The sequence below is a fragment of the Brevibacillus sp. B_LB10_24 genome (assembly GCF_046036945.1).
GTDB lineage: Bacteria > Bacillota > Bacilli > Brevibacillales > Brevibacillaceae > Brevibacillus_C.
In genome coordinates, this window is the sequence record NZ_JBJQOQ010000003.1 from 114,196 (window position 1) to 229,538 (window position 115,343).

Consider the following 115,343-nt stretch of genomic DNA (forward strand, 5'->3'; position numbering starts at 1 on the left):
AAACCAAACAGGAAAACACAGGTCGGCAGAATGAAACTGATTGTAATAAGCTTGGAGTCATGTCGATGGTTTCGTCTTTTCACCGATTGATCGAATATTAGGAACAGCAGACCCGGGATCAAGGAAACGATCCACAAAGGGAGACCAAAAGCGAGATGGCCCAGCGTTAAAAACAACAGCGGCGGACGAAGCTTGCCCTTCTCCACGATGTATTCGGTGACAAGTGAAGCGATAACCCCGTAAAGAAAGACAGATATAAAAACGTAAAAGAAATACACGCATATAGAGAGGAAAAAGTTTGAAAGGTAGTCGTCATTCGTTTGAATTGGTTTGCCCAATGGGTTTGGCAGCATGAGAGCCAGGAGAATGGTATAAACGGAGGTCGTAAATGAAGCTGCGATCAGCTTGCGCGGAAGCATTTTCTCCAGCATGACATTCCCTCCTGCCGTTACTAACTCACTCCTTTAACGTGCCACAAACAGATTAAAATTTCCAGCTTCCCGGAAAATCCTCTTTTAACTCCACAGCTTCTTCGTTCCTCAGACAAAAGAGAAAAACAAAAAAACAGATGAAAATTATCATCTGCTTCGTTTTACTCTTATTCAGTAATATGGCGGAGGGAGAGGGATTCGAACCCCCGTGACGTTGCCGCCTAACGGTTTTCAAGACCGCCCCGTTATGACCACTTCGGTATCCCTCCGTGCGCCTTCCATCTGAAGGACAATTATTACTATAGCATAATTCGTCTAATGAATGCAAGACATTTTTCCAGCCAAAATTTCATTATTTTATCTGCGCCCCTTGATCGGGAAGCAGCATCCACTTCTGCACAAAACGGGTACATACCGTTTCCCGCAGAAGTGGAGCGGCATCCAGGCCCGCCTCAGTGAAACGAATCCTGGTACGGCACAGATACCTTCCTCTTCGCCAGATACTTCCACACAACCAATCCTACGATCACCAGCATGGTCCCGGTACAGACAAAGACGAAGCGGATTCCGGCGAGAGAACCGAGCAGGCCGCCGAGGATCGGCCCAACCATGGAGCCCAACTGGTTGGCGCTCGTCGTCAGCCCAAACGCCCGGCCGCGGAAATCGGCATCTGTGTGTTCTACGACAATCGTATTTACCGCCGGCAGGACACCGGAGATAAACAGACCGAAGACGAACTGGACTGTGCCAAATGTCCAGAGGTCACCTGACAGGAATTGTGCCGCATTCACGATTCCGGCACCGATCAGGGCGATGTAGAGAATGTTGAAGAAGCCCTTTTGCTGGCCGATCTTGCCCCAGTAGGGGGCCGCAATGATGCCTGCGATCCCGCTGAGCGAAAAGATGATGCCCGAGGAGAGGACGGCCCCTTCCACCTGTCCCTGAAGCTGGGTGACGTACAGCGTCAGCAGCGGCTGCAGCACCATGTAGACCAGTTGGACGATGAACAGCAGCGCCAGCATTTTCATCAGAATCCGATTGTGCCAAGCAGCCTTAATATCCTCGATCACCCGGTGCTTGACCTGGCTTTGGACGATCTTTTCTTCCTTGACAAACAGCCAGACCGCCGCCGTCGCCAGCAAAATCGTGACAGAAGAAACGACGAAGGCAAGCCGCATCCCGAAGAACTCAGAGAGAAGCCCCCCGAACAGCGGCCCCAATATTCCCCCGGTTGCCCCTGCCGTTTGCATGATCCCCAGGCTCCAGCCCATTTTGTTCTGCGGTACGGACGAGGCCACGATCGCCATCGAGGCGGGAACAAACCCGCTGACAAAACCCTGCAGCATACGAACTGCTAATAATTCCCAAGGATTCCTTACAAATGCAGCCAATAAATATACGACCGTCAAGCTGATCCCGGCGCGGATCGCCATTCTGCGTTTGCCTGTCTGATCCGCTCGCGCTCCCCAGTAGGGAGCCATTATCGCACCAACGAAAAAAGCGGCCGAAAAAATAATGCCCGACCACAAATTCACTGTCTGTTTATTGACTCCTAATTCAAAGAGATATAAGGAAAGAAAGGGGACAACCATCGTATAGCTGGCATTTGACAAGAATACGCCCAGCCACAATACAACTAAATTTCGCTTCCAAGATTCCAACCTTGACACCCCCGAAGATGCATTATACCACATCGGATTTTCATGTGGGGGGAACCGGGCAAATATTTCTTCAACAGCAATGAAAAAAATGCGGATGTACCGATCCGCTTCAGCACAAAGCGAGTGCAGCGAAAGGATTTCTCCCCTGCTGCACTCCGCGCAAACATGTTATCGTTTGAACATGACCAGCTTCATTTCGGTCATCTCTTCGATCGCGTACTTAAGTCCTTCGCGTCCCATACCGCTCTCCTTCACTCCGCCGTACGGCATGTGGTCAACGCGGAAGGTCGGGATGTCATTGATGATGACTCCCCCCACGTGCAGCCGATCGGCAGCATCGAGCGCCGTGTGCAGATCGTTGGTGTAGACACCTGCCTGCAAACCGTACCGGGAGTCGTTGACGTAGCCGATCGCTTCTTGTACAGACTCGACACGGTTGATGAGGACCACAGGGCCGAAGACCTCCTGGCAGGAGACTTTGGCGTCCACGGGTACGCCTGTGAGCACCGTCGGCAGAAGAACGCGGCCTTCCACCTCTCCGCCTGTCAGTACGTGAGCCCCTTGCTGCTGGGCCTCGCGAATCCAGGAGAGCGCCCGCTCCGTCTCTTTGGGGTGTATCATCGCCGAGAAGTCGGTGTCTTCCAGCAGCGGATCACCTCCGCGCAGTTTGCGCGTCTCCGCCAGAAACGCTTCCACGAACGCTTCGTAGATTTGATCCACAACGTAAATCCGCTGGACGGAGATGCAAACCTGACCGGAAAAACTGAAGGCGCCGAAGACACAGCGAGGCACGACTTCGGCCAGATTGACGTCCCGATCGACGACGACGGCGGAGTTTGACCCCAATTCCAAGGTGACCCGCTTTAAGCCGGCGCGGTTGCGGATGCCGATCCCGACTTGCGGGCTGCCATTAAAGGTAATCGCCTTGATCCGCGGATCGGTAACCAGGATGTCGCCCACCAGTCCGCCGCTTCCCGTAATGACGTTCAGCGCCCCGGCCGGAAGTCCTGCCTCCTCGGCAAGCTGGGCCAGAAACAAGGATGACAAAGGCGTTTGCGATGCCGGCTTGAGCACGACGGTATTTCCTGCCGCCAGCGCAGGTCCTACTTTGTGGGCGACGAGGTTCATCGGAAAGTTGAACGGGGTGATCGCCCCGATGGTTCCCAGCGGCTCCCGGACCGTATAGGCAATGCGCCCTTCTCCGCCCGGCGCGGCATCGATCGGCAGGGTTTCGCCGTGAATCCGCTTCGCCTCTTCGGCGGCAAACCTGTAGGTTTGGATCGTCCGGGCGATTTCGCCCCGAGCCGTCTTCAGCGGTTTGCCTGCCTCCTCGGCGACGATCCGTGCCGCTTCTTCGCTTCGTTCGGCGAACAGGTCGGCGATTTTGTCCAGCATGCTTGCCCGCTGGTGGGCCGGCATCTTCCGCATCACCGGATTTGCCTGCTCTGCCGCCCGGATTGCTTGTTCGACTATAGACTGATCAGCAACCGGGATTTCCGCCAGCTGTTCTCCGCTGTGCGGAGCGTACAGCGGACTGTACTCGCTGCCTTCGACCCACTGGCCGCCGATGTAAAACGCTTTTCTCATTCACATTCTCCTCCATCTGAAAGGGGTTCTACGTATAACATTCTCCACTAAAGCGAACCTTCCTCCCGGAATATTCCGAAATATCCGTCAGGAGAATGCACTGTTGCTTACCGCGCGGCAGCTTCCTCGTCGATCCCGCACCACTCCAGCAGTGTCAGTGCGAAGATTTCGGCACACTGAAAGACGTTTTCGAGCGGAATGTACTCATTGGGATAGTGAGCAACCTTGGTCACGCCCGGCCCGATGACAATCGCCGGTGTGTCAGCCAGTTTGGTCAACAGGCCGCCGTCCGTCCCCCACGGCGAAGCTTCGATGACCGGCGATTCGCCCATGACGGCGGCATAGGTTTGCTTCAGCAAGGCCATCAAGGGATGGTCCTCCTCCACCGCTCCCGGGACCCAGCGGGCGCCAAACCATTCCAACTCGACAGGATTTTCGGCAAACCACGGATCTTCCTCTGCCAGCTGCTTCAACGCCTGCTCCATCTCTCGTTTTGCCTGCTCCATATCTTCTCCGGGAGCAACGCCCATCCTGCCCTCCAGCTTTACCAGGTCGGCCACCATCGAAGGCCACTTTCCGCCTTCGATGACGCCGATATTGATCGGGACGGGGATCGGCAATTTCTCGTAGAGCGGATCGGTGATGCGATCGTTGCGCTCCTTCTCCAGGCGGCCGACCGCCTGCACGACCTGCAGACTTTTTTCAATGGCGCTGACCCCTTCGTAGCGGGTGCCCCCGTGAGCCGCCCGCCCCTTTACCGTCAAGCGAAACCACATCGAGCCTTGCTGTTTGGGGAATATTTTCATGTTGCTTGGCTCGGGAACGATCGCGGCGTCTGCCTTGTAACCGCGCAGGATGGCCGCCAGCGTTCCGGCCCCGCCGCTCTCTTCTTCTACCACGCTCTGGTAGATAACATCTCCCTTAAGCCGGACGCCCAGCCCCTGCAAGACCTTGATCGCCAGCAGGGCAGCGAGGTTTCCGCCTTTCATGTCCGTCGCACCGCGGCCGTACAGTTTGCCGTCAATGATTTCCCCGCTGAACGGATCGTGATCCCACTGCGTCCTGTCGCCGGCGGGCACTACATCGACGTGCCCGTTGAGGATCATGGAACGGCCGCCGCCGCTCCCCTTCCAGACCCCTACTACATTGGGACTCTCTTCAAACGTGCTGCGCGGCGAGACAAAATACGGATGGCGGGTCAGTTCTTCTCCTTCCATGATCCAAAGGTCAACCTGCAGCCCCATGTCCGCTAGATAGGAGGAAATTTTTTCCTGAATAGATTTTTCGGCTCCTTGAACACTCGCCTCCCTGACCCATTCCTGCAGCAGGGCGGTCGCCTCTGACTGCTCCTTTTTGATTCTTTCCTTGATCTTCTCTTGCCAGTTCATCGCTACCCCTCCATTCTACATAGGAAAGTACCAGCTTCACCGAAAGGACTTCGATAGAAGCTCTCATTACCGGTATACGCCAACTTCACCGTCAAGCTTTAGTTCCGCTTCTGTAGCCCCGATCACGTCTCCGACCGTGTAGGGGTGCATCACTTCCAGCAGGTAGAGGCCGTCAGAACGCACCTGCATGACCGCCATATCGGTGATGATCAGGTTTGCGCTGGTTTTCGCGGTCAGCGGGAGGCTGCATTCGCGGACGATCTTGGACCGGCCGCTCTTGTCGAGATGCGTGGTCAACACCATCACCTTCTTTGCCTTCTGGGCCAGTTCCATCGCTCCGCCCATGCCCGGCACCCGCTTGCCGGGGACGATCCAGTTGGCGATGTCCCCCCGCTCGCTGACCTCCAGTGCGCCCAGGATGGTCATATCCAGCTTGCCGCGGCGGATGATCCCAAAGGCGGTGGTGCTGTCAAAAAACGAAGCGCCGCGGACGAGCGTCACGGGGAATCCGCCCGCATTGCACAGATTGGGATTCTCTTCGCCGGGGGCGGGACTTGGTCCTGTGCCAAGAATGCCGTTTTCCGCGTGGAACAAGACATGCTTTTCTTTCGGTATATAGTCCGCGACCAAGGTGGGAATGCCGATCCCCAGGTTGATGATCATCCCGTCGGCAACTTCCCGCGCAGCCCGCCTGGCAATGCGTTCGCGGTAGCTCTCCGCCTGTTTTACTTCTCCCATGCCCATCGCCAGTTCACCCCTTCGCTTTGCACGATCATATCGACGAATACACCCGGCGTCACGATCTCCTCCGGATCAAGCTCGCCTGTCTCGACGATCTCGTCTGCTTCCACAATGGTCAAATCCCCGGCCATCGCCACCAGTGGATTAAAGTTGCGGGCGCTCGTATCGTAGACGAGATTGCCCAGCCTGTCTGCACGCTTCGCGTGGACAATCGCCACCTCGGCTGTGAGCGGCGTCTCCAGCAGATAGGTTTTGCCGCCTACCGTCACCTTTTGCTTACCCTCTTCAGCGATCGTGCCGATGCCGATGTCGGAGAGGATGCCGCCCAGACCCACACCGCCTGCCCTGATGCGCTCTGCCAGGATCCCCTGCGGACAAAATTCCACATCCAGTTCCCCCGCGGTCATCTGCGCCCCGGCATTGGGATTGGAGCCGATATGGGAAGCAATGACCCGCTTTACCCTGCGTTCCGTCACCAATTTGCCCACCCCGATCTGCGGAAATGCCGTATCATTGCTGATCAGGGTGATGTCCTTCACGTTTTTGTCCAAGATCCCCTGGATCAGCGACGGGGGATTGCCCACGCCGCCAAAACCGCCCGCCATCAGCACCATTCCATCGTGAAAATGGCGCAGCGCCTCTTCGATCGGTACCACCTTGTCGAATGGATTCTCGTTACGCATGCTTGTGCCCTCCTGTTACAGCGATAACAGCCCTTCCTGTTTCAATTCCGTCTGGACATCCTCGATTGCCATTCGCAATACAGCCAACAACTCGTCAATCTGTTCCCGGTTGATCGTCAGCGGCGGGGAGATGATCACCGCGTCTCCGACACCGCCTTCGACCGCGCCGGATGCCGGATAGATCATCAGACCGCGCTCAAATGCCCGTCCGATGACGCGTCCCGCAATGCCGAGCGAAGGGGTGAACATCTCCTTCGTCCGCTTGTCCCGAACGAACTCCAGGCCGCACAGAAGTCCGAGACCGCGAGCGTCGCCGACTAACGGGTACTCCTCTGCCAGCTTCTGCAGCTCGGACAAGAGAAAAGCTCCTTGTGCCGCCGCGTTCCCGACCAGGTTGTGCTGTTCCAGGTAGCTGACGACAGCAAGTGAAACAGCGGCCGATTGAGGATTGGCACTGTAGGTATGGCCGGCCATGATCGAGGCGGAGCCGCGCTGAATCGTCTCGATGATTTCATCTGAGACCATCGCCGCCGCCATCGGCGTATAGCCTGCGCTCATGCCTTTGCCGAGCGCCATCAGATCGGGCACGACTCCCCAGTGGTCGATGCCGAAGTTTTTGCCCGTCCGGCCCATGCCCGTCATCACCTCATCGGCGATGAAGAGCACCTGGTACCTGTCGCAGATCTCCCGGATGCGCTGGAAGTACCCCGCCGGAGGAACGATCGCTCCGCCTGCCGCGCCAATCACCGGCTCTGCGATAAAGGCGGCGACATGCTCCGGGCCGACCCGCAGAATCGCCTGCTCCAGCTCATCGGCGCAGCGCAGCCCGTACTCCTCGGGCGTCAGATCGCCCCCATAGCGGTAGACGTAAGGTGTCGGCACGCTGGGATAGTCCTGCAGCAGCGGGACAAACCGCTTGCGGCGCAGCACGTGGCCGGACATCGAAAGCGCCCCCATGGTAATGCCGTGGTAGCTCATGAAGCGGGATATAATCCGATTCTTCCGCTCAAGCCCCTTTTCCTGCCAGTATTGAATCGCGATTTTTTGGGCGGTCTCTGTCGCCTCCGAACCGCTGCTGACGAAAAAGCTCCAATTGAGACTTCCGGGTGCCCAGGCCGCCAATTTTGCCGCCAGCGCTTCTACCGGTTCACTGCTGAAATGCGAGCGATAGGCAAAGGAAACCAGTCCGGCCTGCCGCTTCATCGCCTCTGCCACCTCCGGTACGGCATGGCCGATGCTTGCCGTCACCGCCCCGGAGCAACCGTCCAGATAGCGCTTTCCTGCGGCATCGTATAAATAGATCCCCTCACCGTGCGAGACGGTCGGGTACACCTTGCCCAAATCCGGCTTGATCACATAGCTTCTTCTCTCTCCCATAACCATCACCTCGATCGTGAATTCGTTTACTCACATGGTAGCTCAATGCAAGGAGATTGCCATTCGACCGGGTGGAAAAAAAAGCGTCTCAACAGACAAAATCTTTTATACATTTTGTATAATGAATCTAGGAAGGAGGCGGGTGCCGATGAGTATTACCATTCGTGAAGCGCTGCAGCTGCCGGACATGGTGCAGACGCGGCTCGTAGCCGGAGAATCGGGGCTGGACAATCAGATTCGCTGGGTGACGATCGTCGAAATCCTGGATGATACGACCCGCCTGCAAGCGGGAGAGTTTTTGATTACGACAGGTTTTGGCCTGGAGGAGGACCGAGAGAAACTGGAGCAGTTCATTCCCCGGCTGGCCAGGCGCGGTCTGAGCGGTGTGGCGATCCATACCGGTTTCTACCTGCGGGAGATTCCCCAGGCGCTGATCGAGACGGCCAACCGGCACGGCCTGCCGCTGATCGAAATTCCCGTAGAGTTAAATTTTTCCCATGTGACCAAGGCGATCCTGCAGCCGATCGTCAATCGACAATTCGAGACGCTCGCCTATTCACAGGCGATTCACGAACAGATGATTCGCATCTCGCTTTCAGGCGGAGGATTGGCGGCGATCGCCGGCGAGTTGGCCCGACTGACAAAAGGGAACGTCACCATCCGCGACGCCTTCGGCCATCAGTTCGCCGCCACGCCATCCAAATCGGAAAGCGTTGAGCCTGCTGAGGAGGTCTCGCTGCCGATCCAGACGGCGCGGGAGACGTACGGTACCGTCACGCTGTCCAAGCCCTGCCGCGAGTGGCAGGAACTGGACCAGATCGCGCTGCAGCACGCCAGTACACTGTGCGCTCTGGAATTCGTCAAAGAGCGTGCTGTCATCGAGGCCGAGTGGCGGATGCAGGGAGATTTTGCCGAAGAGATAATCAACGGCCGCTTTTCCCGGAGCCGCGACACTGAGACGCGCAGCCGGATGCTGGGGTACCCGCTGGCCGGCTGCCATCAGGTCGCAGCGCTGCAGGTCGGCGCTGCGGATCAGCTTGCCGAAGCGGCAGAGCAGCACCACAAACTGATTCGGTTCGTCAAGCGGCTCGCCGAGAATCACGGCGTCCCCTGCCTGCTGCGGGAGCGCAGCGCCCATCTGCTGATGATTCTGCCCAGCGGCAAAGCAAGCGACCGTCTGCTTGCCCAACTGCCGGCCCAATGGGCAAAGTCAGCCCCCGATTCCCCTTTGGCCGCAGCCGTTAGCAGCCCGCGCAGCGAGCTGGCCGAACTGGCAGAAGCCGCACAGGAGGCTGTCTACGCCCTGCAGGTGTACCCGCTCATCAAGCCCCAGGCTCCGGTGCTCCGCTATGCAGACATGGAGGGGTATCAATTTTTATTTCCGTTTCATCAGCAACAGGAGGCGCTGCGCAAGCTGTGGAGTCCGCTGCTGGATGAGCTGCTGGCATACGACAAACAGTACGGGCACCGCCTGCTGGATACCCTGCAGGTGTATCTGGAGGCCAACCTGAACGGGCTGCAGGCAGCGCAAACCCTCTACATTCACCGCCACACCTTAAAGTACCGGCTGCAGCAGATTGAAGCGAAAACCGGCAAATCGCTGGCGAATGCCGCCCAGCGCTGGCAGCTGCAGCTGGCATTGATGGCGTACCGCCTGCAGGTCATCCTGTTCAAAAGCTAGTCATGCGAAGGCCTCAGCGGTTTTACCCATATATTCATATCCTCGAACCCGGAGTAGATCGTACAATTGTTGATCAGCCTTCCGCGGTAGGCAAATCCGTGTTTGGCTGCCGTGATGTTCATGCCGTGCGACTGGGCCCGGGTCAAGGTATAGAGGTAGTAAATCCCTATCTGCTCCATTTTCGCTTCCAGTGTGTAAAACAGCGGCTGCAGCAGACCGCGTCCCAGGTGATCCGGATGGGTAGCGCAATCCGTGAATTCGACGGATCCGTATTCCGGACTCACCTCGGCTGAGGCGGCGCAGACGATCTTTCCGCCGCATTCGACGACTGTGTAGTGCGTATTCTCTTGCATCGTCTTGCGGACATAGGCGGGATCGTCCATCGGCGTCGGGTAAGTGGCAAACACAATCCCGTACAGCCGGGCCAGTTCTTCCGCGTCCGCCTCCACAGCTTCCCGCTGACGGTAACCATCTGGCAGTCCGCTCGCTGCAGCAGCGCCGGCCTTTGCCTTGGCCAGGCTTGCCTGCAGCACCTCCTCGGCCAAATCGGCGGCAGCCGAGACCGCTCGCTCCTCGCTGAGAAAGCGCGCCATCATGTACGCGTTTCTGCCCAAATCGAATCCGTCGATCCTCCCTTCCAACGTGTATCCGAGCGACTGCAGCTTCTCCACATCTGCCTTGGCGGCGTAGACGATGCATTTGGTCAAGCGTTCGGCCAGAGCAATCCGCTCCATCTCGGCGTGAAGCGCGTCCAGGCCTTCTGGCCGATAGCGCAGCAATTTGACCCGTTTGTTCTGCTTGTCGACGATCAGGTGATGTTGATCCGGCATGCCTCTTCCCCCTCTTTGCGGGTATGGTTCTACTCCCATTGTAGCGCTTTTTTCCGGCACGTCATTCTCCACAGTGTACAAAACCCTCCTGATAGGCATTCGCCTTTTTTTGCCCCGCTGCATACAAATAAACAAACGCCCAAAGGAGGTTGACGGGACATGGAGCAGGGTTGTTCAGGCGACCATTTTCTCACCGTACTTGTCCTGTTTGTGCTGCTGGTCATCGTACTGAAACTGCAAAAATAACAGCAGCCGCTCATCCCTCCTACCAAGCTGTTCAGTTGGGGATGCCGGGCGCATATCTATGGAAATAACGGGAAAAAAGGAGGAAGCTCACGTGAAGCCTCTTATCTACGCCCACCGGGGTGCCTCCGGACGCTATCCAGAAAATACATTTGACGCCTTTCACGCCGCTCTGCGGCACGGGGCAGACGGCATCGAGCTGGACGTACAGCTCAGCTCCGATCACGAGGTCGTCGTCATCCACGATGTAAAAGTTAACAGGACCACCAACGGCACGGGACTGGTTCAAAATCATACCTGGAAGGAACTGCGGCAGCTAAGCGCCGGCGGGTGGTTTCATCCACGCTTTCAGGGCGCCCGCATTCCCAGCCTGCATGAAGTGTTTGCCTTTGCCAAGCCGACTAGCCTTCGCTTGATTCTGGAGATGAAAAACTTGCTCGTACCCCAACCCGGCTTGGAGGACAAAGTACTGGAGCTGATCGACCTGTACAAGCTGGAGAAACGCGTGACGATCTCTTCCTTTAATTACAACAGCCTTGGCGAGATCAAGCGGAAGAACCGGAAGATCCAAACGGCACTGCTCTACATCGGGAAGCTGAAAGACCCCTGGGAAGTAGCCGAACAATACCAAACCGAGCAGCTTCATGCACCCGCCGAAGGGATCGACCCGGCTTTTTTGGATCAGGCCCATCGGCGCAAACTGTCTGTCATTGCCTGGACCGTTAACGATCCTTCGGCAATCAAGCGTCTTGCCTCCTGGAATATAGACGGTCTTATCACCAACTACCCCCGTAGGGCACGAAAACTGATCGACGCAAAAAAAGAACCCTAGGCAGGCGGGTTCTCATTTTGTTGCGTATATTGGAATTTATCCCTAATATTTATAAATTTTCCCTTGCCAGGTATTCCGCCTTGCCATCTCTGCATGGATGCCGTTCAGGACCTCCCACTTTTTCCGGCTCCACATCGGTCCGATCAACAAATCTGCCGGACCGTCCCCTGTGATGCGGTGAACGATCATCTCGGGCGGCAGGATTTCCAGGGTGTCGACGACCAGCTTCGTGTACTCCTCCCGAGACAGAAATTGCAGCAAGCCTTGTTCATACTGCTTGACCATCGGCGTGTTGCGCAGCAAGTGGAGCAGGTGAATTTTGATTCCCTGTACATCCAGGCGGGCGACAGCCTGCGCCGTCTCCATCATCTCTTCGTGCGTTTCGCCGGGCAGACCATATATGATATGGGAGCAGACCCGGATGTTGTGCTTCCGCAGCTTCTCCACCCCATCGAGGTAGCACTGGTAATCATGCCCCCTGTTGATCAGCTGCTGGGTATGCTCGTGGATGGTCTGCAAGCCCAACTCAACCCACAGATAGGTGCGCTCATTCAACTCCGCGAGGTACTCGACCACGTCGTCAGGCAGGCAATCGGGACGGGTCGCGATCGACAGTCCGACCACGCCGTCCTGCTGCAGGATCAACTCGAACATGTCACGCAGTTCCCCGACAGGCCCGTAGGTGTTGCTAAAGGCCTGAAAGTAGCCGATGTATTTAGCCGATGGCCACTTTTCATGCATCCGGTCCTTCACCTCTGCAAACTGCTTCTCCAGGGTCATCCGCCGCTCTCCGGCAAAATCACCCGAACCGCGAGCACTGCAAAAGGTGCAGCCGCCGACCGCCGCCTTTCCATCGCGGTTGGGGCAGGTAAAGCCGCCGTCAAGCGAGACTTTGAAGACTTTCTCGCCAAAAAGCTGGCGCAGGTGGTAATTCCATGTATGATATCGCTTATCCCCCCACAAGCGGGGCGCGCTGTTCATCTGTCCGGCATGCTCGGCTGCTTGATGCATCATTGTTTCCCCCTTCCTAACATACGATGCCGATCCCTTTACTATAACAGATCAGAAATCCCCAAGAAAAGGGACCACGGTCAATCCGTGGTCCCGGCGAAATATATGGAGTCTCTTCACTGCATTTCTTCGATACGTATCGCCCGTGTATGACTGGTATGGCTCCACACCTGGTTCTTCTTTGTAAAGAAAGCGTAAAAGAAGATCGGCAGCCATGTCAGGAAAAAGAACGGCAGCAGCAGCAGGCCCAGATAACCCTTCAGCGGTACCTTATCCAGGTACAGCGCCACGAACGGCAGCAGGTATATGAGCGCTGTCGTGCCGTAAAGCAGCCATGACGGCAACAGGTGGGTGTAACTGAACATTGTTGCCCCAGTATCGAAAAAACGGGCTAAAAACAGGACAGACATCATCGTCATGATCAAGACGTACATCGGCTGGAACAGGTAGAAGGCTGCATCCAGCATGCCGAGCCGTCCCGCCTTGATGGCGTTCTTCAGCATCGAGCCGATGTAACGGCCCGCCACGTCGTAATGACCCTGCATCCAGCGCAGCCGTTGGCGCATGGATGAACGCAGGTCGATCGGCTTTTCGTCATACACCTTCGTATCGTGGGCCCAAGTGGGGTAAATCCCCCTTTCGATGCAGCGGGTGGCAAACTCCAGGTCCTCGGTCAGACTGGTTGCGCCCCACCCCATCTCCTTCAGCAAATTGCTCTCAATGCACAACCCCGTGCCGCCAAGCGTATTGGGCAGACCGAGATTGTGTCGGGCCAGCTGCCACATTCTGTTGGTAAACCAGTATGTAACAGCATAAGAAAGCGTAATCCAGGAGTCGAACGGATTTTTTGAATCCAGGTAGGCCTGGACGACCCGCGCTCCTTTGCAAAGTCGATCATTCATTACCATCAAAAAGTTTTTCTCAACCAGGTTGTCAGCATCAAACATGACGACTGCATCGTATTGCTTTGGCATCGCCCAGAGGTTTTCCAACATCCATTCAATACCAAAACCCTTGCCGCGCTTAGAACTGTCAAAGCGCTCGCAGGCAATCGCCCCGTGTTCCCTGGCCAACTCCGCCGTATTGTCGGTGCAGTTGTCGCAAATCACAAAGATGTCGTACATGTCACGCGGATAATCAAGTTTTTTCAGATTCTCGATCAATGGCGCAATGACTGCACTTTCGTTGTGTGCGGCAATCAGCACGGCGAAGGTTTTTTGTGGTTTGTGCGTAACAGCCTCTTTTTTTCTGAACAAACCACCACAGGAGACTAGTGTCTGATAGGTGCTGATCACCCCTACTGCCGAAGTAAATCCGATGAATAACCCCTCAATTGATTCCTTCCATGCACTCATCGTTTCTTCTCCTCGACCTACCCGATATCTACCTGGGATAGGTTAATGGTTTTTTATTTTTTTCTCTCTCTCTGCTACACAGGCTCTTAAGTGCGAGTGTACTACCGTACCCCTTTCTTTTGCAATCGTACTAAAGTGGCAAAAACTATCTTTTTTTGCAGTTTTCTCCTATAGGATATGAGTTTCTCGCAAAAGCATGCCTGTTTTCTTTTTTTCTTGTCCCTATCACCTTTCCCACGTTCTGATGGTTCTATACGGCACATAAGGGACAAAAAAAAGCCTTCTTTTAAGAAAGGCTGCTCCATGCTGATTGGAGCGGGTGATGGGAATCGAACCCACGCTGTCGGCTTGGGAAGCCGAAGTTCTACCATTGAACTACACCCGCACTTTCATTCTAGTAGGCACTTGCATCGTACAACGATTGCCGCGCCATTGTCAATCAGACTATTTATTCATGCCATTAGCACTATGGTGCGGTCGGCGAGACTCGAACTCGCACGGGTCGCCCCGCCACCCCCTCAAGATGGTGTGTCTGCCAATTCCACCACGACCGCGTATGAAACCCCGAAATGCTTCCGGTCTATACTTCGGGGAAAAAATGGCGAGCCTACCAGGACTCGAACCTGGGCACCTGGCTCCGGAGGCCAGTGCTCTATCCGCTGAGCTATAGGCCCATGCTTGTTTGTCTCAGCACTGTGACAGTAATGAAGTATACACCGTTGTCACATCAGAGTCAATAGGAAATTTGGAGAAAAAAACAGGAAAAAGAATCCCATCCTTTACCTTAACGCAGGGGAAAGGTTTACACTACAAAAGGAGGGATGTCTCAGATGAAAATTCATGAAAATCAAGGAAGTCTCAGATAGATTAGGAATATCCCCACGTGCCATTCGTTTTTACGAGGAAAATGGGCTGATCGTACCAGTTAAACAGGAGAACAACTACCGCGTCTACACGGAAAATGACATCTGGCGCCTGCAGACGATCATTTCCCTTCGCGAAGTCGGCATGGGTATCAAGGAAATTCGCAGCGCACTGCAGCAGATTGACGAAGGGGACAATAACGAACTTCGTCACTATCTCGAGCTGCAGCGGGCCGCCGTCTTTTCCCAATGGCTTGAATTAAAACAAATCATCGAAACGACTGACCGCATGATCGAGCTGTTAGACCAAAGCCAATCGCTCGTATTGGATGACGTTTTCCGGCTGGCCGAAGGGTCGAAAAGACTGCGTGAACTTCGCAAAAATTGGTACGATCGATGGAATTTTGACTGTCAGGCGAGCATGTTTAACGATTTGGTGAAAGAAGATTACGACCAGGCACTCGATTTGACGGTAGCGTGGATCACGCCGGAAGCAGGGGAACAAGGTCTGGACATCGGAATTGGCACAGGCAATCTCGCCGGAAAATTCCAGGAACGCGGAATCAAAATGGCCGGCCTCGACCAGTCAAAGGAAATGTTAAAACAATGTCAGCGCAAGTATCCCGAGATTCCGACCAAAATTCGGAAACTTCCTCGCCCTTCCCTATATGGACGGAACGTTTGATTTTATCGTCACCAGTTATGCCTTCCATCATCTTACAGACGAAGAAAAACTGCTTGCTCTGGAAGAGATGCGCCGGGTGCTAAAACCCCACGGGCGCATCTGTATCACCGATTTGATGTTTACTGACAGACACAAACGAGCCGATTATTTGCGAAAGCTGGCAGCCGAAAATAAAGCGGCGGAAATCCGTCAGATCGAGGACAAGTATTACTCTGACCGCTCTCGGCTGCTCTCTTGGTTTGAAGCGCACGGATACATTACAAAACAAAGGCAGCTCAACGACTTGCTTCACATCGTCCTTGCGGTGCCGATTCGAAAAACATAGAAAAACCGCTTGACCTTGCCGCAGCGTACCACCTTACGATACAGCTGTTATATCATCCAACGCACATGGGAGGAATCTTCAATGGACAAAGCGCAGCTGCAAAAGCTTTACCTGCAGGAGGAGTACTACTGGGGAGTGGAACCCAGCCGTCTGGCGGAAAAAATCTTGGATACCATACCCGAAGACCGTCGGAAAAACATGAAAATCGTCGACCTGGGTGCTGGCGAAGGGCGTGACAGCGTATTTCTTGCCCGGGCCGGGTTCGAACTGATTGCCGTTGATATCGCACCGGCGGGATTGGCCAAAGCAGAGAGATTGGCAGCCAAACAAAATACGGGGATCAAGACAGTCGAAGCGGATATCAACGATTTCGCATGGAAGGAGCCTGTTGACCTCGTCTATTCGATCGGTGCCCTCCAGTACATCGAGCCGCAAAATCGAAGCCGCCAATTTTCCCGCTTTAAGGAGAGGACGCTGCCCGGGGGACTGCACGTACTGTTCGCATTTGTCGATCATCCTGACGTCGACCTTCCCCCGGATTGGGGAAAGAACGAGTATCTGTACAAGAGAACAGAATTGCAGGGCTATTACGCTGACTGGGACATCATCGAACAAGAGGAAGTCGTCTTTGATTGCAACTCCAGCAATATCCCCCATAGACACGCTGCCAGCACGATCATCGCCCGTAAGCCTGTCTAGGGACACAAGCCCATATGCCGCCCCGCTCACTGAAGGGGGCGGCTGTCTTTCATCGAACCAGCGGTACGACATCCATAAACCAGCGACTTGACTCCCGACGGGCGACGACCTGTGCGGCTTTCAGATCAACCACGTTCCACTGCTCTTTGTCTGCCTCTGTCCGCTGCGTAGTGTAGACATGCCTGCTGTCCGGGGAAAAACCTGCCACATACACGACGCTGTCTGGCTCCAACAGGGCGAGCTGCTTAACCCGTTCTGCGTCGTACACATATAACCCGGATCCGCTGGGCTCTTGGTACGGACGGCCGAGCTCCTGCTGGCGAGTCGCTCCGGTGAGCAGCAGATATTTTCCATCCGGCGTCAAATGGACGTCGTCAGCCGGAACCGCCAGACGCTGTACCTCGGTTGCATCAGACGTTGCGATTACCCTAAGACCTAGCGGCGTCTCGCTCATTTGGACCACACCGTTCTCCTGATTGTGAAGCTCCCTTCGCACCCCGGTTACATAGAGGAAGCCGCCATCGGCACTAAGTGCCGCCCTCATGTCCGTTCCTTCGACCAGCTTTGCCTGTGCGGCAGGGATCAACCAGCCAAACAGCTTGCCGAAAACAGAACGTGCCGGTCGAATCTCTGCCTGTTTTTCAATACCAAACGTATCCAAATTGACGACGGTCAACTTCTCTTCTCCGGCGTGTGCGATGTACAGCTTCTTCCTTTGCAGATCCCAGGCCAAGCCCGGACTCAGAGAATGGAAGATCGAATCGCTCCCCTCCTGGATGTTACCGGCTTGAATTCCGTCCAATGTAAGCTGGGCCCTTACCCGGTTTGTTTTCAGATCGACAGAGAAGAGATCCGGAGCTTTAAACGGCTGCACTTGGCGGTTGTCCCACTCGCCGTATACAGTCATTTCCCTCCCGCCGGGCATCAAGCGTATCTGGGTCGGGATAAACGACTCCGGAAAGTCGACGATCGCAGACGCCTGCTTTGTTGCGAGGTCATAGCGGAAGAGCTGAAATACCGGCGGGTAGCTTCGGCTGACAGGATCAAGCCAGTACAGCTGGCTGCCGTCTTCGCTAAAGCACAACTGGTTTGCTTCCTTCAGGGAAATTCCGTCCGCTTTTGTCTCCTGCCACGTGGTCGTGTTTATTAGATGAAGCTCCCCGTCTTCCTCTGCCTCTCCGGTCGGCCAAACGGCGAAAGCCAGCTGTTTGCCGTCCCGACTTGCCGCGTAATTGTAATGATGGCCCAAACGAAGTGCGGTATCCCCCGGAAGATTCTGCAAGGTAACCGGGTCGATCGGACTAGCCTGAAGCTGTTCTCCGCTATCGTCAACGAGCAGCAGCGAAGCGGGTTGAAATGTCTGGCCGCCTCCAGGCTGTGGCAGGACCGCAGCCTGCTGCGAACACCCGCCGATCAGCACCAGCAATGACAAAGACAAAAAAACACTTCTTTTCAGCATGTGACCATACTCACCCCTTTGTCAGTACAGAGCATTCAGACTATAGATGCAGAAGGGGACGAAAACGTTACAGATGAATAAATGCTTGGAGAATATTCGGGCAGTATGTTATAGTTTTGGGTAGCACAGAAGAGATGAGTCAGGTTGGTTGAGTTGAGTAGAGCAAAGTAGAGAAAAAAGAATATGTTTTCCCATGCTTTTCTCAATTTTTCCCCCTGTTCTCCTCTGAGAAAAGGAGGAATGAAAAGATGAGTATTTTAGCTTCGTTGCAAATCAGCCCCGAAACCACCCACCTTAGCACCCCTTCCGGCATCCAGGTTACGAGAACGATTACCCCTGTTGATGGAAGCGCGTCAATCGACACACTGTTGCAAAAAATCGACAAAAATAAGGGGGCCGTTTTCTCCAGCAAAATGGATTTCCCCGGCCGCTACTCCCGTTGGGATGTCGGTTTTGTCAACCCGCTGCTGGAATTAAAATCTTTCGGTAAAAAATTCCAATTGCAAGCCCTTCAAAATCGCGGCTGCGTCGTGCTGGCAGCCATCGCCAACCATTTGGCGGAACACGAACTGGTGTCCGTTGACCACAAAGACAGCCGGTCCTTCTCGGGGACGATTCTTTCCGGTCAGACCGAAGCGTTTCACGAGGAAGAAAGAACCCTGCAGCCTTCGATTTTTTCGCTCATTCGCACGATAAAAGAGCTGTTCTCTACGGATACGGATCCGTTTCTCGGTTTGTACGGCGCTTTTGGCTACGATCTGGTTTTTCAGTTTGAGCCAATGGAACTGCAGCACGAGCGGGATCCGGAGCTTTCCGATCTCATCCTGTATTTCCCGGACCAATTGACGATCATCGACCATCAGCTCTCTTGTTCGTACCGATTGTCTTATGATTTTTCCTACGGGGGCCGGTCCACGGCTGACATTCCCCATCAGGAAGTGTTCTCCGAGGCCGCAGCAAGCTCGGTTTCGGCCCGTGACCCTTACCAAAAGGGCAGATACGCCAAGCTGGTGGAAACCGCAGTCGAATCCTTTAAAGTAGGCGATTTGTTTGAGGTGGTGCCGTCGCATACCTTCGTCAGAGACTGTCCAGGTACGCCATCCGCCCTGTTTACCAGGCTGATGGAGATCAATCCCAGCCCCTACGGTTTTTTCATCAATCTGGGCAGCGAATACCTCGTAGGATCCTCTCCGGAAATGTACGTCCGGGTGACGGGAAACAAGGTGGAAACCTGTCCAATCTCCGGGACGATCAGGAGGGGTGCCGACCCGATTGAAGATGCCGACCGGATCAAGGAATTGCTCAACTCTGCCAAGGATGAATCAGAGCTGACCATGTGTACCGACGTCGACCGCAACGACAAGTCCCGGATCTGCATTCCTGGCTCGGTGAAGGTGATCGGCAGAAGGCAGATCGAGCTCTATTCCCATCTGATCCACACCGTTGACCACATCGAGGGAACGTTGGATCCCAAGTTCGACGCCCTGGACGCTTTCATGACCCATATGTGGGCCGTGACCGTCACGGGTGCCCCGAAACGATCGGCTATCAAATGGATCGAGCAGCACGAGGATTCCCCACGGAGATGGTATGGCGGCGCTGTCGGCTTTTACAGCTTTGACGGCAATTTGAATACCGGTTTGACCTTGCGGACGATCCGCATCAAAAATGGCATCGCGGAAATCCGGGTAGGTGCCACCCTGCTGTACGATTCGATCCCGGAAGATGAGGAAGAAGAAACCTTGACCAAGGCCGGGGCGCTGTTTAAAGCTCTGGAACCAGGAGGAGCCGCAGGGGTCGCCGATCGGAAGCAGCCAAAAGACGCCGGAGAAGGGCTTAACATCCTGTTCGTCGACCACGAAGATTCTTTCGTTCACACGCTGGCCAACTACTTTAAGCAGTTTGGCGCAAAGGTATCGATTCTGCGCTCTGAATTCGCCAGAGAGCGGCTGCGCTCTGATGTAGACTTCGACCTTGTGCTGCTGTCGCCCGGCCCCGGCCGCCCCGGTGACTTCAAGCTCAGCGAGACGATTCAGCTGTGCCTGGAAAAAAACATTCCCATTTTTGGCGTCTGTCTGGGGCTGCAGGGGATGATTGAATATTTTGGCGGCACGCTTGATGTTCTGCCCTACCCGTATCACGGAAAGGTTTCCGTGATCGACACCGCAGAGCAGAGCTTCCTGTGGGAAGGGATCGCCGGTCCGATCGCCGTCGGCAGATACCATTCCCTGCATGCGCAGCAAGTGCCGGATTGCTTTGCCGTCACAGCCAAGACCTCGGACGACGTGGTGATGGCCATCGAGCACAAATCCCTTCCGGTATGGGCCGTACAGTTTCACCCGGAATCGATCATGAGCGCCCGCAATGAAGCGGGAATGACAATGATCCGAAACGTGCTGAACAAAATTAGGCAAAAATCACAGCCATAACGTACAAACCGCGGGGCCACTTTACTTCGAGTGACCCCGCGGTTTTATTTGAGCGCTACCAAAATCGTTCCCGCGACAATCAGCACGACGCCGGCCGCATTCACCCAGGATATCTTCTCTCCAAGAAAGAGCAGCGCCAGCACAACGGCGATGACGACGCTCAACTTGTCGACCGGGCCAACCTGTGAAACATTTCCGTACTTTAGCGCTAAAAAGTAAAACAGCCACGACAACGCTCCGGCAACCCCGCTGAACAGAACAAACGATAATGCCTTCGTCTGGGAGAAAAGTTCCGCCATTTGCGAAAATTTCCCTTGAACGGCAACGACTCCCACCAGAAAGAGAGCCATGATAATCGACCGTACTGCCGTTGCGGAATTAGCGTCGATGTCTTTCAGGCCGATTTTTCCAAAGACGGCGACCAAGGCGGCCGTGACTGCGGATAGCAAAGCGTAAACCAGCCATAAAGGCAATTCCATTACCCCCTTGCGCTGCATTTTTCTTCAGGAAAAAGCGCTCGCGCTCTCTGATATGACTCTATGTAATGGGTCAAGCAGTCTAGGACTCTATTAAGTATACAACTTTTTGGCCAGATCAAAACAAAAAAGCCGCCATTGCATGCGCAAGGTGACTTAGCGTGTTTCCGTATGGCGTCCCAGGAGGGATTCGAACCCCCGGCACACGGCTTAGAAGGCCGTTGCTCTATCCAGCTGAGCTACTGGGACATGACTGTTGGAGGGAGTACCCGGATTTGAACCGGGGATGAGGGTTTTGCAGACCCGTGCCTTACCACTTGGCTATACTCCCAATATGGGGCGATCGATGGGACTCGAACCCACGAATGCCGGAGCCACAATCCGGTGCGTTAACCCCTTCGCCACGACCGCCATGATGATAGAATGGTGAAATATTCTGGCAGGGGCAGTAGGAATCGAACCCACACCAAAGGTTTTGGAGACCTTCGTTCTACCTTTAAACTATGCCCCTATGGTAGCGGCGGAGGGGATCGAACCCCCGACCTTTCGGGTATGAACCGAACGCTCTAGCCAGCTGAGCTACACCGCCGTAATATGGCGGAGAGTGAGGGATTCGAACCCTCGCTACGCTTACGCATACTAACGGTTTAGCAAACCGTCCCCTTCGGCCTCTTGGGTAACTCTCCGCAATGTACACCTTCAAAACCAGATAGAATTTTCCTGCAGCCATTCAGCTGCTAAATTCTACCTCTTTTTCAAGGTGCATCTGTCATGCCGAAATTCCGTTATTCGCCGGAGCGACATTTACTAATATAGCATAGCCTATGAAGTATTGCAAGAGGTAAATCGTGAAAATTTCCCTTGCNCAATGTACACCTTCAAAACCAGATAGAATTTTCCTGCAGCCATTCAGCTGCTAAATTCTACCTCTTTTTCAAGGTGCATCTGTCATGCCGAAATTCCGTTATTCGCCGGAGCGACATTTACTAATATAGCATAGCCTATGAAGTATTGCAAGAGGTAAATCGTGAAAATTTCCCTTGCCATTCTACTAAATATACCGGGGGCGGGCTGGCGCATACTAACAGGCAAGAAGCCGGCGCGGACGATGCGGACTTGTCCGTGCCGCAGAAAGGATGACGTTCTCATGCTGCGCATCGTCAGCTACAACATTCACAGCGGCAAGGACCTGTTTTGGCGGAATCGGCTCGCAGAAATGGCGAGTCTCCTCGCCTCCCTGAACGCCGATATCATCGCCTTGCAGGAAGTGCACCAAAATACCCGCTTCGGCTACCAGGCGGAATACCTGGCTGAGCAGCTATCCCTGGACTACGCCTTCGGACCCGCCCTGCAAATCGCCGGCGGCTCCTACGGGAATGCCCTGTTGACCCGGCTGCCGCTGCTTCGGGCTGCTACCCTGCAGCTGCCCGCCCTTAGGGAACCGCGCAGTTTATTGAAGACAACGCTCCTCTGGCAAAACACGGAACTGTCATTTTGGGTCGTCCACTCCAGCTTGCGGCGAAAATGCCGGCACCTGCAGGCCGACATCATCAAACAGGAAATTCACCGGGAAGCAAGTCAGCATCCCTTGATCATCTCCGGCGACTTCAATACCCAAACCCCCTTGATTCCCGCAGCGCTGCAGGACTGCGCCAGGGAAAGAGCGCTTCACATGCTTCCCACCTTGTTGACGATTCGGCGCAGGTACGATTTTGTCTTCGCTTCCTCCGCCTGGCAGGTATGTGATTACGAAGTGCTCCGGGCCAACCTCTCCGACCATTACCCGATCCTAGTCACACTACAGTTGTATGCAGCGCCAGCTCCTGAAGGATAAACGCCTTAACATCAACGATACGGGCGGGATGCGTCATAGGGCGGGATGCCCCGGCGATCAGCAGCGGGACGAGCGAGTCCCGTTTGTGCAGGGAGCCGTGACTGCCCCCGCCCAAATGGGTAGGCGAGCATTCGGACAGAAACTCAAATCCGGGTGCAGCCGTCACCACAACAACCTGGTCAGTTTGGGAGAACAGCGCGCCGTACAGGCGTGACATCACATCCGGGTAATCGCCGTAATCTACGCCTCCACCGAAGCTCTCCTTCAGGTCGAGCACTTGCCAATCCCCCTGGATCGTCCACTCTCCCTGGTAGCAATCCCGCTTGTCTCCCCCTTTGCGAAACGAGAGCGTCCGCTCTGTCCCCCCTCGCCTTACCCTTACCCACTCCGTTTCTTTCCAGGCGATCAGGTCGATCCGCTCGTCCCCTGCCACGGCTTCGACCAGCTTCGGCAGGACGCCTTCCTGAACAGGATACAGGTAGCTCATTCGCTCGTTGTTGCAGATGACCACTTCCACGTCCTCCTCAACAGAGTCGCCCAACTTGAGAATGCAAAAGCCGCTCAGCAGTTCTTCAAGCGGAATGTTGTGCTCCGGCGCGGACCCGATCACCGTCTGCCCGTGATCGCTGACAAAGATAAAGATGTTTTGTTCCAACGCCTGTTCCCAGGAATCGAAGGTGTCAAGGAAGCGGACAATCTGCTCATCAACTTGCGACAGGTGCTCGACAGCCAAATGCGGTGTCTTATGCAGCTTGTGATCGTTATCGGGCAGGTAGATCAGCGTAAAATCGGGCTGCTTCCCCGACTTTACCACTTCGATCAGGACGTCAATCGCGTGAGGGTCGTTCAGGCCGTAGGAGGCGATCAGCGATTGCGACCAGTTCCATGTGACCGGCCGAAAGATCGCCGGCTTCACCAATGTGCCAAGGCTGAGAATGGTCGGCCCGCTCACCTTCTCTCTCATGCGAAAGCCCATCGCCGCATCAAGCAGGAAGGGCAGTTCCACTCTGTGTTGTTTGTGTCCGCGGTGTGCGATCACGTTGATCGATCCGGAAGTTCGTCCGTTTTCCTCGAGCTCCTCGTGTATGGTCTTCACGTCCTTGCTCAAATGGTGCTCGTTCAGGTCGAACAGCACGTTCCTCGCACAGTGCTCCATCCCGGTCTGAAACACCGGCCGTACCCCGTTCAAATAGTTGATGATCTTTTTTTCGACCGGATCGTACCAGATTAACCCTGGCACCTTGTGTTTATCCGGATATACGCCGGTAATCAGCGAGCAGTCAATCGAAGCCGTCATCGTCGGAAAGACAGTTACGCAGTCATTGATGTACTGCCCCCGTTCCATAAAAAAACGAAAGGCCGGCGCTTTTTGTTCGGCCACACTTTGTTCCAAGACATCTGGCATCATCGAATCGATCAGGAAAAGGAGTACTTTTTTCATGGCCTGCCTTCCTTTTTACGTTTTTTGCCGGTTTGATTAGTTTTGGCAATCTGGTGACTTCTATACAAAAACACTCGCCTCCGCAAAACGGAAGCGAGCGCAAACGAAAACCCTGTTCACTTTTCCAGATTGTTGACGAATAGATCCGTGACGTAGTCGGCAGCCGCATCAAACCGGGTAGGCTGCTCCGACGGTTCAAGCGCCCAGCGCATGAGCAGACCCGAAAAGGTGGAAACCAGCAGCAGGCTGTGCAGCCACAGACAGGTTCCCGGTTTCAACCGTCCTTCCTCCTCGGCAAGCAGAAACTGCTTGTGGATGTAATCCACCCGCTCCTCGTCGACCTGCTGCATATACGACTGCAATTCGGGATACACAAACGTAAGCGCCCAGATCTCCCGGTGAATCCGGTCTGCGATCAGTACTTGAAAGCTGTTTTTGATCATCTGCCGGATGCGCTCCAAGGGATCGGGAATGCTCTCGTTAGCCTTGATCAGTTCGATCGTCGTCTTTTGGTGAAAGCGAATGGCAACGCGGACGAGAAGCTCTTCCTTGTTTTTGAAATACCAGTAAAAAGAGCCCTTGCTCACACTCAATTGTTCGCATAGTTTCTCGATGTGGACGCCGACTACTCCTTGTTCGTTGATCAAACTGGTGGTTGCTGCAATGAATGCATCAAACAGTTCGGGTCTCGCTTTCGGCATATTCTTGCTGCTCCTCCTGTCTAGTTGTTAACCCATGTTAGTGTCGTCCCTTTTCCCTGCTTTGTTACCGTCCATTTGCCGCCGGCCTGCTTCGCTTGTTCAAGTGGCACGTATTCTTCGCCTGCCTGCTGCCCAGGGCGATTGGCCAGGCTGTCGGCTACAGCTGCGCGGATGGCACCCCCTTTAAACAGCGGTGCCGTTGTCAAAAAAGTGATGCCGTTTATCTTCACCTCGCCGACGTCCTCTTCGGCGATCACAAAATGCTCGACGTTTAGTGAACGAAGCGCCCGGATCACTTGGGCCAGGTCGTCCGCCTCTTCGATGTCGGGCGAGAGCCCCTTGTGATTGACCACTTCGTGATTCGGCGTGAAGTACTCATGCAGGGTGATTTTCAGCGCATCCCCGCCCGGCAGCGGCACTACCTGTTGGGCGCTGCCTTTGCCAAAAGTCCTCGTTCCGACCAGCGTGGCAACCTTATGATCCCTCAGCGCTCCGGAAAGCAGTTCGGAGGCAGAAGCGGTTTGCCCGTTGACCAGGATGCGGACGGGAAAGGAGACCTTCTCGCCGTTGCGGACCCAATTGGCTATTTCGATTCCATTGCGATTCGTCGTGTACATCAAAATGCCGTCATCGATAAAGAGGCTGGCGACATCGCGGGCCGAACTGATGAGACCGCCGCCGTTGTCCCGCAAATCGACGATCAATCCTTTCAGATTGCGGCTGCCGGCAATCAAGCTGGCCAACTCATCGCGAAATTCAAGGGCCGCCTCGGATCCGAAAGTAGACAGTCCGATGTAGCCGATATCCCCGTCAAATCGGGCACTAACTGCTTCCTGCGTATAGAAAAATGCCCGCGCGACGGAAAAAGATATGGTTTTCTTCAATGACGGCCGGTACACAGTCAAAATTGATGTGCTGCCTTCTTCGCCGCTGAGCATCCAGTAGATCTCTTCCAGGTTTTTGCCCTTTACGGGGGCGCCGTCGACCGCAAACAGATAATCCCCTGGCAGGACGCCGGCCGCTTCAGCCGGAGAGCCTTCCAGCACCTGTGCAATCAACGTCACGCCGTTTTGCGTGCGCAGATAGATGCCAAAACCAACCGACTCATTCTCGACAGCCCCTTGAAACCGCCGCAATTCGTCTTCCGTAAAGAGAACGGTATGCGGATCCTGCAGGGTATCGATCATCCCCTGTACCGCCCAGCGGTTCAACGGTTTCCAATTGAGATTTTCCTGTTCCTGCCACTGCTTCAGGCGACTGGTCAACTTCTCAAGCGTGTCATCGGCAGGATTGACAGGGTACTCCCGCTGATCGAGCCGCTTGATCTCGCTGCTTACTTTTTTCAAGGCTCCCTGTGCCAATTGTTTGGCAGCAGGCTTCTCCACATGGTTATCCAGCAAATATTGAAATACCTGCTGTGTCTCCAGTAAAGGGGACATTTTTTCATCGGCGGCATAGGCCCCGGTACTGGCACAGAGCAGCACAAATGCGAGTATCGATGCCAAAAGGGTTTTCATTCTTGCGTTCATCTCGCTACGGACACCCCTTTCACCACATCAGCCGGGATCGCAACCGAGGCAGCTTCCGTCGGCTCATAGCGCTCGCTGCCCACATAGGGGACAAACTGCTCTTCATCATAGATCTCCTCGACGTGCCAGACACGCTGAACCGGCATTCCGGAATGACGATCGATATAGTATTTTGATACAAAATAGGGAATGTTTGTTATCTTGCCGCTGCTGCTGGTCACCTCTTTTGCCTTGGCGAGCAGCGCCTCCGCTTCGATCCACTCCGTTATCACGTCGTAATCGCCGATAGACTGAACGAAGTACCGCGCCTTCAGGCGGGAAAGCCGGTCCGTCGGTTTGATGCTCTCCACCCATTCATGCAGGTAGTCGAAAGAATTTTGTTCCTGTTTCACCCATTTTTCCGAGTCAAAATCGCGAGAATACAGCATCTTTTTACCAAGGTCTGCATATGTCTCCAGCTTTTGCAGAACCAGTTTGTCGGGGGCGTAGTAATAACCCGTCGTGTGGGCAGTCTTGTTTTTTTGGTCGACTTGCTGGGTGTATTTGAACAGGTATCCGTCTACAAGCGCTTCTCCTGCCGCCTTGTAGCCATCCCGTCCGTTCAGCAGGTCGTACGCCTGCTCCAACTGCATGGCGGCGTTTTTTTGTGCATCCAGCGAGGCGAATTCCGCTTCGTAAAGGCGCTGCCATTTTTTCATGTCCTCGTCATTGGAGCGGTTTGCTGCCGTCTTCAGCAACTCCTTGGCTTCCTCTGTCCGGCCGCTGTCTGCCAGGTAGTACAGTGCGTTCTGCAAGGCCGTCCGGTCTTCGGACGCCGCCGCCTTATACCTGTCGATCGCCTTGTCCACATCCCCGGCCTTGACGTCGAATGCGGCCAGGTACAGCGAGAGCACCCCTGCCTCCATCCCCTCCTTGGGCAGGCGGTTGTGGAAAGTCAGCAGGCGTTCCCGAACCCGATCAAACACCCCTGGGTTGTCGTGTTCCAGCATCAAGGAAATATCGTAGACGTTGACGACCAGCAGGTTAAACAATTCCTTGTCGGACATATTATCCGCAAGATAGGCGTTCAACGCCGAAAACGCATGTTCCAGGTTTTCTTCATAGGAGGAAAAGTAATCCCAGCTGAGGTAGTAGTAGACGCCGGTCCTGTTGCTGTAACCGGACTGGGCCAATTTGCGCAGCTGGTCGAAAGTGGTCTCGTCATCATACCCCTCGCTGATCGCATCGACCGCCTCCAGATAGGCCTTATCGTCGGCCGAACGGGATTGCCCGTCATACGTGCGAAACAGCGGAAACGGGTCCTCGATCTCCCCGATCTGCGGGAACCTCGTGCCGTCGAGATCGAGCAGCGGCAGTACCGATTGGGATGTCATATAGGTTTTGACCTGTTCGGCAAGCAGGGCTGCCTCTCCCCGTTTTACCGGAGCGTCAGCCTCCCCTGTCAGCCAGCCCTTCGACTCCATCTCCCGCAAGGCCTCGGTCTTCCTTCCCGCCGAGCTGCCTGCCGCAAAGATCTGCAGCAATTCGGCCGCCTCCCGATGGGTGATCACAGCCTGCGGTTGAAACTGCTCGCCGGCAAACAGCTGATGAAAACTGCCCGGCCCGTACAAGCGGTCGTAGACGAGGGAGATTTCCAACACCGGATCGTACAGCCAGGACAGCCGGCTGACATCCCGGTAGGGCAGGTACGGCTCGTCAAACCCTTCGCCCCACCCGTTTCGTTCATCCCCGCTCATCAACGTGAGCGGGAACAGCAGCTGCTCAGAACGGACATAAAGGCGATCCAGCAGTGCGATAAATTCACCGCGGGTCATTCCCCGATCCGGTTCAAACGCCTTGCCGTCGCCCACTCCTGCCAGCAGCCCGTCCTCGTAGCTTTGGACAATCGCCTCTTTTGCCCAGTGCTGCTCTATATCGTTGAAGGGAAGTGCCTCATCCGTGCTTTGTGCGGCTGCAAATGAGGGAACAGCCAACAAGCCGGCCAAAAACAAAGCTGATAATTTCCAAGGTTTCACCATACACTCTCATTCCTTTTTCAGACAAGTATCCGGCCGCATTCGTCACACAAGACAACCTTCCCGTCCCCGCCCTTGCGCCATCTGGCCAGATTGGACAGGGAAAGGGGCAAAAAACACCCCATACAGGTGTTGTTTTTCACTTCCACGATCGGGCGTTCCTTGGTTTCCCGTACTCGTTCATATTCATCGAGCAGCTCCTGATTCAGGTGCTGCTCCAACTCCCACACGCGAAACTGCTGTTCCCGGACCGCAAGCTCCAGCTCTAGCCGCCGCTGCTGTTCCTGGGCCGTGAATCGCTCCGCTTCCTGCCGGGCCATCCACAACTCTTGTTCCAGCAGCAGTCTGGCAATTTGCTGGTCGGCATCAGCGGTCACGGGCAGCGCGTCCAGTTTCTGTGAAATCTCCCGGACGCGTTCGCGAAGCCCGCGGCCTTCCTGACCGAGCTGTTCCATATCCCGCTTCGCCGCGGCTAATACCTGGCTGGCCTGATGCCACATATATAGCTGTTTGGCTGTCGACATCTCGCACCCCTTACACAAACTGGAAGGGGTCAGTATGTACCTGTGAGGCTACCACTTCGGTTTCATAACCGGCCGCCTTGCAGCGCTCTTGCAGAACGTCAGCCAACTTCTGCTTCATGATCTTTTCGATGTTGTGGCCGGCGTCGATCAGATGCAGCCCGTCGGCCTGTGCATCGTGTGCCGTATGGTAGTATATATCTCCTGTCAGCAGCACGTCGGCCCCGCGAAAGGCTGCCTTGCCGACAAAGGAATTGCCGTCTCCGCCGACGACCGCCACTTTTTGTACGACGGCGTCGAGCTTGCCGACCACCCGGACCCCCTGCAGGCTAAAGCGCTCCTTAACGAGTCCGGCCAGCTCCCGCAGCGTCATCGGCTGCGGCAATTTTCCCAGCCGGCCGATCCCGAGCGCCTCTGTCGGCAGATCGAGCGGATAGATATCGTAGGCCACCTCTTCGTAGGGATGGGCCGCTTTCATCGCCTGGATGACTGCCGACTGCCTGGACGCAGGAAGGATTGTCTCCATGCGCACTTCGGCCGCCTTTTCCAGCCTGCCTTGTTCGCCGATAAACGGATTCGTCCCGGCACGCGGCAAAAATGTGCCTGTCCCTTCAACTTGAAAGGAGCAGTGGCTGTACTGGCCGATCCAGCCGGCGCCGGCTTCCGAGATGGCCTTGAAAACGGCTTCCTGATGAGAGACAGGTACAAAGACAACCAGTTTTTTTAAGGCATCCCGAGAAGTTTCAGTCAACACCTCAAGCTCCGTCAGACCGATCGCTTCCGCCAGCCAATCATTCATCCCACCCTGGGCGACGTCAAGATTGGTATGGGCCGTGTAAACGGCAATGTCGTGCTTTATCAATTTTTCGTACAGCCTGCCGGCAGCCAGATCGGTACGCAGCGTTTTGAGCGGCCGGTAGATGACAGCGTGGTGCGCGACGATCAAATCCACTCCCATCGCGATCGCCTCGTCAACGACCTCCTCGAGCACATCCAGCGCAACCATCACTTTTTTCACCGGTTTCTGCAGGGTACCGACGTGCAGGCCGATCTTATCCCCTTCCATCGCCAACGATTTTGGCGCCAATTGCTCTACGTATTGAATGACGGTTTGCCCGTTTGCAAACATCGGATCACCTCTTCTATCCAGTCCAATTCTTTCACGACTTGTTCATATCGTTCCTTCGTCTCGGGACGCCTGGATTTGGCCAGCTGAGCGAGAATCGCCTTCAGCTTCTCCCGCTCACGCTCCCACTTTTGCCGCAGGATCGGGGATTTTTCCTCCCACAGCCAGGGACCCAGCCGGAGCAGTTCTTCCAGCGAACGCGCTTTTTCCCGGTACGGGGCGAGCGGATCGCCTGGCTCAGCCACGAGAATCTCGTAGATCACGCCGTCTTCCTCCAGTATGTCTTCGGCGATCAACTGCCAGCGGTTGTCCAGCAGCCAGCGCCGGACCGCTTCCTCGCCGACATTGGGCTGCAGGATCAAGCGCTGCACACCGGGAAGCTTCGCTTTGCCGCTCTCCAGGATGGAGGAGATTAGCTGTCCGCCCATTCCAGCGATGCAAACGGCGTTGACCTCCCCCGGCGCAAGCACCGCCAGGCCATCCCCTTTGCGTACGGAAGCCCGGTCGGCTGCCGTCAGCTTGGCGACCTGCTCTCTTGCCGCCTGATACGGACCTTCGTTCAGCTCACCGGCGATGACGAACGCGGCAAGTCCGCTTGCCAGCAAGTACGAGGTCAATAGTGCGTGATCAGAGCCGATGTCCGCCACTCGCGAACCGGCCGGGCAGTATTCGGCTATTTTTTTCAGCCGTTTTGAAAGCACAATGGATGTCATCTGCAAAGTCACCTTCCAATGTGTCTATTCTACCCTATTTGCCCATAAATGCCCATGAGCAAAAAAACGCAAAAAGCCCCCTTAAGGGGGGCGAATACCGGCTTGCTTCGAGCGATTTCGACGCTTGTCCGGGCAGTCAGCCTCCCTGGTTTGTCAAAACCGGATGGGGAGGCTTCCCAGGCGATCAACAGCCAATCTCGCGGGCGATGACCGTACGCAGGATCTCCGACGTGCCTTCGCCAATCTCCAGCAGCCTGGCATCGCGAAACAGGCGCTCCACCTGGTACTCCCGCATATAGCCGTAGCCGCCGTGAATTTGAATCGCTTGATGGGTGGCCGCCATCGCGATCTCGGAGGCGTAGAGCTTCGCCATCGCCGCTTCTTTCGTAAATTTCCGGCCGTTGTCCTTCAACCAGGCCGCCTTGTAGACCATGTTGCGGGCCAGTTCGATCTGCATGGCCATGTCTGCCAATTTAAACTGAATCGCCTGGAACTTTGAGATCGATTGCCCGAATGCCCGCCGGTCCTGCGCGTAGCGGAGGGCGCGATCGTAAGCGGCCTGGGCGATTCCCACCGCCATCGCGCCAATGCCGATCCGGCCGCCGTCCAGGGTCGCCATGAACTGTTTAAAGCCTTCTCCGCGCTTTCCCAAGATATTTTCATCGGGCACGCGGACGTTGTCGATGATCAGTTCGGTCGTATTGGAGCTGTGCAGGCCCAATTTCTCGTAGTTGTCCAAGACGGTCAAGCCCGGTGCTTCGTTCGGAACGATAAAGGCGGTAATGCCGCGCGTTCCCTTCTGTTTGTCCGTTACGGCAGTCAAGGCGAGGAACTTGGCGTACGAGGCATTCGTAATAAAACACTTGGAGCCGTTAAGCACCCACTCGCCGCCTTCGAACACGGCTGTCGTCTGGGTGCCCCCTGCGTCCGAACCGGCGTTAGGCTCTGTCAGCCCAAACGCCCCCATGCTCTCTCCTGTACAGATGCGCGTCAGGTACTTCCGTTTTTGCTCTTCCGTGCCAAACAGCGCAAGCGGCGCTCCGCCTAATGAGATGTGGGCCGAGTACGTGATGCCGGTCGAAGCGCAAGCGCGGCTCATCTCCTCGACGACGATCGCAAAGCTGATGTAGTCGGCGCCCGCTCCGCCGTACGCTTCAGGAAACGGCAGGCCAAGCAAATTCAACTCAGCCATCTGACGAAAAATTTCGACAGGAAACTGTTTGGTCCGATCCCGCTCGTCCGCTCCGGGAGCGACCACTTCGTCGGCAAATTCGCGCATCATCTTTTGCAGCATCCGCTGTTCTTCCGTCCACTCAAAATGCATGCTGGATCCCCCTTCAAACTATACTGACTGAGCGTTTGTTCAGTTATTTATTATACAATAATTCGCATCGGTCGGGTACAACATTTTTCAAAATAATCGGTCGATTGCCCCGGGTAATGCAAAAAACGTCCCATACGAGCAGTACCGTACGGGACGTCCTTCAGGTTAAGGTTACAGCCGCATGGATCCGAGCCAGGTGCGGCGCGTCACAAAAAACAGCGCAGAGCCAAGGAGGATTTTGACGAACAACAGCAGCTGGATCACATCCCGGGCCATCCCCGGAATGAACAGCATGCACACCTCTGAACCGAACAGAAAGAGCAAGCCGCAGACGGCCAGCACCCCGCCTGCCTGCGCACGGCTGCGGCGCAACATGAAGCCGAGTCCAATCATCACGGCGGCCAGCGGTACCCAGTACAACTGGGCGTGGAGGAAACTCGGGTCGGCAGCGATCAGCCCGATGATTTCATACCCGTAGATCAGCCCCAGCCCCACTAAACCGCAGTACTGCAGGTACGCCAAGCGAAAGAGGAGGCCGGTGACATACCACAAGAGGCAGGCCGCGGCCAAGAACAGCAGCATCACCGGCAGGGATGCTCCCGTTTTTTGCAGCAGGAAGAGCCCGCCTGCCGCCATCGCAAAAAAGGCAAGGGCCAGCGCTATATTGGTGCCGGCGATCGTCCTCTTTCGCAGGATGAAGGCCAGTCCATAAAAAAGCAGGGAAAATATGGCGACAAATGCGATTTGCATTGCTGTGGGAAAATCGCTAAAATGAAAAGCAAGCAAGATACTGATAGCGGTTACAACCATACCGATCAGCCAAACGAACGCCTTTGCACGGGTAGTCGAGCTGTTGCCGGTCTGACCGTTTCCCTTCCCCGGCGCAAAACTGCCCGCCAGCTTCGCAAACAAACCGTTGCCTCTCTTGTTGCTTGCATTTTCATTGCCATCCTGCTGTATTCCTGTATGCTCGCCGCCAGAATACAATTTCAATAGAAAGATGCAGTAATGTTCTGGAAGCAGTTGCGTTCTTTGCCACTTTTCTATTTCGGCGATGATCACTCTCGTTTTTGCGTCCAAGCTGCACCCTCCTTTATATACAAAACAATCGAAGTTTATACATAACTCGTGTATAATGTTAGGTAAGTTCTGCCGCAGCGAAAACAAGAAAGGCCTACGCAGCGGCAGCGACAGCAGTACGTAGGCCGTTATCTTTTCTATATATCGGTTATTCGAGGAAATCTTTTAAGCGTTTGCTGCGGCTCGGATGGCGCAATTTACGTAGGGCTTTCGCCTCAATTTGGCGAATTCGCTCGCGCGTGACGCCAAATACCTTGCCCACTTCTTCCAGCGTCCGGGTGCGTCCGTCGTCCAGACCGAAACGCAGACGCAGCACGTTCTCTTCCCGGTCGGTCAACGTATCCAGCACGTCTTCCAGCTGTTCTTTCAACAGTTCGTAAGCGGCCGCATCGGACGGAGCCAACGCCTCCTGATCTTCGATGAAGTCGCCGAGATGTGAGTCGTCTTCTTCACCGATCGGCGTCTCCAGCGAGACAGGTTCCTGGGCAATCTTCATGATTTCCCGGACTTTTTCCGGGGTGAGGTCCATCTTTTCGGCGATTTCCTCCGGCAGCGGTTCACGCCCCAGTTCCTGCAGGAGCTGCCGGGAAACGCGGATCAGCTTGTTGATCGTTTCCACCATGTGCACCGGAATCCGGATGGTACGGGCCTGGTCGGCGATCGCGCGGGTGATCGCTTGGCGAATCCACCAGGTCGCGTAGGTGCTGAATTTAAACCCTTTGCGGTAATCAAATTTTTCTACAGCTTTGATCAAGCCCATGTTGCCTTCTTGAATCAAATCGAGAAAGAGCATGCCGCGACCGACATACCGCTTGGCGATGCTGACTACGAGGCGAAGGTTGGCCTCGGCCAGGCGCCGTTTGGCTTCCTCATCTCCCTGTTCGATGCGGTTCGCCAACTTGATCTCCTCTTCTGCAGAAAGCAGAGGAACGCGGCCAATTTCCTTTAGGTACATTCGAACCGGGTCATTGATCTTTATCCCTGGAGGAACGGAGAGGTCGTCAAACTCATACTCTTCCACATCCTCGTCTTTCAGCATCATCTCATCAACGTCTTCTTCGTTCTCATTGGTTACATCGACGCCTTGGTCGCTGAGAAACTCAAAAAACTCATCGATTTGATCGGAATCCTGGTCGAATCCGGAGAGGCGCTCCATGATCTCTTTGTAGGTGAGCGACCCCCGCTTTTTGCCCAATTCGATCAGTTGTTCTTTCACCTGCTCGATGGATGCAGCTTCCATATCAGGGCTGATGTGTTGCTTGTTCATCTACTTTCCCTCCTTCCCCGGGAATGTTAATGGGCCTACCCTTCTTTTAAAGCATTTTCCAATTCAAGAATCTTCATCCCTACAATGGCTGCTTGATTCTGAAGTTGTTTTTGCACATCCGCATCTCCTTCGCCGGCAGCGAGAAGTTCAAGTTTTTTCAACTCCTCCTGCAGGCGTTCTAGCTCGGCGCGCTGCGGGTAGTTGTTCACTTGTCTGATGTAGTCGCCGATCTCAATGTCAGATACGTCTTCCTTGCACTCCATCATGGCCAATCCCGAGGCTAATTGCTTGAGCTTTTCATCTTCTACATAATGAATAAAAAGTCCTGGATCTGCTGAGTGTCCCTCAGCATAGTACGCATATAAATAGGCAGCGAGTGCATCGTGTTCGTCGACTTGCAAGTGAGTCTTGACCTCTGTTTGCACCCGTTCGGCAATGTCCTGATTCCGCATCATGTAATACAGCAGCATGCGTTCAGCATTGTAATACGCGGGAGCCAACTGTTTTGCGAGCGTAACTTTGCCATTATTTATACTATTATTCCATGCTGGCGTCACTTTATCCCTTTGTTGATTTATTTTTTGCTGCTTGTACACTTTTTTGGCTTCTGTTTTCACAGCGTCAAGGGACAGGGAGAATTCCTCCGCCAGGTCTCGCTCGTACATATCCCGCTCTACTGAACTGCTTAATTCATTGATGATGGAAAGCGCTTCTTGAATAAAGTTGGCCTGATCGCTTTTATCTTGTAGTACGCGATTGGCCCGCAAATGTTTCAGGCGAAAAGCAGTTACCGGCATGGCCTGCAGCAGCACGTGCTGGGAAAAAGCTTCTGCACCGTGCTTTTGGATGTAGTCATCCGGATCGAGCCCTTGCGGCAGCGGAGCGATCCGAACCGTACAGCCAGTCTGCTGCAAAATGTCAACTGCTTTCGCTGTCGCTTCTTGTCCTGCCCGATCGCCGTCGTAGCAGAGCAGCACCTGCTCGGCGTTGCGGCGAATCACCCGGGCCTGCTGCCCGGTCAGGGCCGTCCCCAAGGTGGCAATTCCTTGCTGGATTCCAGCTTGCCAGGCAGCGACGACATCGACATACCCTTCAAACAATATCGCTTCGTTGCGCTTGCGTATCGGCGAACGGGCGCGGTGAAGATTGAAGATGGTGCGGCTTTTGTTGAAGAGCGGCGTCTCCGGACTGTTGAGGTATTTCGGCTGTCCGCCGTCCAGCGACCGTCCGCCGAAGCCGATGACCCTTCCCTGTGAATCGTGGATCGGAAAGATCACCCGACCGCGAAATCTGTCGTAAAACCGCTGTCCCTTTTCGTTGTCTGCCATGGATAGCAGTCCCGCTTCGACCATTAACGGAAGGGAAAAGCCGCGCTTCTCCAAAAACTGCATGGTAAAATCCCACGAATCCGGTGCAAAGCCAATTTCGAACTGGGCGATTGTCGCTTCTGTCAAGCCGCGCTTTTGCAAATACCGCATCGCTTCGCTGCCGTACGGCGTTGAGGTCAGTATATAATGGTATAGTTTCGCCACAAGTTGATGCGCTTCATACATGGCCTGCTTTTCCGGATTTGCTGCCGCTTCATGCAGGCTATGGGCAGCGGGAACCGGGATGCCCGCCCGCTCTGCGAGCTTGTGCAGGGCTTCTGCAAACGTCAATTGCTCGATTTGCATCACGAAGTCGAAGACGCTGCCGCCTGCTCCGCAGCCAAAGCAGTGAAAAAATTGTCGATCAGCATTCACGTTAAAAGAAGGCGTTTTCTCTGAATGAAACGGACACAACCCGACGAGTGCCCGCCCGCTCTTCTTTAGTTGAACGTGTTCCCCAACGACATCAACAATATCGACTGCCGCCCGAACTCGGGTAACAAGGTCGTCCGACGAGGGACTAGACATCTGCATTTCACCTTTTTTTTAGAGTGAGGATATTTATTTCGTCAGGATTCGATAAATTCCTCCCTGTTTCGCAGGTTCTTTTTTTTCCATTTGGTGGCGAATGTAAGCGGCGATATGTCCCCACTCGCCGCCTCGCACAATTTTGATGCTGTTAGTTATTCGACAACTCTTTACAAACTCCTCTTTTTGTTCAAGACTGTCCTTGCTTTAGCTTGTTTCGGCGAATCATCTCCAAAATGATGTTGGCCGTTTCTTCGACGGCTTTATTTGAGACGTCGATCACTGGGCAGCCGATGCGCTCCAGTACTTTTTTGGAGTAGGCCAGTTCTTCTTTGATGCGGTCGATCGTCGCATAGTTGGCCTGTGCTGTCAGCCCGAGGGCTTTTAACCGCTCCGTGCGAATGGAGTTTAACTGCGCGGCATCGATGGTAAGCCCGATGCAGCGCTCCGGCGGAAGCTGGAACAGTTCTTCCGGCGGCTCCACCTCCGGCACCAGCGGCACGTTGGCCACCTTGAAACGCTTGTTGGCCAAATACATCGAAAGCGGCGTCTTGGATGTGCGGGATACGCCGATCAGCACGACATCGGCGCGCAGCAGCCCGCGCGGGTCCCTCCCGTCGTCGTACTTGACGGCAAATTCGATCGCGTCTACTTTGCGGAAGTACTCTTCGTCGAGCCTACGCACGAGGCCAGGCTTGCATTTGGGCTGTGTGTGCAAAATCTCCTGCATCGTGCTCATCAGCGGTCCCATGACGTCCACGATCGGCACGCCCGCCTTGCCGGCCTGTTCCATGATGTACGCTTTCAACTCGGGAATCACCAGAGTAAAGACGATCATCGCGCCGGACTCTTTTGCCGAGCTGACGATCTCGTCAATCGAACCCGTCTCCTCGATGTACGGGTACTTGATCACATCAATGAAATGGTTGTCAAACTGGCTTGCGACCGCGCGAACGACAAATTCGGCTGTTTCGCCAATTGAGTCCGAGACGACGTAGATCACTTGTCCTTGACGGTTTGCCTGCATGTTCATTCTCCTCCTAAACCATCGGCTCTTGGCCCAGTTCGACAAACGCTTTGGCTATTGTCGTTTTCGTCACTCTTCCCAGCAGTTCAAAACTGCGTCCATCCCCTTCCTCCGCCCTGACGACGGGAAGGGAATCGATCTGGAAGTCAATCAGCTTCTTCGCGGCGGCAAACAAGCTCTCTTCAGGAAAAATCGTCACGATATTGGGCATGCGGGTCATGATGATGCTGACTGGCATATCCTCCAGCGTTTTATTGCCGAGGGAGGCGCGCAAAAGGTCCTTGCGGGAGACCACGCCGGCGAGGAATCCTTTTTGGTTGACGATAAACAGCGTGCCGACGTCCTCGAGGAACAGCGTGACGATCGCATCGTAGACGGTCGCCGACTCCTGAACCACGATAGGCAGCGCCTTGTAATCGTTCACCAGAAGTTTGTGCAGCCGCTCGCTGATGACGTTCGAAGCCTTGCGACCGGCATAAAAATAACCCACGCGCGGCCTCGCTTCCAGGTAACCCGACATGGTCAAAATAGAGAGATCTGGACGCAGTGTAGCACGGGTGAGATGAAGCCTCTCGGCAATATGCTCACCCGTGATCGGTCCTTCGTCCTTTACAATTTGCAGGATCTGCTCTTGTCGCTTGGTAAGTTCGATGATGGATCACCACCGGTTCATTTGCTTGTCTACCCTAGTATTACTCTATTTAGCCGCACTTTTCCTGCTTGCGGGATGAAAAATGAAAAGAGAAACGCCTCCGCAAAATATTCCGGAGGCATAAGTTCACGCGTGATTCTTAAGCAAAGACGAGTTTGGTAAAGTCGGCAAAACGCTGGATCTCTGCCGATACGTTGGCGAGCAGAGCCAGGCGGTTGCGGCGCACCCGCTCGTCTTCGGCCATGACCATCACGCTGTCAAAAAAGCCGCGAATCGGTTCAGCAAGGGAAGCGAGCACGGAAAGCACCTGCTGCAATTCGCCGCTCCGGTACAGGCCGGAGACTTCGCGATGCACGGATTGATACGCCTGATGCAAGCGACTCTCCGCTTCTTCCTGGAAGCAAGCGGCGTCAACCTCGACTGAATCTGCCTTCTGCGAAAGGTTGTAGGCGCGGTTAAACTGCTCGACCGTCGCTTTGAAGTCATCTGCCGCAACAGCTTCCATCAGCGCCTTGGCCTTGGCCAGAAGCTGTGTCACATCGGAGATGTCCGCGGCCAATACGGCGTCGATCACGTCGTAGCGCACATGTTCTTCCTGCAGTGTATTCTTCAGCCGCAGCGCGAAGAAATCAAACAGGTCGCGCTCCACATCCGCCCCCGGGCGATGCGCGATGCCCTGCTCCTGATAAGCCTTGAGGGCGAAGCCAAACAGTTCGGACAGCGGCAGCGGCCAACCGCGGTCTGCGATGATTTGCACGATCCCGGCAGCCTGGCGGCGCAGCGCGTACGGATCGGCAGAGCCGGTCGGAATGATCCCGATGGAGAAGCAGCCGACGATCGTATCCAGCTTGTCCGCGATGCTGACGACGGCCCCCTCGTCCGAGCCTGGCAATTCATCGCCGGCGTGGCGCGGCAGGTAGTGTTCAAAGACCCCCTTGGCGACTGCCGGCTCTTCACCGGCTTTTCGGGCGTAGTCTTCCCCCATGATTCCCTGCAGTTCCGGGAACTCGCCGACCATATTGGTCACCAGGTCAAACTTGGCGATTTGGGCGATCCGATCAGCCCGTTGTACCGCCTCCGCAGGCAGGGACAAGGCAGCGGCGATCTGTTTCACGACTTTTTGCACGCGACGCACTTTGTCGCCAATCGTCCCCAGCTCCTCGTGGAAGACGATCGACTCCAGCCGCTTGAGGCAGTCCTCTATCGACAGTTTTTGATCTTCCTCATAGAAGAAGCGGGCATCAGACAGGCGGGCGCGCAATACCTTCTCGTTGCCGCGGGCCACGTTGTCGAGCGAGCGGGAGTCGCCGTTGCGGACAGTGACAAAGTGCGGCAGCAGCTGTCCCGTCTTGTCTTCTACCGGGAAGTAGCGCTGATGTTCGCGCATCGAGGTAACCAGCACTTCCCTCGGGATCTGCAAAAAGTCAGGATGAAAACTGCCGGACAGCGCAGTCGGATATTCCACCAGATGAACCACTTCATCGAGCAAATCTTCATCGATGGGTATGCGCCAGCCGTTTTCTTTCTCGAAGTGCGCAAGCTGCTCTTGAATCAGCTTGCGCCGCTCCTCCGAGTCGACCACAACGAACTGATCCGCCAATTTCCGGGCGTATTCCCGCGGAGTCGGGATCTCGACGTCGCCGCCCAAAAACCGATGGCCGCGGCTGGTGCGCCCCGACCGGACGCCGGCAATCTCCATCGGAATGACATCCTCGCCGAACAGTGCGACCAACCAGCGAATCGGCCGGACGTACTTCAGCTTGTGGGCGCCCCAGCGCATGTTTTTCGGAAAGCTCATCCCGGTGATAACGTCAGCGAGCGCCGGAAGCAGACCAGCCGTTTCCCCGCCGGCCTCGTTTTTTTGGGCGTACACGTACTCGGTGCCGTTGACTTCCTTGAAGAAAAGCTGATCCGGTTCCACGCCGTTGCTGCGGGCAAAGCCAAGCGCTGCCTTCGTCCAGTTGCCCGCTTCGTCGACCGCGATCTTGCGGGAGGGGCCTTTTGCCTCTTCGCTCTGGTCTGCTTGCTTTTCACTCACGCCGCTGACGAGCACCGCCAGCCGCCGCGGAGAGTCGTAAGCTTGCACCGTATCATAGGATATCCGCTGGGCCTGCAGCCATTTTTCTGTTTTCTCCGCCAGTTGCTGAACAGCCCCGGCGACAAAACGGGCCGGCATTTCTTCCGTTCCAATCTCCAACAGAAGGTCTCGTTTACTCACTTTTGCTCTCCCCTTTCGCCAATAGCGGGAAGCCGAGCCGCTCCCGTTCGCTGTAATAGGTTTGCGCCACTTCGCGGGCGAGGTTGCGGACGCGGGCAATGTATCCGGTACGCTCCGTCACGCTGATCGCTCCGCGGGCATCCAGCAGGTTAAACGTATGCGAGCACTTCAGGACGTAATCGTAGGCTGGAAAAACGAGATGCTGCTCCATCGCCCGCTTGGCCTCCGCTTCATAGGTGCCAAACAGCGAAAACAGCATGGAAGCGTCCGCCACTTCAAACGAGTACTTCGAATGTTCGTACTCAGGCTGGTGGAACACGTCTCCATAGGTAAAGCCGTCTACCCAGACAAGGTCGAAAACGTTTTCCTTGTCTTGCAGATAAGAAGCCAGCCGCTCCAGCCCGTAGGTGATCTCTACGGCGACTGGATCGCAGTCGATGCCGCCCACCTGCTGGAAGTACGTGAACTGGGTGACTTCCATCCCGTCGAGCCAGACTTCCCAGCCGAGTCCCCAGGCGCCCAAGGTCGGAGCTTCCCAGTTATCTTCGACGAAGCGGATATCGTGGTCAAGCGGCTCAATGCCGAGCTGCCGAAGACTCTCCAGGTACAGTTCCTGGATATTGTCCGGCGACGGCTTCATGATTACCTGGAATTGATGGTGCTGGTACAGGCGGTTGGGATTTTCTCCGTAGCGTCCGTCTGCCGGCCGCCGCGACGGCTCCACATAGGCGACGTTCCACGGCTCCGGGCCGATCGTGCGCAAATACGTCATCGGGTTCATCGTCCCCGCCCCTTTTTCCACATCGTAGGGTTGGACGATCAGGCAGTTTTGCTTGGCCCAAAAATTCTGCAGAGTTAAGATCATCTCTTGAAAGGTCATGCTCATAAAAACTTCCACCTCCTAAATGTAACGCGGCTGCACGCCGGTATCACCGCACGTCAAAAAACCTCCCGCCCCGCACTGAAATGACAGTGCAGGGACGAGAGGTACTCCCGCGGTTCCACCCTACTTGACAGCCGTTATGCAAGCTGTCCGCTTTTGCATCATCCACATGCTCCAGAACGCCCTTCGTCGGCATGGCTACCGGGCTTTCACCATCCCCGGTTCGCTTCACAAGCCAGCGGCCCACTACTCTTTTCTTTCGTCGCATCGCATCGTTATAAAGATCTATTCATTTATGATAGCGAAAAACCTATATGATGTCAACTGCAAGCCAGGTCAGGACGGAAACAGTTTTTCCACCTGATCGAGAAAATGGCGGCTTTTCAGACGAATATCCAGATGTTCGTCGATGAAGCGCCGCATCACATGACGCAGTTGGCTCCTCGTCGCGTCCTTCAGTTCAATCTCGCCGAGCCGCTCCAGGTCGAACAGCTGAAACAGGCGCAGCAGTTTCCACACAGCTTCGCTGATCGCGATCGCATGCGGGTCGCTGGCGCGGCAGTCCGGACAGAGCAGCCCCCCTTGGGTCACGCTGAATACGAACGGCCCCTCTTGGGCCCCGCAGCGGACACACCCTTGCAGATGGGGGCGGATTCCCGCTACTACCAGCATTTTGCTTTCAAAAATGCGGGAGAGCACTTCCGGATCCTTCCCCTCGTCCAGATAGCGATAGGTCAACAGCAGCAGTTGAAACAGATAAGGGTTGGCTTCGTTTTCCGGGGTGAGGCGGTCAAGCAATTCGGCGATATAAGCGGCATAGGCGGTGCGGAACAAGTCCTGCCGCAAGTCGGAGTAGGCATCGGCAATTTCCCCTTGGGACAAGTCGGGCATCCCGGGGCCGGGGCTTTTTTTGCAGAGAAAGAAACCATGCGTAAACAGTTGGGACACGGCGGCCAGGCGGCTTTTCGGCTTCTTTGCGCCGCGAGCCATCAACCCAACCTTGCCGTGTTCTCTGGTGTAAACGGTAATTACTTTGCTAGACTCGCCATAATCGGTACTGCGGATGACGATCCCTTCCCACTTTACAAGCATACCTGCGTTTCACCCAGTTCCGACTGGGTGGAATCCGACGCTTCATCGGTGAGTGCCGCTGATCCCAGACAGTGCTCCCGATAGAGCAGATAGGCGTGGATGTCGCCGGTTGAAGCGAAATAGCGCCAAGAAAAGTCGCGAAGCATAAGCATCATCCCTTCCTGTTTCCGCTGTATCCACTGCTGTTTATAGATTCCACACCAGCGCGTAGTTCTATGCCTTGGAAAACTTACCACGAATAGTCCCCTCTACGCTACTCTTCATCGAAAAACCCAAAGTTGCGAAGCATCCGCTCTTGATTGCGCCAATCCTTCTTCACCTTCACCCAAATCTCCAGAAAGATTTTATCGCCCATCAGACGTTCGATATCGGCACGGGCCCGGCGTCCGATCTCCTTGAGCATCTCGCCGTTTTTCCCGATCAAGATGCCCTTCTGGGAATCGCGTTCGACGTAAATCGCCGCGTAGATGTACAATGTCTTGCCATCCGGACGACGCTTCATCTCCTCTACGGTGACGGCGATCGAATGCGGCACTTCCTCCCGGGTCAGGTGCAGCACCTTTTCACGGATCAGCTCCGCGACGACAAACCGTTCGGGATGGTCTGTCACCTGGTCGGCCGGATAAAACATCGGCCCTTCATCCAGCTCGTCGTAGATCGCATCCAGCAGCGACTCGGTGTTGTTCCCTTCCAAGGCGGACACCGGCACGATCTGTTTGAATGACAGCAGCTTGCTGTAGTCGTCGATGATCGGCAGCAGCGCCTCCGGATGTACTTTGTCGATCTTGTTGATCACCAGGAAGATCGGGGTCTTCACCTGCTTGAGCCGTTCGATAATGAACTCCTCACCAGGGCCGCGCTTCTCGGTCGCGTCGATCACGTAGAGGATCAAATCGACTTCGTTCAGCGCGTTCTCAGCCACTGACATCATGTAGTCGCCCAGCTTTGATTTGGGCTTGTGAATGCCAGGCGTATCGAGAAAAATGATCTGGCCTTTTTCCGTGGTGTGGACGGCGCGGATCTTGTTGCGAGTCGTCTGCGGCTTATTGGACATTATCGCAATTTTTTGTCCAACCACCGTGTTGAGCAAAGTGGATTTGCCCACGTTGGGCCGGCCGACGATGGCGGCAAAGCCGGATTTAAACGGTTGTTTTTTGCGATTATCCACGCATATCCTCCTTGTTGAAAGCGCCAGGCAGCAGCTTGGCGACTGTAGTCTCAAGAACCTCTCCCGCTAAATTCGTAAGCAGCACCTTCATATCCGGCGGGCACAGCTCGGCCATGACTTGCCGACATGCGCCACACGGAGAGACCGGGCCCGGCGTGTCGGCAGCCACCGCGATTGCCTGATAGGTTCGGTCCCCCTCGGAGAATGCCTTGAAGATTGCCGTACGTTCTGCGCAGTTGCAGAGGGAATACGCGGCGTTTTCGATATTGCCGCCCAGGTACACTTTGCCGGATTTGCTCAAAAGGGCAGCTCCTACCGCAAAACCGGAGTAAGGCACATAGGCGAGCTTACGGGCTTCTTTTGCCTGTTTGATTAGCTCTTGATCGATCATGTAAGATCCCCTTCTTTTTTTACAGTGAGATGGATAGCCTGGGCAGGTAACGTCTGAGGTGAAACGACGCCTGCGGAGACGACGAACTTCAGTCCTTCCTCGACAGGAATATCCAGATAAATGACATCGTCTTTGGGAACGAGCACAAGCCAGCCGTTGGTCGGATTTGGCGATTTCGGCAAAAACACGTTGACATATGTACGGCCGGTAAACGATAACGTCTCCCCCTGCGATTCGCCGGTGACGAATCCCACCGTGTACAAGCCTTCCCGCGGGTATTCGACCAGCACCACCTGTTTAAAGGTGGACCTGCCGTGGACAAATGCCTGGGACACCTGCTGCACGGTAGAGTATATCCCGCGGGCAACAGGGATGCACGACACAAACCGCTCGATTCCGCCAAAGACAAAGCGGCCGACGACCGTACGGGCAAGCCCGCCGATCAAAAGCAGAATCACCACCACCAACAGCAGCCCCACTAGCGGGACCCGGTCGTGGAACGGCAGTCCGAGAAACCAAATGTGTCCGTCCTGCTGATGGGCCCAACCGATGGTAAGCAGAAACCGGGTCAACCACCCCCCCGCGGCCCGATCGATGAGCCCGATGACCAATTGGATCAGGTAGACAGTGATGAGCAGCGGCAGGATTACCATCATTCCACCGAACAGAGAGGAACGCAGTTGTTGCCACATGGATGAACCTCTACTCCTTTCCATTCGCGGAACTTACCCCATGAGGATTGTGGTTATTTTGTCCCAGAGCGGCGGACCAAACACAAAACAAGCGATTACGATGGATACGACTGCTGCCAGAAAGACGGCGCCGGCAGCCGTGTCTTTCGCCGCCTTTGCCTTCGCGTGCCACTCTTCCGTGACCAGGTCCACTGCCGACTCGATGGCTGTGTTGACCAGCTCCAGCGACAAGACCAACCCGATAGAAAAAAAGACCAGCAAAACATCGCCGCGGGGAATGTGCAGCCACCACGCAACGAGCAGGGTGAGAACCGCTGCAGTCGCATGAATTTGCATGTTTCGCTGTGTCTTCAGGGCAAAGACAATACCGGCGCAGGCCCAGCAGGCGCTGCGCCAAAAACGGCGCAACTCTTTCACGGGAGAACCCCTACCTCGTCAAGCCAATTTTTTGCAATACCTCTTCTTGACGCTCGAACATTTCTTTCTCCTCTTCCTTTGTCCCATGGTCGTAGCCCAGCAGATGAAGAAAGCCGTGAACAGATAAAAAACCGATCTCCCGCTCAAAGGAATGCCCGTAGTCCTCAGCTTGCGCCCGCGTGCGGGGAATGGAGATGACGATGTCGCCGAGAGCGTTGGGAAACGAATCCTGCTCCTCCTCATCGAGGAAAATCTCCGGCTCGCCTTCGCCCCTTTCATTTAATGCGAAAGAGATCACGTCGGTCGGCCGGTCGACTCCCCTGTACTCGCGGTTAATCTCGTGTATGCGTTTGTCATCCACCAGCGACACGACCACTTCACCCGACACTTCTTCCAGTTCGGCGGCAGTCTGCAAGCACTGCTCGATCAATTGATACACCGCGGCGGAGATCTCTTCATCCTGTTCGTTTATGATCTCGATGGTCAACATGTTTCCTGCGGCTCCTCTTTGTTATGAATTGCCTTCCGCTTCCGAGGCGGCATAGGCTTGGATCATCTTCTGGACGAGACTGTGGCGCACGACGTCCGCTTCCTGAAATTGAATAAACGCAATCTCCGGAATGTGGCGCAGGATTCGCTCGGCGGCCCGCAATCCAGACTTTTTCCCTTTGGGCAAATCGATCTGCGTCACGTCCCCGGTGACGACCATTTTGGAACCGAAGCCCAGCCGGGTAAGAAACATTTTCATCTGTTCGTATGTGGTGTTCTGCGCTTCGTCCAAAATGACAAAACAGTCCTCCAGCGTTCGTCCGCGCATATAGGCAAGCGGCGCTACTTCAATCAGGCCGCGTTCCATCATTTTCAACACCTGCTCATTGCCGAGCATGTCGTAGAGTGCGTCGTACAGCGGGCGCAGGTAGGGATCCACCTTTTCCTGCAAATCCCCCGGCAAAAATCCCAGGCTTTCGCCTGCTTCCACGGCGGGACGGGTCAGGACGATCCGCTTTACCCGGCCGCTCCTCAATGCTCCCACGGCCATGACGACCGCGAGATAGGTCTTGCCAGTCCCTGCCGGACCGATTCCAAAGACGATATCATGCCGCTTGATCGCAGACAAGTAATGCCGCTGTCCCAGCGTCTTGGCGCGAATGGGTTTGCCGCGCTGCGTTCTCGCCACTTCCTCGTCGAACAGGTAGAGCAGCTGCGTTGCCTCCCCTCTGTCCGCAAGTTTGAGCGCGTACGCTACGTCTCGCTCCGATAGCGTCATTCCGCGCCGCACGAGCTGGAGCAGGACATCAAACAGCGAGGCAAGCTTGTCTACTTCCTCCTTGTCGCCGCTGATCGCCAATTCTTCGCTGCGAAAGATGATTTTCGCGGTTGTGTGATCCTCTATCTGCTTCAGATAAACGTCGTGCGGACCGAACAGCATCAACGCCTCGGCTGCGTCAGTAAACCGGATGCTTACCTCTTCTTTGACCGGCAAAGACTTCCATCTCCTATCTGTAACGTAGTAACTTATTGATCCGTCTCGTTTAAGGGTGCAGGCGGCAGAGCGACCAACGGCTGCTCCGCCGTGATGTCCTCGATTACGGAGTAATGAATACTCAAGTAAACTTTACCATTCTCTCGTTTCACGTGCAAAACTTTTTCGTCTTTGATCGTCGCATCTGCTCCTGCCCGCTTCAGCACGTCGTTGCGGGCGAAGCGTTTGGCCGCTTCGATCGCTTCCGACTCGCTCAGGTTTCTCGTCACGCCCGCCGCCTTTTGTTGGGTCTCTTTTTTGAATCCGATCGGGAAGGTGAACCGATCATAGCTCAACTGGTAGCGCTGCTCGCTTTGCTCGTAACGCTCGTACGGGTCCTGGCGAAACGGCCAAAGCCGCAGGGCGTAAGCTCCAACGGTCATATAGTAAGCATTCTGCTTGTCCCCGGTAAGCTCGTACACCGTCTGGGCAAGCGGCACGGAGACATTGGAGATGTACCAGACCTCCCCCTCCACCTTTCCCTTGGCGGAGACGAGCTGTTGGCTGGTTTCGCTCCCGATCAGTCCGGAGATGAGCACCTGGCCTTTGTCGACGAACTGGTTGACCTTGACCATGCTCTTGCCGGCCTCGGGAAGAACGCTGTGAATCACAGCCTTTTTCTTGGCGATCAGATTGCGCGGACCGGTCTCGGGCTTTATCTCCGGCTTCTCTTTTTCCACGACCTCAATGACGACTCTCGTCCCCGCGATGTCAACCCCGACTCTCGAGACATCCGGCAAAACTCCTTGTATGTCGCGCTGCAAGGCCAGCGGTTCTTTTAGTTTGAACTTCCAGGCCCCCACTTTAATCCCGAACTTTTCGGCAGCTCGGCTCACCTCTTCAGTGGAAATCCGGTGATTGCCCACAATCTCTACATTCCAGACGATGCCGGAGAGCATGTACAACCCGATGAAAAAAAGAACCACCCCGATGGTAAAACCGGAACGCAGCCTCATCCGGATGAGCCAAAAAGGCAGCCCGTCCCTCCGCTGCACATGACAGCGACAGCCTGTCTCCCGCAGAAGCGGGCGCAGGCGGAAATAATCGCGGATCAGCATGTCCATCTGTCCATGCTCACCGTTTATCCGCTTGATATTCCAAATGTGCAAACCTTCGCGTATCGCCATGTTAATCAACCGCTCAAAACGCTTTCCGCGAACCGTAACTGTAATATGCCCTTCCACCCATTCCCGTATCGCATTTCGCATCAATATCCCCCTCCCTGCCGCCTCGCTTACGTCTTCTCCAGAAACGTCACTGTCGCTATCCTGCCCTCCAGCAGCACCTCTTCCGGCAAAATAGCGCGGATGACAAGCTGTTCGCCTGTAACGAGCAGCTGCCCGTTCGTCAAAAGCAAGCGGAGCTCTTTGTCGCTGAAATGGAGAACCCCGCGATGGTTTTCTATGTACATTTGCAGGTGACCGATCATCGTGATGCGCGGGACTTCGAGCACCACATCTTGGGGCAGATCCAATACACCTGCAGCCAGGTGGCGCAATCGGCGGCTCCAACGCTTCATATGGTAAGCCTCCCCTCTTTAATAACCCTATGCAGCATGGGGCGGGTATCATGCGTAGAAAACTTGGCTTCGACTGATGTAAAAACAGCCTTGCTTCCCGGGGGGCGGGAAACAAGGCTGTCTGGTATCGCTAGCGTCTGTTATAAGGCATTTTGGCACGGGGCGGCGAGAAGATCAACGCCCACTTCATCCCTTCCCGCGCCCTGGCTGCTGCCAGCTGTTCACTATTCTCGCCCGGCAGTGTGCCGAGCGGTGCCAGGTCTGCTTTCACCTCTGCCTGCTGGTACTCCGTTCGCGGCTGCACTTCCGGCAGATAGTAAGAGGATCCCTCGGCCGGCTCAAGGGTTGTCACCGGTGTCGGTGCAGGAGGAGGGGCAGTCCAGTCTGGATCGCCCTCCGTCCCTGTCCCTTCCGCCTCTGCCCACAGCTTTTTCTCTTCGACAGGCGGCACGGTAACCGTAGGTACAGGCGCAGGCCTTCCGCCTCCCTCCACCGGTGTAAGCACCCTCCGCGGGTGCTGGCGCTGTCTCTGCCTTTTTTGTTTGCCGCCGAACACCGTATATCCCAACAGCACAAGCAGCAGAGGCCAAAACTTGCCGATCAGGGCGAAGACGATGCTGATCAGGGACAAGATAAAATCGATAAGCTCCATACCCTGCACCTACATCTTCTTCTCGTCGTCGATGCCCTTGCTCTTCTCTGAAGAGTGGCCGAACGACTGGCGCATATTGGTGTCGGCCATGATGTTTTGCATGTTGTAGTAGTCCATGACGCCCAGTTTGCCGGAACGCAATGCTTCCGCCATGGCAAGCGGCACTTCCGCCTCCGCTTCCACTACCTTGGCCTTCATTTCCTGAACGCGCGCCTTCATCTCCTGCTCCTGCGCGACAGCCATCGCGCGCCGCTCCTCCGCTTTCGCCTGGGCGATGCGCTTGTCTGCTTCAGCCTGATCCGTCTGCAGTTGGGCCCCGATGTTTTTGCCTACATCCACGTCAGCGATGTCAATCGACAAGATTTCAAATGCTGTTCCTGCGTCAAGTCCTTTGTTCAATACCGTTTGCGAAATGCGGTCCGGATTCTCCAGCACGTCTTTATGCAGCTTGGACGAACCAATCGTGGTGACGATGCCTTCGCCGACGCGGGCGATGATCGTCTCTTCTCCCGCACCCCCGACAAGACGGTCAATATTGGCGCGGACGGTTACTTGGGCCTTTGCCTTCAGTTCGATCCCGTCCATGGCGACGGCAGCTACTACGGGTGTTTCAATAATTTTCGGGTTGACGCTCATCTGTACCGCTTGCAGGACGTCACGGCCGGCCAGGTCAATCGCCGCCGCCCGCTCGAAGCCAAGCGGAATATTGGCGCGTTGCGCTGCCACCAGGGCATCTACAACACGGTCCACATTCCCCCCCGATAGGAAGTGACTCTCCAATTGATTTGTGTTCAAATCGAGTCCGGCTTTGCGTGCTTTGATCAGAGGATTGACGATTCTCGCTGGAATGACCCTCCGCAATCGCATTGCAACCAAGGTGATAATTCCGATCCTTACACCGGAAGCCAGCGCTGAAATCCACAGCATGATTGGTACATATGACAAAAAAACGGATAGTACGATGAAGATCAATATGACGATCAAGATAATCGTGAGGAATCCCCCGGACAACAAAGTACCCATTCACTATCTTCTCCTTTACTCTTTTTCCGCAACAACGATGCGGGCACCCTCTACTTGGACGACGACGAGCGGCGTCCCCGCAGCGATGAAGCCGCCGGCGCTGACCGCATCGACGCGTTTGCCTGCGATTTTGACGATTCCCGCGGGGCGCAGCGGGGTGACGGCAACGCCTTCTTCCCCGATCAGTTCGCTCTGGTCCTTGGGAGCGACATAACCTTGTTCGTTGCGCTGTTCATCCTTCAAGACAAACTTGCTCCACACTCCTCTCACCCCCAAAAACTTCGCCAAGATCACGCTGACAATCAAGGCGATCAAAGCGGCGATGACCAGCGATGTCAGACCCTGGGCCGTATCGTAGGCGGCCAGCACCAAACCGCTGCACATACTGATAAATCCCAGCGTGCCGACAATTCCGCCCGGCAAGAAGATCTCCAGCACCACTAAAATGGCGCCGAGCACAAACAGGGCGATATCCATCCAGCTCGCGAATCCGGCGACGAAATGGCCGAAGAAGTACAAAATAAAGGCCAAAACACCAATCGTACCGGCGATGCCAAAGCCGGGGACGATCAATTCAATTGCGATCCCGAGGAGACCGATAAGCAAGAGGAGGCTCATGACGACCGGGTCGGTGACAAAGCGGGCTACTTTTTCACTCATCGACGGCTCGATTGTCTGTACTTGGCTCTCATTTACCCCCAAGTAGCGGTACAACTCCGCCTGATTCGCGACAATCTGATCGGCATAGCCTACATTTTTCGCTTTTTCCGCCCCCAGCGACAGGACAGTTCCCCGTTTTTTCAACCCGGTGATTTCCGAGTCTACTTCCACCATCGCTCGAGCGATTGCAGGATCGCGCCCGCGAAGCTTGGCTGCCGTCTCCATCTGTTCTGACCATGCGGAGATGAATTTGAGCTGGGCCGCATTGCCTCTCTGATCGATCGGCGTCGCCGCCCCGATGCTGCTGCCCGGAGTCATAACGATCTCATCTGCATTCAGCGCAATGTACGTACCGGCGGAAAACGCCTGGCTGCTGATGTAAGCCACGACGTGCATCGGGGCCTCCCGAACGAGCTGGCCGATATCCAAAGCAGCGCCAACCTCTCCCCCCGGCGTATTGATGTCCAGGACGACGAGATCCGCCCCCTCTGCATTTGCCTCCGTGAAAGCTCGCTGTAAAAAGCTTTCCAGCCCTCTTTCAATCCCCTGCTGCACCGGGATCAGAAACGGTTTGCGGTATTCCGTTTTTGCTTCGGCCACACTGCCGCCGGCCACAGAAAGCAAACCAATAGAAATCAGGAGGAAGGTACACAGAAGCTGAAAAGGCAGGAATCTTTTACCAGTAGTATACAAAAATCTCTTCCCTCCCTTCACTGGGGATACAGCGCTTCTTAGCCTACTATGGTATACGAACGAAGAGAGGTATTGTTTCACAAATCTGGATGGTAATCTCCTAAAGATACAAGCGGGGAAACGTGGAATTCGTAAAAGAACCCAGTCGCTTCAGACTGGGTTCTCGTTTTATGAAGGCAACTCTTCACTTACAATCTTTTGAACGAGGGTACCATCGGCTTTTCCCTTCACCTTTGGCATAATCGCCCCCATCACTTTCCCCATCTCTTTCTTGGAGGCTGCGCCTACCTGGGAGATGGTTTCACGAACGATTTGACGAATCTCGTCTTCGCTCATCTGGACCGGCAGATAAGAAGTCAATATCTCCATTTCCTCTCTCGTCTTGCCGGCTAAATCTTCGCGTCCTGCTTTTTCAAACTCATGGAGGGAATCACGGCGTTGTTTTAACTCACGGCCTAAGATAGTCAGCACGTCGTCTTCGGACAACTGACTGCCTTTGGAAATCTCTTCGTTTTTGATAGCGGCTTTTACCATGCGGATAACGGAGAGTTTTACAGTAGCTTTGTCCTTCATCGCTTGCTTTAGATCTTGGTCGAGACGCTCCATTACACTCATGCTAAGCCCTCCTCAGCTCCTAGTATTTACGCTTGCGAGCAGCCTCTGATTTCTTCTTCCGAGCTACACTGGGCTTCTCGAAGTGGCGGCGTTTACGGAGCTCAGCCATCACACCGGCTTTAGCACTCTCTCGCTTGAAACGTCGAAGCGCACTTTCTAGGGATTCGTTTTTTCGAACACGAATTTCTGCCATCTGTCTTCCCTCCCTCCGCTTGAAACAGTGGGACAACTGTTCGAGCACAGACTGTCACACTACATTATAGGGTAGCTGACTACCTCTGGTCAACCTTCTCAAGCGGCAAGTGGGCATATATAATGAAATTTTTTTATCTAAAGCTGGAATTTCGCCTTGCAGTCGGCTACTGTAGGTGATAGCATCAGGTCACTGATACATCTATACTGATCAAAAAGGGGAAGACGGCAATGCATCCTATCAGTTTTCAACAAGTCGCCCGAATGGCGGAAGGGTTGCTGCTGCAGGGAGATCCGGCACAGACGATCTGTTCCGTTCACTTCGACAGCCGTTCACTCACGGAAGGCAGCCTGTTCGTCGCCGTTCAAGGCGGCAACCGCGACGGCCACGACTTTCTGCTGCAGGCGGCCGAGCAAGGCGCGAGCGGTGCCCTGATCACCGACGAAAGCAAAATCCCGGCTGGGCTTCCCGCCTCGTTTGGGCTGATTTTGGTCAATGACAGCCTGCGCGGGTTCCAAAAGTTATCAGGCAGCTATCGCAGGCAATTCACTTTCCCGTTTATCGCCGTCACCGGCAGCAACGGCAAGACTACGACAAAGGACATCATTGCCCACGTTCTCAGTCAGCAGCTCGCCACTTATAAAACCTACAAAAACTATAATAACCACTTGGGAGTGCCTTATTCACTGCTTCAGCTTGAGAGGGAGCTGGAGGTGGCTGTTTTGGAGCTCGGCATGAACCACGCCGGCGAAATCGACCTGCTGGCCTCGCTGGTCAAACCCCAAATCAGCGTCATCACCAATATCAGCGATGCCCATATCGAGCATTTCGGGACGAAGGAAAAAATCGCCCTGGCAAAAGCCGAGCTGCTTTCCCATACCGATCCTGACGGCATGGTGCTGCTCAACGGCGACAACGAGTACCTGCGGAAGATCAGCCACCTCTACGACGGAAAGCTGCTGTTTTATTCCGTAGAAGGACCTGCCGACATCTGGGCGGACGAGATTGAGCCGACCGAATCAGGTACCCGCTTTACCGTCCATTTCCGCACGGGGGAACACTTTCCCGTCTTTTTGTCGCTGCATGGGAGACACAACGTCTCCAACGCGCTCGCGGCGATCGCGATCGGACGGCACTTTGGGCTCGCCCCAGAGACAATCTGCGAAGCGCTGAAGAGCGTCAGCATCTCCGGGATGCGCTTCGAAGTATCGCCTACCGCTGCGGGCGGGGTGCTGATCAACGACGCTTACAACGCCAGCCCTACTTCGATGAAGGCATCGATCGAAACCTTCGCCGGTCTCTTTCCCGAGCGAAAGCGAATTCTGGTATTGGGCGACATGTTCGAGCTGGGTGAAGACAGCCTGAAAATGCACAGCGAAGTAGGCCAATTCATCGACAAATACAAGGCGGACTTCCACCTGCTCATCGCCATCGGCGAGGCAAGCCGCTTTCTCTGCGAGGCTTACACTGGCGAAAAACGCCATTTTCCGACCAAAGAAGACGCGCTTGACAGCATCAAGGCGTTAAACCAGCCAGGCAACGCCATCCTGCTCAAAGCATCCCGCGGCATGAAATTTGAGACGCTGGTCGAGGCATTGAAGGGATAGAAGGGCGTACAGTAGTTGCACTGGTATGAGTGCGAAAGCCCCGACGTTTTTCCCTAACGAACAAAAGCTCGAGAGACTTAAGAAAAATGGAGCGAGCGAAGGCCTTGGCAACGCCTACCCAGCCGGAACTCCAAAAAGCGGCACACGCTTTTCGACCAAATTCTACATTGAGATGCTCACAGTCCTTTTTGGTCGACGTGCCGCTTTTTGAAGTGAAGGCGGCCAGTCCCGCTTCCCAGTTGGCGTGCCACGAACGGAGCGAGCCCATTTTTCTTACGTCTCCATCCCCAATGTTCTCAAACCAAAAAAGAACGCAGGGCTCTTACCCCCTACGTTTTTCTTGTGCATCCGATATGACCTCGTTCAGCTGCGTCCTGACCCAATCGTTCTCGATTTTCTTCTTCCAAATAGGCTTCGCATAATCTTGTCGTAGATAGCAATGATCAGATCGGCAATCGGTGCCAGAAGCCTTTCGCCCGCCAGAAACAACATCCCGATGACGCCCGCAACGACGAGGGAACCAAGCACGTCTCCCGGATAGTGATGCCCCACGTAGACGCGGGAGAGCCCCGTCAGCACGGCCAATACCAGCATGCTGACCCCCCAGTTGCCAGTCAGGCGCTTGCGCAGCAAAATGCCGATCGCCAGGGCAAATGCTCCGGTGGAGTGGTCGCTCGGGAACGATGCATCTTCAGCGTGAGGATACAACAGATTGACAGGGTGGCTGACAAATGGACGCGGCTCAAAGTAAATGTGGCCGATCATATTATTCACGATCAAAGCCGCTATCCCGGTAAATCCCGCATACAGGACGGCACGCTTCACCTGCTTGCTGCCGCCGAGCCACAACACGACAAGACAGATGGCAAACAGCAGCAAAGCGTATTTACTGATGAAGACCATCGCGGAATCCAGCCAGGAAAAATGGCCAGACCAGCCATGGATGAGTTGAAACACTTCGTAGTTCATCGGTCAGCTCCCCTCATTTTCGTGCTTGCCCCAAACATTATAGTGCTTAATCGGGAAACTTTCCACGTTTTTTCCCTTCATTGTCTCATATTTTCAAAAAGGCGGGCGGAATCATCCGCGCCAAAAAGCTCGAGATGGAAGAAAAAAATGGAGCGAGCGGAGGCCTTGGTACGCCTCCCCAGTCGGAACGGAAAAAAAGCGGCACACGCTTGTCGACCAAATTCTACGTTGAACTGCTTCCAGTCCTTTTTGGTCGACGTGCCGCTTTTTGGAGTGTAGACGGACAGTTCAGCTTCCCCGTTGGCGTGCCACGAACAGAGCGAGCCCATTTTTTTCTTCCCTAACCACAATGTTCGCACAAACAAAGGACCTTCAGGGGTTTTTTCCTGACGTTTTTCTTACTTATATCCCATGGTCGCTGCGACGGCCTTCTTCCATCCCGCATACAGTCGATCCCGTCTCGACTTCTCCATGCCGGGGGAAAACGTTCGCTCGATCACCTTGCTGGTGACGATCTCTTCCTTATCCGACCAAAATCCCACGGCCAGTCCAGCCAGGAAGGCGGCCCCCAGCGCGGTCGTCTCGTTGACCAGCGGCCGCTCCACCGTAGTCCCCAAGATATCGGCCTGAAACTGCATTAAAAAGTCGTTCGCGACAGCCCCGCCGTCTACAGCCAGCTTTTGCAGCGTGATGCCCGCATCGGCTTCCATCGCCTCCAGGACATCCCGCGTCTGGTAGGCAAGCGATTCCAGGGCAGCCCGGATCAAGTGATCCTGGGTTGTACCCCGGGTCAAGCCAAAAATCGCTCCTCTCGCTTCCATGTCCCAGTACGGCGCGCCCAGGCCGACGAAGGCGGGGACGAGGTAGACCCCCTCTGTATCCTCGAGGGCCGCAGCGTGTTTTTCCGAGTCGGGCGCCGATTGAATCAGCTTCAAGCCATCCCGCAGCCACTGAATTGCCGCACCTGCGACAAAGATACTTCCCTCCAAGGCGTACTCTACTTTGCCGCCGCTTCCCCAGGCTATGGTCGTCAGCAAGCCGTTTTTTGAGACGACAGCCTGCTCGCCCGTGTTCATCAGCATGAAGCAGCCGGTGCCGTATGTATTCTTGGCCATGCCCGGGTGAAAACAGGCCTGCCCGAACAACGCTGCTTGCTGATCGCCGGCAATCCCGGCAATGGGAATTTTTGCACCCGCCACCTCTGATGATGTGTAACCGTATACTTCGCTGGACGGGCGTACTTCTGGCAGCATGGCTGACGGCACAGACAGCAGATCCAACAGCTCCTGGTCCCACTCAAGGCGGTGGATGTTGAACAGCATTGTCCGCGAGGCATTGGAGTAATCCGTCACGTGTACCGCTCCCCCCGTCAGCTTCCAGACCAGCCAGCTGTCGATGGTTCCGAACAAAAGGTCGCCTCTCTCCGCCTTTTCCCTGGCCCCCTCCACATGATCCAAAATCCACTTTACCTTCGTTCCGGAAAAGTAGGCGTCAATCACGAGGCCCGTCTTCGAGCGAATCGCCTCTTCCAGATGCTGATCCTTCAGCTGGTTGCATATCTCCGCTGTCTGCCTGCTCTGCCAGACGATCGCGTGATAAACCGGCCTCCCTGTATGCCGGTCCCAGACGACAGTGGTTTCGCGCTGGTTAGTCAGACCGATCGCGGCGATCTGCTGTGGAGAAATCCCATTTTCTTCCAGAACAGTCCGAAACACTTCCCATTGCGTCTGCCAAATCTCTTCAGCGTCGTGCTCGACCCAGCCCGGCTGCGGGTAGATCTGGCGAAACTCCTTCTGAGCCACACCGGCAATACCGCCCGCCTTGTCAAACAAGATCGCCCGTGAACTTGTCGTCCCCTGGTCAAGTGAAAGGATGTACTGCTTGCCTATGCTGATCCTCCCCCTTCTATTTCTCTCTATCAGGTTGTACGTGCAGCCTGTCCTAGTCTAGCTCTTCTGCCGCTACCGTATTTCGCTGTTTATCCGCGTGCCGCGAAAGCGCCAACTGCACCAGACGGTCGATCAACTCGCCGTACGGAATATCTGTTGCGTCGAACAGCAGCGGGTACATGCTGAACGGCGTGAAGCCAGGCATCGTGTTGATTTCATTGATGTACACCTGGTCCGCTTGATCGTCCCAGAAAAAGTCGACCCGCGACAAACCGGAAGCGTCGATCGCCCGGTAGGCCCGCGTCGCCAGTTCCTCGATCTGCCTGGAAACGTGCGGTGGAACGTCGGCGGGAATCTGCAGCTCCGTGCCCGCCCCTTTGTACTTGGCTTCGTAATCGTAAAAATCCTTGGCGGCGATCACCTCTCCGACCACTGAGGTGATCAGCTGTTCGTTGCCGAGAACGCCAATTTCCAGCTCGCGCGCTTTGACGAAGGCCTCTACGACCAGACGCCGGTCGAATTTGGCCGCGACCTGCAGGGCTTCCATCAGCTCACGGCGATCCTTGGCCTTGGAAATCCCGACGCTGGACCCCATGTTGGCCGGCTTCACAAAACAGGGGTAGCCCAATTGCTGCTCGATCTGGGCGACGACGCTGTCCGGCTCCGACTCCAGCCGGGAGCGCAGCAGGCCGATGTACGCGGCCTGGGGCAGCCCCTCCTTCGCGAAGACTGTCTTCATCATCCATTTGTCCATGCCGACCGCAGAGGCCATCACGCCCGATCCTACGTACGGGAGGTCTGCCAGCTCCAACAATCCCTGAATCGTGCCGTCTTCCCCGTTGGGACCGTGGACGACGGGAAATACCACATCCACCTCTTTGCCGACGGCGAGGACAGGCAGGCTCTTTTCCGACGCTGCAGGAAGAGTGTCCTCCCTTTTTCCCTGCCCGCCGGCTTCCGTCCGATTTTGCAGCCGCAGCGATTCCACGGAAGGCGGCAGCTGATCCTTGATCGGTGCCCCTTTTATCCAATTGCCATCCAGCTGAACGTAAATCGGGGTTACCTCGTACTTCTCCGGATCGACCGCCTTCATAATCGAGAGGGCGGTCCTTAGCGAAACTTCATGTTCTGATGATTTGCCCCCGTAAATAATCCCGAGTCGTATCTTGCCTGCCATGACTCTAAAAACTCCCTTCTCCCCGCTGACTGATATGCACTTTCTTTTCCATCCTATTCAAAACCGTTCGTCTCTGCGCCCATCGGGAAGCAGGCACTTATACACGTAGCAAGAATACTAGATGACCCCGCGAATGACAAGAGCCGGATGAAGCACCCGGGATAAAAATGCTTCATACGATATAAGACAGACTTTGATGGAGGGATGCATCATGCGGGACTACTTGGTGTTCTGCACCTACTGCTCTTCCTACACGCTGCTGCATTCGTTTGACAAAGGGTCAAACCAGTTCCTCGGGGAATACTCGCTGCTGTACAACGATTATACGAAAAATAGCGCAGTACTGAACAAATTCCTGCTCGCCCACCTCGGCCATACGCTGCGCACAATCCCTTCCCAGACGGATGAATACATGAATATCATCTGTACAGCGAGCCGTTTTTTAGAAGACGACATCGACAAGTACGTCGAGGAAAGCAGGGAACAGCGTCAGCTCGCCGAACTGGACCGGCAGCACGAGCGAACGGTTGGCAAGGTGCAGCTCCACATAGCCGAGCACCTGCTGCAGACCGAATTGGACGTCCTCTCGAAGGTAAAAGGGAACACACCGGCCGAAAGACAAGTGCTGTTGGGGAAAGAATTAGGCGTCAAGAAAGCCTTGGAAGTCATCCGCGGCGTACTCGCCGACAAGCAGTTTGCGTGAATCATCTCCTTGCACCAGCGGCAAGGGATGGCCCGCACGTTGGTCTTATACGGTCTTAAGTCCGGCAAAGGCCGAACGAAGGATCGCCAGGGCATGATCGACTTCCTCCCGCCGAATGACCAACGGGGGAGACAGCTGCAGTACATTCCCCTGGGATACCTTAAAGCTGAGTCCCTGCTCCAGGCAGTGGTACATCACTCTTTCCGCTTCCTCACAAGCAGGCTCCTTGGAGATCCGATCCTTTACCAGCTCTACTCCGAACAATAGGCCAATCCCCCTGATATCGCCGATGAACGGAACCTCTTCCATGAGCCCGTAAAGCTGTGCACGGATGTAAGGACTCAATTCTTCCACGCGGGTCAGCAGGTTTTCCAGCTCCAGCACCTCCAGCATGGCCAGCGCTGCCGCGGCCCCTACGGGGGATTTTTCGTGTGTGTAGTGCCCCAGGGAGATGTGCTGCGCCAGATTGAGCTCCTCCTTGGCAATCAGGGCGGCGATGGGAAATACGCCCCCGCCCAGACCCTTTCCCACTACCACCATGTCCGGGACGATGTCGTAGTGCTCGAACGCAAACATTTTTCCCGTCCTGCCAAAGGCAATTGCAGTTTCATCCAAAATCAACAGGGCTCCGCAGCGGTCGCAAATCTCCCTCACTGCTTGCAAGTATCCCTTCGACGGGATCTGGACATCCGTATTTCTCACCGTTTCGATGATGACAGCCCCGATCTCGCCGTCCTTTTCCATGACGTATTCCAGGTGTTTGGCAAAGATGATATCGTCCCTGACACTCTCACCGAACATGCCGCGATACGTGTTTACCGGAGGGACGTGTATCACCCCGGGCAAAAGCGGCCCCATCCCCCTGCGAAACACGGCCTCTCCGCCGACGGAAATGGCATCCAAAGACGCGCCGTGAAAGGAATCCCACATGGAAGCCACCTTGTATTTGCCCGTGGCGATCCGGGCAAGCTTGAGAGCCATGCCTACCGCCGATGTCGCACCGGGAGCCAACAGGACCCTATTTAACGTGCCCGGGGCAAGTTCCGCAAGCCTTTTGGCCAGTTCAATCGCCTTCTGGTTGGTGTAGCGCCGGGTGGAAAAAGAGAGCTGATCCAACTGTTCCTTAACCGCCGCGATGACGTGAGGATGGCTGAATCCGACTTGATGAACATTGTTTCCGTGAAAGTCCATCACTTTTCTGCCCTGGTTGTCTGTCAGGTAAATCCCTTCGCATTTGGTAATGACATTCAAACAAGGAGTAGACATCGACTGATGCAGAAAGTACTGCTCATCCTCTGCCAAAATCTCCTGGGTCTCCTCGTTTACGTGCTGGTCCTGCCACCTTTTTCGCACCGGTGACAGATTGATGTCTCCTTCGGTTTTGAGGTGGTCTGACTGCATTTTCATAAATCACCACTCCAGTTTTACTATTTAGAATTATCAGAACAATAATAGCTGTACCTGCGCCTATTATCAAGCTGTGATTCACGGTTTAATCTCCGCTGCGGCCTATTTCCTGCAAAATCAGACAGCCCCTGGCTCGGCAGGGGCTGTCGCGTGTGACTACGATGTCTTTTGCGGTTTGTCGAACAATCGGCCGTGTTCCTTGTTTTTCCAAAACAGTCTGTAATAAACATACTGCATCAACAGAGAGAAGCTAAATGAGATCGGATAAGCAAACCAAATTCCCTCGATGCCAATTCGCCGGGACAGCAAATACGCAGCTGGCACCTCTACTCCCCAGATGGAAAAGATGGTGAAAATCGTCGGCCACAAGACAGTTCCGCTCGAGCGCATCATGCCTGAGATGATCATGCTGTTGCCGAACAGCAGGTAGGCCCACAGCGTAATGTAGAGCAGAGTCTTTGCCATGGCGGCTGTTGACGGTTCCGTCAAAAACCAGGAAAGCACGTGTTCGCTGAACAAGTAGACGATGCCGATCAGGATCGCACCGATCACGTAATTGAGAATCACCGTGCTTTTGATCAGCTCGTCCAAGCGTTCCTGCTTCCCCGCTCCGATCAGTTGAGCGCCGAAGATGCCTGCAGCAATCCCGAGACTCATCGCCGGCATCTGCACGTAGTTGACGATTTGATTGACCGCGCCGTAAGCGGCGGTCGCGTGGGCGCCGTACGCGTTGACGAAGACGATGACGGCGATTTCGGCCATCGAGACGAAGATCATCTGGACGCTGGTAGGCAGTCCGATCTTGACGAGCAGGGAGACGATTTGCCGATCGAGACGCAGCTTTTTCACGGTCTCCCGGTCCAGCCCCAGGGGATGCCGGATCCACCATAAGTAGCCGACCAGGGCGAGAAAAGTCACCAGCGTAGCCAGGACAGTGGCCAGCGCCGCTCCATTTAAACCGAGACTGGGCACCCCGAGCCATCCCAAAACGAATACCAGGCTGAGCGCGATGGTCAGCGCAGTGCTGATCACGAGGAAGTAAAACGGGGTTTTCGAATCCCCGGTCCCGCGTAAAAACGTGGTGTAATTGGTGTAGATAAACATGATCGGCAGCCCTGTGAAGATGATCCGTGCGTAGCCGATGGAACTGTCGATGATCGCCGGAGGCGTTCCGATCAGCAGCAGCAGTTCGCGGCAAAACAGGTTGCCGACAGCGGCTACAAGCAGTCCCAGCAATAGCGTAAAGGTGAGCGAGGTCCCGACCGTCGCCTTCATCCGCTCCGTCTGTCCGCTGCTGTATGCCTGCCCGATCAAGACCGAGCTGGCGCTGCCCAGCCCAATGACAAAAGAAACGAGAAAAAACGTCACGGGAAACACCGCGCTCGCCGATGCCAGCGCCCCTTCCCCGACAGCGCGTCCCAGCAGCACCGAACTGATCGTCCCGCCGATCGACTGCAGGGTGTTGCTCAGCATCAGCGGGATCAAAAAGACGAGCATCGACCTCCAGATCGGGAGGGCAAAGTTGATCGCCCCTCTCCCTCTTCCTCTTTCTGCGGCACTTGGCTTGTGAGGCTCGCTCGCTTTCACAGCCGCCCCCGCGGTTACTGCAAGCGGAGAGACTGCCAGTTCCTCTGCCGCTTCCGCCTCTTTGTGCTGATTCTTTTGTGGTCGCGAATCCGCTCCGCCAGTTTTCTGTGATTCGTCAATCGAATGCAACAGCCGCACCTCCTAATACCGAACAAGCTCTTTGGTATTATGCCCATGCTTGGCCGCGATGTGCATGTGACTGATGCTTTAACTCCTCGACAATCCACGGAGGACAGGGCTACTTTCTGTCCCTCACCTCGAAAATAGCAAACTTCAGGTAATGCCCCTCCTCGGCGCCGCTTATTTCCGGATGATCCTTGCCGGCGCCGCGCCACTCCACCAGCCTCAGGATCTTTTTGGCATCAAAGGCTGCCGATTGGATGGTCTCCAAAAACAGCTCGGGCGACATGTGGTAGGAGCAGGACGCCGTCACGAGAAAGCCGCCCTCCCTGACCAGTTTCATCCCGTGCAGGTTGATGTCTTTGTAGCCCCGACAGGCCCCCTTGACGGCAGAGCGCGACTTGGCAAAAGCCGGCGGGTCGAGAATGACGACGTCCCAGAGTTTGCCGGCCTCTGCGTTCTCCCGCAAATAGTCAAAGGCGTTGGCTACGACGAACTCGACCCGGTGCAAAAACCCGTTCAGCGTAATATTCCGCTTGGCGGTGGCAATCGCATGTTCGGAAATGTCCAGCGCCGTCACCTTTTTTGCCCCGTGTTTGCAGGCGTTTAGCGTGAAAGAGCCGGTATGGGTAAAGCACTCCAGCACCTCGGCTCCGTCCCAGAAGGGATTCTTCACGATCTTGCCCCGACTGTCTACCGGTTTTACCGCCGGCCCTTCGTCCGTCTCCACTTGCTGCAGGGTAATTCCATGGGCCGCTCCCCAGCCCTGCATCAACGGGGCGATCGCAGCCCGGTTTTCCCGCTGGTCGTAAAAAAATCCGGTCTTTTGTCCGTTTACGATATCTACTACGTACGTCAGACCGTTTTCCTCGATCGTCACTTCCTCCGGACATTCCCCGTACAGCACTTCCTTGGTCTGGGCCAGCCCTTCCAATTCCCGGACGGGCACATCGTTGCGCAGGTAGATGCCCTGCGGCGCAAACACTTCGACCAAAGCCTGCTTGATCAGGTCTCGCCGGCACTCCATCCCGAGCGAAAGGATCTGCGCCACGAGAATGTCGTTGTACCGGTCCACGATCAAGCCCGGCAGGAAGTCGGCCTCGCCGTAGATCAGCCGGCATGCCCGCGGATTGTCCACAAACCGCTGGCGGTACTCTCCCGCCTGTTTCAGCCGGCGGACAAAGAACGAGAGATCGATTTCCTCGTCCGGATTGTAGGACAAGACTCGGACGATCATTTGCGAACGGGGATTGATGTACCCTTTGGCCAAAAAGTGTCCTTGATGGTTGACGACCTCCACGATGTCGCCCGGTTGATACTCCCCTTTTATTTCCAGCACCTCTGATTGGTAAATCCAGGGGTGCCCTGCTTCCAATCGCTTCTTTCGCTGTTTTTGCAAATAGACTGTGGCCATTTGGCTGTCTTGCCTCCTCGTTGTCAGTGTCATGCTTGTCTTCGTACAGGCATAGCGTAGTAGTATCTGACGGAAATAAGGGGGGGTGAACATGTTCATTGCTTCCAAGATTCTTATTCCGTTTGTGCTTGGGCTTGGTTACTTCTTGCTTGGTCTGTATGCGATGCGCGTCGGTTTTCATCGCTTGGCCGGAGAAAAAATGGAGAAAGTGATGCAGCGCTTTACCAAAACGCCGATCCACAGCTTTTTCTCCGGCCTGTTCTCTACCTTTGTCCTGCAAAGCTCCGGCGCTGTCACGGTCCTGACGATCGGCATGACACAGGCCGGGATCATCGGCTTTGCGCAGACGGTCGGGATCATTTTGGGCACCAATGTCGGAGCGACTGTTACAACCCAGCTGATCGCCTTGTCACTGGGGGACTTCGCTGTCCCGATGCTGTTGATCGGCGTCGCTCTCTGGCTGCAGCCAAAGCCTGTGCTGCGCTGCACCGGGTTGATCATAGCCGGTTTTGGACTCATTTTTATGGGGATTGACACGATGAAAATCATGGCAAAACCATTGGAACAGTCGGAAACCTTTCGCGTGATGTTTCTGGAGAGCCGCCATTCGATCTTGATCGGGCTCGTCACCGGGATGGTCTTTACCGCACTCATTCACAGCGGATCGGCCACGACCGCGATTACGATGGGGCTGATGACCCATCAGATCCTGTCGATGGAAACGGCGCTGGCGATCGTGCTGGGGGCCAACATCGGCACTTGCGCCACAGCGCTGGTGGCCAGCATCGGCACCAACACTGCTTCCAAACAGGTAGCCTGGTGCCACACCTTGTTCAATCTTGCCGGCGCGCTGGCGTTCCTACCCTTCCTCTCTAGTCTTGCCTATGTATCGGGAATGTTGACATCGGATCCGGCCACGCAGATCGCCCATTCCCAGACGATCTTCAACCTGGTTTGCTCGCTTGCCGCCCTGCCGTTCGCCTCCAAGATTGCAGCGGGTATCGAGTGGCTGATACCCGATCGGGCCAAACGGGCCTGAAGCAAGCTCATAAATACTGCAGAGGGGTAAATTTTATTTTTTCGGCAAATTCTGATTCAGAAGACGACGAGGAACCCGGCTGTGATCAGCCGAGGTCCTCGTCACGATATAAGTCAGTATCCGCTGCCGGAAGCCGTTTCTCCTTTGCAAATCGCAACGCCTGAACTGGCCCCGATGCGGGTGGCGCCCGCTTCGATCATGGCCAGCGCGCCAGCGCGGTCACGGACCCCTCCGGAAGCTTTTACGCCGATGTCAGGTCCGACCGTCTTGCGCATCAGGGCAATGTCTTCCACAGTTGCCCCGCCGGTGGAAAAACCGGTTGACGTCTTGACGTAGTGGGCACCTGCCTCCACGCTGAGCTTGCAGGCGTTCACTTTCTCTTCCTCGCTCAAAAGGCAGGTTTCGAGGATAACTTTCACCAGTGCGCCATCTGCCGCTGCGACGACGGCAGCCACGTCCCGTTTAACCAGTTCGTAGTCGCCCGATTTGAGCGCCCCGATGTTTAGCACCATGTCAACTTCTGTGGCGCCGTTGGCGACGGCATCGCGGGTCTCGGCCGCCTTTGCCTCGGGTGTAGTCGCTCCGAGCGGGAAGCCGATGACCGTACATACCTTAACATCTGTTCCTGCCAGTTTCGCAGCCGAACGTTTTACCCATGTCGGGTTGACACACACGGAGGCGAAACCGTATTCTTTCGCTTCCGCACATAGTTGATCGATCATCTCCGCCGTCGCCTCCGGCTTCAGCAGCGTGTGGTCAATGTACTTGTTCAGTTGCAGCATCTCAGACACCTCGATTCCTAACTGGCGCAGCGCCGAACGGACTACGCTGTCGTTGTTGCCGTAGCCTTGCTCCCGTTGGCGCCGCCACGCTTCCTCTGGCCCGAGCCAATGGACAGCGCTGATCTCCTCTTCCTGGGCAGCAAGCGCCTCGGTAACGGCTTCGACAAGGTAGTAGTGGACTTCCTTGTCGATTTTAGCGCGGCTGGCGGGGTGAACGTACTGGTAGACCACCGTCTCCAGATGGCCGGCCAGCCTTCCGCGCACTCCCGTCTCCTCCGCGATTTCACGCAGGGCAGTCTCCTCCAGCGTCTCGCCGGGTTCTTGCTTTCCCTTCGCCAAGGTCCATTTGCCGAATCGGTCCTCGATCATCATCAGCCAGACCTGACCGTTTTGTTTGCGGTAGACAACTCCGCCAGCCGAGATTTCCTTCATACCACTTTTTCCTTGATCAAAGGGAGTTTGCTGTCGTCCAAAACGCGGACGAACGTTCCGTGGCAGTACTCGGTTCCCGGTTCGTCGAGGCGGACCTTGCACACTTTGCCGATCATCTCGGGGGTTCCCGGGAAGACGACGTTCAGGTAGTTATCGGAATACCCCATCAAGAGGCCGCTTTCCGGGTCTTCCTTAAACGGACGCTCCGGTATGACTTCCAGTACGTCGCCGACAAATTGCTTCGCGTATTGGACGGTCAGCTCTGTGTTCAACTCCAGCAGCCGATCGACGCGCTCTTTTTTGATCTCGTCCGGAATCTGATCGGTCATCCGGGCTGCCGGAGTTCCCGTCCGCATCGAGTACGGGAAGACGTGCAGCTCGGCAAACCCGATTTCTTTGATAAAGTCATAGGTGTTTTGAAACTGTTCATCCGTCTCGCCCGGGAAGCCGACGATCACGTCCGTCGTCAGCGCCACGCCCGGAAGCGCCTCCCGCACTTTTACCATGCGCTCGCGGAACTCGGCAGTGGTGTACTTGCGGCGCATCCGCTTCAGCACCTCGTCGTCACCCGCTTGCAGCGGCACGTGCAGATGGCGGCAAACCTTGTCGGAGCCATCGATGACGGCGATCACTTCATCTGTAATCTGGCTTGCCTCGATCGAGCTGATGCGAATTCGCTTCAGTCCCTCTACCTGGTGCAGGTCTACGAGCAGCTTTGCCAGATTGTAGTTGTCCAGATCCTCGCCGTACCCGCCGGTGTGAATTCCCGTCAGGACGATCTCCAGATACCCGGCTTGAACCAGTTTTTGCGCCTGCTCGATGACGCTCTCCGGCTTACGGGACCTCATCAGTCCGCGGGCCCATGGGATGATGCAGAATGTGCAGAAGTTGTTGCAGCCTTCTTGAATTTTCAGGGAAGCGCGCGTCCGGTCGGTAAACGACGGCACGTCCAGCTCTTCAAATTCACGCGCTTTCATGATGTTGCCCACCGCGTTAATCGGCTGTCTCTCCCGACGGATTTGCTCCACGTATTCTACCAATTTTTCCCTTCCCTGTGTTCCGACGATAATATCGACACCGGGAATTTCCGCGATTTCGTTTGGGGATGTTTGCGCATAGCAGCCGGTTACGGCAATAATGGCCTCAGGATTGTGGCGTATCGCCCGCCGGATCACTTGGCGGCTCTTCTTGTCACCCGTGTTGGTCACGGTGCAGGTGTTGATCACGTAGACGTCAGCCGAATCCGCTTCAAAGTCGGCGCGCTGGTAGCCGTTTGACTGGAACAACTGCCAAATCGCTTCCGTTTCATAACTGTTTACCTTGCAACCCAATGTGTAGAAAGCAACGCTAGCCATTGCTCTCCCTCCTTTCGCCGTTTATCTGTTCAAAGTGGTAGGATACCGCGGCAAGCACGTACTGACTGGCCGTTTCGGTCCGCAGGATGCGCGGGCCAAGCGAGACGGCCACAGCACCGGCCGCTGTCGCCTGGGCCGCTTCCTCTGCCGAGAAGCCGCCTTCCGGACCGATCAGCACGAGCAGGGAATCCCCCGGCCGAAGGCTGCCCAACACATCGTGCAGACCAAATCCGCTCGCCTGTTCATAGGCAATCGCACAGGCCGTGTAACGCGGTATCTCCTCTATCGTCTGCTGAAAAGACCGCGCCGGCATGACTGCAGGCAGTCTCGTCCGGTGCGACTGCTCTGCCGCTTCCTTGACGATCTTCTGCCAGCGCTCCCGTTTTTTTGGTTCCTTTTTCTCATCCAGCTTGGCGACAGCCCGTTCCGATGAAAACGGGAAAAAGGCGGACGCTCCAAGCTCCGTCCCCTTCTGTAGAATCCATTCCCACTTGTCGCCCTTTGGCAACCCCTGCGCAATCGTCACGTCAATCGGCAATTCGCGCTGTTCGTCCAGCCACTCGACGATCTCAGCCTGCACCTGATTGCTGCCGGCGTCCAACTGAGAAAGCCGCGCCCTGACTGTGCGCGACTGCCCATCACTGACCACAATTTCTTGCCCTGTACGACTTCGCATCACCTTGACGATATGGTGGACATCATCGCCCGTAATCGTCACGCAATGGCCTGAGATTTGATGAGGTTCGACAAAGTAACGCTGCATGAGTTGTAACCCCACTATTCTACCTTTTTTTTGCGATAATTGCTACCCAGTCGTCCATGTAAATCGTTTCAATTACTTCCAGTCCCGTCTGCTCAAGCTGCTGTTTGACGTCGGCCTCCCTGGCCCCGATGATCCCGGAAGCGATAAACGTGCCGTTCGGGGTGAGCACACCAGCCACATCGTCCGTGCAGCGAATGATCACTTCCGCCAAAATGTTGGCGACGACCAGCTCCGCCGGTTCGGACACGTTGTCGAGCAGGTTGTTCTGTTTGACCGTGACGATGCCGCCTGTTTTGTTGATCTTGACGTTCTCCTGGGCCGAACGGACAGCCACTTCGTCCAAGTCAAAGGCAAGTACCTTGGATGCGCCCAATTTGGCGGCGGCAATACTGAGGATGCCGGTGCCTGTGCCGACATCGTACACCCTGTCTCCCGGCTGCAGATACTTCTCCAGCGAACGGATGCACAAGACGGTGGTAGGGTGTGTACCCGTGCCGAACGCCATTCCCGGATCCATCTCGATCACCAGTTCGTCGCCCGCTGGCAAATACTCCTCCCAGATCGGCGTGATCGCGATCCGCTCGGAGACTTTGATCGGCTTGTAGTACTTTTTCCAGGCTGAGGCCCATTCGTCTTCGTGAATCTCCGTCAGCGTCACCGTTCCTTTTCCCAGGTCGAGACCGTACAGCAGCAGCTGGTTGAGCTGGTTTTTAATCTCTTCCACCGTCTCGCCAAGGTAACTGTTGACGGGCATATACCCTTTTACGTATACCCCTTCTGTCGGGAAATCGTCCGGGGAGAGCTGGTAGATCTCACCGTACGGCGTATCCCAGTCGCGAAACAACACTTCCGGGTCTTCGATCACAACCCCGTTGGCACCTGCTTCGTGCAAAATATTGGATACTGCCTCGACCGCCTCTGCGGTCGTATGGATACAGATTTCGGACCATAACATGAAACTCCCACTCTCCCCTTGCATCTCTTTGCACGAAGTCACTCACCGCGAAAGGCTCGTTTCACCTTGTCAAAAAAACTCTCGTCATTGTGCGGTACTTCCTGCGGTACGCCGCCGCTGATATCGGCAAACTCGCGCAGCAGTTCCTTTTGCTTCTCGGACAGTTTGGTCGGCGTTACGACCCGCACCTTTACGTGCTGGTCGCCGCGTCCGCTGCCGCGCAGATGCGGCACGCCCTTGCCCCTCAGCCGGAAGTACGTCTCTGTCTGCGTGCCGGCCGGAATCTTCAGCTTGACCCTGCCGTCCACCGTCGGCACCTCAATCTCATCTCCCAGCGCCGCTTGGGCAAAATTGATCGGCATCTCGCAGTAGATATCGTTTCCTTCCCGTTCGAAGAACTCATGGGCTTTAACCCGCAGTACTACATACAAATCCCCGGGCGGTCCGCCGTTTACTCCCGGTTCGCCTTCTCCCGCTACGCGGAGCTGGGCACCGTCGTCCACACCGGCAGGAATGTTGAGGTGGATTTTCCGCCGCACTTTGACCCGGCCCGTACCGCGGCAATGGGCGCACTTTTCCTTCACCACTTTGCCTTTTCCGCCGCAGGTCTGACAGACGCGCCGGTTGACGATCCGCCCAAACGGGGTGTTCGCCACCACTTCCTGCTGCCCCGTCCCGTTACACGTCTGACAGGTCTCCACGCCCGTTCCCGGTTTTGCCCCTGTGCCGTGGCAAGTGCCGCATTCGTCCTCTTTGGGGATCTCGATCTCTGCTTCCTTACCGAAGATCGCTTCTTTAAAGTCGATCTTCAGCGCGAACTGCAGGTCGGCCCCTTTCCGCGGCGCATTGGGATTGGCGCGGCGCCCGCCGCCGAAAAACATATCGAATATATCGCCAAATCCGCCCATGTCAGAGGCGTCAAATCCGCCAAAGCCGCCGCCGCCAAAGCCCTGGGTCGGATCCTGGTGCCCAAACCGGTCGTAATTTGCTTTCTTTTGCGGATCGGACAATACGTCGTACGCTTCTTTTACTTCTTTAAACTTTTCCTCCGCATCCGGCTCTTTGTTGACATCGGGGTGGTACTGGCGGGCCAACTTCCGGTAGGCCTTCTTGACTTCCTCCGGACCGGCATCCTTCCCCAGGCCTAGCACCTCATAGTAATCCCGCTTCATCGATAAAATCACTCCCGTATCGAAACAAATCAAAAGTAACTATATCACGTCGATGGCTATGCTTCAATGATAGGATTCACCAGCGAAAAAAGTCAAAGTCAAGCAAACCCTGACTTTGACTTTTTACCTGCTGTATTCCGCTTATTTTTTGTCGTCTACAACTTCGTAATCAGCGTCGACCACATTGTCTTTCTTGGGTTCGCTGCCGCCTGCCGCATCCGCGCCGCCGGCGTTTTGTGCAGCTTGTGCGGCCTGTGCAGCCTGTTCGTACAGCTTCACCGAAAGCTGCTGAACGATTTGCGAGAGTTCCTCTTTCGCGCTCTTGATTTCCTCGATGTTGCCGCCTTCGAGCGCTTTCTTCACTTTTTCCTTCGCTTCATTGGCCTTGTCGATTTCCGCTTGGTCGACCTTGCCTTCCAGATCTTTCAGCGTCTTTTCGGTCGTGAAGACGAGTTGATCGGCTTCGTTGCGGACCTCTACCTCTTCCTTGCGTTTCTTGTCGGCTTCGGCGTTGAGTTCCGCTTCTTTTACCATGCGATCGATCTCGTCATCCGACAGCCCGGAGTTGGACGTGATCGTAATCCGCTGTTCCTTGCCGGTGCCAAGATCCTTCGCCCGCACGTTGACAATCCCGTTGGCGTCGATGTCAAAGCTGACCTCGATCTGCGGGATGCCGCGCGGCGCCGGAGGAATATCGGACAACTGGAAGCGGCCGAGTGTTTTATTGTCTGCCGCCATCTGTCTTTCCCCTTGCAGGACGTGAATCTCTACTGCAGTCTGGTTGTCGGCTGCTGTGGAGAAGACCTGGGACTTGCTGGTCGGGATGGTCGTATTGCGGTCAATCAGCTTGGTGAATACGCCGCCCAACGTCTCAATCCCGAGCGAAAGCGGGGTGACGTCAAGCAGTACCACGTCTTTGACATCGCCGGTGAGCACGCCAGCCTGAACAGCTGCACCCAGGGCTACTACCTCGTCCGGGTTGACTCCTTTATGCGGTTCCTTGCCGATAAACTTCTTGATCGCTTCCTGTACGGCCGGGATGCGCGTCGAGCCGCCCACCAGAATCACACGGTCGATTTGGCTCGGGGACAAGCCGGCGTCTTGCAGGGCTTGACGGGTAGGTCCCATCGTCCGCTCTACCAGATGTGCGGTGAGTTCTTCAAATTTGGCACGGGTCAGGTTCAGCTCCAGGTGTTTCGGACCGCTGGCATCGGCCGTGATGAACGGCAGCGAAATGGTCGTGGTCAGCATGCCGGACAAGTCTTTCTTCGCCTTCTCCGCCGCGTCTTTCAAACGCTGCATCGCCATGCGGTCTTTGGACAGGTCGATTCCGTGTTCCTTCTTGAATTCGCTGACCAAATAATCGATGACCACCTGGTCGAAGTCGTCTCCGCCCAGCTTGTTGTCGCCGGATGTAGCTTTTACTTCGAAGAAGCCTTCCGACAGCTCGAGGATAGAGACGTCAAACGTACCGCCGCCGAGGTCGTACACGAGCACGGTGTGGTCCTCGGACTTTTCGATCCCGTATGCGAGCGCGGCAGCAGTCGGCTCGTTGACGATCCGCAGCACTTCCAGCCCGGCGATTTTTCCGGCGTCCTTGGTAGCCTGGCGCTGGCTGTCGTTGAAGTAGGCCGGTACGGTGATGACCGCTTGTGTGACCGGTTGGCCGAGGTACGCTTCCGCATCGGATTTCAGCTTTTGCAGAATCATCGCGGAGATCTCCTGCGGCGTGTACTCTTTGCCTTCCAGCGTTTCTTTATGGTTGGTTCCCATCCAGCGCTTGATCGAGATCACGGTGTTGTCAGGGTTGGTAATCGCTTGCCGCTTTGCAGCTTCGCCGACGATCCGCTCGCCATTTTTGAAAGCGACGACGGACGGGGTCGTGCGGTTGCCTTCCGGGTTAGGGATGACGACAGGTTCGCCGCCTTCCATGATAGCTACACAAGAGTTGGTTGTTCCTAAGTCAATACCGATTACACGACTCATATCTTCATTTCCTCCTTCAAAAGTTCAAACCGTTGCTTGTAAAACCAGGTCCCGTGCCGAGCTCAATTTTGCCGCGGCCCAGGCAAGGCAAAAGGTACAATGCCTGGCCGGGTCTACGCGTTTACTTTTACCATTGCGGGACGAATGACCCTGTCTTTGAACAGATAGCCTTTCTGCAGTTCTTCCACGATGACTCCCGATTCGAACGCAGGGTCTTCCACCTGCATGACGGCCTGGTGGACGTTGAGATCGAACGGCTTGCCGACCGACTCAATCGGGGACAGCCCTTCTTTCTCCAACATCTGCACCATCTGGCGGTAAATCATGTTTACTCCCTCTAATAGGGTATCCACCGTCAGCGTTTCTTTATCGACGGAAAGCGCGCGCTCGAAGTTGTCCAGCGCTGGCAGCATGGCCTCTACCAGGTTGATGGAAGCGTATTTCGCCAGGTCTTCCTGTTCCTTGCGCATGCGGCGGCGCATATTGTCCATATCGGCCATGGCCCGCAGCAGCCGGTTTTGGTTTTCTTCAGCCAGTGCTTTGTAGCGTGCAAGTTCGTCGGCCAGATCTGTCTGTTCCGCCGCATTTTCAGCGGTGTCGGCAGTTTCGGCAGCCTGGTTGGCTTCTTCTGCTTGTACGTCTGCCTTCTCCTCGGCATTTTGCGTCTCTTGGGTTTCTACTGTCGATTCTTTTTCAGCCACGATCGTACCTCCTATGTAAGCGGGCAATCGCCCGCTTTTTACTTTCCTTCAAACTGATCGGTCAAGATTTTGCTCAACCCGACAGCCAGGTAGTCGAGAACCGTAAACACCTTTCCGTACTCCATCCGCGTAGGACCGAGTATCCCCACCATGCCGACGGGCTTCCCATCCAGGTAGTAGGGGGTCGTAATGATCGTACACTGCTTGACAGCATCAACGATATTCTCCTGGCCAATGCGGATCTGCGTACCTGCGTGGACCTCGCCAAACAATTGAATCAGTTGATCATTTCGCTCCAAGAGCTCCAGTATATCCTTCACCTTTTCCACGTCCCGAAACTCGGGCTGAGCCATGATCTTCGTCGCTCCGCTGAGGAAAACGCGATCCGTCGGTTCATGTTTGAACGTCCCTTCTATGATGTGCAGCATTTCCTCATACTGTTCCACATTGCGCCGCATCTCTAGCGCGATTTCCTCGTACAGGCGGCGGCGGAGCTGCCACAGCGGCACGTCGATCAGCTTGCTGTTGAGAATGTTCACCAGCTTCTCAATCTCCGAAGCGGATATTCCGTGGGGCAGGTCTATCAATTTATTTTCTACGTGCCCTGTATTCGTCACGATGATCGCTACCGCTTGGGAATCATGAAGCGGAATGATCTGTACGTGTTTCAAGCGGTGCTCGAATATCTCCGGCCCAAGTACAACCGCCGTGTAGTTGGTCAACTGCGACAGAATCCCCGCCGTCTCTTCGATCACGCGTTCGACGTGGCTGATTTGTTCCGTAAACAGCAGCTTCAGCTTGCCCATCTCTTCGCCGGTCAGCATCTGCTGCTTTACCAGGTGATCCACATAAAAACGGTATCCCTTGGTCGATGGCACTCGCCCCGCAGAGGTATGGGGCTGCTCAAGATATCCCAACTCTTCCAGATCGGCCATTTCATTGCGGATTGTGGCGGAACTGAATCCGATGTCTTCGCGTTTTGAAATCGTCCGGGAGCCAACCGGTTCGGCGGAGCTAATGTAGTTATCCACAATCGCATTCAAAATCAAGCGTTGTCGGTCAGACAGCATGCTGTTACGCCCCCTTTTGATGAAAACGTTCCAACGCTCACAAACAACAATTCTCGGAAGCGGCCGCCAAGGCAACGGCACACCAAGAGCGTATCCGGGTGACCGCTTCGGACAACAATTTTGCCCCCCGATGATAGATGAGAGGGGTATACGGTCTTGACCGTTTGTTAGCACTCCTAGCGATCGAGTGCTAAATATACTATATAAATTATCAGCAGATTGCGTGTTTGTCAACTTCTTCAAGCAGGGAAATGTATCGCTTCCGGGCCTGCTGTCAGTCGCGCAGGAAGCGGGCGAACACCTCGTTGCCGAGCGGCAGGGCGCGCTCGCTCAGACGCAGATGGCTGGCTGTCCCCTCCAGCATGCCTTTGGCCAATTCTTCTGCTACGATGCTTCCGAACTCCGCTTCAATCGTCCGTCCAAAACGGGCGGCAAAACGCTCCTTGTCAACCCCTTCGCGCAGCCGCAAACCCAAAATCATCTGATCCTCCATCGCTTCGCTTTCGCTCACGGCAAACTCCTCTACGCGCGGCAGTCCCTCATGGGCCATCCGGGTGTAGATAGCCAATGGACCGGCGTTGACGTGCCGCCAGCCGTCCGCGTACCCGTGTGCTCCTGCCCCGATCCCGTAGTAGTCGTTATTGAGCCAGTAGGTTTTGTTGTGCCGGCTTTCCTTTCCCGGTCTGGCGAAATTGCTGATCTCGTACATGTGCAGGCCGCTCTTTTCCAGCGTATCGATCAGAGTGAGGTACATTTCCAGTTCCACTTCTTCTGTCGGCAGAGGGAGCTGGTCTTTTTGATATAAGGTATGAAACAGCGTATTTTCCTCCACCTTTAAGCTGTAGGCGGAGAGATGGGAGAGCGGCAGAGCCAGAGCTTTGCCCAGCGATTCGCGAAACCTCTCCAGGTTCTGGTCCGGCAAGCCGAACATCAGGTCGATGGAAAGGTTGTCAAAGCCTGCCCGCACGGCGTTTTCCAGACTGGCGTAGACATCGCTGACGTCGTGGATCCGGCCGAGCCGCGCGAGCAGATGCTCGTCAAACGACTGGACGCCGAAGCTGAGCCGGTTTACCCCGAAGGAACGCATCAGGGACAGCTTGTCGTAATCGGTCGTTCCGGGGTTGGCTTCCATGCTCCACTCGTAGCCTGGGGCCAGCCGATCGCCCAGGTGTTCCTGGACGATCTCCAAAAACGCTTGCATCTGTCTTTGGTCCAGGAAGGTAGGCGTACCGCCGCCGACGAAGATCGTCTCGATCTCCTCCGCCGGCGTGCGGGCAAATGTCAGCTCCATCTCCGCCCGCAAGGCTTCCAGATAATCCCAGATGAGCTGCGGATTGTTGGTCACAAATGAGTTAAAGTCGCAGTAGTAGCACTTGTTAGTGCAGAACGGGATGTGAATGTAAACCGACTTGGGGGGCATTTCACTCCCCTCCTTTCCGTTTAGAAAAACTTGGCTTATCGCCAAGTCAAATAGCGAAAACCTACGTTTTTCTTACACTTTCATCATGTAACGCGTTAGCGAAATTTAACTTTCCGAAAGTATAAACAAAAACAGACGTACAAAGACCTGACGCCGTTTCGTTCGCCAGGTCGTACACCAATCCTATTTTTTCTCGTCCATGCGCAGGACAGCCATGAAGGCTTCTTGCGGCACTTCTACCGAACCGACTGCTTTCATCCGCTTTTTCCCTTCTTTTTGCTTTTCGAGGAGTTTGCGCTTCCGGCTGATGTCCCCGCCGTAACACTTGGCGAGCACGTTTTTGCGCATCGCGCTGATCGTCTCGCGAGCCACGATCTTTTGGCCGATCGCCGCCTGGATAGGCACTTCAAACTGCTGGCGCGGAATCAGTTCCTTCAATTTCTCGCAGATGATCTTGCCGCGTCCGTATGCGCTGTCTTTATGCACGATAAAGGACAAGGCGTCCACAACCTCGCCATTCAGCAGAATGTCCATTTTCACCAGCTTCGACGGCTTGTAACCCTTCATCTCGTAATCAAAGGAAGCGTAGCCCTTGGTCCCCGACTTCAGCAGGTCGAAGAAGTCGTACACGATCTCCGACAGCGGGATGTCGTACTTCAGTTGAACGCGGTTTTCACCCAGGTACTGCATGTCCAGGAACTCTCCCCGCTTTCCCTGGCAGAGCTGCATGACGTCGCCTACGTAGTCCTTGGGCACCATCACGGTAGCCGTCACATACGGCTCTTCGATTTGCTCGATCTTTTGCACGGGCGGCATCTTCGACGGATTGTCGATTTCCAGCGTTTCCCCGTTCGTCTGGGTGACGCGGTAGATTACGCTGGGAGCGGTCGTGATCAGGTCGATATTGAACTCCCTCTCGATCCGCTCCTGGATGATCTCCATGTGCAAAAGTCCCAAAAAGCCGCAGCGGAAGCCAAAGCCGAGCGCTTGCGACGTCTCCGGTTCGAACTGGAGCGAGGCATCGTTCAACTGCAGTTTTTCCAGCGCCTCGCGCAGATCGTTGTACTCGCTCGTGTCGATCGGATAAAGTCCGCAGAAGACCATCGGGTTGATCTTCCGGTAACCGGGCAGCGGTTCGGCTGCCGGCCGGCTCGCATCGGTAATCGTATCGCCGACGCGGGTGTCGCCGACCGTCTTGATCGACGCGGCGACGTAGCCGACATCCCCCACCGTCAATTCTTCTACAGGCGTCTGGCGCGGCGTCGAGGTGCCCACTTCCGTGACCTCGAATGTCTTGTTCGTCGCCATCATCTTGATCTTCATGCCCTTGCGCATGGTTCCGTTGACGATCCGCACAGAAGCGATGACGCCGCGGTAAGGGTCGAAGTAGGAGTCGAAGATCAGCGCCTGCAGCGGGGCATCGGGATCGCCCTCCGGAGCGGGCACCTTCGTCACCACCGCTTCCAGCACGTCCTCGATGCCAATGCCGGCCTTGGCCGAGGTCAGGCAGGCGTCACTGGCGTCCAGGCCGATCACATCCTCTACCTCCTGCTTGACGCGTTCCGGCTCTGCACTGGGCAGGTCGATTTTATTGATGATCGGGATGATCTCCAGATTGTTGTCCAGCGCCAGGTAGACGTTGGCCAGGGTCTGCGCTTCAATCCCTTGTGCTGCGTCGACCACCAGCAGCGCGCCTTCACAGGCTGCCAGGCTTCGGGAGACTTCATAGGTAAAATCGACGTGTCCCGGCGTGTCGATCAGGTGCAGGATGTACTCCTGCCCGTCTTTTGCTTTGTATTGCAAACGCACGGCATTCAATTTGATCGTAATCCCGCGCTCTCGCTCCAAATCCATCGAATCAAGAAACTGCGCCTCCATCTCGCGTGACGAGAGAGCTCCGGTCAACTCCAAAATCCGGTCGGCCAATGTTGACTTCCCATGGTCGATGTGGGCTATGATAGAGAAGTTGCGAATGTGTTTTTGTCTTTCTCGGCGATCCATATGTCTATTCCCTCCCACACGATGTGGACAATTAGCTTTTGCAAAAAATGCACTAAGATCGATTATAACAAAGCGAAAAAATGACAGCAATATAAGCTTCAAGATCGGAAACCGGTCGTTGAAAATTTTGGTGCCAACCCAAGGTCTTGTTCGGAAAATGTTGAACAAATGAAAATGTTCTTGCTATGGGGACATGAACATCTTTTGCAGCGCGGTAGAATGGGAAAGCAAGTGCTGTTGGTCTATGATTTGATGGAAATTGACAAGCATACCACAGAGAATTAACATACCATATAGTATATAAATTCAATGCAGGATGAAAATGGTCATTAGGGGAAGAGGGGAATAATGCGGACGGAAGAAAACCTTACTACACAGAAACAGAGTTTGTCAAAAATATTGTCGCAAACGATAAAAACAGGGATTATCAAATCAAACCTGATTCCAATGTTTGCAGGATTGACATTGGCATTATATACATATCAAATCGGCCTTTTTGAAAAGTTTTCAGAAATGGTATTCGCCTTGATTGGTTCGATTTTGGTAATAGGTGCAGCAGGGGCTTTTAATAACATGTACGACCGAGATATAGATTCCCTTATGGAACGAACCAAAAACAGACCGACTGTGACAGGCGAAATCAAGCCCAAAACAGTATTGTGGCTTGGCATCTTCATGTCTGTCTTCGGTATAGCGGCGCTTGCATTCGCAACTCCTCTAGCGGCATTCCTAGGGTTTCTAGGTTTGTTTTTTTATGTTGTTCCCTATACGATGTGGAGCAAGAGAAGAACGATTTACAATACGGAGATCGGAAGTATTTCCGGAGCAATGCCGCCTCTCATAGGATGGGCTGCCATTCATCCTGACATCACACATCCCGCCATTCTCGGCCTTTTTGTGATTACAGTCATTTGGCAAATGCCGCATTTCTATGCCATAGCGATTCGGAAGCACGACGAGTACAAGGCTGCAAAGGTTCCTATGCTCCCAGTGGTCAAAGGTGTGAAAAGAACATATATACAAACGAACATCTATTTGATCATGTTAATTGCAATCAGTTTTCTTTTTGGATCTTTAAGCCTTGGCCTTATGTTCGTAGCCCTGCTTTTAAGTGTTTCATGGCTTATGTTAAGTATTTTCGGTTATAAACAGATGGATTCGGAGAAATGGGCAAAATCCATGTTTGTATACTCCCTGTTTCACATGACGGTCTTATTTTCGACGGTCATTATCTATTCGCTTATGGGCGTAATTTTTCACTTATAGTAAATGGATCTTTAAAAAAAGCGAAAGGAGCCGGACGTGCAAACCTGCTGCACGCAGACTCCTTCGCCTTGCTTAAAACGAGGGGGGAGTGACCACCCAGATGCTCACACAATCCGTATCCCCGATGTTCTTGTAATGGTGGGGAAGCGACGCATCATAGTAGATCGCATCCCCTGCTTCCAGCGTATACGTCTTCTGGCCAACGGTGTAGAGCAGCCTGCCGGTAATGATAAAACCGATCTCCTCTCCAGAGTGGGCGTGCGATTTTTTGCCCGATGCCGCACCCGGTTTCAGGGTGAGCAGCATCGCTTCCAGCGCTTTGTTCCGCGACGGGGAGAGCAATTCATAAAGGATCGATTCGTCTTTTGCCCTGATCATCGCAACCCGCTCGTCCTTTCTGACGACGGCGACTTCTTCTTTTTCTTCATGCAGCAGGTCGACGAACGAAATCGAGAGGGCATCGACGATCTTTCGGAGCGACTCGATTGTCGGACTGTTGATATTGCGCTCTACATTGCTCAAATACCCGGTGGACAAGCCTGTTTTTTTGGCCAACTCGGACAGGGTCATCCGCTGCCCCTGCCGAATCTCCTTCAATTTTGCTCCAAGATCCATTACCACGGTACTTCATCCTTTGGTCTGGTTTCAACTTCATCTTCGATCCCTATTTTATCAGAATGGTGGAATTTTTTACCGCTCTTTTTATTCAGCTTTGCCGACGAAGACCGATTTGTCCTTGTCATATCTGTAGATAAAAACATCGGAATACTTGTTGTCGCCCTTCTCGTCAAAGGTAACAGTAGTAAACTGCCCTTTGAAGTCCTTCGTCTGGTGCACGGCTTCCAGCACCTGTTCCCGTGTCGGCTTTTTCCCGCCATTTGCCTTGATCGCTTCCTTAAGACCGTTCAACAGCACGTTCATCGCGTCAAAGCCGTAGACAGAGATCGATTCCGGCTTTTTGCCCAGCGTTTTTTCATACTCCGCCACCCACTCTTTGCCCTCCGCCGTCTGTGTCACGTCTCCGGCTACCGAGGTAAAGACGACCCCTTCCGCCGCCGGGCCGGCGATCTTGATCATCTCGGCGGAGTCTATCCCGTCACCGCCCATGAACACGCCTTGAAAGCCTTTTTCGCGGGCCTGCTTGACCAGGACGCCTCCTTCCGGGTAAATCCCGCCAAAATAGAGCAGATCGGGACTTTTGGCGACCACCTGATTGATCACCGCACTGTAGTCCTTTTCACCTTGGGTGACGCCTTCGTAACCGAGCACCTCTACCCCCAGTTCACTAAATGCCTTCTTTACCTCGTCGGCGATCCCCTGTCCGTAAGCCGATTTGTCGTGAATGAGAAAGGCGGTTTTCACACCCAGTTGATTTTTGGCGTACCTGGCTCCGCTGGGCCCTTGCGAATCGTCACGGGCACAGATGCGGTGGACGACCTTTTTCCCCTCTTCCGTCAGCTGCACGCTGGAAGCAGTAGGCGCAATCATAACCAGATTGGCCGAATCGTACTTGACCGAAGAGGCGATCGTGACACCCGAATTGTAGTGGCCGATGACCCCCAGCACATCCGGGTTGGAGACGAGCAGCTCCGCATTCGCCACCCCCTGTTTTGCGTCGGCCTGATCGTCCTGGGGAAACAGCTGCAGATCAAACCCCAATTCCTGAAACTCCTTTTTCTTCAGATTCAGCGCAAATTCCGCCCCCGACTTGATGGCATCTCCAAGCGCAGCCTGCGGTCCGGACAGCGGACTTTGCGTCGCAATGAGAATTTTTTCGCCGCTTGCGGACGGGCTTTCGCTCTTTTCACTTGCTTGCGGGGGCTTTTCCGGAGAACCTCCGCCGGCGTTATTTGCAGCGCTTCCGCATCCTGCAAGCATCAGTGCCGCTGAAAGGGTGGCTGCAGCGAAAACCGCGATTTTCTTCCTCATAAACGACCAACTCCTTTTTAGTTGTTTAAATTTTCAGATAAATTACAAAACGAGAAAATTGCCCCTAAACGTCCTTGCCTCATTTTTTTAAAATTTCACACGACCAATCAAGCGTTTGCCGGATAAGCAGCGACTCGCTGTGAAAACTGTCGAAGAGGTGACCTGCAGCAGGATGTGAAAGCAGCCGGCTTTGCGGATGGCGAAACACCTGCGCATAGGACAAGCCATTTGCAAACAAGACATCCCTGTCACCTTCGCCGTGAATGACCAGAACGGGTTCGGGAAAACAGCTGATGCTGTCTACGGGGTGCAGCGAGGGAAGTTCCTGGATAAAAGCCGGGCCGATGATTTCCCCTTCAAATTCAACCGGATCGCCGCGAAGTCCCTGGCTTATCCGCTCTTCCCCCAACAAATGCGTAAAATTTTCCAAGGGGTCAGAGACGGGCGCCCATAAAACGAGACACGTTACGGGAATGGGCGAGGCGGGCGCAGCCAGGGAGGCGACACATCCTCCCAGACTGTATCCGATCAGCCCAAGCTCCTGCACGCGATACTCTTTCAGCCCTGCCATATGCGTGATCGCATCGATCAGGTCATTACATTCACCGGTGATCGTTACCTCGGGAAAATCCCCCTCGGAATCACCAGAGCCAGTGTAGTCAAACCGAAAGCAGGCGATTCCCTGACGGGTCAAGGCTCTCGCCATTTTGACGAACAGCCGGTGGGGGGCAGACTTGACGCCCAAAAACCCGTGGGCAAAGACGACAGCCGGCCCTGCTGAAACTGTGTCAGGAAGATGGAGCACGCCGATCATCCGCTGCCCCTGTCTGTTTTCGATCGCGATAGGTGTTTCCATCTGGATCCCCCGTTCAGAAACAGTAATGAACCTGCTGGAATGATTTTCGCAGCGTCACAACATCCCGCTTGATCTCTTCTTTAGACCGTCGGCCAAATACAGCATCTGCCGTCCACTCTGCGATAAGCTTCATTTCATCCGGTTTCATGCCCCATCGGGTGACTTCCTGTACCCCGATGCGGATGCCGTTGTTGTCACGTGCCGCTTTTTCGCCGGGCAGTTCAATGCCGCTGAATAAAATCCCGGATGGCTCCACATCCCGCGCCACTTTCCCGCCGCCGCCAAACGGACGGGCGTCAATCGCCACGTGATGAGTCTGTGTGTATTCGGCAACCGGCTGCAGAACCGGCAGGCCGTTGTCCGCCAGATGGGCCGCCAGCAACTGGGCGTTTTTGATGCAATCTTTCGCATACGCCTGGCCGAACTCGGCGGTTTCCGCCAGTGAAATCGCCAGCGAACAGATCCGGTTGGCGTCGTAGTTGGCCACAAATCCCGGGTAGGTGACGCGGTCGATGCGCCGGGCGACCTCCGGATTTTTCGTTACGATCAGTCCTCCGGGAGGCCCGCCCAGGCTTTTATACGTGGACATCGTCATGACATCTGCCCCTTCTTCCAGCGGCAGCTGGTACTCCCGACCGGCGATTAATCCGGATAAGTGGGCCGCGTCATACAACAGAATGGCGCCCTGTTTCTGGCAGATTTCCTTCATCTCCCTCACGGGGTAGCGGGTCAGGGCCAGACTGCCGCCGACGATGACCAGTTTTGGCTTCACTTCCTTCACCTTGGCGGCAAACGCTGTCACGTCGACCGTCATGTTGGCCGCATCGTAGGGTATCTCTTGAATGTCAAGCTGCATATGTCCCGCCACCCCAACCTGGTGATGGCTGGCATGTCCCCCTGCCCATTCCGGCAGCACCATGATCGATTCACCCGGCTTAACATACGAGAAAATCACCGCTGCATTGGCCAGCGTGCCGGAAAACAGGCGAAATTCGCCGTGAATAGAGCCAAAGACGCGGTTGATCAGCTCGTACATGATGACTTCTACCTTCTCTGTGTGAGCAAGGCCGGTCTGGTATTTGTTTCCGGGATGTCCCATGCTGGGCAGGCTTCCGATCTGGGAGGACAGAGCAGCCTCTGCCGCCGGACTCATCACATTGGTGCCGGCATACAGCTGCAGGCTGTTTTGACTGATCTCCTCGGAAAATCGACGGATGCTGTGCTGTACCTCCTGGACGTAGTCCTGATTGGAGAACCCGTGAATGGTTTGCTGAATCTGATCCGAGTGTGCTCTGGAGCCTTCCTCCATCCAAAAAAAACGATTCGACAATGCTGTATCCAATAGACTCACCCCTTTACTAAAATGAAAATAAATTTACTATACTATAATTAATACAACACCTTTCGGTAGTAATCAACAAAATTTTCAGAAATCATTGAATATATCTCATGACATAAGAAAAACGCGGGGAATCCCACGTTTTTGAGTTTGGCTATGATGGTCCGAGTAAGCAGAGAAAAATGGGCTCGCTTCGTACGTGGCACACCAGCGAGGAAGCTGTACTGCCCGCTGTTATGGTTACCACTCAACTATTTTCTCCGTTAGTTGAACAACATTCAATGTTTATTACAAATAGTCATCGGCAAAAAACTTTTTGGTACTGAATAAAATTTGTAGGTATTTGTTTGATAAACATTAACAATAGGATAGAAATCTACAATATCGGAAAAGGAGGAAAAAGGACCAAGCAAAGACAAAGATGATATTCACCTATCCCGATAATTTCACATAAATTAGTTTAGAAGTAGGGGTCTATATCCTGTATTACATTTTTAATTTTTTGGAGGAATCATTAATCAACTTGACGATAAGATGTGCAAAAGTCTAAAGGTTTAATCTCACCACCATGAATGGAAAGAGGACTATCTCCAATAGGCCCACTACCTGCCTTTAAGCAATGGAGGTATTTGTATGATTAATTTCTATTCTTTTCAGGGGACCGTTACAATGATAAGTGATTTCATTACAGGACAAAATGGCGAAGGGGAAGGCTGTTATAAATTAATATCTGTAGATAACGGTTTAGGAGCATCAGTTAATTTCGTAGTATCACCTACAACTTACTTTGTAGACCATGTAATGGTGGCAATAGGCGATCGCGTAACTGGATATTATGATGGCAATGCGCCTGTTCCTTTTATTTACCCTCCACAATATCGAGCACTTGTCATGGTAAAATATAGCTCATTTCAGAATGTAAAAGTAGATTATTTTAATAGTCAGATGGTGAGTAGTGACGGGCAATTACAATTAAATATTTCTCCAAATACCCAAATCGTGTTAACAAATGGGCAACCCTTTTCTAGAGACCCCGTGAACCGAGATCTAATTGTTATCTATGGACCTGCCACAAATAGTATCCCCGCCCAAACCATACCATATAGAATAATAGTTTTGTGTTAGAAGTATTCTAATTTGCTTTTTGCCATTCTACTAGGTAGAAAAAAACTCGTACATTTTGGGCGAGTTTTTTGTGCTGGAATCAGAAAACTTTATCCCCAACTAACTGCGTTACATTTATATATGGTGGACCCTATCGGGATCGAACCGACGACCACTACATTGCCAGTGTGGGGAGGGGGATGAGAGAAAAGGAAAAAGTGTGACCGTCCGATTTCAGCGCCAACGAATAGGCGTCTCCCGCTGTGATCGACACTACATCTGTGAGTCCGGCTGGTACGTCACCTGCTGACGAAGCCAATTCGCCGATGCAGTTCGCAGCGGGAGATTCAGACGCCGTGCTCCTCCACTCGATGTATTCCTTCGAACGTCAACTCGTTCGCTCCGTCCGCGCGGGACGAACCCTTCAGGGGTTCTCTCCTGCCCTACCTCATCGTTGCCAGCGATGCGCTCTCCCAGTTGGGCTATGGCATCTTCCTCATCCTCATTCTGCGCTATACCACATTCTCTGTAATTAAAAATCGCAACATTAATTGCGCATAACTGCCCGTTTGCTTAATCCCCCACTTCGGTCTATAACTTTATTTTCAGAGTCTAATACTTTATTTTTCGTGTCTAATACATTATTTTCAGTGAACAGCCGTCTGCACTACAAAAAACGGCACGTCGATCAAAAAGGAATCACCCCATCTTCGCCCACATCTCCAGCGCCTGTCGGACGTTTCCGCCGGTATGCAGCAGGAGCTGGCTGGCTTCCGATCTGCCAAGGCCGGTCTTGTGCATGACGATGGCCGCGCGGGCGTCTCCGGCGGCGGCATCTGTGAGCTTCTCCGCCTCGCGGTAGCTAAGCCCGGTGACGTCCATCACGATGCGCTTGACCCGCTCCCTGAGCTTTCCGTTGGTCGCCTGGACGTTTACCATCAAGTTGCCGTACACTTTGCCCAATTTGATCATCGCGGCGGTCGTCAGCATGTTAAGCACCATCTTTTGCGCCGTGCCTGCCTTTAACCGGGTCGAACCCGCAACCACTTCCGGACCCACGACGACATTGATGCTGGCATCGACTTCGTGATCGATCAGCGAGCCGCTGTTGCAGGAAAGCGAGATGGTTACAGCTTGTCTTGCTTTCGCTTCCGTCAATGCGCCGATCACATACGGCGTCCGGCCGCTGGCAGCGATCCCGACGACAACGTCACCTGCCCGCACGCCGCATTTGCGTACGTCTTCCTGCCCAAGTCCCTGGCTGTCTTCTGCTCCTTCGACTGACCTGACCAATGCTGACGGGCCGCCGGCGATGACTCCGGTGACGAGCGACGGGTCGGTGCCGAAGGTAGGCGGACACTCTGCGGCGTCAAGCACGCCCAACCGGCCGCTCGTGCCGGCGCCGAAGTAGAAGAGCCGGCCGCCGTTCTTGAGCGAAGCCACAATCAACTCGGCAGCCTTTGCCACATCCTCCAGCACCTCTTCCACGGCAGCAGCCACCTTTTTATCTTCTTCATTCATCAGCTTTACGATTTGCGGTATAGACAGGTTGTCCAGATCCCGCGTCTGCTCGTTCTTCATCTCTGTCGTCAGTTCCCGCAGCTTTTCCAGCATATCCTTCATCCTTTCCCGTGCTTGGGCCAACTGCACATGATGCGTTCTTTGCGCGCCTCGTCAACCGCCAGCCCGCGGCTCTTCAGCGCAAGCACAAGCGCCCCCGCCACCGGCGGAACGGACGGCGAAACGACGGCAGCCATGGTCGACAGCCGCGCTTTCACCTGCCGCTGCAGCGGGTTGCCCGAGGCGAGCAGCCCGCCGGCGAGGACAACCGGCAGCGGCTCCGCCAGTTTTGCCAGGCAGGTCGAAGCCAGTTCCACCAGCGCTTCCGCCGCCTGCTCGACCAGTCTGCACGCCGTCTCGTCCCCTTGTTCCGCCGCTGCCAGCAGCACGCGGCTTAATTCGCTGATCTGTTTCCGCTGATTTTCCGCACTGTATACCAGGTGAATCAACTGGCTGGGATCGCTTGCGCCGTAGTGGCGAAGCAGCAGCTCTGTCAGCAGAGTCTTCGGGCCCCTTCCATCGTAGTGGCGCAAGCAGGCGATCAGGGCATCCCTGCCTAGGGAAAACCCGCTTCCTTCGTCGCCCAAAAGATAGCCCCACCCTCCGACTCGGCAGCGTTTTTCATCCCGTGACACACCGTACGCGATCGATCCGGTGCCGGCGATCAGGACGACCCCCGGCTCCCCCCAGGTACCCGCGTACAGCGCTGTCGCCGCGTCGTTGTCCAGCACCAGCTTGCCGCCGAACTCCCCGCCAAAAGCAGAGGCAATCAGCTCCTTCACCTCGTCGCGATCGGCACCAGCAAGGCCGAATACGATCGCCTCCACCTCATCCTTCTGTCTGCCGGACGTCAGCAGCAGCCCTTCGATCAGCTGCCGCAGCGTCTGCTCGACATGCGACCAAGGGCGGGAAAGCGGGTTGGAGGCGTCCGAAGTAGCGGCAGCCAGGATCTCTCCCTTTGCCGTACAGAGGGCTGCCGTCGTCTTCGTCCCGCCGCCGTCAATTCCAATCCATACACCGTTACTTGACTGCACCTGCGGTCAGTCCTTCCATAAATTGTTTAGATGCCAGCAAGAAGACGATGATCATCGGCAGCGCGGACAGAGTCAAACCGGCGAACAGCATGCTCCAGTCGGTTTCGTATTCTCCGAACAGGCTGAGCATGCCGGCCGGGATCGTCTTCTTGATGTCTTCTTGAATAAAGATCAGCGGGAAAAAGAAGTCGTTCCACGCTTGAATAAAGTTAATGATCATCACCGTACCCAATGCCGGTCGGATCAATGGCAGCAGCACCCGCCAAAAGACCTGAAAGTCGTTGCAGCCGTCAATTCGGGCCGCCTCTTCCAACTGTACGGGCAGCGTGCGAAAAAAACCGGTCAGGATGAACACGGAAATCGGGATGCCTCCCGCTGTGTTGATGAGGATCAGTGACAACAGGGAGTTTAACAGCCCCAACTGTTTCATCAGCAGGAACAGCGGAACGATCCCCAGCTTGATCGGAATCATCAAGCCGATCAGAAAGAAAAAGTAGAGCAGCCCGTTCCACTTGAAGGAAAATCTCGCAAGGTAAAAGGCCGCCAACGCAGAGAACAGCAAAATGAGCAGGACGGAAACGACGCTGACGAACACGCTGTTCCAGAAAAAATCGGCAAACGGCACGGATTCCCACAAGCTCACATATGACTCAATGCCGAACGAAGCCGGCAGGCTGAGCGGAGCCGCAAGGATTTCCTCATTCGTCTTAAACGATGAGACGATCATCAAAAAGATCGGATAGATCGCAATCAACCCAAACAAATAAGCGAAGAGGTACTGCAGAGACCTCGCCCCGACGCTTGTTTTCACTTTTGTCCCTCCTTTTCACCGTGTTAACAGCAGACTGGATTGGGTGCTGGAATCATGCCCAGCTCTAATGCTGGACTTCCTTTTTGCGCAAGAGAAACACTGAAATGGCCGACACAGAGGCGACGATGATGAACAAAATAACGGACAGCGCCGAGCCGAGTCCGATCGCCACGGAGCCTGGGCCGCTTGGCCCGCCAAATGCCAGTCGGTAGAAATAGACGGCCAGTGTGTCGGTGGAACGGAACGGTTCCCCCTGCGAACCCTCCATCGCGTAGATCAGTTCGAATGCTTCAAATGCCTGGATAAACGTGAGAATTGTCATGATCGTTACTGACGGCATCACCAGCGGGAGGATGATCTTGCGCAGCAGCGTCAAGCCGCTGGCACCGTCCAGCCGGGCCGCTTCCACCAATTCCTCCGGGATGGATTGCAAGCCGGCGAGGAAGATCAGCACGGCAAAACCAATGCCGAACCAACAATTGATCAATATAATCGTCATGAGAGCAGTACTGGGATCCCCCAGCCACGGCCGGGCCCACGCCTCAAGCCCCAGGTAGGTCAGCAGGGCATTAAGCGCCCCGAAGTTGGGATTGAGGATCAGCTTCCACAAAAAACCGACGATGATGACCGACAGCAGCCTGGGTAGGAAATAAGCAGCCTTCAGCACTCCGGAACCCCTGATCTTCCGGTAGATGACGTATGCAAGTCCAAAGGCAATCCCGTTTTGGACGACCATTTCCACGATGAAGTAGACCAGGTTGTGCTTGATCGCATTCCAGAACATTTCGTTAAACGGCTCCACCGTAAACAGCGTGACGAAATTCTGGAATCCGACAAACCCTTTGCGGGAGATCCCTTCCCAGTCGTACAGACTGTATGTAAACGCGGAGAAGATCGGATAAATGGCAAACGCCGCGTAGACGAGCAGGGCCGGGAGCGGAAACAGGTGGATGAGCCAGCGCCGGCTCCGTTTTGACCTGCCGGCTCGCTCCGTCGCTTCTTGCATATGGTTCACCAACTTTCACCTGGAGAATAGGAGGGGAGTAAAACAGATGTTTTACTCCCCCTCGTCTGCTTTACTTTTTGAACGGCGCATACCAGCCTTCCGCAGATTTTTGAATCGTCTCGGCCACTTGATCCGGCGTCATTTTATTCAGGTACATGCCCTGGAGGCTGTTCTCCAATTCCGCCTTGGTGGTCGGATTCCCCTCCCCGAAGTAGACGAGAATCAGGTACGGCGTCGCGTTCTTCTCCGTTAGCTCCGCCATTTTGTTGACCAGCGGGTCGTCTACCTTGACGCCGGGGACAGCGCTGATTCGCTTGAACTCGTTCGCAAACATCTCGCCAAATTTTTGGGTCGCCATGAATTCCATGAATTTCAGCGCTGCTTCCTTGTGGGTCGACTTGGCATTGACGCCCCAGGAGCCGTCGACCCAGGTGGTGATCAGCGGATTGCCGTCTTGGCCGTGCAGCGTAAAGAAGTCGACATCAAGATTTGGATTCAGCTTGCGCATCGGATCGAGGTCAAAGCTGCCGTGGATGTACATCGCCGCCTTTTCCGTGGCGAACAGCGCCCGGGTATCGTTTTGATCCAGGCCGACGAAGTTGTCCGGGAAGTACGGCGCCAGTTCCTTCATTTGTTCGATCGACTTTTTGAACTCCGGACTGAGGAAGTTCGCCTCGCCTTTTTGCACTTTGTCGACGAAATCGTTGCCGCCGTATGTGGCAGGTGCGATCACGCCGTGGCTGAGCGACAGCAGCCAGGCTTCCTTGGCTCCGAAGGCGAACGGCGTAATCCCCTTGTCTTTGAGCGCCTTGGCCGTCTGGAGCAGTTCATCCCAGGTTTTCGGCTCCTGGATGCCCTGATCGGCAAATATTTTCTTGTTGTAGTAGATTTGCGTCGAGTTGAGCGACAGCGGCACACCGTATACCTTGCCGTCCTTGGCAGTCGCCGCCTTCAGCACATCCGGCGCAAAATTGTTGATGCCGGGCACAGAGTCAAGCGGTTCGAGGTAGCCGGAGTCGGCGAGCGACATTCCCGCCTGGTACGGGCGCAGCTGCATGATGTCCGGACCGCTGTCTCCTTGCAGTGCCGTGTTCAAAATCGTGTTGTACTCGGTGGACTTAAACGCCTTGAATTCGATTTTGACGCCGGGGTTTGTCTGTTCAAACTCTTTGATGATCTTCTTGTAGCCATCCCCGTCCTCCACCCGCCAGCTGTGCATGCTGAGCACGACCTGTTCCTGACTTCCCTGGCTGCCCTGGTTTTCTTTTCCCCCTTGGCTGCCGGTGTCAGGAGACGAGGTATTGCTGCTGCAGGCACCCAGCAATGCCGAAGCGACCAGCAGCGTGGAAAGGAACACCGACACGCGTTTTTTCTTCATCTCTTCTTCCCCCTTTTACATTTTTGGATAACCGCTAAAATGGAGCCCGGCGGACTTTCGTCAGGCCACCTTCACGCACGCAAATCGATTGCCGGACCTGCAGCTACTCTGTGCCGCGCTTTCTGCGGCTGACAGCTCCTCTGGTCTTTTCCAGGAGTGGAATGACTTTTTCATTCAGCTTGCTTACGATCGTGATGAACAGAATGTCGATCACATTTAATTGGGCGATGCGGGAGGCCATGGCGCCGCTGCGAATGCTCTTTTCGACGGAGCTGGTATGGAGCCGGATATCTGCCAGGTCAGCGACCGGAGAAGGTCCGAATTTGGTCAGGGTAATGATCAGAGCTCCTTGCTGTTTCGCTTCCGAAAGGGACTGGATCACATCTTCCGTCTGGCCCGAATACGAGATCCCAAAGGCGACGTCGTCTCCGCCCAGATTGACGGCCGAGGTGAGCTGGGCGTGAAAATCGGAATGGGCCTCGCACCACATGTTGATGCGCGTAAGCTTTTGCTTCAAGTCGGACGCGATCACGGCAGACGCGCCAACTCCGTAGACGTCGATCTTGCGGGCGGCAGCCAGCGCGTCCGCCGCTTTCTTCACTTCCTCAACCGACAACACGCTGACCGTATCCTGTACCGACTGAATGTTGTTGGTGCTGACGGCCTGAACGATCGATTCGACTGACCCGCCGATCATAATTTCCTGGTAGCTTCCAATCGCGACGCTTCTCGTCAAATCACCGGCAATTCGAAGCTTCAGCTCCTGGTACCCCGCAAAGTTCAACAACTGGGCCAACCGGACCACGGTCGCCTCCGACACGCCGCTCCGTTTGGCCAATCTCTGCACCGACAGCGTAACCACTTCTTCGGGGTGGGCCAATATGTATTCCGCTACTTTTTGCTGTGATGGCTTCAAGTCCTCAAGTATGGCCTGCAGGCTGGCAAGGCACCCGTTCAGCATCGATAACACCGCTTTCATCATCATTCATAGGCTCATTTTATGAAACAATATTTCAAATGTCAATAAATATCAGAAAATTTTGCTACATCTTTTGTCCCTGTATTCAGCCCCAGTCGGCCTATTTTTTTCTCCCTGCATCTCGTTTAAGTCGGAAAGTTTCGGAATTTTCCTATCCTTCAGGTCAAATGATGGTAGAATGATACCAGATTCTTGGAGGATAGGAGTTATTGCGAGTGAAAAGATGGATTACGTTTGACCTGGATGGAACCCTGATGCAAAACCCCTTCCAGGAATGGGTATTTCCGGAAATCGATGCGATTGTGGCAGCCGAGGCCGGCTCCGCCACTGCGTGTGACGCAAGGGGCGAGATGATCGCCGAACACGAGCGGCGTCTGGCCCGGCACATGTACGTGGAGGCCTATGACTGGGATGACATCCTCAGCGGCCTGCTTGAGCGGCTGGGACTTGTGCTTGCCATCGACATTGAACAGCTGGTCATCAAGCACTCCTGCGAGCCTAAGGTTTCCCTCTTGGAGGAGGGCGTACTGGACGCGCTGGCTGCACTGAAAGCGGGAGGCTACGCATTGGCTGCTGTGACCAACGGCTATTTCAAGTTTCAGTATCCGGTGATGCAGGCGCTGGGATTGGCCGACCTGTTTGACGCCGTCGTCACCCCCGATCGCGTCGGCTTTGCCAAGCCCGACGTGCGGATCTTTGACACATTGTGCAGGCAAGGAGGCATCGCCGCTCATGTCGGCGACCGGATCGACCACGATGTCTGTCTGGCGAACCGGTTTGGCACCTGCTCCGTGCTGATCGACCGGCGATTACCGCCGGAGCTGGCTGACATGAACCCGTTTGCACGGGCAACTTGCGAGGCCGGAAAACAGTTTTGTGAAAAGAAGGCACGTGCTGAACAAATTTCGGCCGAACCCGGGCTTTGGGCTCCCATGCTGCCAAAAGCTGTGATCGGCTCGCTTACGGAACTGGCGGGCTGCTTGGAGAAACGGTAAACAGGCAGGAGCATCCCACTCCTGCCTGCGGCCTTCAACACCTTATTTGCCCGATTCCTCGTTTTGGCGGTACTTCTCTATATTCTGCCGATGCAGATCCTCCACATTTCCTTGCCGCTCACTGACTTGCTTCAGGTATTTGGCCGGAAAGATCTGCTCAATGCTGGGCCAGTACAAATTCCCGTCTTTCGGCTCCTGGTGGCTCACTACCCGGTAATCGCTCCCCTTTGAGGCAAGTTGGAAGCCGAACTCGATTTGAAACGCCAGCGGCAAACTTACACCCGCCTTCGTGACGTACTCATCCCCCTCTTTGCCGATCGACTCGACCAGCGCCCAGGCGTAGACGGTCTTTCGGTCGGCATTGCCTTCCACTCCGAAAATATCGACGCTGGCAAAGCGCGGCGAGCCAACCCCGTCAAACGCTTTGTTGCGGGTCAGGTATTGGATCAGCAGCGGTTCCAACCACTCTTTGGAGGCGTCGCTCACCCCGCCCTTCACTTCGACAAACACGTGGCCGAGCGGCTCTCCGGCAGAGATCACCTCCAGCTTCCAGACCCCTGCGTCAGGCAGTGCGATGGATGACGGGAAGCTGCCGTCAGCATCGTAGACCGGCCCCCCTACACTCCAGCTTCCCAGCTCCACCTTTTCTCCGGCTGCGCTGGTGCCGACGATCTGTACGGTCGAGGCAAAGCTTCCGTTCAACAGCCACATCACTTTCTGACCCTGTCCCTCATACATCTCCCCGGCGATGATCCGGACCGGTTTTTCACCGACATAGCTGAATGGATTGCCTTCGTATGTGCCGGTGACGTGCTGGGACGGCTGCCATGTATCGGATGGCGAGCCCGCTGCCCGACCGGAGTGACCCAGCCACTCAGAGATGCTGTCTGAGCCGGCCCAACCGATCAGACAAATGAGGATTGCGGCGGCCGCTATCCATCCTCCGAAAAACCAGCCCCGCTTGCCGCCAGACCCAGTTCTTCGCACTCGCTCAAACACCTGCCGCTCCATCTCCGCGGAGAAGACGACATCCTGTAATAATGTACGGTCTGCCGTGTCACGCAGCTGCTGCAGCGATTTGTCTACGTCCATCCCAATCCCTCCTCGATCAACAGCGGCTTCAGCTGCTGCCGTGCCCGGTGAAGCCGGGTGCGTACCGCCCCTTCCGACACGCCAAGCGCTTCAGCAGTCTCAACAATAGACAGTCCTCCGTAGTAGTACAAGAGAATCACTTCCCGGTAGGCGGCAGGCAGGCTCATCACCAGCTGGGCGACATTTTCCCTGCCCAGTTTTTCCAAGGCTTCTGCTTCCACCGTGGTCTGACTTTGCCTGAATATCCTGGAAGCCGGAAACACTCGGCGAAAAGCCCACGATCGCAGGTAGCCCTTGGACTCGTTGACAGCAATTTTGTACAGCCAGGTCTGGATTGCCGATTCCCCGCGAAATCCGTCCAGGCTGCGGTATACCTTGACAAATACATCCTGCGTAATATCCTCCGCTGCGCTGCGGTCTCCAACCATCAGGTAGACGAGCCGGAGCACTTTGGTCCCGTACTCCTGCATCAGCGCAGATAATTTAGCCTCCTTCGTCTGCTCTAATCGTGAATCCAACCCGTTCAGTCCTCTCACTCCTCTCGAAGCCCTCACTCTTTAGATGCAGCAGGCGGCAGTTTGGTTACAGAAAGACGGAAAAAATCCCCCAACCTTTTGTGTTGAGGGATTTTTCCCGCAAAGACAAACAACGCCGCGATTCTGCGTAAAAACAGCAGGTAGCCATTGCTCCCCTTCGCGATTCCTTTTTTCAATTGGGCTGCCGCAATGCCGGCTGCCGTCAACCGATCACGGTAAGCTCTTTCGGAAAACGGGTCAGCACCTCTACTCCCTCGTCAGTCACCAGAACGTCGTCTTCGATGCGGACGCCGCATACCCCGGGCAGGTAGATTCCGGGTTCGATGGTGAAGACCATCCCTGCCGATGTCAGCTCCTGGTTCTTCCCGTGAACAGACGGGTACTCGTGCACATCGATGCCGAGACCGTGTCCCAGGCGGTGGATGAAGTACTCGCCATAGCCGCGTTCCGTGATGACATCGCGAGCCGCCTGATCCAGGCTGGCCAGCGTCACTCCCGGCCGGGTCGCTTCAATCGCCGCCTGATTTGCACCTAGCACAGCGTCATAGACAGCTTTTTGCCGGTCATCCACATCACCTACGGCAAACGTCCGGGTGATGTCGGACGCATATCCATCCACGTACACACCGAGGTCAAACAGCAGCAGCTCACCCTGCCGGATTTTCCGCTCTCCCGGATTGCCGTGCGGCAGTGCCGCTTTTTCACCCGCCAGTACCGTCGTCCCAAACGACGGGCCATCGGCACCGAGCATCTTCATCTGGTACTCCAGCTCAGCGACGATCTCCAACTCGCTTATACCGGCTTTTACTTTTTGCAGTCCGCGGCGCAGCACTTCTTCGATCACTTCAATCGCCCGCTTGATGCGCTGCACCTCATCCGGGCTCTTTTTCAGCCGCATCGCCTGCAGCGGCGTCTCAACGTCGATGTAGGCAGCCGCCCCGACCGCTGCGGCAATCGCTTCAAACCGATTGACGGTCAGTTGGTTCTTTTCTACGCCCAGCCGGTTTAGCCGATCAGGCAGAGCCTGTTTCAACACGGCATAGGGGTCCTGCGTATCCGTATGGGTCATGATTTTCTGAACGGAGGAAACAGCCGCAGCCGCTTCGCGCTCAAGCGCCGGCACGATCAGCACCGGCTCACCCTCGCCCGGAATGGCCAAACCCAAAAACCGTTCGTGCGGGTCTGTCATAAAACCGGTCAGGTAGTAGACGTGTCGTGGATCCGTCACGAGAACCGCATCCAGTCCATTCTGTTCCATCCATGTTTGCAGCGTGAGAATCCGCTGTTGACTCATTTGCACTCACCTGTCTTTCTCCGTACTCATTTCGAGCATATCACGATCTTACCCGGATGAGAAGAAAGGCTAGTTCTTCATGCGGGGATCGATGGCGTCGCGCAGCCCGTCTCCGACCAGGTTGAACCCGAGGACGGTCAGCATGATCGAAATTCCAGGAAAAATCATCGTCCAGGGGGCTTTTTGAATGTACTCTTTGGCATCTGACAGCATCTTCCCCCACTCCGGCTGCGGCGGTTGGGCGCCTAATCCCAAAAATCCCAGGGCAGCCGCCTCGATGATCGCCGTCGCCACACACAGCGTCCCGGTTACGATGATCGGCGCCAGGCTGTTCGGCAGCAAGTGATGGAAAATGATCCGAGCATCAGTCATCCCGAGCGCTTTGGCTGCCATCACAAACTCCTCCTCCTTCAGGCTCATCACCCTTGACCGGATCAACCGCCCAAACGTAGGCACATTGATGATGGCGATCGCCAGGAGGGCATTACGCAGGGAGGGTCCCAGGATCGCGACGATTGCAATGGCGAGAAGAATACTGGGAAAGGCCAGCATAATGTCAAAAATCCGCGAGATCAGCATGTCGATCCACTTGCCGTAAAATCCGGCGAGCAGCCCGAGCAGCGAACCGACGACGATCGAGCCGATCACGGAGGATGTGCCTACCCAAAGGGAGATGCGTGCTCCGTAGACGATCCGGGAAAACATGTCCCGCCCGTTGTAATCGGTTCCAAACCAATGCTCGGCGGACGGCGGCTTGTTGCGGTTTAGCAGTTCGCCTTCGTCATAGGGGTACCTGGCGATGACGGGAGCGAGCAGGGCAACTGCCACAAAAAAAACGATAATTCCCAAACCGAGCATTGCCAACTTGTTTCGCCGCAGCGTGCGCCACGCATCCCGCCACGGAGAAGATACTTCCTCGTCTGTCCGGTTCAGCGGGACTGTCGTTATTTCTACTTCGGCCATGTCCATCCTCCTCCTTTACCGGTATTTAATGCGCGGATCGATGTAGGCGTACAGCAAGTCGACCACGAGATTGATCATGACGAAGATGGTTGCGATGACGAGGACACCGGATTGGATCACGGTGTAATCGCGGTTGAGGATCGCCGAGTAGATGTACCTTCCTACGCCCGGCCAGCCAAAGATCGTCTCCGTCAGTATGGCGCCGCCGAGCAAGTGGCCCGTCTGCAATCCGATTACGGTAAGCACGGGAATAAAGGCATTCTTCAATCCGTGCTTGTACACGACCAGGAATTGCCCGACCCCTTTTGCCCTCGCCGTGCGGATGAAGTCAGAGCGCATCACCTCCAGCATGCTTGACCGGGTAATGCGGGCGATGATGGCCATCGGGATGGTACCGAGCGCCACACCGGGCAGGATCAGGTGCTGGATCACCTCTTTAAACTGGTCGAAGCGGCCGGCGATCAGCGAATCAAGTATATAAAAGTGCGTGACAGCGACAACCGGATCACGCGGATTATCCCTTCCAATCGAAGGCAGCCATTTCAGTTCCTGGGCAAAATACCACTGTTCCATCAAGCCAAGCCAGAAGACCGGCATCGAGACGCCAATCAGGGCGATCAGCATGGCGATATAGTCAAACCAGGAATTCTGTTTCCAGGCGGAAATGATGCCCGCATTTACCCCGATGAACACCGCAAAAAACATGCTGACCACTGTCAATTCGGCTGTAGCGGCCAGGTATGGAACGATTTCAGCGGCAATGGGCGCCTTCGTGTGCAGCGAGATGCCCAGGTTTCCCGTCACAATATCTTTCAAATAGGCGAAATATTGAATGTACCAGGGGTTGTTCAAGCCGAGGCTTTCCCGAAGTTCGGCGATTGCTTTTGGACTTGCTTTCTCGCCGAGAATGGTCAATGCCGGATCTCCAGGGATGGCGTGAATGATCGAAAAAACGACGATGGACATGCCCAAAAGGACAGGGATCAACATCAGCAGCCGACGGGCTGTATACGCTAGCAAGTGACCATCTCCTCGCTCTTATTTGCATTTGTTCGTGTGAGAGATCGCCATGGGAAGCAATGGCGGGCAAGGAGAGGATCCCCCCTTGCCCGTCTCCCGCAGTTTTTACAGCCTTATTCCATATCTACTTTTTTCAGGTACTCTGTGCCTTTCGGATGAGGAATATAGTTTTTGATACTCGCCTTTGCCGCTATACCCGGCTCCGCGTGTGCGATCGGAACGACCGGCACCTCATCAAACAAGATCTCCTGCACCTTTTTGTACAGCTCGCTGCGCTTGGCCGAGTCCACTTCCGTCTGTGCTTTCAGCAGAAGCTGGTGAACTTCTTCGTTGGCGTAGCGGGTGCGGTTTGCGCCTCCGATGTTGTTTTTATCGAGCAGGACGTAGATGAAGTTGTCCGGGTCGCCGTTGTCCCCGTTCCAGCCGAGGAGGTACATCTCCTGCTCGCCCTTCTTCGTCTTGTCGAGGTAGGTCGCCCAGTCCATCGTGACGATCTCGGTCTCAATGCCGATTTTTTTGAAATCCTGCTGCATTGCCTCGGCCATCTTTTGTCCATTGGGGATATAGGGGCGCGGAACAGGCATCGCCCAGAACTTCGCTTTAAATCCATTGGGGTAACCCGCTTCAGAGAGCAGCTGCTTCGCCTTTTCGAGGTTGAATTCGCGGTCCTTGATCTGATCGTTGTACCCCAGCAGGATCGGCGGCATGATGTTGACCGCCGGTATAGCCAGACCCGAGTAGAAGGCTTCGACCAGCGCCGGCTTGTTGACGGCATAGGCAATCGCCTGCCGGACCCGCTTGTCGTCAAACGGTTTCTTTTCCACGTTGAAGCTGAGGAAACCGATGTTCATCGGCGGCCGGGTCAAGAGCTGCAGGTCGCTGTTTGCCTTGACTGTCTCGGCGTCTTCCGGGTTGAGGCCGTCCATGACGTCTATTTCGCCTGACTGCAGGGCGGTCAAGCGGGCGCTGTTGTCGGGGATGGCCTTGAATACCACTTTGTCCAGCTTCGGGAGATCTTTGTTCCAGTAATCAGGATTTTTCTCGATTGTGATATGGTCATTTCGCTGCCACTCGACGAATTTAAACGGTCCGGTTCCGACCGGATGCTCGCCAAACTTGTCCTTTTGCTCCTGCAGCGCCTTTGGCGAAGCGATCGCGAACGGAAACATGCCCAGATTGGCCAGGAACGGCGCCTGTGAGCGGTTCAAATCAAACTCGACGGTGTACTCGTCGACGACCTTCACTTCTTTGATCACGTGATCGGGATCGCCCTTGTAACCGCCAAACATGTCGTTGTAGTAGGCAAATCCTTCCGGGCTGTGCAGCGGGTTGCTCTTGTCCATCCAGCGGTCGAAGTTGAATTTGACGGCTTCGGCATTGAAGTCAGTGCCGTCGTGGAACTTTACGCCCTTGCGCAGATGGAAGGTGTACTTGAGGCCGCTCGGATCAATATCCCATTTCTCGGCCAGCCCGGGAACGACCTCCATTGTACCGTCGGCGTATACGACCAGGGTCTCCATAATGTTTTCCGTTACACGGGATGATTCACCGTCATCGATCGTAGCCGGGTCGAGGTTGACGGTATCGCCGCCGCGGCCGTAGATCAGTACTTTTTCACCCTTTTTGCCCGTGTCAGTCGGCTGCTGTGGCTGCGTTTGCTCCGGCTGCTGCTGACCACCCTGATTGTCGGACGTCTGGGCTGCCTGTTGGCCGCCGCTGCAGCCTGCAAGGGCAAGCGCTAGGGCGAGCATTCCGGAAAAAGCTGCGCTAAGAACTCTTTTTTTCATCCCTTTTCCCCCTTTTCACATGGCTATGTTTGAAGCTTCTTTCGCCTTCCGTCTGTTTGTCGCCGGCAACGCCTCCTTTTCTATTGCTCATAGCATTCATGATGTGTATAAATGGCAGGCCACATGGTGTCCTTCCCCGGTGTCGCGAAATTCGGGGGGAACACGGCGGCACACCTCCTTCGCTTGAGGACAGCGGGTGTGAAACGTACAGCCTGTCGGCGGGTCAGCCGGGTTTGGCACATCCCCCTGTAGAATGATCCGCTCCCGCTTCAGGTCGGGATCTGCGTTCGGAACGGCCGACAGCAATGCCTGGGTGTAGGGATGGAGCGGTTTTTCGTACAGGCGGTCCTTGTCGGTCAGCTCCACAAGCCGACCCAGGTACATGACACCGACCCGGTCGCTGACGTGCCGAACGACACTTAAGTCGTGGGCGATGAATATGTAGGTAAGGCCAAAATCGCGCTGCAGGTCCTGCATCAGGTTAAGCACCTGGGACTGGATCGACACGTCTAAAGCGGAGACCGGTTCATCGGCGATGATCAACTTGGGATGCAGCATCAGCGCCCTGGCAATGCCGATGCGCTGCCGCTGTCCCCCGCTGAATTGATGCGGATAACGGCTGGCGTGATAGCTGGACATACCAACCACTTCCAGCATCTCTTCGATGCGTTTTTTTCGTTCCTTGGCACTGCCGATGCCGTGGACGATTAACGGTTCTTCGAGGATTTTCTCAACGTTTTTCCGGGGATTGAGCGAGGCGAACGGATCCTGGAAGACGATTTGCATGTTGCGGCGAATCAGTCTCATGTCTGCCTTACCCAGCTTGGTAATCGAGCGGCCTTCAAAGAGGATGTCTCCTTCGGTAGGTTCGATCAGCCTCAGGATCGTCCGTCCGATCGTCGATTTTCCGCATCCGCTCTCCCCCACCAGCCCGAGCGTCTCCCCCTGGTTTACGGCAAACGTAACCCCGTCCACTGCCTTGATCTGCCCGACCTGCCGGCCAAAAACGCCGCCGGTGATCGGGTAGTATTTTTTCAATTGCTGTACGCTGAGCAGTTCTGCAGCCACTGGCATGCTCCTTTCCGCCTAATTGTTCAACCAACAGCGGGACATATGTCCAGCTCCTACCTGGGTCAGTTCGGGAAATTGTACGTAACACTTCTCCATCGCGGATTCGCAGCGAGGGGCAAAACGGCAGCCGGCAGCAAGCTTACCGGGAGTCGGAACATTCCCCGGTATTGAATAGAGGCGCTGTTTTTTTTCTTCCAGTTTGGGGATGGAATTGATCAGGCCGATGGTGTAGGGGTGGGTTGGATGTTTGAGTATGGTGCGGACGTCGCCTTGTTCGACGATGTTTCCGGCGTACATCACGGCTACCCGGTCGCAGATCTCTGCGACGACGCCCAAATCGTGGGTGATCAGCAGGATCGCCGTACCTGACTCCCGGTTCAAAGCGCGCATCAAATCGAGGATCTGCGCCTGTATCGTTACGTCCAGTGCAGTCGTAGGCTCATCGGCGATCAACAGCTTGGGATTACAGGCCATCGCCATCGCGATCATCACCCGCTGCCGCATGCCGCCGGAAAGCTGGTGCGGATACTCATCTACAATCGCCTCCGCACGCGGGATTCCCACTTTTTTCAACATCTCTACTGAACGCGCTCTGGCAGCCCGCTTCGTCGACTTCGTATGGATGCGAACGGCCTCGCTGATCTGGTCCCCGATCGTGTAGACGGGATTTAATGATGTCATCGGCTCTTGAAAAATCATCGCGATATCATTACCGCGGATCCTGCGCATTCGCTTCTCGCCTGCCCCGACCAGGTTTTCCCCTCTAAACCTGATCTGTCCGCCGACAATTCTTCCCGGAGGGCTGGGGATCAACCCCATAATCGATAGGGAGGTAACACTTTTTCCGCAGCCGGATTCACCTACGATGCCAAGGATTTCGCCCTCGCTGATCGACAAACTGACGCGATCTACGGCAGGTACTTCACCGCGGTCGGTAAAAAAGGACGTCTGCAGGTTTTCTACTTCCAGAATCGGTTGTGTCAAAAAACACACCTCTCTCAATCGCTGAAAATTCAAAATAGTACATATATTATTATCACATTAAAAAATTTTTCATTCAATAAAAATAATTCGACCGGAACCGACAAAAAAAATAGGCCAGCCAAAAATCTCTGGCCGACCTATCTTGCAATTCCGAACAGGTTTTACGGTTCAAAAAAGCCGGCTACCCACTTTGCGATCGCATTGGTGCTGTCCCGCAGCCACTCGCCAGTCATGTTGCCGATCTGGCTGATGTAGTTGTCACTCTCGATTTGATCTTGCTGGCTGCCTTGTTTCCCGACCGGGGCAACCTCTACTTTCGACTTGTCCACTTTTGTAATGTAGTAAGTCTGCTGTTTTTCAGCCGGCTTGCCGCCAACCTTGTGTATGCCCCGTTCGGCTGTTTGCAGTCCGAGGATGACCCCGACGAGGAGGAGAAAGACCATGCCGGCCAGCTTCAGCGTCAGGTTCACCCCCATCACCCCTCATTTGCCGCAGGCGAAGCCGGCGCCGATACCCGCTCCGCTTGCCAGTAATAGTCGGCAAAGACCTCAGCAAATGCCTCGATGGCGTTCTTGCACTCTTGCAAATTGTTTTCCGTTCCGCCTACTTCGATCAGAATGCTGCCGGGTGAGACGTGCTGATTGTACTCGCCGTTGCCCTCATTTTCCCCTTTGTCATCCAAACCGCGCGACAATCCGGGATATTTTTTCTCCAGCAGCGCGTTTAATTCGCTGGCGAACTTGTGGTTTTCCCTGTAGTTCTCGTTACGGGTTCCGACGACGAACATCAGGCGGGCATACGTCTTGCCGTTGATGGTGACCGTCGTTTTGTCGCGCGGCGAGGCGTCGCGATGAATGTCGAAAAAGTAATGCAAATCACGGTTTTGCTTGGTGGCGGCGGTTATCACCTTCAGCGATTGGGCGTATGACAGGCCATAGCTCTTCCCTTGATCCAACAGCTCCTGATAGATATCGTGACCGCTAAACTGTGTGCCGATTCCCCGGTCATTCAGAACCTCGGCGAGATGCTTGCCTACCAGAGAAATGTTTTGGGTGGGGTGATCGACAGCAGAGGAACCGGTTTTTCGCTCTGCTACGTCAAGCCAGGACTCCCGGTTGTGCGTATTGTATACGAAGACGACATCCTTCTTTGCCCTCTTCGATCCTCCCGCATCAGGCGGCTTTCCCGTCTCAGGAGGGTTTTCGCCATCAGCAGAATCGGCAGGCGGTGCCGTTTCCCCTGCACCAAAAGGAGCTGCAGACTCCGTATACGCGATCGCCGGGTCTTCAGCTGCCTCCGGCGTTTTCAATCCGGACTGCTCGAGCGCCAGCATTCCCGGCAGCTCCCGCCCGATGACGGCGTGCAGATCGCCTGGAGCGATCCCCGTCAACACCTGAAAGACAGAGTGGGAGATGCTGTTTCCCTCGCCGCCCGCGGGGGCTTGTACTTTTTCACTCAACAGCGGAATCTCCCTGCCCATCAACTGCAAAAAAGTTACCGTCGAAATCTCCGACACAGCAAGTTGTATGGTAGAAGAGCTGAGTACAGCGCGGTTACCATTGATCGCCAAAAACCCCGTTAGCAAGAACAGCAGGGCTGTACCGACTGACAGAATCGCAAATTGCCGCTGCAAAAGAGCTGCCATCTCTTCTCCTCCTTTGGCGCTTGTCTCAACATAAGAGCGACGACAGCATCGCCTGGTCAATACGGCGAAGCCAAGTTATCAATCTTATGTTGTTAGACTATGCAGCCGATAGAGAAGCTAGAACGGGGAACCCTTTCTCTTTTTCTACTTCTATCAAAACAGCCGGGCGTTGACGTGACAGTCACCGGACAAAGAGCCGTTTTACGGCAGCGGAATCGCTGATTGCGCGGCTTCCGGAAGTGTCAGCGCGGGCACCCCGGCATTGCCGGTCACTCTCGCAGTATACTCAATTTCCCGGCGGTTTTTGATAATCGAGGGCTTTAGCCGTGCGTGCAATGTCAACGTGTCCAGCCGGCCCGACGCTTCGTCCAGGCTGATGAGCATCCGGGCCTCAAGCACATCTTCCACGTGCATGCCGTGAATGTCATCGCGAAACGGCCGCAGGGTTACCTCAAAACGTCCGCCGCCCCGGGCCCGTACTTCGCTGGCATGAGCCAGCATTCTCAGCCAAAACGCAAACGGATCGCGAAGCTCCTCCAATTCAGCCGCAGCCGGATGATTGTACGCCGCTCGGTTCCACACGCCGCTGTTTCGCGAGTAAATGTATAAAGCATCTGATGAGAAGTAGACTTCAAAGCGAAAATCTTCGGATTCGGTCAACCGTACGCGGGATGCGACTCTCGCCAGACGGGGCGAGGCCTGTGATACGGCGGACAAGCTGACCTCTTCCCGACCGTCTACCTGCAGCCGTTCCTCTAGGGAATAAACCTCTCTGTTCTGTGCACTGACGAGGAGCCTGTGCAGACGAAGCACCTCCTCCTCTTGCCGGCTCACGGTCCCCCAAAAGGCGAGGGCGAACAAGCAGGCCCAAACGCCTGCAAACAAGGCGATCTTCCAGCCTTTACGCGATGTAGCCATTCAGGTCATACCCCTCTTTTTCTTCCCAGTAGCCGAGCCCCCGCTGCTGTGTGAATTCGATGCGGCTGAGCCATTTGATCGACTTGTAGCCGTACATGTCGGGATGCACCAGGCGCAGCGGCGCTCCTTGCTGGGGCAGAAGCGGCTTGTCATCCAGTTCGTAGGCGAGCAGGACATTTTGCTGCAGCAATTGAGAGAGTTCGTACGTCTCCGTATACAACCTGTCTGCGCTGTGCATTTTGACATACGTCCCGGCTGCTTCCGGATTGACCAGCTCCAGGAGGCTGGAAAACGGCACGCCTTTCCACTTCACCTGGGTCACGCTCCAGCCTGTCACACAGTGAAAATCGCTGACGACAAGTTGGGACGGCAGACTGGTCAATTCCGCAAAGGTAAAATCTCTCTTCCGCTCTACCAGTCCGTCTACCGTCAATCGCCACTCGTTTGAGTCAAAAGGCGGAATCTCGCTCGTCACCGAATAGATCCGGAAATACCCCCTGCGCTTGCCGGTGTCCAGCGACGCCAGAGTAGAATCCGTCAACGGCCGGAACCAGCGCAACAGCCCGCCTGCCAACAGCGCGATAAACCCTCCGGCAAATAAAATCAGCACCTCCCGCCTCGTAAACAACGGCCCGCCCCGGTCGCGGGAGTGCCTGACCGCCCCTCTTTGTCTGATTTTTCCGACGTACCAAAGGGCGATATGGCCCATGGCCCATGGTATGATGAACAGGCTTAAGCCGTCGTGGACGAGTGAGGCCAGCTGGCGCAGCCTCAAGTACTCTGTATGGTTCACCCACAGGTAAATCCCGCTAGCCACCCAGCCTGCCCCGAGCAGGTACTGGAGACAGACGTGAAAGGCTTTCGTCCAGCGCCGGTCGCGGCGAAGGTGTTGGACTAAAGGAACAACAGCGATGGCCAGCAGCAGCAGGTAACAAAGCCCGATGGCAATATGGGCGCTCCGCACCTGTCTGATCGATTCGCCAAACAAAGAGCGCAGCGCCGGGACGTACAAACACGCCCCGGTTGCAAGCAGCACCGAGAGCACTGCTGCATGAATGCCGTGCAGGGCCGCCAAAAAACGCCTATTTTTCATAGACCGCAGCATTGACCGTATGCAGCAACTTCTCGCCGGCGAGACCGCGGAGAATGTTCTCAGCTGTCATCTGGGCCATCCTGGTCCGCGTTGCGATGCTGGCACTGCCGATGTGAGGGGCAGCAACGACATTATCCAGGGTGAGCAGCGGGTGATCGGCGCCGATCGGCTCTGTCTCAAACACGTCCAATCCTGCCGCCCAGATCTGTTTGCGCTTCAGTGCCTGATAGAGAGCCGCCTCGTCCACATTGGTGCCGCGCGATGCATTAATGAAGATGGCGTCCGGCTTCATCAGCGACAGTTCCCGTTCGCCGATCAGCTTGTTCGTCTCTGTCGACGCCGGTGCCATCAGCACCACGTAATCGGATTCGGCGAGCAGCTCATCCAATGGAAGATACTGCGCGCCCAAGGCCTCCTCTGCCTCAGGCTTGCGGCTTCGGTTGTGGTAGAGGATGTTCATGTCAAACCCTTTTGCCCGTCTGGCCACCGCTTCTCCGATGCGCCCCATGCCGATGATGCCGATCGTCGCGCCATATATGTCCTGTCCGGTCAGAAGCATCGGCGCCCAGCTTTTCCATCTGCCTTCTCTCACATACCGATCCGCCTCGGGAATGCGGCGTGCGGTCGCCATCAAGAGAGAAAACGTCAGATCGGCGGTTGTCTCAGAGAGCACGCCCGGGGTATGTCCGACGGGAATTCCCCGCCTTGTCGCCTCTGCTATGTCGATGTTGTCGAAACCGACAGCCATCGTCGCGACAACGCGCAAACGGGGAGCGGCGTCAAATACCTCCCGATCAATCTCATCGGCCACATTGGTAAAAATCGCTTCCGCGTCCCTCACTTCTCTGAGCAGCACATCTCTGGGGATGATCTCTTCATCCGACTCCCAAACGAACACCTCTGTCTGCTCCTGCAACAGATCCAATGCCCGCCGGGGAATGTTGCGCGTCACGACAACCTTAGCCCTACTCAATGAACATGCACCTCCATCTGTGTCTTCCAGCTCGTTTTATGCCGATCTTCAAAAAATCCCAACCGCGTATGGAAAGAGACAGCTTGCGATCAGCCGTCTCTTTCCATAGTACCGTTATGCACGTTTGGGCGCCAGTTCAATGGCCTGACGAATCGCTTCTTTCAAGCTGAGCTCGTCGGCGATCCCGGTTCCGGCGATGTCAAAAGCCGTGCCGTGGTCCACACTGGTGCGGATGATCGGCAGACCGACCGTGATGTTGACGCCCGCTTCCAATCCCAGCACCTTGACAGGTCCGTGGCCCTGATCGTGGTACATAGCGACAACGATGTCAAAGTCGCCGCGAACCGTGCGGAAGAACAACGTGTCAGCCGGAAGCGGCCCTACAACCTTGATGCCTTCCTGCTGAGCCTTTTCCACGGCGGGGACAATCTTCTCTTCCTCTTCGCCGTAGCCGAACAAGCCGTTTTCGCCGGCGTGCGGATTAATGCCGCAGACGCAGATGCGGGGTTCGCTGTATCCCGCCTTTTGCAGGGTCTCATGGGCCAGCTTGATCACTTTGTAGACGCGGTCCGGATTGATCTTTTTTACGGCATCGATCAAGCCGATGTGGGTTGTCACGTGAATCACTTTCAGCTTGGGTGCGGACAACATCATCGAATAATCCTCCGTGCCCGTCAGCTCTGCGAGAATCTCCGTGTGCCCGGGGAAAATATGCCCGCCCTTGTGCAGTGCTTCCTTGTTCAGCGGCGCGGTGCAGATGGCGTCAATCTGCTTGTCGTTTGCCAGTTGAATCGCTTTCTCCAGATAGCGGAAGGCCGCATGGCCCGCTTCCGCCGACACCTTTCCAAACGGCAGATCGGCGGGCAGCAGGTCCAGATCCAAGCAGTCGATGCTGCCTGGCTGAAACACTGCTTCCTCGGCGGATTGAATTGAACGGACTGCAAGATCGGCACCCACGATGTCCAAGGCACGCACCAGCATTTTGGCGTCGCCGATGACGAACGGGCGGCAGTTCTCGTAGACGGTGCTGTCTGCCAGTGCCTTCACGATGATTTCCGGACCTACTCCGGCGGCATCTCCCATCGTGATCGCGATGATCGGTCTGTTATTGGTTGTCATGTCGACACTCCTGCCTTTCTATGCACAGCCTGGTGATTACAGCGCTTTGCGCAGAAGCTCTTCCAGGCTCTTTTGATTTGGCACGCGCGGATTGTTGCGAATCAACCGGTTGATTTCCAGGGTTTTTCTGGCGATCTCCGGCAGATCCTCTGCTTTAATGCCGATTTGCGACAATTTCGTTGGCAGGCCGATCGCTTCCACCAGCTTGAACACCTCTTGCGATGCTGCTTCAGCCAGCTCTTTTTCCGTTTTGCCGGCAGGGTTGACGCCAAAAGCCAAGGCGATCTTCGCCATCTTTTCCTGCTCTACAGAGGTATTGTATTCCATCACGTACGGCAGCAGCAGCCCGGTTACTTCCCCGTGCGGAGATTTGACCAGCCCGCCGATCGGGTAAGCCAGGGCGTGTGCGGCGGCCGTACCGGCATTGGAGAAGGCCATTCCCGCAAGCAGACTGCCGAGCAGCATATTGCTCCGCGCTTCCAGATTGCTGCCCTGCTGTACGGCCAGGACCAGGTTCTCGGCAACCAGTTCAATCGCCTTAAAGGCGAGTGCGTCTGCGAGCGGGAGCGAGCCTTTGAACAGCAGTTCCCCCTCCGCCTGTATATAGCGGAAGTTCTTGGCCGTGTACGCCTCAACAGCGTGAGACAGCGCGTCGATCCCGGAGCAGGCGGTGACGTACGGCGGCAGGCCGACCGTCAGTTCCGGGTCGAGCAGGGCGACGGCCGGACGCAGATAGTTGTCGGAGATGCCGATTTTCAGGTTGTTTTCCACATCGGCCAACACGGCGACAGAGGTAACCTCCGATCCCGTTCCCGCTGTGGTGGGGATCGCGATCAGCGGCGCGATCGGGCCGGGCACGCGATGCTCGCCGAAGTAATCGCGCGGATGGCCGCCATGGGCCATCAAGAGGGCCACTACCTTAGCCAAATCGATGCTGCTGCCTCCGCCAAGGCCGATAATCGCATCGGTGTCCATATGCGACTTGGCAAATTCGTGGCACTCAATCGCCGTCTCAATCGGCGGTTCCGGGACGGCCTGATCGTACACGGCCACATTGTACCCGGCATTCTGCAGCAGGCCGATGATTTTGTCGGCTATGCCGGCCCCCTTGATGCCCGGGTCCGTGACCAGGAAGATGTTTTTGGCCTTGAGGCGCTGCAAAATCTTGTCCAGTTCCTGGATCGATCCGTTACCGAAGACGATTCTCTCTGTTGAAAAAAACTCCCATGTGTGTCTCATCTATCCTTCTCTCCTCTCCACCGCTCTTATAGGCTCATGACCACGATACGCTCTTCCGTCATCTCTTCCACAGCCCAACGCGGCCCTTCCTTGCCGATCCCGCTGTCCTTGACGCCGCCATACGGCATGACGTCAGCGCGGAAGGTGGAAACATCATTGATGATGACGCCGCCGAATTCCAGTTCATGGACGGCACGCAGGGCCAATTGCAGATTGGCGGTGAACAGACCCGCCTGCAAGCCGAGCCGGCTGTCGTTCGCCATGCGGAAAGCATCGTCGATGTCGTCAAACGGGATGATGCTGATGACCGGCGCGAACACCTCCTGGCAAACCACTTTCATCTCAGCCGTTACACCCACCAGGACAGTCGGATACAGTACAGCTCCTTCGCGCTTGCCGCCGCATACTACTTTCGCGCCGTGATGGACCGCTTCCTTGATCCACTCTTCGGCACGCTTCGCTTCCTTCTCGGAAATCATCGGACCCACATCCGTAGCGGAATCGGCTGGATCGCCTACCTTGATCGACTGGGCCACCTTCGCCGCCTTCTCGACAAACACATCGAACACGTCGCGATGGACGTACACCCGCTGTACCGAGATGCAGGCTTGCCCCGCATTGGAGAAGCCGCGCGTCACGCAAAGCTCTGCCGCTTTATCCAGATCGGGCGCATCGTGATGAACGATGTTCGGCGAGTTGTTGCCCAGCTCCAGTGTCACTCTGCGAATCCCGGTCGCGCTCTTGATATGGCGGCCTACGCCCGGGCTTCCGGTAAAGGTAAACATCGCGATCCGATCGTCTTCAAGCAGGTACTGCCCGGTCTCTTGGCCAAAACCGTTGACCACATGAAGGAACCCGGCGGGAAGCCCCGCTTCTTCCATGATCTCCGCCAGCTTACACGCGATGATCGGCGTCATCTCTGCCGGCTTCAGCACGACCGTGTTGCCCGCTGCAATCGCCGGTCCTACCTTGTGAACGGTCAAATTGAACGGAAAGTTGAAAGGCGTGATCGCGCCTATCACCCCTACCGGCACGCGAACCGTAAATGCCAGCTTGTTGTCGCAGCCAGGCTGTCCGAGCGGGACGCCCTCACCGGCAATACGCTTCGCTTCTTCCGCAGAAGCGATCAGGGTTTGAATGCCGCGGTCGATCTCGGCGCGTGCGTCCTTGATGACTTTGCCCACCTCGCCGACCATAATCATCGCCAGCTCTTCCTTGCGCTCGCTGACGATCTGGGCCGTTCGCATCAGAATCTCGTAGCGCTGAACGGGGCTCAGTTTTTTCGACTTGAAGGTGTGGAGAGCACTGGTTACCGCCCGGTTGACGTCCTCTTTTGACGCCTTGCTGATGCGGGCGATTTCCTCTCCTGTATATTTATTCAGAACGGGGAAGGTATCCTCCGTAACTTGCCAGTTTCCGTCGATGTAATTTCCGTAAACAGCCGTCTTTTGACCTGTCCCGTTTTGCATGGTTTCTCTCCTCCCGCTTCTTCTTATCGACTCACTTCTTTACGTGTGGAGCATTTTTGGCAGATATCCGTGATCATCGAATTCAAAATCGCCTAATTCTCCTGCCACTTCTACGCCGGGAAGGACGGCTACCTCCGGCAGCAGGGCTTCCGATACGTACACGTACTCCAGATGGAGCGTGTTGGGAATGCGCATGATCCTCGCTTTGGCCGGCTCCACGCCCCAATTGGCGCGCAGTGCGGCGGCAAGCGCGTCGCGATCGCTCGGCATCACGATCGGGACGCTCGCCCGCGCCAGGAAGGTGCTGGTGATGACATTTTCATTCATCGCCTTGAAGTCGATCTTGTCAAAGAATCGCTGTGTAGTCAGATCAGCCAGGCCGATGCCCAGCGCGTTGCCGTGGGAAGCTTCGGACAGGTCGCTCGCGATAATATACTTGATGCGCGGCGAGTCCGGCTCCGGCGTTCCCTGGATCCGCAGACGACCGATAATGTTCGTATCCATCCCCGTACCGCTGTAGTTTTTGCCTACTTCATCCACCAGCAGGATGTCGATGTCCTCCGCCGGAAGCTTTGGCATCAGGGCGGCCGATTCCCGAAGCAGCTCCCGTTCCCGTTCCTCGATCCGGGAAGTGTGTATCGCTTCAATGATCGCCGTCTGTTCGAACGCATTCTCTACAATGCCGACGCCGCACAGGATCTTGGTGTTGGCCAGCATGACTCTGGCCACCTTCGGCATGATGTCGCGAATGCCCGCGACCCCGTAGCTGTGGATCAGCAGCGCCTGCTTGTGCTTGCCCAGACCGATCGCCGCCATCTTCATCAGACCGCTCTCGATTCCGATCGGTGATTTGAAGTCGGTATGGACTTTGATCCTGCCCATCAGGATAATCCCGTCGGCGGCCAGTGCATTTTTGTCCACATAGACGGGCATTCCTTCCTCGGTCGTCCCTACCTGCTCCACCTCCATCGACGATTTGATCGGGGCGCCGCAGAAGTCCTCCGTCACCCCGAGGCTTTCCAGGACTTCCACCTGTCCCTCTGCCGTCGCTCCGCCGTGGCTGCCCATCGTCGGCACAATGTACGGCTGGGCGCCCATGCGCTTTAACTCGCGAACGACGGCGCGGATGATGATGTGGATGTTAGCGATGCCGCGGCTGCCGGCGGTAATGGCAACCGTCATCCCCGGCTTGATGCGTTCGGGCAGCTGCACGTTTTCCAGCTGGCTGCGGACGGTTGCATCGATATCAGCCACGGCAGGTCCAGTAAACCGCTGTCTGATTTTAACCATTTTTGGGAACTTCATAGACAAAAATTCGCCTCCCGAAGTGGATTCGCGCCGCTACTTAAAGAGTGCCGGCAGCCAGGTGGAAATCGCCGGAACATATGTGACGATCAGAATATCGATGATCAGCATCACGAAGAACGGGAGCAATGCCTTGGTCAGTTCCTCCAGTTTGATGCCTGCTATCTGACAGGCCACGAACAGATTGACCCCTACCGGCGGCGTCACCATTCCCATCGCCAGGTTGACGATTACGATCATTCCGAAGTGAACCGGGTCGATGCCCAATTGTACTGCAATCGGTGTCAACAGCGGCGCCAGAATAATGATCGAAGCCGAGGTCTCGAAGAACATCCCGACGAACAGCAGCAGCAGGTTAATGAGCAGCAGGAAGACCACCGGATTTTCAGAAAAGCTGGTAAACGCCGCCGCAATTTTTTGCGGAACCTGTTCGCGTGTCAGTATCCAGCCGAACATCCCGGCAGCTGAGATGATGATCATGATGATCGATGTCGTAATCGCCGAACGAGAGAAGATCTCAATGAGTTCCTTCCACTTCACTTCCCGATAGACACACACGCCGACGATCAACGCGTACACGACTGCGACGACGGCCGCCTCGGTCGGCGTAAAGAACCCGCCGTAAATCCCGCCGAGGATGATGACCGGCATCAACAGGGCCAGCAGCGCTTCTTTAAAAGCTTTCAGGCGCATGCCCCAGGTAATCCCCGTCTCGCCTTTGTATCCGCGCCGTTTGGATAAATACCAGCAGACAAAGATCAATGAGCCGCCGATTAATAAGCCTGGCAAAAACCCGGCAAGAAACAGATCGCCAATGGATACCCCTGCCGAGATTCCGAACAGAATCATCGGAATCGACGGCGGAATGATGACGCCCAGTTCTCCGGATACTGCCTGGGTGGCACCGGCGAATCGGATGTCATACCCTTTTTTTACCATAGCCGGAATTAAAATAGAACCGATCGCAGCCGTCGTAGCGGCACTGGAACCGGAAATCGCGGAAAAGAACATGGCCGTTACGACCGTCACGACCGCCAGACCGCCGGTCATTCCGCCTGCGAGCGAGTTGGCAAAGTTGACCAACCGCCGGGAAATGCCGCCTGACTCCATCAGGGAGCCGGCCAAAATGAAAAACGGAATCGCCATTAACGGAAACGAGTCGAGAGCGGCAAACATCCGCTGAATCAACACGGTAAGCGGCATCGTGCCGTCATTTATCAGGGAAATCATCGATGCCAGACCGATCGAGAGGGCGACTGGCACGCTCAAGAGCAGCATGACCAAGAGCGAGATCATCATGATGGATGCCACGGTTATTCAGCCCCCTTAAAGAATTCTCGGTTCATTTTTCCGGTCGTGACCTCGATCAGAACCGCAATTGCATTTATCAACATACACAGACCGCCAATCGGCAAAGATGCGTACGGAATCGTCATGGGAAGTTTCAATCCGGGAGAAAGCTGTTTTCCAACATGTCCGAGCATTTCAAAACCATAGATAATGAGTACGACAAAAAAGACCATCGAAATCACAAGTACGAGAATCCGGAGCAGCTTCTGCATGTTTTGCGGCAAACGTTCCGCAATCGCCTCCACTCCAATCAAGGCACTGTAGCGAACGGCCAGGGACGTGCCGATCAAGACAGACCAAATCATGCAATAACGGGCCAATTCCTCCGTCCAACGGGGGATATCCAGATTGAGATAACTGCTTAACATCCGTGCAACCACCTGATACACGATCAAAACGGTCATAGCGGCAAGCAGGACAGCAATCACATAACGCAAAACCTTGTTGAAACCATCAATTGCCTTGACAATACCCTGCAAAAGACTTCACCCCACCTTAAGAGTCGGCGGATAGGTCGTCCTATCCGCCGTTTTCTTTACTGCTTTTATTGCGTGTTGCGAATTTTATCAATCAGCTCTTTGCCGAATTGCGGCTCGTATTTTTCATAGACAGGTTTTACCGCATCCACGAACGGCTGCATGTCTGGCTCGATGATTTCCATTCCTTTTGCTTTCAACTCTTCCAGATATTGTATTTCCATTTCGGCAACGGTATCGCGTTCGAATTTGCCTGCTTCGATGGCTGCTTCTTCAATCGCTTTCTGTTGGTCCGGAGTCAGCGCGTCGAATTTCGCCTGGGACATCATCAACAGCGACGGAGAGTAGAAGTGGCGAGTCATGGACAGGTACTTTTGCACTTCGTAGAAACGGGAAGTCATGATGATCGGCACCGGATTCTCTTCGGCGTCAATCGTTCCTTGCTGCAGCGCCGTGAACAGCTCCGTAAAGGCCATCGGCGTCGGTTGTGCGCCCAGTGCCTTGAAAGAGTCCATATGGATGTCGTTTTCCATCGTACGGATTTTAAAACCTTTCAAATCTTCCGGCTTGGTTACGGGATGGGAGTTGTTGGTGACGTTGCGGTAACCGTTTTCCCACCAGCCCAGGGTTTTTACGCCCATCGTCGATTCAACCTTGCTGCGCAGTTCCGTCCCGACTTCACCGTCAAGCACCTTGTGGGCATGATCGGCATCGCGGAACAGGAACGGCAGGTCTACAACCGTCACTTCCGATACGAATCCGCTCATCGGGCCCGTAGAGGTAAGCACCATATCGATGCTGCCAACGTTCAAGCCTTCGATCATGTCACGCTCCCCGCCCAGCGAGCCGTTCGGGAAGATCTCGATTTTGATGGCGCCATTGGTCTTGCTCTCTACCAGTTCCTTGAATTTCTCCAGGCCCTTCTGGTAGTGTGAGGTGTCAGCCAGCGTGTGGCCTACCTTTAAGGTGACAGAGCCGCCGGCAGATGCAGCAGGCTGCTGCTGTTGTCCGCCATTATCCGCAGGCTTCGCCTCGTTCCCGCCGCCTCCGCACGCGGTCAGAAGAACCATGGTCGAGATGACCAGTGTATTGAATAATTTCTTCACGTCAAAAATCCCCCTCTTATGGTTCATATGTGTTTATTTTTTCCACGGCTTTCGCCAAGGAAAAGCGATTTCCAAATGCCCCCGCCTTGGTGACGACAGGCAGCTTGTCCGCCGGTCCGCCGATTACGACCGACAGCGGAATGCCTTCTTCCACTTCACTGACAATTTGCAACGCTTTCACTTGTAGGTGAAGGCAGGTGCGGTACGCAATATCTCCGCCGGTAAGAACAAAGCCCTGCAGCTTTCGCTTCGCCTGCACATTTACTCCCAGCGTCCCCAGGCAATCGGCAATCGCGTTGCCTGCGGCAAGACCGCTGGTTCCTGTGCGCTTCATCCAATTTGCTACCGCCTGTCTCATCTGTTCAGATGAATCCGTGACGAGCACCGGAGAATATCCATCGTCGATGATGTCCAGTATCTCTTGCAGGGTGCGGTCAAGTTCCGCGTGAACCGTTTCCGGCTGCAAGAATCGCAGCGGATCGGCCATCACGATCCGAAACTGCGGACGCTCTTTAAGCACCTCGATCTGCCCCGCCGTAACAGCGCTTACACTGCCGGCAATAATAAAAACTGGATTGACTGAACCCTCACTTGCCTGCTTGCCGCTGACCGTCGGCTGTGGTCCGGCGTCCATGACAAGCTCATCAGACAGCGCATGGGCCAATCCGGCTGATCCTACCCACAAGACCCGCAAGCCAGTAGCCAGCAGCGCTTGCGCAGCTTTCTGCAGATCTGGTTGATCAAAACTGTCAAAGACGATCAAACGGGTCCCGCTCTCATGCTGACGGACAATCTCACGAGCTAAAACGCTTTCGCCCTGGCGTATCGTCCTTAGGTCAATGTGACCGACCGTTCGCTTTGCCTGTTCACGCAAGAGTGTAGGCAGATGAGATTCGTTGACTGGCGATTTGGGATCGCGAGCAATCTCTGAATCCTCGAGCAGAACTTGATCGATGATGTGGTATCCCCCTATCGTCGTGCGCCTGTTAACCGGGTACGCAGGAATGACCGCCGCCACGTCAAACGGGCAGCTGTCCAAGAGCGCATTGATCTCGCTCCCGATATTTCCTCTCATTGTGGAATCAATCTTCTTGTACACGAAAGGAATCTCGGCCAAATTCATGCCCTCGGCTATCGCCTTGTTCTTTTCGTAGGCGTCCTCGCGATCAAGTGATCTGGTTTCCGCATTGATGACCCAAACATCTGCGTCTTGGGCGCTTTCCTGATGGACAGGATCTAGCAATGACACGGTACAAAAGCCTTTTTTGGCAAACTGCAAGCCTGTGTCATTCGCTCCTGTTAAATCGTCAGCGATAACGACTATCCTAGCCAATGAATCAATCACCTCTTACCTTGCAACGACGCGCAAATATGTATCGATCACCTCTTCAGCAACTTTCATCCTGTTGCAATAGTAGAGTACCTGAAAGCGTTGCAAAATTCAATATGGAAAATCCATTCTAACTGTTTTATTTTGCAACGATTTTTTGTATTTTTTATTTTGCGTACAAAAAAGCAACAAGCATTTGGGCTTGTTGCTTGCTGTTTTACTCCTGCATCGAATGCTTCAGTTTCCGCCAGAGTGTTGAGCGGTTGATTCCCAGCCGTTTCGCCGCCTCCGACTGGTTTTGTCCTTCCTCCTCCAGCACCCTCCAGATGATTTCCCGTTCAATCTCCTCCAGCGTTTTGCCGCTGATTTCGATCCCCGCGTCAGTCGGAGCGCGATGTGCTTCGTTCCTTACCTCGAGCAGGACGTTCTCCGCTTCCGCACGATCGATGAACGGCCCCTCGGCCGCCAGGCACATTTTTTCCACTGTAGTTTTTAATTCCTGAATGTTGCCCGGCCAATCCGCCTCTTTCAACATGGCCAGCACATTTTGCCGAACGCCGACGATCTGCTTGCCAAAACGAGCGTTAAACGAGGCGATGAACCACCGCACCAGATCGTCAATATCTTCTTTCCGCTCGCGGAGCGGCGGGATGAACAGGTTGTAGCCATTGATCAAATGGAATAAATCTTCGCGAAACTCTCCTGCTTCTACGCGTTCTTTCAAGCTCTGGGCGTTGGCGGCGATGATCCGCACATCCGTCTCGATCGGAGCAGTGCCGTTCAGACGGCTGACTTTTTTCTCTTGAAAGACGTTGATCAGCATCGCCTGTACGGTTAGCGGCAGCTTGCCGATCGCGTCGATAAACAGCGTTCCGCCGTGGGCCAGCTCAAAGACCCCGCGCTTTACAAGGCTCCCTTCACTGCCGAACAGCTCCAGCATCAGCTGCTCCTCGCCAAACGCCTCGCAGTTGATGAACACGAACGGAAAATCCCTGCGGCGCCCGGCATTGTGAATGGCCTGGGCGACGCTTTGCTTGCCGGTGCCAGGCTCGCCGTACAGAAGCAGCGGCAGTTCTGTTCGGCTTGCCTGCTTCGCCAGCTTCAGCATTTTTTTCATCCCGTCCGAACTGGTTACCAGCTGGTTAAAATGCATGCTCGCCCGGGACTCCTGGCCGGCAAGCGACTGGCGCAGCCGGGACTCCGCCTTTTGGATCTGGCGCGCAGGCTGTATCACCGCAAAGCCGCCCTCCTGCTTCTCCTCTACGATCAGCGGCAGTTTCTGGATCAGGACTTTTTCTCCATTCAGCGAGAAGACTTCTTCGCCGGAGGCTTGACTCGTCTTCAGCACACTATCGAGATTGAGGAGCGGGTGCAACTGCTCAAACGGTTTGTCCAGCGCGTATCCCGCCTGGATGCCGAGTACATCTTCCGCCTGATGGTTAAAGGCAAACACGCATCCATCGCCTGCGGCGGCGATCACGCCGACTGGCAAACTTTGCACCAGCGCCTCCATGCGCTGCCGCATTTCCTTCTCCCGCCGCGTGTAATAGGCCATGTGCTCCGCTTCGGAGATCGATTCCAGCACGGCTTCCTTGCCCGATGTGATCAAGATGGCCTGCATCCCGAGACGGCTAGCGACAGATGTGGAGATCACATCGCCGATGATGACCTGGATGCCTTGTGCCAGCGCCTGCTTCAAACCCTGCTCGATCTCCTGCTCTTCGCCGATGGGAAAGAAGGTCAAATTCATGTCCAACAGCGTTCCGATCGCATCGGCGCCCTGGATGGTGTTCAAATAGCTCATCAGTCCGATGTTACCGGTAAAGCCTTTAACCAGCGTCAGGGTGCGCAAAATGTCGTAGCCGGAGATTTTCACTTCCACCACCGGCAAGTTGCAGTGCTTGCGCAGCAGGCGCGCGGTCGCTCCCCGGCTGATAATCACGTCGTACCCTCTGTCTTCAAGGCTTTTCGCTAAGGCCAATCCCTTGTACAGATCGCCTACCTCGACATCAATTGCAACATCATGGTTAATTTCTGCTTTGATCTCCAGAAAAATATCCCGAAGCCCCTGATAGGGGGCAATCACCAGAATACGCGCCACGTGAACCCCTCATTTTCGCAACAATACCTGCATTTTGAATGTTGCAT

The 115,343-nt window shown here is 55.1% G+C and carries 102 protein-coding genes, 10 tRNA genes and 2 pseudogenes (1 of these 114 running past the window's edge); 12 read left to right on the plus strand and 102 right to left on the minus strand.

The features are described 5' to 3' along the window. From ACI7RC_RS05090 to ACI7RC_RS05125, 8 genes are all read right to left on the minus strand, one after another. A protein-coding gene (locus ACI7RC_RS05090; RefSeq protein ID WP_408107157.1) for a hypothetical protein crosses the window boundary here: on the minus strand, nucleotides 1-431 show its 5' portion. 34 nt of this gene lie to the left of the window's left edge; only the first 431 of its 465 coding nucleotides appear in the window; it begins with the start codon at nucleotides 429-431; the stop codon falls past the left edge of the window. 180 nt (nucleotides 432-611) lie between these two features. Further along, a tRNA-Ser gene (locus tag ACI7RC_RS05095) sits at nucleotides 612-700 on the minus strand. A 183-nt stretch (nucleotides 701-883) separates the two neighbouring features. Beyond that, entirely contained in the window at nucleotides 884-2,125 is a 1,242-nt protein-coding gene (locus ACI7RC_RS05100; RefSeq protein WP_408107158.1) for an MFS transporter, read from the minus strand. Between the two features lie 135 nt (nucleotides 2,126-2,260). Further along, nucleotides 2,261-3,679, minus strand: coding sequence for an aldehyde dehydrogenase family protein (locus tag ACI7RC_RS05105; protein ID WP_408107159.1), 1,419 nt, complete (start codon nucleotides 3,677-3,679; stop codon nucleotides 2,261-2,263). A 107-nt stretch (nucleotides 3,680-3,786) separates the two neighbouring features. Continuing rightward, nucleotides 3,787-5,067 (minus strand): peptidase, encoded by a 1,281-nt coding sequence (locus tag ACI7RC_RS05110; RefSeq protein ID WP_408107160.1) that lies wholly within the window; start codon nucleotides 5,065-5,067, stop codon nucleotides 3,787-3,789. A 66-nt stretch (nucleotides 5,068-5,133) separates the two neighbouring features. Beyond that, nucleotides 5,134-5,811, minus strand: coding sequence for a 3-oxoacid CoA-transferase subunit B (locus ACI7RC_RS05115; RefSeq protein WP_408107161.1), 678 nt, complete (start codon nucleotides 5,809-5,811; stop codon nucleotides 5,134-5,136). Further along, entirely contained in the window at nucleotides 5,793-6,491 is a 699-nt protein-coding gene (locus tag ACI7RC_RS05120; protein WP_408107162.1) for a 3-oxoacid CoA-transferase subunit A, read from the minus strand. The genes ACI7RC_RS05115 and ACI7RC_RS05120 overlap by 19 nt, the downstream gene beginning before the upstream one ends. Before the next feature lie 15 nt (nucleotides 6,492-6,506). After that, nucleotides 6,507-7,868, minus strand: coding sequence for an aspartate aminotransferase family protein (locus ACI7RC_RS05125; RefSeq protein WP_408107163.1), 1,362 nt, complete (start codon nucleotides 7,866-7,868; stop codon nucleotides 6,507-6,509). Nucleotides 7,869-8,016: 148 nt separating this feature from the next. On the opposite strand from ACI7RC_RS05125, the gene ACI7RC_RS05130 reads away from it, so the two are divergent. Beyond that, nucleotides 8,017-9,549, plus strand: a complete 1,533-nt coding sequence (locus tag ACI7RC_RS05130; protein ID WP_408107164.1) for a PucR family transcriptional regulator — start codon at nucleotides 8,017-8,019, stop codon at nucleotides 9,547-9,549. On the opposite strand, the gene ablB is transcribed toward ACI7RC_RS05130, so the two are convergent. Next, entirely contained in the window at nucleotides 9,546-10,379 is an 834-nt protein-coding gene (ablB, locus tag ACI7RC_RS05135) for a putative beta-lysine N-acetyltransferase (RefSeq protein ID WP_408107165.1), read from the minus strand. The genes ACI7RC_RS05130 and ablB overlap by 4 nt on opposite strands. Before the next feature lie 337 nt (nucleotides 10,380-10,716). On the opposite strand from ablB, the gene ACI7RC_RS05140 reads away from it, so the two are divergent. Next, on the plus strand, nucleotides 10,717-11,454 hold the full coding sequence (locus ACI7RC_RS05140) for a glycerophosphodiester phosphodiesterase (RefSeq protein ID WP_408107166.1): 738 nt from the start codon (nucleotides 10,717-10,719) through the stop codon (nucleotides 11,452-11,454). Between the two features lie 42 nt (nucleotides 11,455-11,496). Here ACI7RC_RS05140 and mnmL read toward each other — a convergent pair whose 3' ends face one another. The 5 genes from mnmL to ACI7RC_RS05165 all read right to left on the minus strand — a co-directional run bounded on the left by mnmL (nucleotide 11,497) and on the right by ACI7RC_RS05165 (nucleotide 14,494). Beyond that, complete coding sequence (gene mnmL / locus ACI7RC_RS05145) at nucleotides 11,497-12,465, minus strand: tRNA modification radical SAM protein MnmL/YtqA (RefSeq protein ID WP_408107253.1); 969 nt, start codon at nucleotides 12,463-12,465, stop codon at nucleotides 11,497-11,499. A gap of 116 nt (nucleotides 12,466-12,581) precedes the next feature. After that, a complete protein-coding gene (locus ACI7RC_RS05150) occupies nucleotides 12,582-13,820 on the minus strand; it encodes a glycosyltransferase family 2 protein (protein ID WP_408107167.1) in 1,239 nt (412 codons plus the stop codon). Between the two features lie 311 nt (nucleotides 13,821-14,131). Then, a tRNA-Gly gene (locus ACI7RC_RS05155) sits at nucleotides 14,132-14,205 on the minus strand. A gap of 84 nt (nucleotides 14,206-14,289) precedes the next feature. After that, nucleotides 14,290-14,374, minus strand: a tRNA-Leu gene (locus tag ACI7RC_RS05160). 45 nt (nucleotides 14,375-14,419) lie between these two features. Next, nucleotides 14,420-14,494 (minus strand) — tRNA-Arg (locus tag ACI7RC_RS05165). A gap of 166 nt (nucleotides 14,495-14,660) precedes the next feature. Between ACI7RC_RS05165 and ACI7RC_RS05170 the strand changes: the two are divergent. After that, nucleotides 14,661-15,693 (plus strand): annotated as a pseudogene (locus ACI7RC_RS05170) (MerR family transcriptional regulator). An 81-nt stretch (nucleotides 15,694-15,774) separates the two neighbouring features. Next, nucleotides 15,775-16,392 carry a methyltransferase domain-containing protein gene (locus ACI7RC_RS05175; protein WP_408107168.1) on the plus strand — a complete coding sequence of 206 codons (618 nt, stop codon included), beginning with the start codon at nucleotides 15,775-15,777 and terminating at the stop codon, nucleotides 16,390-16,392. A gap of 49 nt (nucleotides 16,393-16,441) precedes the next feature. Here the strand turns inward: ACI7RC_RS05175 and ACI7RC_RS05180 are convergent, their stop codons facing one another. Beyond that, nucleotides 16,442-17,830 (minus strand): YncE family protein, encoded by a 1,389-nt coding sequence (locus tag ACI7RC_RS05180; protein ID WP_408107169.1) that lies wholly within the window; start codon nucleotides 17,828-17,830, stop codon nucleotides 16,442-16,444. Between the two features lie 269 nt (nucleotides 17,831-18,099). On the opposite strand from ACI7RC_RS05180, the gene ACI7RC_RS05185 reads away from it, so the two are divergent. Next, entirely contained in the window at nucleotides 18,100-20,280 is a 2,181-nt protein-coding gene (locus tag ACI7RC_RS05185) for an anthranilate synthase component I (protein ID WP_408107170.1), read from the plus strand. A gap of 44 nt (nucleotides 20,281-20,324) precedes the next feature. Here the strand turns inward: ACI7RC_RS05185 and ACI7RC_RS05190 are convergent, their stop codons facing one another. The 7 genes from ACI7RC_RS05190 to ACI7RC_RS05220 form a co-directional block, all read right to left on the minus strand. Then, nucleotides 20,325-20,753, minus strand: coding sequence for an EamA family transporter (locus ACI7RC_RS05190; protein WP_408107171.1), 429 nt, complete (start codon nucleotides 20,751-20,753; stop codon nucleotides 20,325-20,327). A 175-nt stretch (nucleotides 20,754-20,928) separates the two neighbouring features. Further along, nucleotides 20,929-21,005 (minus strand) — tRNA-Arg (locus ACI7RC_RS05195). Between the two features lie 8 nt (nucleotides 21,006-21,013). Continuing rightward, nucleotides 21,014-21,087, minus strand: a tRNA-Cys gene (locus ACI7RC_RS05200). A 4-nt stretch (nucleotides 21,088-21,091) separates the two neighbouring features. After that, nucleotides 21,092-21,167 (minus strand) — tRNA-His (locus ACI7RC_RS05205). A gap of 26 nt (nucleotides 21,168-21,193) precedes the next feature. Beyond that, nucleotides 21,194-21,267, minus strand: a tRNA-Trp gene (locus tag ACI7RC_RS05210). A gap of 1 nt (nucleotide 21,268) precedes the next feature. Then, nucleotides 21,269-21,345: transfer RNA gene (locus ACI7RC_RS05215), tRNA-Met, on the minus strand. A 6-nt stretch (nucleotides 21,346-21,351) separates the two neighbouring features. Beyond that, nucleotides 21,352-21,442: transfer RNA gene (locus ACI7RC_RS05220), tRNA-Ser, on the minus strand. 341 nt (nucleotides 21,443-21,783) lie between these two features. Between ACI7RC_RS05220 and ACI7RC_RS05225 the strand changes: the two genes are divergently transcribed. Beyond that, nucleotides 21,784-22,590 carry an endonuclease/exonuclease/phosphatase family protein gene (locus ACI7RC_RS05225; protein ID WP_408107172.1) on the plus strand — a complete coding sequence of 269 codons (807 nt, stop codon included), beginning with the start codon at nucleotides 21,784-21,786 and terminating at the stop codon, nucleotides 22,588-22,590. Here ACI7RC_RS05225 and ACI7RC_RS05230 read toward each other — a convergent pair. The 31 genes from ACI7RC_RS05230 to rpsU all read right to left on the minus strand — a co-directional run bounded on the left by ACI7RC_RS05230 (nucleotide 22,550) and on the right by rpsU (nucleotide 51,619). Further along, on the minus strand, nucleotides 22,550-24,031 hold the full coding sequence (locus tag ACI7RC_RS05230; RefSeq protein ID WP_408107173.1) for an alkaline phosphatase family protein: 1,482 nt from the start codon (nucleotides 24,029-24,031) through the stop codon (nucleotides 22,550-22,552). The genes ACI7RC_RS05225 and ACI7RC_RS05230 overlap by 41 nt on opposite strands. Before the next feature lie 116 nt (nucleotides 24,032-24,147). After that, nucleotides 24,148-24,732 carry a TetR/AcrR family transcriptional regulator gene (locus ACI7RC_RS05235; protein WP_408107174.1) on the minus strand — a complete coding sequence of 195 codons (585 nt, stop codon included), beginning with the start codon at nucleotides 24,730-24,732 and terminating at the stop codon, nucleotides 24,148-24,150. A gap of 20 nt (nucleotides 24,733-24,752) precedes the next feature. Beyond that, the gene (locus ACI7RC_RS05240; RefSeq protein ID WP_408107175.1) at nucleotides 24,753-26,261 is read right to left on the minus strand and encodes a S41 family peptidase; all 1,509 of its coding nucleotides are present in this window, start codon (nucleotides 26,259-26,261) and stop codon (nucleotides 24,753-24,755) included. Continuing rightward, nucleotides 26,258-28,279 (minus strand): S-layer homology domain-containing protein, encoded by a 2,022-nt coding sequence (locus tag ACI7RC_RS05245; RefSeq protein ID WP_408107176.1) that lies wholly within the window; start codon nucleotides 28,277-28,279, stop codon nucleotides 26,258-26,260. Before ACI7RC_RS05245 ends, ACI7RC_RS05240 begins: the two co-directional genes overlap by 4 nt. A gap of 17 nt (nucleotides 28,280-28,296) precedes the next feature. After that, nucleotides 28,297-28,800: a C4-type zinc ribbon domain-containing protein gene (locus tag ACI7RC_RS05250; RefSeq protein WP_408107177.1), complete on the minus strand. Its 504-nt coding sequence runs from the start codon at nucleotides 28,798-28,800 to the stop codon at nucleotides 28,297-28,299. A 10-nt stretch (nucleotides 28,801-28,810) separates the two neighbouring features. Then, entirely contained in the window at nucleotides 28,811-29,926 is a 1,116-nt protein-coding gene (locus ACI7RC_RS05255; protein WP_408107178.1) for a Nif3-like dinuclear metal center hexameric protein, read from the minus strand. Continuing rightward, complete coding sequence (locus ACI7RC_RS05260; RefSeq protein WP_408107179.1) at nucleotides 29,890-30,636, minus strand: tRNA (adenine(22)-N(1))-methyltransferase; 747 nt, start codon at nucleotides 30,634-30,636, stop codon at nucleotides 29,890-29,892. Before ACI7RC_RS05260 ends, ACI7RC_RS05255 begins: the two co-directional genes overlap by 37 nt. Nucleotides 30,637-30,820: 184 nt before the next feature. Continuing rightward, nucleotides 30,821-31,960, minus strand: coding sequence for an acyl-CoA dehydrogenase (locus ACI7RC_RS05265; RefSeq protein ID WP_408107180.1), 1,140 nt, complete (start codon nucleotides 31,958-31,960; stop codon nucleotides 30,821-30,823). Between the two features lie 171 nt (nucleotides 31,961-32,131). Next, nucleotides 32,132-33,040 carry a hypothetical protein gene (locus ACI7RC_RS05270; RefSeq protein WP_408107181.1) on the minus strand — a complete coding sequence of 303 codons (909 nt, stop codon included), beginning with the start codon at nucleotides 33,038-33,040 and terminating at the stop codon, nucleotides 32,132-32,134. A gap of 148 nt (nucleotides 33,041-33,188) precedes the next feature. Continuing rightward, entirely contained in the window at nucleotides 33,189-34,307 is a 1,119-nt protein-coding gene (gene rpoD, locus ACI7RC_RS05275) for an RNA polymerase sigma factor RpoD (RefSeq protein WP_408107182.1), read from the minus strand. A gap of 35 nt (nucleotides 34,308-34,342) precedes the next feature. Beyond that, nucleotides 34,343-36,202, minus strand: a complete 1,860-nt coding sequence (gene dnaG / locus ACI7RC_RS05280; protein WP_408107183.1) for a DNA primase — start codon at nucleotides 36,200-36,202, stop codon at nucleotides 34,343-34,345. A 190-nt stretch (nucleotides 36,203-36,392) separates the two neighbouring features. Continuing rightward, nucleotides 36,393-37,229 carry a pyruvate, water dikinase regulatory protein gene (locus tag ACI7RC_RS05285; RefSeq protein WP_408107184.1) on the minus strand — a complete coding sequence of 279 codons (837 nt, stop codon included), beginning with the start codon at nucleotides 37,227-37,229 and terminating at the stop codon, nucleotides 36,393-36,395. Between the two features lie 13 nt (nucleotides 37,230-37,242). After that, nucleotides 37,243-37,884, minus strand: coding sequence for a transcriptional regulator CcpN (gene ccpN, locus ACI7RC_RS05290; protein ID WP_408107254.1), 642 nt, complete (start codon nucleotides 37,882-37,884; stop codon nucleotides 37,243-37,245). Between the two features lie 136 nt (nucleotides 37,885-38,020). Further along, nucleotides 38,021-40,099, minus strand: a complete 2,079-nt coding sequence (glyS, locus tag ACI7RC_RS05295) for a glycine--tRNA ligase subunit beta (protein ID WP_408107185.1) — start codon at nucleotides 40,097-40,099, stop codon at nucleotides 38,021-38,023. Beyond that, nucleotides 40,092-40,979 (minus strand): glycine--tRNA ligase subunit alpha, encoded by an 888-nt coding sequence (gene glyQ / locus ACI7RC_RS05300; protein ID WP_408107255.1) that lies wholly within the window; start codon nucleotides 40,977-40,979, stop codon nucleotides 40,092-40,094. Before glyQ ends, glyS begins: the two co-directional genes overlap by 8 nt. A gap of 49 nt (nucleotides 40,980-41,028) precedes the next feature. Then, on the minus strand, nucleotides 41,029-41,250 hold the full coding sequence (locus ACI7RC_RS05305; RefSeq protein ID WP_408107186.1) for a hypothetical protein: 222 nt from the start codon (nucleotides 41,248-41,250) through the stop codon (nucleotides 41,029-41,031). Nucleotides 41,251-41,318: 68 nt separating this feature from the next. Next, nucleotides 41,319-42,074 carry a DNA repair protein RecO gene (recO, locus tag ACI7RC_RS05310; protein WP_408107187.1) on the minus strand — a complete coding sequence of 252 codons (756 nt, stop codon included), beginning with the start codon at nucleotides 42,072-42,074 and terminating at the stop codon, nucleotides 41,319-41,321. Further along, entirely contained in the window at nucleotides 42,065-42,220 is a 156-nt protein-coding gene (locus ACI7RC_RS05315) for a YqzL family protein (protein WP_408107256.1), read from the minus strand. Before ACI7RC_RS05315 ends, recO begins: the two co-directional genes overlap by 10 nt. Before the next feature lie 107 nt (nucleotides 42,221-42,327). Continuing rightward, nucleotides 42,328-43,242: a GTPase Era gene (gene era, locus ACI7RC_RS05320; protein WP_408107188.1), complete on the minus strand. Its 915-nt coding sequence runs from the start codon at nucleotides 43,240-43,242 to the stop codon at nucleotides 42,328-42,330. Then, entirely contained in the window at nucleotides 43,235-43,633 is a 399-nt protein-coding gene (gene cdd, locus ACI7RC_RS05325; protein WP_408107189.1) for a cytidine deaminase, read from the minus strand. The genes era and cdd overlap by 8 nt, the downstream gene beginning before the upstream one ends. Then, a complete protein-coding gene (locus ACI7RC_RS05330; RefSeq protein ID WP_408107190.1) occupies nucleotides 43,630-44,325 on the minus strand; it encodes a DUF502 domain-containing protein in 696 nt (231 codons plus the stop codon). The genes cdd and ACI7RC_RS05330 overlap by 4 nt, the downstream gene beginning before the upstream one ends. A gap of 33 nt (nucleotides 44,326-44,358) precedes the next feature. Further along, nucleotides 44,359-44,742, minus strand: coding sequence for a diacylglycerol kinase (locus tag ACI7RC_RS05335; protein WP_408107191.1), 384 nt, complete (start codon nucleotides 44,740-44,742; stop codon nucleotides 44,359-44,361). Between the two features lie 10 nt (nucleotides 44,743-44,752). Further along, on the minus strand, nucleotides 44,753-45,232 hold the full coding sequence (gene ybeY / locus ACI7RC_RS05340; protein ID WP_408107192.1) for an rRNA maturation RNase YbeY: 480 nt from the start codon (nucleotides 45,230-45,232) through the stop codon (nucleotides 44,753-44,755). A gap of 21 nt (nucleotides 45,233-45,253) precedes the next feature. Further along, the gene (locus ACI7RC_RS05345; RefSeq protein ID WP_408107257.1) at nucleotides 45,254-46,171 is read right to left on the minus strand and encodes a PhoH family protein; all 918 of its coding nucleotides are present in this window, start codon (nucleotides 46,169-46,171) and stop codon (nucleotides 45,254-45,256) included. 86 nt (nucleotides 46,172-46,257) lie between these two features. Continuing rightward, a complete protein-coding gene (yqfD, locus tag ACI7RC_RS05350; RefSeq protein WP_408107193.1) occupies nucleotides 46,258-47,472 on the minus strand; it encodes a sporulation protein YqfD in 1,215 nt (404 codons plus the stop codon). Nucleotides 47,473-47,498: 26 nt separating this feature from the next. Further along, nucleotides 47,499-47,783, minus strand: a complete 285-nt coding sequence (yqfC, locus tag ACI7RC_RS05355) for a sporulation protein YqfC (protein ID WP_408107194.1) — start codon at nucleotides 47,781-47,783, stop codon at nucleotides 47,499-47,501. A 130-nt stretch (nucleotides 47,784-47,913) separates the two neighbouring features. Continuing rightward, nucleotides 47,914-48,435, minus strand: a complete 522-nt coding sequence (locus ACI7RC_RS05360; protein WP_408107195.1) for a hypothetical protein — start codon at nucleotides 48,433-48,435, stop codon at nucleotides 47,914-47,916. 9 nt (nucleotides 48,436-48,444) lie between these two features. Continuing rightward, nucleotides 48,445-49,458 carry a flotillin-like protein FloA gene (floA, locus tag ACI7RC_RS05365; RefSeq protein WP_408107196.1) on the minus strand — a complete coding sequence of 338 codons (1,014 nt, stop codon included), beginning with the start codon at nucleotides 49,456-49,458 and terminating at the stop codon, nucleotides 48,445-48,447. A 15-nt stretch (nucleotides 49,459-49,473) separates the two neighbouring features. Next, nucleotides 49,474-50,811, minus strand: a complete 1,338-nt coding sequence (locus ACI7RC_RS05370; RefSeq protein WP_408107197.1) for an NfeD family protein — start codon at nucleotides 50,809-50,811, stop codon at nucleotides 49,474-49,476. Nucleotides 50,812-50,979: 168 nt separating this feature from the next. Then, nucleotides 50,980-51,426 carry a GatB/YqeY domain-containing protein gene (locus tag ACI7RC_RS05375; protein WP_408107198.1) on the minus strand — a complete coding sequence of 149 codons (447 nt, stop codon included), beginning with the start codon at nucleotides 51,424-51,426 and terminating at the stop codon, nucleotides 50,980-50,982. Nucleotides 51,427-51,445: 19 nt separating this feature from the next. Next, nucleotides 51,446-51,619, minus strand: coding sequence for a 30S ribosomal protein S21 (rpsU, locus tag ACI7RC_RS05380; protein ID WP_408107199.1), 174 nt, complete (start codon nucleotides 51,617-51,619; stop codon nucleotides 51,446-51,448). Nucleotides 51,620-51,849: 230 nt separating this feature from the next. Here rpsU and ACI7RC_RS05385 point away from each other — a divergent pair, with 230 nt between their 5' ends. Next, a complete protein-coding gene (locus tag ACI7RC_RS05385) occupies nucleotides 51,850-53,226 on the plus strand; it encodes a UDP-N-acetylmuramoyl-tripeptide--D-alanyl-D-alanine ligase (protein ID WP_408107200.1) in 1,377 nt (458 codons plus the stop codon). A gap of 363 nt (nucleotides 53,227-53,589) precedes the next feature. Here ACI7RC_RS05385 and ACI7RC_RS05390 read toward each other — a convergent pair whose 3' ends face one another. The 3 genes from ACI7RC_RS05390 to ACI7RC_RS05400 form a co-directional block, all read right to left on the minus strand. Continuing rightward, entirely contained in the window at nucleotides 53,590-54,195 is a 606-nt protein-coding gene (locus ACI7RC_RS05390; protein ID WP_408107201.1) for an undecaprenyl-diphosphatase, read from the minus strand. Nucleotides 54,196-54,593: 398 nt separating this feature from the next. Next, nucleotides 54,594-56,084 (minus strand): glycerol kinase GlpK, encoded by a 1,491-nt coding sequence (gene glpK / locus ACI7RC_RS05395; RefSeq protein ID WP_408107258.1) that lies wholly within the window; start codon nucleotides 56,082-56,084, stop codon nucleotides 54,594-54,596. Nucleotides 56,085-56,136: 52 nt separating this feature from the next. Further along, nucleotides 56,137-57,261 (minus strand): D-alanine--D-alanine ligase, encoded by a 1,125-nt coding sequence (locus ACI7RC_RS05400; RefSeq protein ID WP_408107202.1) that lies wholly within the window; start codon nucleotides 57,259-57,261, stop codon nucleotides 56,137-56,139. A gap of 211 nt (nucleotides 57,262-57,472) precedes the next feature. Between ACI7RC_RS05400 and ACI7RC_RS05405 the strand changes: the two genes are divergently transcribed. After that, a complete protein-coding gene (locus ACI7RC_RS05405; protein ID WP_408107203.1) occupies nucleotides 57,473-57,964 on the plus strand; it encodes a hypothetical protein in 492 nt (163 codons plus the stop codon). Between the two features lie 45 nt (nucleotides 57,965-58,009). On the opposite strand, the gene ACI7RC_RS05410 is transcribed toward ACI7RC_RS05405, so the two are convergent. The 3 genes from ACI7RC_RS05410 to ACI7RC_RS05420 form a co-directional block, all read right to left on the minus strand. Next, complete coding sequence (locus tag ACI7RC_RS05410) at nucleotides 58,010-59,371, minus strand: aspartate aminotransferase family protein (RefSeq protein WP_408107204.1); 1,362 nt, start codon at nucleotides 59,369-59,371, stop codon at nucleotides 58,010-58,012. 156 nt (nucleotides 59,372-59,527) lie between these two features. Further along, a complete protein-coding gene (locus ACI7RC_RS05415; RefSeq protein ID WP_408107259.1) occupies nucleotides 59,528-60,868 on the minus strand; it encodes an MATE family efflux transporter in 1,341 nt (446 codons plus the stop codon). Between the two features lie 328 nt (nucleotides 60,869-61,196). Beyond that, on the minus strand, nucleotides 61,197-62,492 hold the full coding sequence (locus ACI7RC_RS05420) for a class I SAM-dependent rRNA methyltransferase (protein ID WP_408107205.1): 1,296 nt from the start codon (nucleotides 62,490-62,492) through the stop codon (nucleotides 61,197-61,199). Nucleotides 62,493-62,583: 91 nt separating this feature from the next. On the opposite strand from ACI7RC_RS05420, the gene ACI7RC_RS05425 reads away from it, so the two are divergent. Continuing rightward, nucleotides 62,584-63,531: a Na/Pi cotransporter family protein gene (locus ACI7RC_RS05425; RefSeq protein WP_408107206.1), complete on the plus strand. Its 948-nt coding sequence runs from the start codon at nucleotides 62,584-62,586 to the stop codon at nucleotides 63,529-63,531. 113 nt (nucleotides 63,532-63,644) lie between these two features. Here the strand turns inward: ACI7RC_RS05425 and deoC are convergent, their stop codons facing one another. From deoC to lepA, 11 genes and pseudogenes are all read right to left on the minus strand, one after another. Continuing rightward, nucleotides 63,645-64,310 carry a deoxyribose-phosphate aldolase gene (gene deoC, locus ACI7RC_RS05430; protein ID WP_408107260.1) on the minus strand — a complete coding sequence of 222 codons (666 nt, stop codon included), beginning with the start codon at nucleotides 64,308-64,310 and terminating at the stop codon, nucleotides 63,645-63,647. A gap of 81 nt (nucleotides 64,311-64,391) precedes the next feature. Next, nucleotides 64,392-64,745: pseudogene (locus ACI7RC_RS05435) on the minus strand (NUDIX hydrolase); the annotation flags it as partial. Then, nucleotides 64,742-66,100: a tRNA (N(6)-L-threonylcarbamoyladenosine(37)-C(2))-methylthiotransferase MtaB gene (mtaB, locus tag ACI7RC_RS05440; protein ID WP_408107207.1), complete on the minus strand. Its 1,359-nt coding sequence runs from the start codon at nucleotides 66,098-66,100 to the stop codon at nucleotides 64,742-64,744. The gene mtaB and the pseudogene ACI7RC_RS05435, both read right to left, overlap by 4 nt. Then, the gene (locus tag ACI7RC_RS05445) at nucleotides 66,093-66,863 is read right to left on the minus strand and encodes a 16S rRNA (uracil(1498)-N(3))-methyltransferase (RefSeq protein ID WP_408107208.1); all 771 of its coding nucleotides are present in this window, start codon (nucleotides 66,861-66,863) and stop codon (nucleotides 66,093-66,095) included. Before ACI7RC_RS05445 ends, mtaB begins: the two co-directional genes overlap by 8 nt. Before the next feature lie 19 nt (nucleotides 66,864-66,882). Continuing rightward, nucleotides 66,883-67,818 carry a 50S ribosomal protein L11 methyltransferase gene (gene prmA / locus ACI7RC_RS05450; protein WP_408107209.1) on the minus strand — a complete coding sequence of 312 codons (936 nt, stop codon included), beginning with the start codon at nucleotides 67,816-67,818 and terminating at the stop codon, nucleotides 66,883-66,885. A gap of 38 nt (nucleotides 67,819-67,856) precedes the next feature. Then, the gene (dnaJ, locus tag ACI7RC_RS05455) at nucleotides 67,857-68,990 is read right to left on the minus strand and encodes a molecular chaperone DnaJ (RefSeq protein ID WP_408107210.1); all 1,134 of its coding nucleotides are present in this window, start codon (nucleotides 68,988-68,990) and stop codon (nucleotides 67,857-67,859) included. Between the two features lie 141 nt (nucleotides 68,991-69,131). Beyond that, the gene (dnaK, locus tag ACI7RC_RS05460) at nucleotides 69,132-70,976 is read right to left on the minus strand and encodes a molecular chaperone DnaK (RefSeq protein WP_408107211.1); all 1,845 of its coding nucleotides are present in this window, start codon (nucleotides 70,974-70,976) and stop codon (nucleotides 69,132-69,134) included. Between the two features lie 113 nt (nucleotides 70,977-71,089). Further along, nucleotides 71,090-71,677, minus strand: a complete 588-nt coding sequence (grpE, locus tag ACI7RC_RS05465) for a nucleotide exchange factor GrpE (RefSeq protein WP_408107212.1) — start codon at nucleotides 71,675-71,677, stop codon at nucleotides 71,090-71,092. 38 nt (nucleotides 71,678-71,715) lie between these two features. Then, on the minus strand, nucleotides 71,716-72,747 hold the full coding sequence (gene hrcA / locus ACI7RC_RS05470; protein WP_408107213.1) for a heat-inducible transcriptional repressor HrcA: 1,032 nt from the start codon (nucleotides 72,745-72,747) through the stop codon (nucleotides 71,716-71,718). 274 nt (nucleotides 72,748-73,021) lie between these two features. Then, complete coding sequence (gene hemW / locus ACI7RC_RS05475; protein ID WP_408107214.1) at nucleotides 73,022-74,167, minus strand: radical SAM family heme chaperone HemW; 1,146 nt, start codon at nucleotides 74,165-74,167, stop codon at nucleotides 73,022-73,024. A gap of 183 nt (nucleotides 74,168-74,350) precedes the next feature. After that, a complete protein-coding gene (gene lepA, locus ACI7RC_RS05480; RefSeq protein WP_408107215.1) occupies nucleotides 74,351-76,168 on the minus strand; it encodes a translation elongation factor 4 in 1,818 nt (605 codons plus the stop codon). Between the two features lie 348 nt (nucleotides 76,169-76,516). On the opposite strand from lepA, the gene cyoE reads away from it, so the two are divergent. Further along, on the plus strand, nucleotides 76,517-77,434 hold the full coding sequence (cyoE, locus tag ACI7RC_RS05485) for a heme o synthase (protein ID WP_408107216.1): 918 nt from the start codon (nucleotides 76,517-76,519) through the stop codon (nucleotides 77,432-77,434). 72 nt (nucleotides 77,435-77,506) lie between these two features. Here cyoE and ACI7RC_RS05490 read toward each other — a convergent pair whose 3' ends face one another. The 4 genes from ACI7RC_RS05490 to ACI7RC_RS05505 all read right to left on the minus strand — a co-directional run bounded on the left by ACI7RC_RS05490 (nucleotide 77,507) and on the right by ACI7RC_RS05505 (nucleotide 81,561). Beyond that, nucleotides 77,507-78,049 carry a cupin domain-containing protein gene (locus tag ACI7RC_RS05490; RefSeq protein WP_408107261.1) on the minus strand — a complete coding sequence of 181 codons (543 nt, stop codon included), beginning with the start codon at nucleotides 78,047-78,049 and terminating at the stop codon, nucleotides 77,507-77,509. Nucleotides 78,050-78,136: 87 nt separating this feature from the next. Then, nucleotides 78,137-79,363, minus strand: a complete 1,227-nt coding sequence (locus tag ACI7RC_RS05495; protein ID WP_408107217.1) for a branched-chain amino acid ABC transporter substrate-binding protein — start codon at nucleotides 79,361-79,363, stop codon at nucleotides 78,137-78,139. 79 nt (nucleotides 79,364-79,442) lie between these two features. Further along, nucleotides 79,443-80,219 carry an alpha/beta hydrolase family protein gene (locus tag ACI7RC_RS05500; protein ID WP_408107218.1) on the minus strand — a complete coding sequence of 259 codons (777 nt, stop codon included), beginning with the start codon at nucleotides 80,217-80,219 and terminating at the stop codon, nucleotides 79,443-79,445. A gap of 13 nt (nucleotides 80,220-80,232) precedes the next feature. Continuing rightward, nucleotides 80,233-81,561, minus strand: coding sequence for a serine hydroxymethyltransferase (locus tag ACI7RC_RS05505; RefSeq protein ID WP_408107219.1), 1,329 nt, complete (start codon nucleotides 81,559-81,561; stop codon nucleotides 80,233-80,235). A gap of 630 nt (nucleotides 81,562-82,191) precedes the next feature. Between ACI7RC_RS05505 and ACI7RC_RS05510 the strand changes: the two genes are divergently transcribed. After that, complete coding sequence (locus ACI7RC_RS05510) at nucleotides 82,192-82,683, plus strand: hypothetical protein (protein ID WP_408107220.1); 492 nt, start codon at nucleotides 82,192-82,194, stop codon at nucleotides 82,681-82,683. A 678-nt stretch (nucleotides 82,684-83,361) separates the two neighbouring features. Here ACI7RC_RS05510 and murQ read toward each other — a convergent pair. From murQ to ACI7RC_RS05540, 6 genes are all read right to left on the minus strand, one after another. Further along, entirely contained in the window at nucleotides 83,362-84,276 is a 915-nt protein-coding gene (gene murQ, locus ACI7RC_RS05515) for an N-acetylmuramic acid 6-phosphate etherase (protein WP_408107221.1), read from the minus strand. 5 nt (nucleotides 84,277-84,281) lie between these two features. Then, complete coding sequence (locus ACI7RC_RS05520; protein ID WP_408107222.1) at nucleotides 84,282-85,256, minus strand: N-acetylglucosamine kinase; 975 nt, start codon at nucleotides 85,254-85,256, stop codon at nucleotides 84,282-84,284. Continuing rightward, nucleotides 85,243-86,067 carry a carbohydrate ABC transporter permease gene (locus ACI7RC_RS05525; protein ID WP_408107223.1) on the minus strand — a complete coding sequence of 275 codons (825 nt, stop codon included), beginning with the start codon at nucleotides 86,065-86,067 and terminating at the stop codon, nucleotides 85,243-85,245. Before ACI7RC_RS05525 ends, ACI7RC_RS05520 begins: the two co-directional genes overlap by 14 nt. Nucleotides 86,068-86,131: 64 nt before the next feature. Then, complete coding sequence (locus tag ACI7RC_RS05530) at nucleotides 86,132-87,073, minus strand: carbohydrate ABC transporter permease (RefSeq protein ID WP_408107262.1); 942 nt, start codon at nucleotides 87,071-87,073, stop codon at nucleotides 86,132-86,134. Between the two features lie 70 nt (nucleotides 87,074-87,143). Then, complete coding sequence (locus tag ACI7RC_RS05535) at nucleotides 87,144-88,451, minus strand: ABC transporter substrate-binding protein (RefSeq protein ID WP_408107224.1); 1,308 nt, start codon at nucleotides 88,449-88,451, stop codon at nucleotides 87,144-87,146. Between the two features lie 103 nt (nucleotides 88,452-88,554). After that, a complete protein-coding gene (locus ACI7RC_RS05540; RefSeq protein ID WP_408107225.1) occupies nucleotides 88,555-89,436 on the minus strand; it encodes a MurR/RpiR family transcriptional regulator in 882 nt (293 codons plus the stop codon). Nucleotides 89,437-89,645: 209 nt separating this feature from the next. Here ACI7RC_RS05540 and ACI7RC_RS05545 point away from each other — a divergent pair, with 209 nt between their 5' ends. After that, nucleotides 89,646-90,425: an HAD family hydrolase gene (locus tag ACI7RC_RS05545; protein ID WP_408107226.1), complete on the plus strand. Its 780-nt coding sequence runs from the start codon at nucleotides 89,646-89,648 to the stop codon at nucleotides 90,423-90,425. 42 nt (nucleotides 90,426-90,467) lie between these two features. On the opposite strand, the gene ACI7RC_RS05550 is transcribed toward ACI7RC_RS05545, so the two are convergent. The 22 genes from ACI7RC_RS05550 to ACI7RC_RS05655 all read right to left on the minus strand — a co-directional run bounded on the left by ACI7RC_RS05550 (nucleotide 90,468) and on the right by ACI7RC_RS05655 (nucleotide 115,296). Beyond that, entirely contained in the window at nucleotides 90,468-91,517 is a 1,050-nt protein-coding gene (locus ACI7RC_RS05550) for a hypothetical protein (protein WP_408107227.1), read from the minus strand. Then, entirely contained in the window at nucleotides 91,508-92,035 is a 528-nt protein-coding gene (locus ACI7RC_RS05555; RefSeq protein WP_408107228.1) for a sigma-70 family RNA polymerase sigma factor, read from the minus strand. The genes ACI7RC_RS05550 and ACI7RC_RS05555 overlap by 10 nt, the downstream gene beginning before the upstream one ends. A 220-nt stretch (nucleotides 92,036-92,255) precedes the next feature. After that, nucleotides 92,256-93,347, minus strand: coding sequence for a M24 family metallopeptidase (locus ACI7RC_RS05560; RefSeq protein WP_408107229.1), 1,092 nt, complete (start codon nucleotides 93,345-93,347; stop codon nucleotides 92,256-92,258). Nucleotides 93,348-93,416: 69 nt separating this feature from the next. Next, a complete protein-coding gene (locus ACI7RC_RS05565) occupies nucleotides 93,417-94,310 on the minus strand; it encodes an ABC transporter permease (protein ID WP_408107230.1) in 894 nt (297 codons plus the stop codon). A 15-nt stretch (nucleotides 94,311-94,325) separates the two neighbouring features. After that, the gene (locus ACI7RC_RS05570; RefSeq protein WP_408107231.1) at nucleotides 94,326-95,330 is read right to left on the minus strand and encodes an ABC transporter permease; all 1,005 of its coding nucleotides are present in this window, start codon (nucleotides 95,328-95,330) and stop codon (nucleotides 94,326-94,328) included. A gap of 113 nt (nucleotides 95,331-95,443) precedes the next feature. Next, nucleotides 95,444-97,117, minus strand: coding sequence for an ABC transporter substrate-binding protein (locus ACI7RC_RS05575; RefSeq protein ID WP_408107232.1), 1,674 nt, complete (start codon nucleotides 97,115-97,117; stop codon nucleotides 95,444-95,446). A gap of 96 nt (nucleotides 97,118-97,213) precedes the next feature. Beyond that, entirely contained in the window at nucleotides 97,214-98,191 is a 978-nt protein-coding gene (locus ACI7RC_RS05580) for an ABC transporter ATP-binding protein (RefSeq protein ID WP_408107233.1), read from the minus strand. Nucleotides 98,192-98,203: 12 nt separating this feature from the next. Beyond that, nucleotides 98,204-99,172: an ABC transporter ATP-binding protein gene (locus ACI7RC_RS05585; protein WP_408107234.1), complete on the minus strand. Its 969-nt coding sequence runs from the start codon at nucleotides 99,170-99,172 to the stop codon at nucleotides 98,204-98,206. Between the two features lie 161 nt (nucleotides 99,173-99,333). Beyond that, a complete protein-coding gene (locus tag ACI7RC_RS05590; protein WP_408107235.1) occupies nucleotides 99,334-99,642 on the minus strand; it encodes a DUF3679 domain-containing protein in 309 nt (102 codons plus the stop codon). A gap of 5 nt (nucleotides 99,643-99,647) precedes the next feature. Beyond that, nucleotides 99,648-100,817 carry a stage II sporulation protein P gene (gene spoIIP / locus ACI7RC_RS05595; protein WP_408107236.1) on the minus strand — a complete coding sequence of 390 codons (1,170 nt, stop codon included), beginning with the start codon at nucleotides 100,815-100,817 and terminating at the stop codon, nucleotides 99,648-99,650. Nucleotides 100,818-101,018: 201 nt separating this feature from the next. Further along, complete coding sequence (locus ACI7RC_RS05600; RefSeq protein ID WP_408107237.1) at nucleotides 101,019-101,735, minus strand: hypothetical protein; 717 nt, start codon at nucleotides 101,733-101,735, stop codon at nucleotides 101,019-101,021. Continuing rightward, complete coding sequence (locus ACI7RC_RS05605; protein ID WP_408107238.1) at nucleotides 101,719-102,828, minus strand: molybdopterin-dependent oxidoreductase; 1,110 nt, start codon at nucleotides 102,826-102,828, stop codon at nucleotides 101,719-101,721. Before ACI7RC_RS05605 ends, ACI7RC_RS05600 begins: the two co-directional genes overlap by 17 nt. Continuing rightward, nucleotides 102,818-103,801, minus strand: coding sequence for a 2-hydroxyacid dehydrogenase (locus ACI7RC_RS05610; protein WP_408107239.1), 984 nt, complete (start codon nucleotides 103,799-103,801; stop codon nucleotides 102,818-102,820). The genes ACI7RC_RS05605 and ACI7RC_RS05610 overlap by 11 nt, the downstream gene beginning before the upstream one ends. Nucleotides 103,802-103,915: 114 nt before the next feature. Further along, the gene (pdxA, locus tag ACI7RC_RS05615; RefSeq protein ID WP_408107240.1) at nucleotides 103,916-104,920 is read right to left on the minus strand and encodes a 4-hydroxythreonine-4-phosphate dehydrogenase PdxA; all 1,005 of its coding nucleotides are present in this window, start codon (nucleotides 104,918-104,920) and stop codon (nucleotides 103,916-103,918) included. Nucleotides 104,921-104,956: 36 nt separating this feature from the next. Then, a complete protein-coding gene (locus ACI7RC_RS05620; RefSeq protein ID WP_408107241.1) occupies nucleotides 104,957-106,159 on the minus strand; it encodes a hydroxyacid-oxoacid transhydrogenase in 1,203 nt (400 codons plus the stop codon). Between the two features lie 26 nt (nucleotides 106,160-106,185). Beyond that, the gene (locus ACI7RC_RS05625) at nucleotides 106,186-107,628 is read right to left on the minus strand and encodes an aldehyde dehydrogenase family protein (protein ID WP_408107242.1); all 1,443 of its coding nucleotides are present in this window, start codon (nucleotides 107,626-107,628) and stop codon (nucleotides 106,186-106,188) included. A gap of 39 nt (nucleotides 107,629-107,667) precedes the next feature. Further along, nucleotides 107,668-108,933, minus strand: a complete 1,266-nt coding sequence (locus ACI7RC_RS05630; RefSeq protein WP_408107263.1) for a nickel pincer cofactor-dependent isomerase, group 22 — start codon at nucleotides 108,931-108,933, stop codon at nucleotides 107,668-107,670. A gap of 36 nt (nucleotides 108,934-108,969) precedes the next feature. Further along, nucleotides 108,970-110,244 (minus strand): TRAP transporter large permease, encoded by a 1,275-nt coding sequence (locus ACI7RC_RS05635; RefSeq protein ID WP_408107243.1) that lies wholly within the window; start codon nucleotides 110,242-110,244, stop codon nucleotides 108,970-108,972. A 2-nt stretch (nucleotides 110,245-110,246) separates the two neighbouring features. After that, on the minus strand, nucleotides 110,247-110,762 hold the full coding sequence (locus tag ACI7RC_RS05640; RefSeq protein WP_408107244.1) for a TRAP transporter small permease: 516 nt from the start codon (nucleotides 110,760-110,762) through the stop codon (nucleotides 110,247-110,249). Nucleotides 110,763-110,827: 65 nt separating this feature from the next. After that, on the minus strand, nucleotides 110,828-111,865 hold the full coding sequence (locus ACI7RC_RS05645) for a TRAP transporter substrate-binding protein (protein WP_408107245.1): 1,038 nt from the start codon (nucleotides 111,863-111,865) through the stop codon (nucleotides 110,828-110,830). Nucleotides 111,866-111,881: 16 nt separating this feature from the next. Next, nucleotides 111,882-113,198, minus strand: coding sequence for a four-carbon acid sugar kinase family protein (locus ACI7RC_RS05650; protein ID WP_408107246.1), 1,317 nt, complete (start codon nucleotides 113,196-113,198; stop codon nucleotides 111,882-111,884). Between the two features lie 214 nt (nucleotides 113,199-113,412). Then, the gene (locus ACI7RC_RS05655) at nucleotides 113,413-115,296 is read right to left on the minus strand and encodes a PrpR N-terminal domain-containing protein (protein ID WP_408107247.1); all 1,884 of its coding nucleotides are present in this window, start codon (nucleotides 115,294-115,296) and stop codon (nucleotides 113,413-113,415) included. Between the last annotated feature and the right edge of the window lie 47 nt (nucleotides 115,297-115,343).

What these genes read in the sequence shown, in the direction of transcription:
- ACI7RC_RS05285 (WP_408107184.1), bottom strand. Translation starts at nt 37,229, where the DNA reads ATGCAGGCAAACCGTCAAGGACAAGTGATCTACGTCGTCTCGGACTCA.
- floA (WP_408107196.1), bottom strand. Translation starts at nt 49,458, where the DNA reads ATGGGTACTTTGTTGTCCGGGGGATTCCTCACGATTATCTTGATCGTC.
- ACI7RC_RS05230 (WP_408107173.1), bottom strand. Translation starts at nt 24,031, where the DNA reads ATGAAAAAAGTACTCCTTTTCCTGATCGATTCGATGATGCCAGATGTC.
- lepA (WP_408107215.1), bottom strand. Translation starts at nt 76,168, where the DNA reads ATGGATCGCCGAGAAAGACAAAAACACATTCGCAACTTCTCTATCATA.
- prmA (WP_408107209.1), bottom strand. Translation starts at nt 67,818, where the DNA reads ATGTTATGGTCCGAAATCTGTATCCATACGACCGCAGAGGCGGTCGAG.
- ACI7RC_RS05110 (WP_408107160.1), bottom strand. Translation starts at nt 5,067, where the DNA reads ATGAACTGGCAAGAGAAGATCAAGGAAAGAATCAAAAAGGAGCAGTCA.
- hrcA (WP_408107213.1), bottom strand. Translation starts at nt 72,747, where the DNA reads ATGCTGTCTGACCGACAACGCTTGATTTTGAATGCGATTGTGGATAAC.
- ACI7RC_RS05185 (WP_408107170.1), top strand. Translation starts at nt 18,100, where the DNA reads ATGAGTATTTTAGCTTCGTTGCAAATCAGCCCCGAAACCACCCACCTT.
- ACI7RC_RS05600 (WP_408107237.1), bottom strand. Translation starts at nt 101,735, where the DNA reads ATGGCTACATCGCGTAAAGGCTGGAAGATCGCCTTGTTTGCAGGCGTT.
- spoIIP (WP_408107236.1), bottom strand. Translation starts at nt 100,817, where the DNA reads ATGGCAGCTCTTTTGCAGCGGCAATTTGCGATTCTGTCAGTCGGTACA.
- ACI7RC_RS05125 (WP_408107163.1), bottom strand. Translation starts at nt 7,868, where the DNA reads ATGGGAGAGAGAAGAAGCTATGTGATCAAGCCGGATTTGGGCAAGGTG.
- ACI7RC_RS05385 (WP_408107200.1), top strand. Translation starts at nt 51,850, where the DNA reads ATGCATCCTATCAGTTTTCAACAAGTCGCCCGAATGGCGGAAGGGTTG.
- ACI7RC_RS05115 (WP_408107161.1), bottom strand. Translation starts at nt 5,811, where the DNA reads ATGGGCATGGGAGAAGTAAAACAGGCGGAGAGCTACCGCGAACGCATT.
- hemW (WP_408107214.1), bottom strand. Translation starts at nt 74,167, where the DNA reads ATGCCCCCCAAGTCGGTTTACATTCACATCCCGTTCTGCACTAACAAG.
- ACI7RC_RS05425 (WP_408107206.1), top strand. Translation starts at nt 62,584, where the DNA reads ATGTTCATTGCTTCCAAGATTCTTATTCCGTTTGTGCTTGGGCTTGGT.
- ACI7RC_RS05625 (WP_408107242.1), bottom strand. Translation starts at nt 107,628, where the DNA reads ATGCAAAACGGGACAGGTCAAAAGACGGCTGTTTACGGAAATTACATC.
- ACI7RC_RS05250 (WP_408107177.1), bottom strand. Translation starts at nt 28,800, where the DNA reads ATGTCGACAGCCAAACAGCTATATATGTGGCATCAGGCCAGCCAGGTA.
- ACI7RC_RS05235 (WP_408107174.1), bottom strand. Translation starts at nt 24,732, where the DNA reads ATGCCGAAAGCGAGACCCGAACTGTTTGATGCATTCATTGCAGCAACC.
- ACI7RC_RS05255 (WP_408107178.1), bottom strand. Translation starts at nt 29,926, where the DNA reads ATGTTTGCAAACGGGCAAACCGTCATTCAATACGTAGAGCAATTGGCG.
- ACI7RC_RS05305 (WP_408107186.1), bottom strand. Translation starts at nt 41,250, where the DNA reads ATGCGACGAAAGAAAAGAGTAGTGGGCCGCTGGCTTGTGAAGCGAACC.
- ACI7RC_RS05510 (WP_408107220.1), top strand. Translation starts at nt 82,192, where the DNA reads ATGATTAATTTCTATTCTTTTCAGGGGACCGTTACAATGATAAGTGAT.
- ACI7RC_RS05360 (WP_408107195.1), bottom strand. Translation starts at nt 48,435, where the DNA reads ATGGAGCTTATCGATTTTATCTTGTCCCTGATCAGCATCGTCTTCGCC.
- mtaB (WP_408107207.1), bottom strand. Translation starts at nt 66,100, where the DNA reads ATGGCTAGCGTTGCTTTCTACACATTGGGTTGCAAGGTAAACAGTTAT.
- ACI7RC_RS05445 (WP_408107208.1), bottom strand. Translation starts at nt 66,863, where the DNA reads ATGCAGCGTTACTTTGTCGAACCTCATCAAATCTCAGGCCATTGCGTG.
- ACI7RC_RS05550 (WP_408107227.1), bottom strand. Translation starts at nt 91,517, where the DNA reads ATGGACGTAGACAAATCGCTGCAGCAGCTGCGTGACACGGCAGACCGT.
- murQ (WP_408107221.1), bottom strand. Translation starts at nt 84,276, where the DNA reads ATGCTGGAAAAGCTGCGGGAACTGACGACAGAGATGAAGAACGAGCAG.
- dnaK (WP_408107211.1), bottom strand. Translation starts at nt 70,976, where the DNA reads ATGAGTCGTGTAATCGGTATTGACTTAGGAACAACCAACTCTTGTGTA.
- ACI7RC_RS05530 (WP_408107262.1), bottom strand. Translation starts at nt 87,073, where the DNA reads ATGCAAGAAGCGACGGAGCGAGCCGGCAGGTCAAAACGGAGCCGGCGC.
- ACI7RC_RS05500 (WP_408107218.1), bottom strand. Translation starts at nt 80,219, where the DNA reads ATGGAAACACCTATCGCGATCGAAAACAGACAGGGGCAGCGGATGATC.
- ACI7RC_RS05120 (WP_408107162.1), bottom strand. Translation starts at nt 6,491, where the DNA reads ATGCGTAACGAGAATCCATTCGACAAGGTGGTACCGATCGAAGAGGCG.
- ACI7RC_RS05410 (WP_408107204.1), bottom strand. Translation starts at nt 59,371, where the DNA reads ATGAAAATGCAGTCAGACCACCTCAAAACCGAAGGAGACATCAATCTG.
- dnaJ (WP_408107210.1), bottom strand. Translation starts at nt 68,990, where the DNA reads ATGAAGCGGGATTACTATGAGGTGCTAGGCCTGGGGAAGGATGCCGGT.
- ACI7RC_RS05315 (WP_408107256.1), bottom strand. Translation starts at nt 42,220, where the DNA reads ATGCTTCGCGACTTTTCTTGGCGCTATTTCGCTTCAACCGGCGACATC.
- ACI7RC_RS05405 (WP_408107203.1), top strand. Translation starts at nt 57,473, where the DNA reads ATGCGGGACTACTTGGTGTTCTGCACCTACTGCTCTTCCTACACGCTG.
- ACI7RC_RS05240 (WP_408107175.1), bottom strand. Translation starts at nt 26,261, where the DNA reads ATGAACGCAAGAATGAAAACCCTTTTGGCATCGATACTCGCATTTGTG.
- ACI7RC_RS05345 (WP_408107257.1), bottom strand. Translation starts at nt 46,171, where the DNA reads ATGCTGTTCGGTCCGCACGACGTTTATCTGAAGCAGATAGAGGATCAC.
- ACI7RC_RS05245 (WP_408107176.1), bottom strand. Translation starts at nt 28,279, where the DNA reads ATGGTGAAACCTTGGAAATTATCAGCTTTGTTTTTGGCCGGCTTGTTG.
- rpoD (WP_408107182.1), bottom strand. Translation starts at nt 34,307, where the DNA reads ATGAACAAGCAACACATCAGCCCTGATATGGAAGCTGCATCCATCGAG.
- cyoE (WP_408107216.1), top strand. Translation starts at nt 76,517, where the DNA reads ATGCGGACGGAAGAAAACCTTACTACACAGAAACAGAGTTTGTCAAAA.
- ACI7RC_RS05150 (WP_408107167.1), bottom strand. Translation starts at nt 13,820, where the DNA reads ATGAGTGCATGGAAGGAATCAATTGAGGGGTTATTCATCGGATTTACT.
- ACI7RC_RS05630 (WP_408107263.1), bottom strand. Translation starts at nt 108,933, where the DNA reads ATGAAGTTCCCAAAAATGGTTAAAATCAGACAGCGGTTTACTGGACCT.
- ACI7RC_RS05105 (WP_408107159.1), bottom strand. Translation starts at nt 3,679, where the DNA reads ATGAGAAAAGCGTTTTACATCGGCGGCCAGTGGGTCGAAGGCAGCGAG.
- ACI7RC_RS05540 (WP_408107225.1), bottom strand. Translation starts at nt 89,436, where the DNA reads ATGATGATGAAAGCGGTGTTATCGATGCTGAACGGGTGCCTTGCCAGC.
- ACI7RC_RS05175 (WP_408107168.1), top strand. Translation starts at nt 15,775, where the DNA reads ATGGACAAAGCGCAGCTGCAAAAGCTTTACCTGCAGGAGGAGTACTAC.
- ACI7RC_RS05560 (WP_408107229.1), bottom strand. Translation starts at nt 93,347, where the DNA reads ATGAGTCAACAGCGGATTCTCACGCTGCAAACATGGATGGAACAGAAT.
- ACI7RC_RS05260 (WP_408107179.1), bottom strand. Translation starts at nt 30,636, where the DNA reads ATGACATCCATTGTGCTTTCAAAACGGCTGAAAAAAATAGCCGAATAC.
- ACI7RC_RS05490 (WP_408107261.1), bottom strand. Translation starts at nt 78,049, where the DNA reads ATGGATCTTGGAGCAAAATTGAAGGAGATTCGGCAGGGGCAGCGGATG.
- recO (WP_408107187.1), bottom strand. Translation starts at nt 42,074, where the DNA reads ATGCTTGTAAAGTGGGAAGGGATCGTCATCCGCAGTACCGATTATGGC.
- ACI7RC_RS05620 (WP_408107241.1), bottom strand. Translation starts at nt 106,159, where the DNA reads ATGAGACACACATGGGAGTTTTTTTCAACAGAGAGAATCGTCTTCGGT.
- ybeY (WP_408107192.1), bottom strand. Translation starts at nt 45,232, where the DNA reads ATGTTGACCATCGAGATCATAAACGAACAGGATGAAGAGATCTCCGCC.
- ACI7RC_RS05535 (WP_408107224.1), bottom strand. Translation starts at nt 88,451, where the DNA reads ATGAAGAAAAAACGCGTGTCGGTGTTCCTTTCCACGCTGCTGGTCGCT.
- ACI7RC_RS05375 (WP_408107198.1), bottom strand. Translation starts at nt 51,426, where the DNA reads ATGAGTGTAATGGAGCGTCTCGACCAAGATCTAAAGCAAGCGATGAAG.
- ACI7RC_RS05330 (WP_408107190.1), bottom strand. Translation starts at nt 44,325, where the DNA reads ATGTGGCAACAACTGCGTTCCTCTCTGTTCGGTGGAATGATGGTAATC.
- yqfD (WP_408107193.1), bottom strand. Translation starts at nt 47,472, where the DNA reads ATGCGAAATGCGATACGGGAATGGGTGGAAGGGCATATTACAGTTACG.
- ACI7RC_RS05420 (WP_408107205.1), bottom strand. Translation starts at nt 62,492, where the DNA reads ATGGCCACAGTCTATTTGCAAAAACAGCGAAAGAAGCGATTGGAAGCA.
- dnaG (WP_408107183.1), bottom strand. Translation starts at nt 36,202, where the DNA reads ATGTCTAGTCCCTCGTCGGACGACCTTGTTACCCGAGTTCGGGCGGCA.
- ACI7RC_RS05100 (WP_408107158.1), bottom strand. Translation starts at nt 2,125, where the DNA reads ATGTGGTATAATGCATCTTCGGGGGTGTCAAGGTTGGAATCTTGGAAG.
- glyQ (WP_408107255.1), bottom strand. Translation starts at nt 40,979, where the DNA reads ATGACCTTTCAAGAGATGATCTTAACTCTGCAGAATTTTTGGGCCAAG.
- ACI7RC_RS05575 (WP_408107232.1), bottom strand. Translation starts at nt 97,117, where the DNA reads ATGAAAAAAAGAGTTCTTAGCGCAGCTTTTTCCGGAATGCTCGCCCTA.
- ACI7RC_RS05390 (WP_408107201.1), bottom strand. Translation starts at nt 54,195, where the DNA reads ATGAACTACGAAGTGTTTCAACTCATCCATGGCTGGTCTGGCCATTTT.
- rpsU (WP_408107199.1), bottom strand. Translation starts at nt 51,619, where the DNA reads ATGGCAGAAATTCGTGTTCGAAAAAACGAATCCCTAGAAAGTGCGCTT.
- pdxA (WP_408107240.1), bottom strand. Translation starts at nt 104,920, where the DNA reads ATGACAACCAATAACAGACCGATCATCGCGATCACGATGGGAGATGCC.
- ACI7RC_RS05495 (WP_408107217.1), bottom strand. Translation starts at nt 79,363, where the DNA reads ATGAGGAAGAAAATCGCGGTTTTCGCTGCAGCCACCCTTTCAGCGGCA.
- ACI7RC_RS05565 (WP_408107230.1), bottom strand. Translation starts at nt 94,310, where the DNA reads ATGGCCGAAGTAGAAATAACGACAGTCCCGCTGAACCGGACAGACGAG.
- ACI7RC_RS05580 (WP_408107233.1), bottom strand. Translation starts at nt 98,191, where the DNA reads ATGCCAGTGGCTGCAGAACTGCTCAGCGTACAGCAATTGAAAAAATAC.
- yqfC (WP_408107194.1), bottom strand. Translation starts at nt 47,783, where the DNA reads ATGAAGCGTTGGAGCCGCCGATTGCGCCACCTGGCTGCAGGTGTATTG.
- ablB (WP_408107165.1), bottom strand. Translation starts at nt 10,379, where the DNA reads ATGCCGGATCAACATCACCTGATCGTCGACAAGCAGAACAAACGGGTC.
- ACI7RC_RS05265 (WP_408107180.1), bottom strand. Translation starts at nt 31,960, where the DNA reads ATGCATTTTGAGTGGACGGAAGAACAGCGGATGCTGCAAAAGATGATG.
- ACI7RC_RS05130 (WP_408107164.1), top strand. Translation starts at nt 8,017, where the DNA reads ATGAGTATTACCATTCGTGAAGCGCTGCAGCTGCCGGACATGGTGCAG.
- ACI7RC_RS05415 (WP_408107259.1), bottom strand. Translation starts at nt 60,868, where the DNA reads ATGCTCGTCTTTTTGATCCCGCTGATGCTGAGCAACACCCTGCAGTCG.
- cdd (WP_408107189.1), bottom strand. Translation starts at nt 43,633, where the DNA reads ATGATCGATCAAGAGCTAATCAAACAGGCAAAAGAAGCCCGTAAGCTC.
- ACI7RC_RS05605 (WP_408107238.1), bottom strand. Translation starts at nt 102,828, where the DNA reads ATGAAAAATAGGCGTTTTTTGGCGGCCCTGCACGGCATTCATGCAGCA.
- ACI7RC_RS05400 (WP_408107202.1), bottom strand. Translation starts at nt 57,261, where the DNA reads ATGGCAGGCAAGATACGACTCGGGATTATTTACGGGGGCAAATCATCA.
- mnmL (WP_408107253.1), bottom strand. Translation starts at nt 12,465, where the DNA reads ATGCATCAAGCAGCCGAGCATGCCGGACAGATGAACAGCGCGCCCCGC.